This window comes from uncultured Aquimarina sp. (assembly GCF_947492115.1).
In the GTDB taxonomy this organism is placed as follows: Bacteria; Bacteroidota; Bacteroidia; order Flavobacteriales; family Flavobacteriaceae; genus Aquimarina.
This window is the reverse complement of record NZ_CANLMM010000001.1, coordinates 461,372-576,714: the sequence shown is the minus strand read 5'-3', so window position 1 is coordinate 576,714 and position 115,343 is coordinate 461,372. Positions and strand designations below refer to the sequence as shown.

At 33.3% G+C, this 115,343-nt stretch carries 107 protein-coding genes (2 of these 107 running past the window's edge); 59 read left to right on the top strand and 48 right to left on the bottom strand.

Annotated features, from left to right (window positions below):
• Nucleotides 1–3: the 3' portion of a DUF3817 domain-containing protein gene (locus Q1A73_RS02630; RefSeq protein ID WP_299601234.1), read on the top strand. 276 nt of this gene lie to the left of the window's left edge; 3 of the gene's 279 nt are visible here — the last part of the coding sequence; its start codon lies off the left edge, out of view; its stop codon occupies nt 1–3.
• On the opposite strand, the gene Q1A73_RS02625 is transcribed toward Q1A73_RS02630, so the two are convergent.
• Both Q1A73_RS02625 and Q1A73_RS02620 read right to left on the bottom strand, forming a co-directional pair.
• Nucleotides 1–544, bottom strand: partial view of a hypothetical protein gene (locus tag Q1A73_RS02625; RefSeq protein ID WP_299601233.1) — the 5' portion only. 8 nt of this gene lie to the left of the window's left edge; 544 of the gene's 552 nt are visible here — the first part of the coding sequence; it begins with the start codon at nt 542–544; the stop codon falls past the left edge of the window. The genes Q1A73_RS02630 and Q1A73_RS02625 overlap by 11 nt on opposite strands.
• A gap of 62 nt (nt 545–606) precedes the next feature.
• On the bottom strand, nt 607–2,652 hold the full coding sequence (locus tag Q1A73_RS02620; RefSeq protein WP_299601232.1) for an HDIG domain-containing metalloprotein: 2,046 nt from the start codon (nt 2,650–2,652) through the stop codon (nt 607–609).
• 180 nt (nt 2,653–2,832) lie between these two features.
• Here Q1A73_RS02620 and Q1A73_RS02615 point away from each other — a divergent pair, with 180 nt between their 5' ends.
• The 6 genes from Q1A73_RS02615 (at nt 2,833) to Q1A73_RS02590 (ending at nt 7,427) form a co-directional block, all read left to right on the top strand.
• Entirely contained in the window at nt 2,833–4,011 is a 1,179-nt protein-coding gene (locus tag Q1A73_RS02615) for an acetyl-CoA C-acyltransferase (RefSeq protein WP_299601230.1), read from the top strand.
• Between the two features lie 54 nt (nt 4,012–4,065).
• On the top strand, nt 4,066–4,815 hold the full coding sequence (locus tag Q1A73_RS02610) for a C40 family peptidase (RefSeq protein ID WP_299601229.1): 750 nt from the start codon (nt 4,066–4,068) through the stop codon (nt 4,813–4,815).
• 11 nt (nt 4,816–4,826) lie between these two features.
• Nucleotides 4,827–5,357, top strand: a complete 531-nt coding sequence (locus Q1A73_RS02605) for a GNAT family N-acetyltransferase (protein ID WP_299601227.1) — start codon at nt 4,827–4,829, stop codon at nt 5,355–5,357.
• 78 nt (nt 5,358–5,435) lie between these two features.
• Nucleotides 5,436–6,017, top strand: a complete 582-nt coding sequence (locus Q1A73_RS02600) for a TetR/AcrR family transcriptional regulator (RefSeq protein ID WP_299601226.1) — start codon at nt 5,436–5,438, stop codon at nt 6,015–6,017.
• A 47-nt stretch (nt 6,018–6,064) separates the two neighbouring features.
• Complete coding sequence (locus Q1A73_RS02595) at nt 6,065–6,652, top strand: NAD(P)H-dependent oxidoreductase (protein WP_299601225.1); 588 nt, start codon at nt 6,065–6,067, stop codon at nt 6,650–6,652.
• 25 nt (nt 6,653–6,677) lie between these two features.
• Entirely contained in the window at nt 6,678–7,427 is a 750-nt protein-coding gene (locus Q1A73_RS02590) for a glucose 1-dehydrogenase (protein ID WP_299601224.1), read from the top strand.
• Between the two features lie 55 nt (nt 7,428–7,482).
• Here the strand turns inward: Q1A73_RS02590 and Q1A73_RS02585 are convergent, their stop codons facing one another.
• The 3 genes from Q1A73_RS02585 to Q1A73_RS02575 all read right to left on the bottom strand — a co-directional run bounded on the left by Q1A73_RS02585 (nt 7,483) and on the right by Q1A73_RS02575 (nt 11,719).
• On the bottom strand, nt 7,483–9,717 hold the full coding sequence (locus Q1A73_RS02585) for a DUF5916 domain-containing protein (RefSeq protein ID WP_299601221.1): 2,235 nt from the start codon (nt 9,715–9,717) through the stop codon (nt 7,483–7,485).
• Between the two features lie 163 nt (nt 9,718–9,880).
• Nucleotides 9,881–10,870 carry a glyceraldehyde 3-phosphate dehydrogenase NAD-binding domain-containing protein gene (locus Q1A73_RS02580; RefSeq protein WP_299601220.1) on the bottom strand — a complete coding sequence of 330 codons (990 nt, stop codon included), beginning with the start codon at nt 10,868–10,870 and terminating at the stop codon, nt 9,881–9,883.
• Nucleotides 10,871–11,041: 171 nt separating this feature from the next.
• The gene (locus Q1A73_RS02575) at nt 11,042–11,719 is read right to left on the bottom strand and encodes a DUF2461 domain-containing protein (protein WP_299601219.1); all 678 of its coding nucleotides are present in this window, start codon (nt 11,717–11,719) and stop codon (nt 11,042–11,044) included.
• A 190-nt stretch (nt 11,720–11,909) separates the two neighbouring features.
• Here Q1A73_RS02575 and epsC point away from each other — a divergent pair, with 190 nt between their 5' ends.
• The 9 genes from epsC to recQ all read left to right on the top strand — a co-directional run bounded on the left by epsC (nt 11,910) and on the right by recQ (nt 20,925).
• On the top strand, nt 11,910–12,701 hold the full coding sequence (gene epsC / locus Q1A73_RS02570; RefSeq protein ID WP_299601218.1) for a serine O-acetyltransferase EpsC: 792 nt from the start codon (nt 11,910–11,912) through the stop codon (nt 12,699–12,701).
• Nucleotides 12,701–13,585 (top strand): cysteine synthase CysM, encoded by an 885-nt coding sequence (cysM, locus tag Q1A73_RS02565; protein ID WP_299601216.1) that lies wholly within the window; start codon nt 12,701–12,703, stop codon nt 13,583–13,585. The genes epsC and cysM overlap by 1 nt, the downstream gene beginning before the upstream one ends.
• 135 nt (nt 13,586–13,720) lie before the next feature.
• Complete coding sequence (gene pulA, locus Q1A73_RS02560) at nt 13,721–15,709, top strand: type I pullulanase (RefSeq protein ID WP_299601214.1); 1,989 nt, start codon at nt 13,721–13,723, stop codon at nt 15,707–15,709.
• A gap of 48 nt (nt 15,710–15,757) precedes the next feature.
• Entirely contained in the window at nt 15,758–16,162 is a 405-nt protein-coding gene (locus tag Q1A73_RS02555) for an RDD family protein (protein WP_299601213.1), read from the top strand.
• Nucleotides 16,163–16,347: 185 nt separating this feature from the next.
• Nucleotides 16,348–16,971 (top strand): hypothetical protein, encoded by a 624-nt coding sequence (locus Q1A73_RS02550; RefSeq protein ID WP_299601211.1) that lies wholly within the window; start codon nt 16,348–16,350, stop codon nt 16,969–16,971.
• Between the two features lie 101 nt (nt 16,972–17,072).
• On the top strand, nt 17,073–17,393 hold the full coding sequence (locus Q1A73_RS02545; protein ID WP_299601209.1) for a hypothetical protein: 321 nt from the start codon (nt 17,073–17,075) through the stop codon (nt 17,391–17,393).
• Between the two features lie 53 nt (nt 17,394–17,446).
• Nucleotides 17,447–18,175, top strand: a complete 729-nt coding sequence (locus Q1A73_RS02540) for a thioredoxin family protein (protein ID WP_299601207.1) — start codon at nt 17,447–17,449, stop codon at nt 18,173–18,175.
• Nucleotides 18,176–18,361: 186 nt separating this feature from the next.
• Entirely contained in the window at nt 18,362–18,733 is a 372-nt protein-coding gene (locus Q1A73_RS02535; protein WP_299601206.1) for a VOC family protein, read from the top strand.
• Between the two features lie 71 nt (nt 18,734–18,804).
• Nucleotides 18,805–20,925 (top strand): DNA helicase RecQ, encoded by a 2,121-nt coding sequence (gene recQ / locus Q1A73_RS02530; protein ID WP_299601203.1) that lies wholly within the window; start codon nt 18,805–18,807, stop codon nt 20,923–20,925.
• Nucleotides 20,926–20,928: 3 nt separating this feature from the next.
• Here recQ and Q1A73_RS02525 read toward each other — a convergent pair whose 3' ends face one another.
• From Q1A73_RS02525 to Q1A73_RS02510, 4 genes are all read right to left on the bottom strand, one after another.
• A complete protein-coding gene (locus Q1A73_RS02525; protein WP_299601200.1) occupies nt 20,929–21,573 on the bottom strand; it encodes a hypothetical protein in 645 nt (214 codons plus the stop codon).
• A 71-nt stretch (nt 21,574–21,644) separates the two neighbouring features.
• Nucleotides 21,645–22,778 carry an NAD(P)/FAD-dependent oxidoreductase gene (locus tag Q1A73_RS02520; RefSeq protein ID WP_299601197.1) on the bottom strand — a complete coding sequence of 378 codons (1,134 nt, stop codon included), beginning with the start codon at nt 22,776–22,778 and terminating at the stop codon, nt 21,645–21,647.
• Between the two features lie 3 nt (nt 22,779–22,781).
• Entirely contained in the window at nt 22,782–23,432 is a 651-nt protein-coding gene (locus Q1A73_RS02515) for an MOSC domain-containing protein (RefSeq protein ID WP_299601194.1), read from the bottom strand.
• A 58-nt stretch (nt 23,433–23,490) separates the two neighbouring features.
• Nucleotides 23,491–24,279: a tRNA pseudouridine(38-40) synthase TruA gene (locus Q1A73_RS02510; protein ID WP_299601191.1), complete on the bottom strand. Its 789-nt coding sequence runs from the start codon at nt 24,277–24,279 to the stop codon at nt 23,491–23,493.
• Between the two features lie 149 nt (nt 24,280–24,428).
• On the opposite strand from Q1A73_RS02510, the gene Q1A73_RS02505 reads away from it, so the two are divergent.
• Together Q1A73_RS02505 and Q1A73_RS02500 are read left to right on the top strand one after the other, a co-directional pair.
• Complete coding sequence (locus Q1A73_RS02505; protein ID WP_299601188.1) at nt 24,429–24,806, top strand: LysM peptidoglycan-binding domain-containing protein; 378 nt, start codon at nt 24,429–24,431, stop codon at nt 24,804–24,806.
• Nucleotides 24,807–24,989: 183 nt separating this feature from the next.
• Nucleotides 24,990–25,310 (top strand): hypothetical protein, encoded by a 321-nt coding sequence (locus tag Q1A73_RS02500; RefSeq protein WP_299601185.1) that lies wholly within the window; start codon nt 24,990–24,992, stop codon nt 25,308–25,310.
• Nucleotides 25,311–25,331: 21 nt separating this feature from the next.
• Here Q1A73_RS02500 and cmk read toward each other — a convergent pair whose 3' ends face one another.
• Both cmk and porQ read right to left on the bottom strand, forming a co-directional pair.
• On the bottom strand, nt 25,332–26,033 hold the full coding sequence (gene cmk, locus Q1A73_RS02495) for a (d)CMP kinase (RefSeq protein ID WP_299601183.1): 702 nt from the start codon (nt 26,031–26,033) through the stop codon (nt 25,332–25,334).
• Nucleotides 26,033–27,052 (bottom strand): type IX secretion system protein PorQ, encoded by a 1,020-nt coding sequence (porQ, locus tag Q1A73_RS02490; protein WP_299601180.1) that lies wholly within the window; start codon nt 27,050–27,052, stop codon nt 26,033–26,035. Before porQ ends, cmk begins: the two co-directional genes overlap by 1 nt.
• A gap of 280 nt (nt 27,053–27,332) precedes the next feature.
• Here porQ and Q1A73_RS02485 point away from each other — a divergent pair, with 280 nt between their 5' ends.
• The 5 genes from Q1A73_RS02485 (at nt 27,333) to Q1A73_RS02465 (ending at nt 31,004) form a co-directional block, all read left to right on the top strand.
• Nucleotides 27,333–28,367: a rod shape-determining protein gene (locus Q1A73_RS02485; protein ID WP_299601178.1), complete on the top strand. Its 1,035-nt coding sequence runs from the start codon at nt 27,333–27,335 to the stop codon at nt 28,365–28,367.
• A gap of 62 nt (nt 28,368–28,429) precedes the next feature.
• Nucleotides 28,430–28,741, top strand: coding sequence for a helix-turn-helix transcriptional regulator (locus tag Q1A73_RS02480; protein ID WP_299601176.1), 312 nt, complete (start codon nt 28,430–28,432; stop codon nt 28,739–28,741).
• Nucleotides 28,742–28,782: 41 nt separating this feature from the next.
• On the top strand, nt 28,783–29,382 hold the full coding sequence (locus Q1A73_RS02475) for a short chain dehydrogenase (protein ID WP_299601175.1): 600 nt from the start codon (nt 28,783–28,785) through the stop codon (nt 29,380–29,382).
• Between the two features lie 51 nt (nt 29,383–29,433).
• The gene (locus Q1A73_RS02470; RefSeq protein WP_299601173.1) at nt 29,434–30,219 is read left to right on the top strand and encodes a PhzF family phenazine biosynthesis protein; all 786 of its coding nucleotides are present in this window, start codon (nt 29,434–29,436) and stop codon (nt 30,217–30,219) included.
• 92 nt (nt 30,220–30,311) lie between these two features.
• Nucleotides 30,312–31,004: an aspartate/glutamate racemase family protein gene (locus tag Q1A73_RS02465; protein ID WP_299601171.1), complete on the top strand. Its 693-nt coding sequence runs from the start codon at nt 30,312–30,314 to the stop codon at nt 31,002–31,004.
• 23 nt (nt 31,005–31,027) lie between these two features.
• Here the strand turns inward: Q1A73_RS02465 and Q1A73_RS02460 are convergent, their stop codons facing one another.
• Entirely contained in the window at nt 31,028–32,542 is a 1,515-nt protein-coding gene (locus Q1A73_RS02460; protein ID WP_299601169.1) for a DEAD/DEAH box helicase, read from the bottom strand.
• A gap of 175 nt (nt 32,543–32,717) precedes the next feature.
• On the opposite strand from Q1A73_RS02460, the gene Q1A73_RS02455 reads away from it, so the two are divergent.
• The 5 genes from Q1A73_RS02455 to lpdA all read left to right on the top strand — a co-directional run bounded on the left by Q1A73_RS02455 (nt 32,718) and on the right by lpdA (nt 36,796).
• Entirely contained in the window at nt 32,718–33,587 is an 870-nt protein-coding gene (locus Q1A73_RS02455) for an alpha/beta hydrolase (RefSeq protein WP_299601168.1), read from the top strand.
• Nucleotides 33,588–33,659: 72 nt separating this feature from the next.
• Entirely contained in the window at nt 33,660–34,145 is a 486-nt protein-coding gene (msrB, locus tag Q1A73_RS02450; protein WP_299601167.1) for a peptide-methionine (R)-S-oxide reductase MsrB, read from the top strand.
• A gap of 85 nt (nt 34,146–34,230) precedes the next feature.
• Nucleotides 34,231–34,632: a peptide-methionine (R)-S-oxide reductase MsrB gene (gene msrB, locus Q1A73_RS02445; protein WP_299601166.1), complete on the top strand. Its 402-nt coding sequence runs from the start codon at nt 34,231–34,233 to the stop codon at nt 34,630–34,632.
• Nucleotides 34,633–34,705: 73 nt separating this feature from the next.
• Nucleotides 34,706–35,212: a hypothetical protein gene (locus tag Q1A73_RS02440; protein ID WP_299601165.1), complete on the top strand. Its 507-nt coding sequence runs from the start codon at nt 34,706–34,708 to the stop codon at nt 35,210–35,212.
• A gap of 192 nt (nt 35,213–35,404) precedes the next feature.
• A complete protein-coding gene (gene lpdA / locus Q1A73_RS02435; RefSeq protein ID WP_299601164.1) occupies nt 35,405–36,796 on the top strand; it encodes a dihydrolipoyl dehydrogenase in 1,392 nt (463 codons plus the stop codon).
• 60 nt (nt 36,797–36,856) lie between these two features.
• Here the strand turns inward: lpdA and Q1A73_RS02430 are convergent, their stop codons facing one another.
• The 3 genes from Q1A73_RS02430 to Q1A73_RS02420 are packed head-to-tail and all read right to left on the bottom strand — an operon-like array spanning nt 36,857 to nt 38,631.
• Nucleotides 36,857–37,582 carry a diphthine--ammonia ligase gene (locus Q1A73_RS02430; RefSeq protein ID WP_299601162.1) on the bottom strand — a complete coding sequence of 242 codons (726 nt, stop codon included), beginning with the start codon at nt 37,580–37,582 and terminating at the stop codon, nt 36,857–36,859.
• Nucleotides 37,583–37,996 carry a type II 3-dehydroquinate dehydratase gene (gene aroQ / locus Q1A73_RS02425; protein WP_299601161.1) on the bottom strand — a complete coding sequence of 138 codons (414 nt, stop codon included), beginning with the start codon at nt 37,994–37,996 and terminating at the stop codon, nt 37,583–37,585.
• A complete protein-coding gene (locus tag Q1A73_RS02420) occupies nt 37,993–38,631 on the bottom strand; it encodes a porin family protein (RefSeq protein ID WP_299601160.1) in 639 nt (212 codons plus the stop codon). The genes aroQ and Q1A73_RS02420 overlap by 4 nt, the downstream gene beginning before the upstream one ends.
• A gap of 285 nt (nt 38,632–38,916) precedes the next feature.
• Between Q1A73_RS02420 and Q1A73_RS02415 the strand changes: the two genes are divergently transcribed.
• The 5 genes from Q1A73_RS02415 (at nt 38,917) to Q1A73_RS02395 (ending at nt 43,088) form a co-directional block, all read left to right on the top strand.
• A complete protein-coding gene (locus tag Q1A73_RS02415; protein WP_299601158.1) occupies nt 38,917–39,477 on the top strand; it encodes a hypothetical protein in 561 nt (186 codons plus the stop codon).
• Between the two features lie 207 nt (nt 39,478–39,684).
• Nucleotides 39,685–40,218 carry a porin gene (locus Q1A73_RS02410; protein ID WP_299601155.1) on the top strand — a complete coding sequence of 178 codons (534 nt, stop codon included), beginning with the start codon at nt 39,685–39,687 and terminating at the stop codon, nt 40,216–40,218.
• Nucleotides 40,219–40,290: 72 nt separating this feature from the next.
• Nucleotides 40,291–41,187, top strand: coding sequence for a site-specific tyrosine recombinase XerD (xerD, locus tag Q1A73_RS02405; RefSeq protein ID WP_299601153.1), 897 nt, complete (start codon nt 40,291–40,293; stop codon nt 41,185–41,187).
• A gap of 1 nt (nt 41,188) precedes the next feature.
• Nucleotides 41,189–42,148, top strand: coding sequence for a hypothetical protein (locus Q1A73_RS02400; protein ID WP_299601150.1), 960 nt, complete (start codon nt 41,189–41,191; stop codon nt 42,146–42,148).
• Nucleotides 42,138–43,088, top strand: coding sequence for a hypothetical protein (locus Q1A73_RS02395; protein ID WP_299601146.1), 951 nt, complete (start codon nt 42,138–42,140; stop codon nt 43,086–43,088). The genes Q1A73_RS02400 and Q1A73_RS02395 overlap by 11 nt, the downstream gene beginning before the upstream one ends.
• A 51-nt stretch (nt 43,089–43,139) precedes the next feature.
• Here Q1A73_RS02395 and Q1A73_RS02390 read toward each other — a convergent pair whose 3' ends face one another.
• Both Q1A73_RS02390 and Q1A73_RS02385 read right to left on the bottom strand, forming a co-directional pair.
• Nucleotides 43,140–44,009 (bottom strand): anti-sigma factor, encoded by an 870-nt coding sequence (locus Q1A73_RS02390; protein ID WP_299601144.1) that lies wholly within the window; start codon nt 44,007–44,009, stop codon nt 43,140–43,142.
• Nucleotides 44,010–44,122: 113 nt separating this feature from the next.
• The gene (locus Q1A73_RS02385; RefSeq protein ID WP_299601142.1) at nt 44,123–45,673 is read right to left on the bottom strand and encodes an NAD(P)H-hydrate dehydratase; all 1,551 of its coding nucleotides are present in this window, start codon (nt 45,671–45,673) and stop codon (nt 44,123–44,125) included.
• Nucleotides 45,674–46,075: 402 nt separating this feature from the next.
• Between Q1A73_RS02385 and thrA the strand changes: the two genes are divergently transcribed.
• Genes thrA through thrC form a run of 4 tightly spaced genes read left to right on the top strand, consistent with a single transcriptional unit; the run spans nt 46,076 to nt 51,131 of the window.
• Nucleotides 46,076–48,520: a bifunctional aspartate kinase/homoserine dehydrogenase I gene (gene thrA, locus Q1A73_RS02380; RefSeq protein ID WP_299601141.1), complete on the top strand. Its 2,445-nt coding sequence runs from the start codon at nt 46,076–46,078 to the stop codon at nt 48,518–48,520.
• Between the two features lie 3 nt (nt 48,521–48,523).
• Nucleotides 48,524–49,459: a homoserine kinase gene (locus Q1A73_RS02375; protein ID WP_299601139.1), complete on the top strand. Its 936-nt coding sequence runs from the start codon at nt 48,524–48,526 to the stop codon at nt 49,457–49,459.
• Between the two features lies 1 nt (nt 49,460).
• Entirely contained in the window at nt 49,461–49,826 is a 366-nt protein-coding gene (locus Q1A73_RS02370) for a RidA family protein (protein WP_299601137.1), read from the top strand.
• A gap of 15 nt (nt 49,827–49,841) precedes the next feature.
• Nucleotides 49,842–51,131, top strand: coding sequence for a threonine synthase (thrC, locus tag Q1A73_RS02365; protein ID WP_299601135.1), 1,290 nt, complete (start codon nt 49,842–49,844; stop codon nt 51,129–51,131).
• Between the two features lie 59 nt (nt 51,132–51,190).
• Here thrC and Q1A73_RS02360 read toward each other — a convergent pair whose 3' ends face one another.
• Entirely contained in the window at nt 51,191–52,084 is an 894-nt protein-coding gene (locus tag Q1A73_RS02360) for a M28 family peptidase (protein ID WP_299601133.1), read from the bottom strand.
• Between the two features lie 109 nt (nt 52,085–52,193).
• On the opposite strand from Q1A73_RS02360, the gene Q1A73_RS02355 reads away from it, so the two are divergent.
• The 6 genes from Q1A73_RS02355 to Q1A73_RS02330 all read left to right on the top strand — a co-directional run bounded on the left by Q1A73_RS02355 (nt 52,194) and on the right by Q1A73_RS02330 (nt 57,621).
• Nucleotides 52,194–52,784, top strand: coding sequence for a hypothetical protein (locus Q1A73_RS02355; protein ID WP_299601131.1), 591 nt, complete (start codon nt 52,194–52,196; stop codon nt 52,782–52,784).
• Between the two features lie 88 nt (nt 52,785–52,872).
• Entirely contained in the window at nt 52,873–53,904 is a 1,032-nt protein-coding gene (gene gshB, locus Q1A73_RS02350) for a glutathione synthase (RefSeq protein WP_299601128.1), read from the top strand.
• Nucleotides 53,897–54,733: an N-formylglutamate amidohydrolase gene (locus tag Q1A73_RS02345; RefSeq protein ID WP_299601125.1), complete on the top strand. Its 837-nt coding sequence runs from the start codon at nt 53,897–53,899 to the stop codon at nt 54,731–54,733. The genes gshB and Q1A73_RS02345 overlap by 8 nt, the downstream gene beginning before the upstream one ends.
• Nucleotides 54,734–54,784: 51 nt before the next feature.
• Complete coding sequence (locus Q1A73_RS02340) at nt 54,785–55,942, top strand: flavohemoglobin expression-modulating QEGLA motif protein (RefSeq protein WP_299601122.1); 1,158 nt, start codon at nt 54,785–54,787, stop codon at nt 55,940–55,942.
• An 81-nt stretch (nt 55,943–56,023) separates the two neighbouring features.
• Nucleotides 56,024–56,953 (top strand): DUF547 domain-containing protein, encoded by a 930-nt coding sequence (locus tag Q1A73_RS02335; RefSeq protein WP_299601120.1) that lies wholly within the window; start codon nt 56,024–56,026, stop codon nt 56,951–56,953.
• A 476-nt stretch (nt 56,954–57,429) separates the two neighbouring features.
• Nucleotides 57,430–57,621, top strand: a complete 192-nt coding sequence (locus Q1A73_RS02330; protein ID WP_299601118.1) for a cold-shock protein — start codon at nt 57,430–57,432, stop codon at nt 57,619–57,621.
• A gap of 123 nt (nt 57,622–57,744) precedes the next feature.
• Here the strand turns inward: Q1A73_RS02330 and Q1A73_RS02325 are convergent, their stop codons facing one another.
• Nucleotides 57,745–59,334, bottom strand: a complete 1,590-nt coding sequence (locus tag Q1A73_RS02325; protein ID WP_299601116.1) for an NAD(P)/FAD-dependent oxidoreductase — start codon at nt 59,332–59,334, stop codon at nt 57,745–57,747.
• 305 nt (nt 59,335–59,639) lie between these two features.
• Between Q1A73_RS02325 and Q1A73_RS02320 the strand changes: the two genes are divergently transcribed.
• Nucleotides 59,640–60,155: a hypothetical protein gene (locus tag Q1A73_RS02320; RefSeq protein ID WP_299601114.1), complete on the top strand. Its 516-nt coding sequence runs from the start codon at nt 59,640–59,642 to the stop codon at nt 60,153–60,155.
• A gap of 183 nt (nt 60,156–60,338) precedes the next feature.
• Here Q1A73_RS02320 and Q1A73_RS02315 read toward each other — a convergent pair whose 3' ends face one another.
• Entirely contained in the window at nt 60,339–61,208 is an 870-nt protein-coding gene (locus Q1A73_RS02315) for a DUF5694 domain-containing protein (RefSeq protein WP_299601113.1), read from the bottom strand.
• A gap of 213 nt (nt 61,209–61,421) precedes the next feature.
• Between Q1A73_RS02315 and Q1A73_RS02310 the strand changes: the two genes are divergently transcribed.
• Together Q1A73_RS02310 and Q1A73_RS02305 are read left to right on the top strand one after the other, a co-directional pair.
• Nucleotides 61,422–62,456, top strand: coding sequence for a sensor histidine kinase (locus Q1A73_RS02310; protein ID WP_299601110.1), 1,035 nt, complete (start codon nt 61,422–61,424; stop codon nt 62,454–62,456).
• A 17-nt stretch (nt 62,457–62,473) separates the two neighbouring features.
• Nucleotides 62,474–63,190: a LytTR family DNA-binding domain-containing protein gene (locus Q1A73_RS02305; protein WP_299601107.1), complete on the top strand. Its 717-nt coding sequence runs from the start codon at nt 62,474–62,476 to the stop codon at nt 63,188–63,190.
• Between the two features lie 98 nt (nt 63,191–63,288).
• On the opposite strand, the gene Q1A73_RS02300 is transcribed toward Q1A73_RS02305, so the two are convergent.
• Nucleotides 63,289–64,026 carry a YARHG domain-containing protein gene (locus Q1A73_RS02300; protein WP_299601106.1) on the bottom strand — a complete coding sequence of 246 codons (738 nt, stop codon included), beginning with the start codon at nt 64,024–64,026 and terminating at the stop codon, nt 63,289–63,291.
• A 338-nt stretch (nt 64,027–64,364) separates the two neighbouring features.
• Nucleotides 64,365–65,729 carry a glycosyltransferase gene (locus Q1A73_RS02295; protein WP_299602587.1) on the bottom strand — a complete coding sequence of 455 codons (1,365 nt, stop codon included), beginning with the start codon at nt 65,727–65,729 and terminating at the stop codon, nt 64,365–64,367.
• Between the two features lie 353 nt (nt 65,730–66,082).
• Here Q1A73_RS02295 and Q1A73_RS02290 point away from each other — a divergent pair, with 353 nt between their 5' ends.
• Together Q1A73_RS02290 and Q1A73_RS02285 are read left to right on the top strand one after the other, a co-directional pair.
• Nucleotides 66,083–67,168 (top strand): adenylate/guanylate cyclase domain-containing protein, encoded by a 1,086-nt coding sequence (locus Q1A73_RS02290; RefSeq protein WP_299601103.1) that lies wholly within the window; start codon nt 66,083–66,085, stop codon nt 67,166–67,168.
• Nucleotides 67,169–67,332: 164 nt separating this feature from the next.
• Entirely contained in the window at nt 67,333–68,412 is a 1,080-nt protein-coding gene (locus tag Q1A73_RS02285) for an adenylate/guanylate cyclase domain-containing protein (RefSeq protein WP_299601101.1), read from the top strand.
• A 713-nt stretch (nt 68,413–69,125) separates the two neighbouring features.
• Here the strand turns inward: Q1A73_RS02285 and Q1A73_RS02280 are convergent.
• A complete protein-coding gene (locus Q1A73_RS02280; RefSeq protein ID WP_299601100.1) occupies nt 69,126–69,767 on the bottom strand; it encodes an SDR family oxidoreductase in 642 nt (213 codons plus the stop codon).
• Between the two features lie 243 nt (nt 69,768–70,010).
• On the opposite strand from Q1A73_RS02280, the gene Q1A73_RS02275 reads away from it, so the two are divergent.
• Entirely contained in the window at nt 70,011–70,319 is a 309-nt protein-coding gene (locus tag Q1A73_RS02275) for a hypothetical protein (protein ID WP_299601098.1), read from the top strand.
• A 9-nt stretch (nt 70,320–70,328) separates the two neighbouring features.
• The gene (locus Q1A73_RS02270) at nt 70,329–70,700 is read left to right on the top strand and encodes a hypothetical protein (protein WP_299601096.1); all 372 of its coding nucleotides are present in this window, start codon (nt 70,329–70,331) and stop codon (nt 70,698–70,700) included.
• Nucleotides 70,701–71,491: 791 nt separating this feature from the next.
• Here the strand turns inward: Q1A73_RS02270 and Q1A73_RS02265 are convergent.
• The 3 genes from Q1A73_RS02265 to Q1A73_RS02255 form a co-directional block, all read right to left on the bottom strand.
• Nucleotides 71,492–71,869, bottom strand: a complete 378-nt coding sequence (locus Q1A73_RS02265; protein ID WP_299601094.1) for a DUF3592 domain-containing protein — start codon at nt 71,867–71,869, stop codon at nt 71,492–71,494.
• Between the two features lie 6 nt (nt 71,870–71,875).
• Nucleotides 71,876–73,144, bottom strand: coding sequence for a hypothetical protein (locus Q1A73_RS02260; protein ID WP_299601093.1), 1,269 nt, complete (start codon nt 73,142–73,144; stop codon nt 71,876–71,878).
• A gap of 122 nt (nt 73,145–73,266) precedes the next feature.
• Nucleotides 73,267–73,764, bottom strand: a complete 498-nt coding sequence (locus tag Q1A73_RS02255; protein WP_299601092.1) for a hypothetical protein — start codon at nt 73,762–73,764, stop codon at nt 73,267–73,269.
• Nucleotides 73,765–74,692: 928 nt separating this feature from the next.
• On the opposite strand from Q1A73_RS02255, the gene Q1A73_RS02250 reads away from it, so the two are divergent.
• Both Q1A73_RS02250 and Q1A73_RS02245 read left to right on the top strand, forming a co-directional pair.
• Nucleotides 74,693–75,091 (top strand): alkyl hydroperoxide reductase, encoded by a 399-nt coding sequence (locus Q1A73_RS02250; protein ID WP_299601091.1) that lies wholly within the window; start codon nt 74,693–74,695, stop codon nt 75,089–75,091.
• Between the two features lie 160 nt (nt 75,092–75,251).
• Entirely contained in the window at nt 75,252–75,623 is a 372-nt protein-coding gene (locus Q1A73_RS02245) for a MauE/DoxX family redox-associated membrane protein (RefSeq protein WP_299601089.1), read from the top strand.
• A gap of 144 nt (nt 75,624–75,767) precedes the next feature.
• Here Q1A73_RS02245 and Q1A73_RS02240 read toward each other — a convergent pair whose 3' ends face one another.
• The 5 genes from Q1A73_RS02240 to Q1A73_RS02220 all read right to left on the bottom strand — a co-directional run bounded on the left by Q1A73_RS02240 (nt 75,768) and on the right by Q1A73_RS02220 (nt 85,390).
• A complete protein-coding gene (locus Q1A73_RS02240; RefSeq protein WP_299601087.1) occupies nt 75,768–77,459 on the bottom strand; it encodes a hypothetical protein in 1,692 nt (563 codons plus the stop codon).
• Between the two features lie 124 nt (nt 77,460–77,583).
• Nucleotides 77,584–80,730 carry a type I restriction endonuclease subunit R gene (locus tag Q1A73_RS02235; RefSeq protein WP_299601085.1) on the bottom strand — a complete coding sequence of 1,049 codons (3,147 nt, stop codon included), beginning with the start codon at nt 80,728–80,730 and terminating at the stop codon, nt 77,584–77,586.
• A complete protein-coding gene (locus tag Q1A73_RS02230) occupies nt 80,731–82,521 on the bottom strand; it encodes a DUF262 domain-containing HNH endonuclease family protein (protein ID WP_299601082.1) in 1,791 nt (596 codons plus the stop codon). It abuts the gene before it with no gap.
• Nucleotides 82,522–82,529: 8 nt separating this feature from the next.
• The gene (locus Q1A73_RS02225; RefSeq protein WP_299601080.1) at nt 82,530–83,849 is read right to left on the bottom strand and encodes a restriction endonuclease subunit S; all 1,320 of its coding nucleotides are present in this window, start codon (nt 83,847–83,849) and stop codon (nt 82,530–82,532) included.
• Nucleotides 83,846–85,390, bottom strand: coding sequence for a class I SAM-dependent DNA methyltransferase (locus Q1A73_RS02220; RefSeq protein WP_299601078.1), 1,545 nt, complete (start codon nt 85,388–85,390; stop codon nt 83,846–83,848). The genes Q1A73_RS02225 and Q1A73_RS02220 overlap by 4 nt, the downstream gene beginning before the upstream one ends.
• A gap of 262 nt (nt 85,391–85,652) precedes the next feature.
• Here Q1A73_RS02220 and Q1A73_RS02215 point away from each other — a divergent pair, with 262 nt between their 5' ends.
• Nucleotides 85,653–87,119, top strand: a complete 1,467-nt coding sequence (locus Q1A73_RS02215) for a hypothetical protein (RefSeq protein WP_299601076.1) — start codon at nt 85,653–85,655, stop codon at nt 87,117–87,119.
• Nucleotides 87,120–87,321: 202 nt separating this feature from the next.
• Here Q1A73_RS02215 and Q1A73_RS02210 read toward each other — a convergent pair whose 3' ends face one another.
• The 9 genes from Q1A73_RS02210 to Q1A73_RS02170 form a co-directional block, all read right to left on the bottom strand.
• A complete protein-coding gene (locus Q1A73_RS02210; protein ID WP_299601074.1) occupies nt 87,322–87,837 on the bottom strand; it encodes a hypothetical protein in 516 nt (171 codons plus the stop codon).
• 2,245 nt (nt 87,838–90,082) lie between these two features.
• Nucleotides 90,083–90,826, bottom strand: coding sequence for a hypothetical protein (locus Q1A73_RS02205; RefSeq protein ID WP_299601073.1), 744 nt, complete (start codon nt 90,824–90,826; stop codon nt 90,083–90,085).
• 299 nt (nt 90,827–91,125) lie between these two features.
• Nucleotides 91,126–91,800 carry a hypothetical protein gene (locus Q1A73_RS02200; RefSeq protein WP_299601071.1) on the bottom strand — a complete coding sequence of 225 codons (675 nt, stop codon included), beginning with the start codon at nt 91,798–91,800 and terminating at the stop codon, nt 91,126–91,128.
• A 624-nt stretch (nt 91,801–92,424) separates the two neighbouring features.
• On the bottom strand, nt 92,425–93,597 hold the full coding sequence (locus Q1A73_RS02195) for a hypothetical protein (RefSeq protein ID WP_299601069.1): 1,173 nt from the start codon (nt 93,595–93,597) through the stop codon (nt 92,425–92,427).
• Between the two features lie 10 nt (nt 93,598–93,607).
• A complete protein-coding gene (locus Q1A73_RS02190; RefSeq protein ID WP_299601067.1) occupies nt 93,608–94,312 on the bottom strand; it encodes a hypothetical protein in 705 nt (234 codons plus the stop codon).
• Nucleotides 94,309–96,621, bottom strand: coding sequence for a hypothetical protein (locus tag Q1A73_RS02185; RefSeq protein ID WP_299601066.1), 2,313 nt, complete (start codon nt 96,619–96,621; stop codon nt 94,309–94,311). The genes Q1A73_RS02190 and Q1A73_RS02185 overlap by 4 nt, the downstream gene beginning before the upstream one ends.
• Before the next feature lie 8 nt (nt 96,622–96,629).
• The gene (gene tssD / locus Q1A73_RS02180; RefSeq protein ID WP_299601065.1) at nt 96,630–97,325 is read right to left on the bottom strand and encodes a type VI secretion system tube protein TssD; all 696 of its coding nucleotides are present in this window, start codon (nt 97,323–97,325) and stop codon (nt 96,630–96,632) included.
• Between the two features lie 147 nt (nt 97,326–97,472).
• Nucleotides 97,473–97,907, bottom strand: a complete 435-nt coding sequence (locus Q1A73_RS02175; RefSeq protein ID WP_299601064.1) for a hypothetical protein — start codon at nt 97,905–97,907, stop codon at nt 97,473–97,475.
• A 385-nt stretch (nt 97,908–98,292) separates the two neighbouring features.
• Nucleotides 98,293–100,905, bottom strand: coding sequence for a S8 family peptidase (locus Q1A73_RS02170; RefSeq protein WP_299601063.1), 2,613 nt, complete (start codon nt 100,903–100,905; stop codon nt 98,293–98,295).
• Between the two features lie 320 nt (nt 100,906–101,225).
• Between Q1A73_RS02170 and Q1A73_RS02165 the strand changes: the two genes are divergently transcribed.
• Both Q1A73_RS02165 and Q1A73_RS02160 read left to right on the top strand, forming a co-directional pair.
• Entirely contained in the window at nt 101,226–101,654 is a 429-nt protein-coding gene (locus Q1A73_RS02165; RefSeq protein WP_299601061.1) for a hypothetical protein, read from the top strand.
• A 130-nt stretch (nt 101,655–101,784) separates the two neighbouring features.
• Complete coding sequence (locus tag Q1A73_RS02160) at nt 101,785–102,414, top strand: hypothetical protein (protein ID WP_299601060.1); 630 nt, start codon at nt 101,785–101,787, stop codon at nt 102,412–102,414.
• Nucleotides 102,415–102,424: 10 nt separating this feature from the next.
• On the opposite strand, the gene Q1A73_RS02155 is transcribed toward Q1A73_RS02160, so the two are convergent.
• Both Q1A73_RS02155 and Q1A73_RS02150 read right to left on the bottom strand, forming a co-directional pair.
• Nucleotides 102,425–102,829, bottom strand: coding sequence for a hypothetical protein (locus Q1A73_RS02155; RefSeq protein ID WP_299601059.1), 405 nt, complete (start codon nt 102,827–102,829; stop codon nt 102,425–102,427).
• Nucleotides 102,830–102,929: 100 nt separating this feature from the next.
• A complete protein-coding gene (locus Q1A73_RS02150) occupies nt 102,930–103,343 on the bottom strand; it encodes a DUF3052 domain-containing protein (protein ID WP_299601057.1) in 414 nt (137 codons plus the stop codon).
• 199 nt (nt 103,344–103,542) lie between these two features.
• Between Q1A73_RS02150 and gcvT the strand changes: the two genes are divergently transcribed.
• The 3 genes from gcvT to Q1A73_RS02135 all read left to right on the top strand — a co-directional run bounded on the left by gcvT (nt 103,543) and on the right by Q1A73_RS02135 (nt 106,009).
• On the top strand, nt 103,543–104,625 hold the full coding sequence (gcvT, locus tag Q1A73_RS02145; RefSeq protein WP_299601056.1) for a glycine cleavage system aminomethyltransferase GcvT: 1,083 nt from the start codon (nt 103,543–103,545) through the stop codon (nt 104,623–104,625).
• Between the two features lie 97 nt (nt 104,626–104,722).
• On the top strand, nt 104,723–105,538 hold the full coding sequence (locus Q1A73_RS02140) for a sugar nucleotide-binding protein (protein ID WP_299601054.1): 816 nt from the start codon (nt 104,723–104,725) through the stop codon (nt 105,536–105,538).
• 48 nt (nt 105,539–105,586) lie between these two features.
• A complete protein-coding gene (locus Q1A73_RS02135; RefSeq protein ID WP_299601053.1) occupies nt 105,587–106,009 on the top strand; it encodes a thiol-disulfide oxidoreductase DCC family protein in 423 nt (140 codons plus the stop codon).
• Between the two features lie 491 nt (nt 106,010–106,500).
• Here Q1A73_RS02135 and Q1A73_RS02130 read toward each other — a convergent pair whose 3' ends face one another.
• The 6 genes from Q1A73_RS02130 to Q1A73_RS02105 all read right to left on the bottom strand — a co-directional run bounded on the left by Q1A73_RS02130 (nt 106,501) and on the right by Q1A73_RS02105 (nt 112,767).
• Nucleotides 106,501–106,680, bottom strand: coding sequence for a hypothetical protein (locus Q1A73_RS02130; protein ID WP_299601037.1), 180 nt, complete (start codon nt 106,678–106,680; stop codon nt 106,501–106,503).
• A 287-nt stretch (nt 106,681–106,967) separates the two neighbouring features.
• On the bottom strand, nt 106,968–107,366 hold the full coding sequence (locus Q1A73_RS02125) for a hypothetical protein (protein WP_299601034.1): 399 nt from the start codon (nt 107,364–107,366) through the stop codon (nt 106,968–106,970).
• A 76-nt stretch (nt 107,367–107,442) separates the two neighbouring features.
• A complete protein-coding gene (locus tag Q1A73_RS02120) occupies nt 107,443–108,882 on the bottom strand; it encodes an aminotransferase class I/II-fold pyridoxal phosphate-dependent enzyme (RefSeq protein ID WP_299601032.1) in 1,440 nt (479 codons plus the stop codon).
• 106 nt (nt 108,883–108,988) lie between these two features.
• On the bottom strand, nt 108,989–110,290 hold the full coding sequence (locus tag Q1A73_RS02115; RefSeq protein ID WP_299601030.1) for a dicarboxylate/amino acid:cation symporter: 1,302 nt from the start codon (nt 110,288–110,290) through the stop codon (nt 108,989–108,991).
• Between the two features lie 107 nt (nt 110,291–110,397).
• Complete coding sequence (aroC, locus tag Q1A73_RS02110; RefSeq protein ID WP_299601028.1) at nt 110,398–111,462, bottom strand: chorismate synthase; 1,065 nt, start codon at nt 111,460–111,462, stop codon at nt 110,398–110,400.
• 144 nt (nt 111,463–111,606) lie between these two features.
• A complete protein-coding gene (locus Q1A73_RS02105) occupies nt 111,607–112,767 on the bottom strand; it encodes an aminotransferase class I/II-fold pyridoxal phosphate-dependent enzyme (protein ID WP_299601026.1) in 1,161 nt (386 codons plus the stop codon).
• 153 nt (nt 112,768–112,920) lie between these two features.
• Here Q1A73_RS02105 and Q1A73_RS02100 point away from each other — a divergent pair, with 153 nt between their 5' ends.
• Nucleotides 112,921–115,221: a type IA DNA topoisomerase gene (locus Q1A73_RS02100; RefSeq protein ID WP_299601023.1), complete on the top strand. Its 2,301-nt coding sequence runs from the start codon at nt 112,921–112,923 to the stop codon at nt 115,219–115,221.
• Nucleotides 115,222–115,343: the final 122 nt, after the last annotated feature.

Below are 115,343 nucleotides of genomic sequence, written 5' to 3'. Positions count from 1 at the left end.
TAACCGTTCCATTAAAATCTCCTTCAAATCTACTGTGTAGATTGATAACCGAATGAAATCCGTTCTGTCTTGGTTGTAGTGAAACACTACCATCTCTTAGTTCGATTGGCTGATTATTCAGGATAACTTCTGCAATTCGGTTGTTCTCTGAACATTCGCAAGAATTATAACTATGGTAATTATAGTCCTGTGGATTGGCAGTAATTAATAAAATCTCCAGTATATCTCCAGAGTCCAAAGCATAAATAAGGCGCTCTTCTCCCCCATTATATGATTCTAACTGTGCATCAGTTACTTGATATATCTGTCTACCATAGGGTCCATTTTGATTTTGGATTTCTCCAAAAGAAATATTTTCGTATACTGGTTTTGGGGCTCTCGAAATAATTACTGGACTAGGCTTTCTCCCAACAACAATTACTTCTGGAATAGGAAGATCTATATTGATATCTACAGAAACTCCTCCTCCAATTCTAACTTGACCAAAAGATTGATTTGCTATTAATACGGAAAAGATAATTACTAAAAAATGATTGGTTTTCATAGTACTTCAATTTGATGATTTTGTGAAGTACTATCCTAATCAAATAGCATACCAGAATCTATTTATTCCGGATATTCTATTCTTAAATGATAAATATTTGTAAGCTTTCTTTTAAACACTTTTTTTACCTGCTGAATTTCTTTAAATGTAATATTTGCATTTAAAAACTGTCCATCATCCATTTGCTTATTCACAATTTTTTCTACAAATGAATCAATAAGGCTACTAGTAGGGTTTTTTAAGCTTTTAGATGCCGCTTCCACACTATCACTCATCATAAGAATAGCCGTTTCCTTGGAAAAAGGCTTAGGACCAGGATATTGAAAATCTTCTATATTTACATTTTCATTTATTTCTTTGGCTTTCATATAGAAATAATAAACCGTACTGGTACCATGATGTGTTCTTATAAAATCAATTACCCGATCTGGCAAATTATACTTTTTAGCAATTTCGATTCCTCTAATCACATGATTAATGATAATCTTTGCGCTTTCTTTAGGAGATAATATATCATGAGCATTTCCAGAAGCGGTTTGATTCTCTGTAAAATATGTAGGATTTGCCATTTTACCAATATCATGATATAAGGCTCCTACTCTTACCAACATGGCATTAGCACCAATTTCATTTGCAGCAGCTTCAGCTATATTTGCAACATTAAGAGAGTGGTGAAATGTTCCTGGAGCTTTGTCTGATAACTCTTTTAGCAAGGAAGAGTTCGTATCACTTAATTCTAATAAAGAAACATCGGAAATAAGCCCAAACATCTTTTCATAAGCGTAGATCAACGGATGTACAATCAGAGTAGCAAAACCACTTATAATAAATAATCCTATCGTGGTCCAATCAATATCAGTTATATTACCTTCCTGAATGATATGAAATGCAATATATGCAAGAATATAGATCATTGTAATCTGACCTACGGTTATAAATAGATTTGCTCTCTTATAAGATTCTGAAATCGTTAAGATCGTAACAATACCAGCAATAATTTGTAAAAATGTATACTCATAACTATTAGGCACCACAAACCCTAAGATAAGTACAGTAACCACGTGTGTAAACAATCCTAATCTGGAATCAAAAAAGGCCTTTAGAATCAAAGGTAAAATACACAAAGGAACAATATATATGTAATCGGATTTATATTTTACAACCAATGTGGTGATCAATACCATTAATAAGATATTAAAAGCGATAAAGGTTACCTGTGTATTATTATCAAAAATATCCCTTCGATACTTTCTAATAAATAATAATAGCATTAATAACGCTAAAGATACTAGTATACCGTATCCAAATACTATCCAATAAAAATTCTTATCACTCCAAACTTGGGATTCATATTCTGCTTTTAACGACGTTAATATCTGTAGTCGATTGCCTTCTACAACTTCCCCTTTAGCAATAATTCTACTACCTTTAGACACACTTCCACGAGTACTTAATACCTGAGCAAGTTCATTTTCTAGGGTACTTTCAGTTAATTTTTGATTGAGTGATACATTCGGCTTTACCAGATCATAAAAAAGCGCAACAAAACCGCTCTTAAATTTTACATATTCACTTTTTTCAATTCTAGAATTGATAAGTGCTGTAACAGAGCTAGGCGTTAAAATCTGTCCGAATGTAATTGCATCTGCTTTATTTCCTTTACTAAGAAATATTTGACGTTTATTTTCATAACTATAGGACTCTTGCAACACACCATATCGATAAATGTCATTAAGTAATATTCTACCGAAGAGTTTTGCTTGTTTTCCAGAACTACTTTGGTCTAGTGTTTCTAAATTACTTTTGAAAGCAGCATCATACGTGTCTTTAGCAGCATTTGAAATGATTGTATCATATTCGAAATAAGGGATGTTGTTATCTTTAATTCTCTTTTTCTCAGCAGCTATTTCTTCTTCAGTTTTAGCTATTGCAAAATCAAAAGGAGCGTATAAATTTTCGTACTGCCATGGTTTCCCCTTTGTAAACTCATATTTAAAAACACCTCCTTTTGGAAATAAATAAACAATGAGTACTAGCGTACTTGTGAACAAGAACCCTTTGTATAAAAGGGACTGATTTTTATAAAAATTGTTAAAAAAATTCTTCACTTCGATATTCGTATGGGTATCCAAAAGTACTAAAAAATAAGTCAGTACAAATTGGAATAGAAAATAGAAGGATAATGGGATAGAGAACTTGCAAAATCAGTAAAAAACTAAGCTATGTTTATCCTTCAAAAATCCTTAAATTCGCAAAATAACAAACATACATATATTAAACACAATATAATGAGTAAAGACGTTGTAATAGTATCCGCAGCACGTACACCAATCGGTAGTTTTTTAGGAAGTTTATCAACCGTTCCTGCAACACAATTAGGATCTATAGCCATCAAAGGAGCTATGGAAAAAATAAATCTAGATCCTTCTTTAGTAGAGGAAGTATTTATGGGTAATGTGGTACAGGCGGGAAATGGACAAGCACCAGCTAGACAAGCTGCATTGGGAGCAGGAATCGGTAATCATGTTCCTTGTACTACAGTAAATAAAGTATGTGCAAGTGGAATGAAGGCAGTCATGCACGCTGCACAAGCTATAGCGTTAGGTGATGCTGATATTGTGATCGCAGGAGGAATGGAAAATATGAGCTTAATTCCACACTATGTAAGATTACGTGCAGGTCACAAATTTGGTCCGCAAACATTAGAAGATGGAATGCAGAGAGATGGTTTGGTAGATGTATACGATCAAAATGCCATGGGAGTTTGTGCTGATTTGTGTGCAACAGAACATAATTTTAGTAGAGAAGATCAAGATGCTTTTGCAATTCAGTCGTATGAAAGATCAGCGAAAGCTTGGTCAGAAGGTAAATTTGCGAATGAAGTAGTTCCAGTACCAGTACCACAACGTCGTGGAGAACCTGTAATGGTTACTGAGGATGAAGAATATAAAAACGTAAAAATGGAAAAAATTCCTGCGTTACGACCAGCATTCACAAAAGACGGAACAGTAACTGCTGCAAATGCTTCTACTATCAACGATGGTGCTGGAGCAGTAGTTGTGATGAGCGCAGAAAAAGCTGAAGAACTGAATCTAAAACCATTAGTAAAGATTAAAAGCTATGCTGATGCTGCACATGAACCTAAATGGTTTACTACTGCACCTGCTAAAGCGTTACCAAAAGCAATTGATAAAGCTGGTATTAGCTTAGAAGATGTAGATTTCTTTGAATTTAACGAAGCATTTTCTGTTGTAGGTCTTGCCAATATGAAGATACTAGGGTTAAACGATACAAACACAAATGTAAATGGAGGTGCTGTATCTCTAGGGCATCCTCTAGGATGTTCTGGTGTTCGTATTTTGATTACATTAATGAGTGTATTAGAACAAAATAATGCAAAAATAGGAGCTGCTGCTATATGTAACGGTGGTGGTGGTGCTTCTGCAATGGTAATTGAGCGTGTATAATAGTGTTTTTGATGCTATCATATCTAATAAAATAATTAGCTTTTAAGGATACATATGTTATACGGTATTTGCAATCTTAGTATTGTGCCTCTTCGTTCTGAACCTAATGATCCTAGTGAAATGGTTTCACAGGTACTATACGGAGAACATTTTAAAGTTTTAGAAAAACGCAAAAAATGGAGTCGAATACGATTGGCCTTTGATACTTATGAAGGATGGATTGACAATAAACAGTATCTAGAAATTACCGAAGAAACATATAAAGACTTTGATAATAAACCAATTGATATAGCATCTGACTTAATCGACTTCGTAAGTTGCGAGAATGATCAGTTAATGCCTATTTCATTAGGTTCTTCTCTAAGTGCATTAGACTATTTTCAACATAGTTATGAAGGTAATCGAATACAAAAACAGCAACCTAAGGAAAAGTTGATAGAGACTGCTTATCTTTTCTTAAATGCTCCCTATTTATGGGGAGGAAGAACAAATTTTGGAATCGATTGTAGCGGTTTTACCCAAATGGTCTACAAGCTTAATGGATATAAATTGTTAAGAGATGCGTCTTTGCAGGCTACGCAAGGGGATCCTCTTAGTTTTATTGAAGAAAGTGAACCAGGCGATTTAGCGTTTTTTGACAATGATGAAGGTGCAATTACCCATGTAGGCATTATAATGAAAGATAACTATATTATCCATGCGCACGGCAAGGTGCGCGTGGATCGTATAGATCATACGGGTATCTTTAATGGAGAACGCCGTTTATACACACATAAATTACGAGTGATAAAACGAATAATATAGTCTACTAAAAGATGATGGAATCTAAGGAATTAAATTTTGTAAGAGTACTTCCCGAAGATAACCATACAATGCTTAATATTGGAAAAGCTACCTTCTATCAATCTTTTGGACCACCTTTAAATACAGAAGAAAATATTCAGAAATATCTGGATCAATATTTTACTCTTCCAAAAATTACTCAGGAAATCTTACATCCAGAGTCTTACTTCTATTTTATAAAACACAAAAAAGATATCGTTGGATACATAAAACTCAATTTTGGATCGGCCCAAACGGAGACTATTACCGGTAACTCATTAGAAATTGAGAGGATTTATTTGGTTCAAGCGCATCAGGGAAAAGGAATAGGCCTTCACATACTAAATTGGATTATAACGTTTGCTGAGAAATATACAGTAGATTTTGTATGGTTAGGAGTTTGGAATAGAAATATAAGAGCCATAAAATTTTATAAAAGAAATGGTTTTATAAAGTTTGGAGAACATCCATTTTTATTAGGAAACGACCTGCAGACTGACCATCTCATGAAACGAGTACTTTAATTATTTAAAAACTTTAATATTTCTATAACAATTCGATATTCAGATATTATTTATTTTTGAAACGCTCATTTCAATAACATGCCAAAAGTAGAAACTTTCGATAGAACCAATGTTTTGCATAACGCAACCGAAGTATTCCATAAAAAAGGATACAATGGTACCTCTATGCAAGATTTAGTAGATGCTACAGGTTTAAATAGATCAAGTATTTACAACTCTTTTGGAAGCAAACTTGGTATGTTTATGGAAGTATTGTCTTTTTATCGTAATAACGGTAACAAGAAAATGGGCAAAGAGATTGTTCAAAATCAAAATGCTTTAGACACATTACAGTCTATATTTTGTTGGTATATAAGCGATATTATTGAAGATAAAGATCATAAAGGATGCCTAATTGTTAACTGTAAGTCCGAAATGGTGAATCAAGAACCATTAATTCGTTCCTTTATGGAACAAAATCAGGAACAAATGATGGCATTTCTTGAAGATGTAGTGCATAATGGTCAAATGGAAAAGATCGTTAATGAAGATCAAACAGCCGCGCAATATGCGTTGTATTTGTACTCTTCGATCCAGGGATTGAGAATGACAGGGATTTTAAACACGAATAAAGAAGAGCTTGAAAACCTGATACATACAATATTATCAGTACTTAAATAATTTTTTTTAATCTAATATGAAACGATCGTTTCAAATAAAACAATAAAATGAAAGCATTATTAAGAATAGACAGTAGTCCAAGGAAACAAACGTCCATTAGCAGACAACTAGCAGATGTTTTACAAGAGAAACTTGAAAAATCCGAACAATTCAGCACCCTAAAAAGAGATGCATATTATGATGAACTAGTAACACTGGGCAATGAAGACAGCGTTACGGCATACTTTACACCAGAAGATCAGCAAACATCTACTCAAAGAGAAGCCGTAGCTTCCTCGAATATTTTAGCTTCAGAATTCTCAAAAGCAGATACTTATATATTTTCTGTTCCCATGTACAACTTTGGGGTCACAGCGGGATTAAAAGCTTACATAGACCTTATTTCCCGTGCTGGTATTAGCTTTAAGTATACCGAAAATGGTCCTGTAGGACTTTTAGAAAACAAAAAAGCATATGTAATCATTACAACTGGCGGAACAAAACTTGGAACTGGTGTGGATCATGTAACAGGATATATGAAGACCTTTCTGAATTTTCTTGGAATTACTGATATAGAGTTTATTAATTCTGATCAGATTATGGCTGATGCAGAACAGGTAATCGCAAAAGCAACAGAAATTATAAATAACATTTAATCATTAATAAAATAGAACTAAAAAAATGAAAAAATTAGAAAACAAAGTAGCCGTAATTACAGGAGCAAACAGTGGTATTGGATTAGCAACCGCAAAATTATACTTACAAGAAGGAGCTAAAGTAGTTGTATCTGGAAGACGACAAGAGGCTTTAGACGAAGTTGCTAAAGAATTAGAAGGAGATTTCATCACTGTGAAAGCTGATGTTTCTAAACCCGAAGATAATAAACATCTTATTCAGGAAGCGACAAACAAATATGGTAAAATAGATGTTTTATTTCTAAATGCTGGAATCGCACCTCCTACCCCAACAACGGATATTACAGTGGATCACTATACCGAAATATTTGATATTAATGTCAAAGGACCTATTATCGCTGCTAAAGAAGCGCTACCACATATTAATGATGGAGGTACGATTTTATTTACGAACTCCATTGTACATCAAAAAGGTTTTGAGGGATATGGAATATACTCAGCTTCTAAAGGAGCCTTGCGTGCATATCAAAGAGTACTTACATCTGAGGTGAAATCCAGAGGAATTAGAGTAAACGCGATTGCTCCTGGACCTATTGAAACTCCGATTTATGGAAAAATGGGACTATCAGAAGATGTAATTGAAGAAATGGGAAAAAGTTTTGCAGAACAAGTACCACTAGGAAGATTCGGAACTTCTGAAGAAATTGCTAAATCAGCATTATTCCTAGCTTCAGAAGATGCTTCTTATATTAATGGTGTAGAATTAGAAGTCGATGGTGGACTAAGTCAGATCTAATATAAACAATGTTTTAATGTATGGAAAAGGTTGGTTTTAATAATCGACCTTTTTCTTATAAATTAAGCCAGTAAGTAACTTTAAGCACAATAGATCTTGTTCGTATATCAAAGGCAAAACGATCCGCTGGACTAGCATCATTTCCTGTAAAATAATTATCCGTATAAACGAGAATAAGATCAGAAACTGGAGCAAATCTCCACTGAATTCGAGCATTGATATTGGTATTATCACTTTGCGAGTTGTACTGCACAAAAACTGAAGTGAATAAACTTTTAGACAGTGTATAATCTATTCTTGGACTAATAAGGTAGGTCTCACGAGTACCTTCCAAATGTGGTAAATCAAATACATTCACTGCATAATTTAAAGAGAAAAAGCCTTTGGGCTGAAAACGAACATTAAAACCACCACGAGTACCATAACGCCACCCGTTAAAATATTCACCAATGTAAGGACTAAGATTCCAACTAAATACCTTTCTCCTATCACTCCTATAATTTCCAGTAAAACTAACCCAAGAAAAATCTTGATCAGCTGCTAATTCAGTAGAATCTGTACCCGTAGGATCAAATGGATCGAATAAATAAACATAACTATGATTTAGATTAAATCCAAAGTTAGAACGTTGGGATAATTCTCCTCCCCAACCTACTGAAAAGAAATGGTCCGTTTTTCCAAATTCAGGTCTCCAAAAAACATCTCCAGATACACTATAATTATGATTATTCAAAAAATCGTTTTGCGGATAATATCGTAACTCTGCGCTAGGACTGATCCGGAAATAATTCGTTCTAGGTACGAATCCAACTTCTGCATTATAATCTTCATGCACATACTCATGTCTCCACAAGGCTCCAAATTTTCTTGTATTATAATTTAGAGTAGATCCTTGGGCGATTGCGAGATCTGTATCTGGTGAAAAAGTGCCGTGAACAAAACTCTTCCCAAACCAAGTATTACTTCTAGTAGAATAATTGTAGTCCAATCCTATCATTCGATTATATCTATTGATATCCAAAGTATCAAGGTTTTGATCAAAGTCTATTGCTTGTTTATTAACCGCAATAACGCCTATATTGGAACGTACACCGATCTTTCTCTGTGCTACTGCAACTCCAAAATTGGTCGCTGGAATTCCCTGACTGCTGCGGGCCTCGGTTTGCATATTTAGTAGACCTACACGTGTCTTTGGATCCAGTTTCCCGCTAATTCTAAGTCCTCCGTAAATTCTATTCTGAGCTAACTCGTCTGTAACAACATCTTGAGCAACTCCAATACGTCTGGAAAAAAATGGATTGATATTTGAAAAACCGAACTGTCCAAACAAATCTGCATTTTCCAAGAAAAATTGCCTCCTTTCGGGAAAAAAAATCTCAAAACGGTCTAGATTTGTAATTTGTGTATCCACTTCTACCTGTGAAAAATCAGGATTCACGGTTAAATCAAGATTTAATCCAGGCGTCAACCCAATCTTTGCATCTCCTCCTATTTCAAAAATCTGATCCGTAGGTGTTCCGTCTTCGTAGTCTTTATTAATTCCTGAAGAAACAAATGGTATTAATGATATCGCACTACTTTTTGTCGTTAAATCATCCTCCCAAATCATCTCTGCTGGATATGCTAAAGTGAAAACAATCTGATTTCTTGGTGTGCCTGGATACACGCTTATTTCGTTAGATTGCGTATCAAATCTATACGAAGTAAAACCCCATTTTTTTGAAGGAGTTGGATACCTAAACGTACTAAACGGAATCTCTAGTTCTGCAGTATAATACCCATCATACTTTTGGGCATTACCTCTCCATTTATTATCCCATGAAGTAGAAAAATCCTGAATGACATTACCCCCATTACTTATGGTTCCTTCTCTCAAAACCCCTTCTGGATTGATACCAAAATAAAAAGCATTTGTTTGATCATCGAAAGTATCAAAAATCAAGGTAATATTATCATTACCTCCCGCACGATAGTCTCGTCTAAGAGATTCTACTCTCCAATCATTTCCTGCTGCGTAGCATTTAATACCGATGTAAAGATTCTTTTGATCCGTACACATATAAATTTCTGTTTGTGCTGCGGCAGGTAAAGAATCATTAGGAAAATATTGCATGAAGTCTTTGGCAGGTGTTAGCTTTTTCCAGATAGCTTCATCAAGTTTACCATCTATAGTCATACCTTCTTCCGTAGTACCCACTAAAAATGATTTCTTTTCTGAACTACTTACCTCTTGAGAAAAAGTCTGCTGTCCTAGCAAGAAGAAAAGGCATACACTAATCCATAACTTCATAAAAAAAAACTTTCGTATTAAATTTTATGTTTTAAAAATAATGTGGCATTAAACCCTTTGGTGGTGCCGATAAGATCTCAAAAATATAATACGAAAGTTTAGTTTGTGTTAAAATTATTACAAACAAAAGTCTTCATACTTAGGTTTGTATCAAATTCTAATATTATAACTCCAATATCTGTCTAATCATCTGATTTGTGAATCCCCATTCATTATCGTACCAGATCATAATTTTCACTAAATCTCCATCTACTACTCTAGTCATAGAAGCATCTACGGTAGATGCATAAGGATTCATTTGTATATCGGAAGAAACTATAGGTTCATAGGTAACATCCAATACCTTCAAATATCTATCAGTTTTGGCTTCTTCTTCTAGTATTTTATTGATCTCTTCTGCAGTTGTATTTCTTTCTGCAATAAATGTAACATCGCTTACAGAACCTACAGGAACAGGTGTTCTTACTGCTATTCCATCAAACTTACCTTCAAATTGTGGTAAAGCTTTTGTAGTGGCTATAGCAGCTCCAGTAGTAGTTGGCGTTAAATTTACTGCTCCTGCTCTTCCCATTCTCGGATTTTTCTTCGATGGTGCATCTACCAAAGTTTGAGATGCTGTATAGGCGTGAATAGTGTTTAAGATAGCTTTCTTTACTCCAATTGTTCTACCTAAAATTTCTACAACAGGACTAATATTATTTGTGGTACAACTAGCACAAGAAAATATAGCTGTTTTACCATCTTCTGTATTCACACCATGCACTACAGTTGGTGTATCTTTACTTTTCGTTGGGCCAGAAATAACAACATTGGTTGCTCCTGCTTTTATATGCTTTTCCGCATCTTCCCTATTGGTAAAAAAACCTGTACTTTCGATAACAACATCAATGTTATGTTCTTTCCAAGGAAGTAATTCTGGATCTCTTTGTGTCAAATATTTAACTTTTTGACCAGCTATTATCAAAGAATCACCTTCGATTGTTACCTCCTTATCATAAATTCCATATACACTATCGTATTTTAATAAATACTGTGCATTTTCAATAGTCATTAAATCATTCACAGCGACTATTTCTAATTCGGGTTGATCCATAATTACTTTTAGTGCAGCTCGCCCGATTCGTCCAAACCCGTTTATTGCTATTCGTTTCATTTGTTCTTTTTTTATAGTTTTTTAATTGTCAAATGGAATTCGCAATTGAACATTTTGTTATATATGAACCTAAATGTTGTAGCTCATTTCATTTTTTAAGATTTTGTTGATTTATGTTGTGGTTAAAATTCGATTCTAATAGTCGCAAATACTGGTAAAAAATTACACGAATTACTCTAACAGAGAAACGCCATTTAGATCCGTTGTCAATACATCACTCATATAGTCAAAATATGGTCGTAAAAGTCTATAATGATATGTAAGATTATCTAAAAAACCTTCTGAAAAGACTTCTTTATCCGTAAAGCTCTTGGTAACAAAAAAGGACTTATTTTTTATCAAATCAATCGCAGGATGTTCTTTACTAAAACCTTTTGGTGCAGTTTTTACCTGATAGTCTGTATTAAACCCTCCAAACGCTTTTTGAAACTCTGCATTAGATAAAATCTCACGAATTTCTTGATCATCCATTTCAAATTCCTTTCTTATACGTAGTAAATCTTTAGGTTCTGGACCAAAAAAACCACCTGCCATCTGGGAATTTCCAGGTTCTAATCTAAGATAATACCCTCCACGTCTATGCGCTCCAGCACGACTAAAACTTACACTTCGATGTACATTATAAGGTGTCTTATCTTTACTAAATCGAATATCTCTATTAATTCTAAAAACTTTTGTTTTTTCTATTTCATCCTCTTCATTTAATCTATCTACAACTGCAGCATAAAAAGCTTTTAGTTCCTTCTCATTAGATTGATATCGCTTTTTATGTTCTTGCATCCAATCACGGTGATTATTTTTTTTTAGATCTTTTAGAAACTCAAAAGCTGTTTTTGGTATCATATTCATATATAAAGTTTGGCATTTAAAATTACTAAAATCTATAAGCCATCACTAAGTTTAACGTAATTTTATGTATAAATCGGAATTTTTGAAGCGAGATGTTATAATTCCGTAAAAAATGTAAGTATTTACAAAGAATTAGGACTTCTCTATTTCTTTATTCTATATATTTACTAGACTTTTCAAAACAGGCACAATGACTAAAGAAAAAGATCAGGTTATAGCTAAGATTAAGGAGCAGAAAAAGAATCCTAATCTAAAACTAAAATTAAAAGAAAGAACAGAGTATTTTACTAATCTTCTTTTCTACACTTTATTCGATTCTGATACAGAAGTAGAAAAGAATATAGACATTCTCGAAAAAACTTTCGAGGAGCTAGTTGATCTTGCCTGTTGGGAAACTGAAAAACCTTGTAGTAAAATTTGGCAATCCTATTTAGAGAAACTGCCAGAAATATTAGAAAAACTAAATAAGGATGCAGATTCTTTTATGAAAAGTGATCCTGCGGCCAATTCTATAGAGGAAGTGTATCTTGCTTATCCTGGATTCTATGCTATTGCTATTTATAGATTAAGTCATGAATTATTAAAATTTGGTCTACCATTAATACCAAGATTGATGACTGAATATTCTCATAGGCTTACAGGAACAGATATTAATCCTGGCGCAGAGATTGGAGAATCGTTCTTTATTGATCATGCAACGGGTATTGTAATAGGTGAAACTGCCATTATAAAAGATAATGTAAAAATTTATCAAGGAGTTACTTTGGGAGGTTTATATGTAGATAGAAAACTACGAAATGTAAAAAGACATCCTACAGTAGAAAATAATGTTACGATTTATGCCAATGCTACTATCCTTGGTGGTAGTACAGTGATTGGTGCTAATAGTACCATTGGTGGTAATGCCTGGATTACATCCTCGGTACCAGAAAACTCTGTTATATCAAATACATCAGAAATAAAGATCAAAAAAGTTATTTAATGTCCCATAGCATTTTAGACCTCATAGGAAACACGCCTTTGGTAAAAGCTACTTCCTTAATAAAAAATCCAAATATTACATTATATCTAAAATTAGAAGGTCACAACCCTGGCGGAAGCGTCAAAGATCGTGCGGCTTATAATATGATTAAGTCTGCTCTAGACCGCGGAGATATTGATCAATCTTCTAAACTTATCGAAGCTACTAGTGGAAACACTGGTATTGCCTTAGCGATGATTGCTGGTATTTTTAAGTTGAATATTGAGTTGGTAATGCCCGAAAACTCTACGAAAGAGCGTGTGCAAACCATGAGGGCTTATGGAGCAAAAGTAACGCTTACCTCTCAGGATGTTGGGATTGAAGGTGCACGTGATTATGCTGAAGCTAAAGTAAAAAACGAAGGGTACATCATGCTGAATCAATTTGCCAATGATGATAACTGGAAAGCTCATTACAAGACTACTGGTCCAGAGATATGGAAAGATACAGATGGGCAAATCACACACTTTGTATCCTCTATGGGAACCACAGGAACTATTATGGGGACTTCTACTTATCTCAAAGAGCAATCTAAAGATGTTCAGATTGTTGGAGTACAACCCACTGATGAATCCAGAATTCCAGGAATTAGAAAATGGCCAAAAGAATACCTTCCTAAAATATTTAATCCTTCAAAAGTAGATCAGGTAATCGAAGTTAGCCAGGAAGAAGCGACAGAAATGGCGAAAAGATTGGCCAAAGAAGAAGGTGTCTTTTCTGGGATGAGTAGTGGCGGGTCTGTAACCGCAGCATTAAAACTAGCAGAAACCTTAGAAAGCGGTGTTTTAGTAGCCATTATTTGTGATCGAGGAGATCGATATTTAAGTTCTGATTTATTTTCATAATTTACACTACCCTTAATTCTTATAATAACCATTTAACCAATTAATCAACCAGCAGTAGTTAGGATGGGATTAGGTATATCGATCTAATTAGATTGGCACTTAAGATGATTCTTTCTATAATAAACAAACCAGTAAATGAAACGTATATTTTTATACCTTTTTGTTATATCTTGTAGTATCTCATGCACAGAAAAAAATATAACCTATTCCAGTTTTGAGGAATACCCTACTCCTTCAGAAACAAATCTTTGGGTTGATTACACCAAAGAGACTACTACTTTTAAGATTTGGTCTCCTATTGCAGAAAAAGTTCAATTACACTTATTCCAAAATGGTGACGGAGGTTCTGCTTTAGAAAGCATTTCTTTAGATCTTGATGTAAAAACCGGTATTTGGAGTTCCAAAATCAATAAAGATCTAAATGGTACCTATTACACCTATCAAATCATGCATAAAGGGAATTGGTTAGAAGAAACTCCTGGTATTTATGCTACTGCCACTGGTGTGAACGGTAAAAGAGCGATGGTATTAGATTTTGATTCTACAAATCCTGAAGGATGGAATGAAGATAAAGGACCAACCATAAAAAGCCCTAATGAGGCTATTATCTATGAGTTACATATTAGAGATATGACAATTCATACGCAATCTGGATCCAGTAAACCAGGAAAATATTTAGGATTGGTGGAAAAAGGAACCAAAGGACCAGAAAATGTTAGTACTGCAATTGATCATTTAAAGGAATTAGGTATCACGCATGTCCACCTATTACCCACTTATGACCACTACTCTATCGATGAAACAAAATTAGATACTCCACAATTTAATTGGGGATATGATCCGCAAAACTATAATGTTCCAGAAGGATCTTTTTCTTCCGATCCTTATAATGCTAAAGTGAGAATCACGGAATTTAAACAAATGGTGAAAGCATTCCATGATCATGGAATTGGTGTCATCTTGGATGTCGTTTATAATCATACAGGAAGAACGGAAAACTCGAATTTTAATTTAGAACTCCCTGGATATTATTACCGCCAGTGGGAAGATGGTAAATTTTCTGATGCTTCTGCCTGCGGAAATGAAACAGCATCAGATCGCATAATGATGCAAAAGTATATCACCGAATCAGTAGCGTTTTGGGCAAAAGAATATCACTTAGATGGTTTTCGTTTTGATCTGATGGGAATACATGATATCGAAACTATGAATAAAGTTGCCGAGAATATAAAATCAGTAAACCCAAACATATTTATTTATGGCGAAGGTTGGACAGCAGGTGACTCTCCTCTACCGATTGAAAAAAGAGCACTGAAAAAAAATACTTTAGAAATGCCTAAAGTTTCTGCATTTAGTGATGACCTTAGAGATGGTTTAAAAGGATCTGTTTTTGAAGAAAAAAGTACTGGTTTTGTAAGTGGGGCTAAAAACACCGAAGAATCTGTAAAAATGGGGATTGTAGGAGCTATTCAACATCCACAAATTGCTTACGACAAAGTAAATTACTCGAAAGCTCCGTGGACTAATGAGCCTTGGCAATCGGTTTCTTATGTTTCTTGTCATGATAATCATACCGTTTTTGATAAACTAAAAATTTCCAGAGAAGATGCTACGGATGAAGAATTGGTTGCAATGCAAAAACTTACCAATGCTATCGTTATGACCTCTCAGGGAATTGCCTTTATGCATGCTGGGTCCGAAATGTTGCGTACTAAAAACGGAGAGCATAATTCTTATAATTTACCCGATAGTATTAATCAGATCGATTGGAATTGGAAAAGCAACAATGCTGATGTTGTTGACTATTACAAAAATCTAATCCGATTACGAAAAGAGCACCCAGCTTTTAGAATGAATACTGCGGATGAAGTAAGAGAAAAACTAACCTTTGTAAAAGACTCTAAAGGATTGATTAGTTATAAAATCAGCAATCATGCCAATGGTGATAAATGGAAAAATATTTATGTGATCTACAATGCCAAACCAGAGCGTTTAACTTACATGTTAGAAGGTTTCTGGCGTGTAGCAGTTCTAGGTGATGATTTTGATTTTGAAGGTAAAGAAATGATGAAAAATTCCATCTCTATCCCACCAATATCCATGGCGGTTTTGTTTGAGGAATAAGTATACTCAACATTGCAGCACGTTAAATTATAAATCCAAGAGTACAATATGCCAAAATATTTTTTAATTAAAAGAATAACTGCGGGGTTGATTGACTATACAATATGGTTTGGTTTATTCTGGTCCTCTTTATCTCTATTCGGAGAAAAAACTGTTGTAAGAACCTATGAATTTGATTATGGTTGGATATTTTTTATCGGACTTTGGATAATTGTCATGATTATTCCTGAGACATTATTCCAAAGTACTATTGGGAATCTATTACTAAAGTTGAAAGTAGTCAATGAAAATGGCGGAAAAATAAAATTTTCGCAATCCCTTTTGCGACATTGCGCTGACATGATTGACATGTGGCCTCTAGGTTTGGTTGGTATTTTGACAATAAAGTACAGTAAAAAACATCAACGTTTAGGAGATATGATTGGTAAAACAATCGTTATAGAAAGAAACTGAAAACGTGCTTCAATAAAATATATTAGAATTATAGCAACAAGTTGATGAATAGATTGGTTTGCGTAGTTTCAATAATGTGCAATAGCTGCAAAATTGAAAGCTAGCTACCAATTCACAGAAAAGTCAAAAAATAAGGTAACATTTTGCCTTTCTACGACACATATATTAAACGTTATTTGTAGTAATTGAGAATACTAAAAAAAATATTTAAATCGAAAAAACAAGCTGACTTAGAACTAATCAGCAATCCTAAAGTTTTATTTAACAATAAAATAAGTGTATTTGAAATTACCCTATCTAGACATAAAATTGGGGATAGTGTTAATGAATTAAGGCTAGATGAAGTCATTTTAACTGGACTTGAAACATACCCTAAGAAGACAGAAGGCAGGATATGGAAAGATGATAAAACTTTTGTTTTAATTAATGGAAAAGAAATTGAATTTACCCTTAAAGAAAGAATTGAAGCAGTTATAAATGAAGGTGGTTGGATCGGGTATAAAGATGGATCTCGATTCAGAATTAAAAATGAAAAAATCACCTCTTTTTCTTTACATCTCGAAAGACTTTCTCCTTACTCGGAATTAAGTAAAAAAAGCATAATTCAGAAGCTAGGAAAAAGAGTGAAAATAAAAGAAACGTATGAAGAATTTGACGGTACTCTTTTTCATACTGATATTATGAATTTTGAAAGATTAATTTCTATTACTTGGGATGACTGGGATAAAAAAATATTAGTGATATCTTTAGGTGATTTGGTAAAAGAAAAATTAGATAACACATTAAGTCGCGTCATGCAAAAGGAATAATATTTACAAAATTAATAACATATGTAAAATTTTATCAAAGAGTAAGGTAACATTTTGCCTTGCTATGACACTTATAATAAATGTTGTGCATTATTAAAAAAATGGCATTTCCTAAAAAAAAGTCTCGAAGAATTATAGTTAATAACCACCAATATAGGTGGATGGTTAAAGGTGATTTTTATGGTGTTATGCTTTTAATTATTTCTGAAGAATATAATGGACAAAAACTATTCGCAAATTTCAGACATAGTATAAATGGAGAAAAATCTTGTATGTACGATAATCCATTTATTATTGAACCTGAATTAGTTAAAAGAACTATTCTTTTTGGACTATCAAAAGGCTATTCACCCAACCAAAAAGGCAATGACTTAAATTTAGGCGATTTGAGTCAACAATTAGTTTTAAATTTAAAGAACTAGAGCAAAGTATAATAATTTATTCTAAAGAATTCTGAATTATAAAACTAACAACTATGAAAAAAATAATTCTATTAGTATTAACAATTACAATATTTTATTCTTGTAAAAATTCAAAAAAAGAGGAGTCTGAAACGAAAATTCAGAAAAAATCATTTGCACAATCTGAAAAATTCATAAAACAATATATTGAAGATTCTCAAAAATATTGGGACCAAAATGATAATGAAAATGCGTTAAAATATGATGACTCGATTAAGCAAACTATTTTGAACAGTTTTATTAAAGATTATAAATTTAAATCCATTAATAAAGATATTTACAATACGGCTAAAAGAAAAAAACCTCTTTTCTTACAGGTGACAGCATCTTGGTGTGCCGCATGTAAATTCGAAGTTACAGCATTAAATAAAATAGTTGAAAAGTATAGTAATCAAGTAGATTTTGTACTTCTATTTTGGGATACTCAATCGGATTTAGAAAAACTTGCGCCTGATTATAATAAAGATATAGTTTTAGTTCCCTCTCAAGAAAAACATCCTGATCCACATACAATCGATATTTCTGGTTTTAGACATATTATGGGATATCCAACAAATTACTTGATAGCTACAGATAATGAAATAATTAATTTTTCTTCGGGAGCAAAAATTCCATCAACTTTTACTGATAAAGAAGGAAAAGAAATTATAATTACAAAAGAACAAGCCAATAAAGAAAATTATGAGAGACTTGAATCCGAAATTCAGGAATTGATAGAAAAAAATAGTAGTAACAAAGTGTAAAATTTATCAAAACACAGTATCAAAGAGACTTTATATCAGATGTAAGAGAAACCTAGCTAACTCAATAAAATTATTTCTAACTACAAATCCCATTTAATTACAAGCATTTAAGTTTCAAATGAGTGTTGTAACCAGTTAAACTAAAATTTCTTTACATTTATAACATAACAACCAAACCATATAGATATGAAATTAGGCGCTTTTTCAATTAGTTTAAGTGTAAAAGATATTAATGTTTCCAAAGAATTCTATGAAAACTTAGGATTCGAAGTTTTTGCCGGAAGTCTGGAAAAAAACTATCTCATTATGAAAAACGAAACCACCTTAATTGGTCTGTTTCAAGGAATGTTTGAAAATAATATCATCACTTTCAATCCAGGCTGGGATCATAATGCAAGTACTCTAGAAAACTTTGATGATGTTAGAGAAATTCAAAAACACTTAAAAAGTAAGGGAATACAATTACAAAAAGAAGCTGATGAAGATTCTAAAGGCCCAGCAAGTGTAGTACTAACTGATCCTGATGGCAATGCCATTTTATTAGATCAGCATGTTTAGACTTGAGAAATAATTCATAAACTTTAGTTTCGAAAGTTTAGATTTACTACCTTTTTCCGTTCTTTGCAACTATGCCAGAGAAAGAACAAATTTACACTACACTCAAGGAGTATTTTGGGTATGACAGCTTCAGACCATTACAGGAAGATATTGTAAACTCTATATTTTCTGGTAATGACAACATGGTTGTTATGCCTACTGGTGGCGGAAAATCTATTTGTTATCAATTACCTGCTCTCTTACTTCCTGGAATTACATTGGTTATCTCGCCTTTGATTGCTTTAATGAAAGACCAAGTGGATGGATTAAAAGCAAATGGTATACAAGCTGCCTATGTAAATAGTAGTCAGAATGAAGATGAACAACAAGAGATTTATACTCAGCTTCAGGAAAAGCAAATTCAGCTACTATACATAGCGCCAGAAAGCTTAAGTTTTATAGACAATCTTCTTTCTCAGATAGAAATCAGTTTAATCGCTATTGATGAAGCTCATTGTATTTCGGCATGGGGACATGATTTTAGACCTGCTTATACCCAATTAGGATATCTAAAAAAGCGTTTTAATGAAGTTCCAATTATAGCACTTACTGCTACAGCAGACAAGGCAACAAGGAAAGATATCTGCGAACAATTAAACATTCCTAATGCCAAATTGTTTTTAGCCTCTTTTGATCGAAAAAACCTTAGTTTAGAAGTTCGTCCTGGAAATAAAAGAATAGAACAAATATTTGACTTTCTGGAAGATAAAACTGAAGAAGCAGGCATTATCTATTGCTTGAGCAGAAAAACTACCGAAATGCTTGCAGAAAAACTCCAAAATCAAGGTTTTAATGCTGAAGCATATCACGCAGGTATTGCACATGAAAAAAGAGCTTTAGTACAAGAGAATTTTATAAATGACACAACGCATATAGTCTGTGCTACTATTGCCTTTGGAATGGGAATCGATAAATCTAATGTTCGCTGGGTAATTCATTACAATTTACCTAAAAACATAGAAGGGTACTATCAAGAAATTGGTCGTGCCGGTCGAGATGGATTACCATCTTCTACCCTACTTTTTCATAGTTTTGCGGATGTTATTCAATTACAAAAATTTGCCACAACATCTGGTAATCATGAAGTACAGATGGCAAAATTAGATAGAATGAAGCAATATGCTGATTCTTTAAGTTGTAGAAGAAGAATACTGTTAAGTTATTTTGGCGAATTGATTGAAGAAGATTGCGGTAATTGCGATGTTTGTAAAAATCCTCCGAGTTTTATAGATGGAACCATAATTGCTCAAAAAGCACTATCTACAGTAGTTAGAATAAAAGAAGAAGAACCTATGGGAACTATTATTGATGTTCTTAGAGGTGCTCAGAATGCTGTGGTAATTGATAAAGGATATCAACATCTAAAGACCTACGGAATTGCCAATGATATATCATGGCAAGATTGGCAACAATATATCATTCAGTTAATCAATCAAGGATATCTCGAAATCGCCTTTCACCAAAATAACAAACTTAAACTCACCCAACTTTCAAAAAAGGTATTATTTGAAGGTGAAAAAGTAAGTTTGGCGAATTTAGCAGAATTTGAAAAAATTAAAGAAACTGCTGCACAACAAACGAAACAGCGAACAGCAAATACATTATTCGACAAATTAAGAGAACTACGATTGCAACTGGCAAAGGAAGCTGGAATTCCTGCTTATCAAATCTTTAACGATGCATCGCTTAAAGAAATGGAAAAAGTAAGACCGATGAGTGATGAAGAATTTATGCAAATCAGCGGTGTGGGTAGATTGAAAATGCAAAATTATGGATATCAATTTATTAAAGCTATCATTGATTATTCATCCGAAAAAATAAAAAAGAAAAAAAAGTCGGCTAAAAATAAAGGAAACTCATTTAAAGAAACTCTAACTTTATATCAACAAGGTCTATCTATCGAAGAAATTGCTGAAGTAAGAAAACTAGCGCAATCCACCATTTTTTCTCATATTATGAAATTATATAACGATGGAGAAGATATAGATCTCCATACATTCATAGCTAAAGAAGATGTGAAAGCTGTAAGAGTTGCGAAAGAAGCGTTGGATAATCCGGATACATTAAAACCCTACTTCGAGCATTTTGAACAAGCTATGGATTACAATACGATTAAATTAGCACTTGCCATTTTAGAAAAAGAATCAGCCTAGTAGTTAATGATCTGTTATCGAAATTAGCTGATAAAAAGGACCTTGATCACAACCATCCATTCCATGAATAATACCAGATTCTATAAGTAAAAGATTATGTTCTTTAGAAAACCAAACATTTACAATACTTTGGTATAACTGGCAGTTCTCATTTATATCTGTACCTCCATTACAACAAAAACCATGAGATGATATTCTACGAAGATGAATTTTATCACTTGTATACTTTTGATCCTCGAGAGTAAAAGCAAGCTTGTGTTTATTATTGATATCATTAAGATGATTAAACTTCGTGATTTCTTTCAACGTTCGGTAGTTATCTTCATTCAAAAGCTTTTGCACCTTCTTATAAGCTGTTTCTAAATCGTGAACTAAAAGTTCTGTTGCTTCTTCTCCTGGATATAACATAATTTCATCTAAAACCCTTCCATCTTTAGCGCTAATCTTTTGTAGCTTTGTTTCAGTAGATACGCAACAGGAATATTGACTATATTCTATTAAATAATGTGATCCATCGTCAGAAATAGCAGGAAAGTTGTCCACTACTAAATTATCACCGTAAAAATCAACAAAGGGCTTAAAATATTTTTGAGCGATTGAAACATACCCAATAAAAAAGAATGCTATAAGTATGAATTTGTTCTTCATTTTATACTGATTTTCAAAAATCAAATTTCATGTATACATGAAAAACATAAAACACCATAAACCGTGAAAAACTATGTACTCTTTCTAAAAATATCATCTGCTATGATCTTAGAATCATTAACAATAGTTCCTAATATTCCGCCAAGTTTATAATTATCAAAACCAACAAAATATAAACCTTGATGAATCCCTGTTCCTATTACATTCTTAGGAACTCCGTATGAATCTAATAAACCATCCGTGTTTTCAATAAACTGCTCAACTTTAGCACGATATCCAGTAGCTAAGATCACAACATCAACACTTATTTTAGTTCCGTCTCTAAGCTTTACACCTTTTTCATAAAAGGAATTGATATCTCCTACCACTTTTATTTTTCCAGATTTAATTTGTCTTACGGTACCGAGATCAATTACTGGCGTTTTACCTGTTTGCTTAAGATGATCAATTGGATCTTTTTTAGAAATAGAGATTCCGTGTTTAGAAAGATCTCCAATGACAATTTTTCGAACTTGCTTTCCAATCCATCTTCCTAATCCAAAGGGTAGTTTCTCCAATTTTTTAGCAGTAATCTGTACTGGACGTCCATTGATATCTCTAGGAACAATTAATAACGGACTTCGTACGGATATACTAACATCTATATCATGCTCACTAAGATCTAATGCTAACTCAGCTCCTGTATTCCCCATACCTACAACCAATACCTTTTTCCCCTTAAACGGCAAAGCGTTCTTATAATTCCTGCTATGCATGATAGCTCCCAGAAAATCACTTTGATTTTCCCAAATCGGTATAAATGGAGTTCTATTTATTCCTGTGGCAATAATAACATTATGAGCCTTGTATGAACCATTATTCGTATCAACGCCCCAATAGTCTTCTTCTTTTTTTACTGAATTTGCAGTGGTATTAAAACAAGGTCGAATATCAAAATGTTCTGCATACTTCTCATAATATGCTGCTAATTTAGTTTTAGGTACATATCTAGGATAGTCTACCGGAAACTCCAAGTATGGTAAATGAGAAAGCTCTTTTACCGTATGTAGTAACAATCGATCATAATGGTTATGCCAACTCCAAGCTATTTTATCAGTTTGCTCGATGATCTCAAAAGGAATATTTTGTTTTCTAAAACGTCCTGCTACTGCCAGACCTGAAGGTCCCGCTCCAATAATCAGATTCTTGGTTCTCCGAACATCCATATACTATTTAGAAATTGAGCTTCCGTAGCGGTTTAGGATATTTTTTTTATTGTTTGTAGTAACGAAAGGATCATCGATTGCCTTTTTGGCCAAAGCTTCATGAGAATTCTGGTCATAAAAAAGTTTGTACATATCCTGAATAGAAACTCCTTCTGTATGTAGTTCTTGTGGAATCAAAACATCATCTTTTTTAACCAAACCGGCAGTCAATACTCTTACATATACGCCTGGCATTAATGCTTGTATAAATTGTTTCAAAATAGTTTGAGTTCCAAAACGAACTCCCAATTTATAACAAGGTTGTCTTGGTTGCGTTACCTGAACCACAGCTTCACCAAGATTATATATGCTTCCGATGTTTATAATGCGCTCATCTAATCCCAAAACTGTAAGGTTTTCGCCAAACATACCATAATTCCAATCGAGATCTGGATACTTCTCTTTCCAATAAGGGTAATGCTCTGCAGCATATAAGTAGCAAGCTTTGTCTACACCTCCATGAACTCTTCTATCAATCACATGATCACCCTTCACATCTTCTTTATCTAAAAAAATAGGTTCATCCACAGGATACTTATAAATACCTGTTTTTACTTCTTTTCCTCTCCAAGATATGGTTTGAGGTTCTCCGATATTTGTTGATATTACTTTCATCTAATCACATATTTTTTGTAAAACTATGCATCACCACCTAATAATGTATTCAAATATTTTATTCCTGTAACTCCACAGAATTTAATATCAAACCAGAACCAGGAACAATGTGTTCTAATGTTATTTTCTCATGATTGGGATCCAATGTGTTTTTTATAAATTCTAAATCAATTTTACCCTTTCCTAAATCTAATAGAGCCCCCATCATCAATCGTATTTGATTTCTTTTAAAACCAACACCTTTAACCCTTAACATATAACTTGTATTTGGAAAAAAATTAGCCGTATACAAATCATTCTTTGTAATCTCACAAACTAAAATTTCTCCATGAACGATTGTATTCTCATTAGGACGATGGCAATAAGATCTATAATTGTGCTTACCCTCGAACAAGGTTGCTGCCTGCATCATACTCTCGATATCCAGATCTTCTATTACATTATACATAAAAGGTGCAGAAAATGGATGAAATTTCTTTCCGAATGAGAATAAGTACACATATTCTTTGATCTTGGGATGTTGTATGATATTAAAATTCTCATCTGTCTCTTGTATACTCAAAGCTCTAATATCTTGGGGTAAATTTTGATTGAACAGTACAAAGAAATCTTTTAACTCTAGTTGCTTATGATCCACAAACAACTCTATATACGCTTCATTGGCAGATACCTTGGCATCTGTTCTTCCTGCTGCTAAAACTTTAAAATCTTTATGATCTAAAACATACGTAATAGTACGTTCCACCATCCTTTGCAAAGTATTCACGTTAGGCTGTTTTTGCCAACCATGATATCTAAAACCTAAATATTGAAGTTGAATAAGGTAGTAGAAACGTTTTCGAAACATGTAACTAATTTTTATAACAATTCGAATATAGATAAATTCTGCATTTTGTCGATTATTTCCTCTTTTTTAATCTTCATATATGCTAAAATCAACTGTATAAATTATTATATTTGAGTAAATCTAATTAATAATTTTAAATCAACTTAGTTATGGTTAAAGCAAAATATCAAGATGTTTTAGATCTTGGACAGGAATTAAATATTCAAAACGGGGATGTAACTGAAGAGAATGGAGTTCTTAAAGTAAAAGGAACTGCTAACACGCAATATGAAAAAAACCAACTTTGGGATAAGATTAAAGAAATCGGTGGAGAAGCTCCATCAGATATTGAAGCAGATATAGATGTAGCCGATAATTCTGTTTACCATAGACATACAGTAAAAAGTGGAGAATCTTTAAGTAAAATTGCAAAGCATTATTACAAAGATCCTATGAAATACAAGGAAATTTTTGAGGCAAATACGCATATTTTAAAAAATCCTGACGTAATCCACCCAGATCAAGAATTGATCATACCTAATCTATAAGACATATTAGATATCATATATAATTAGATCTTCTTAACTATTTAAGAAGATCTTTTTTTTGTCATAAAAGTAGGATAAACACTCTAAACATTCGTTAATTATCAAGATTTGGCGATTTAAAAAAATAAAATCACTAATTTTACGGCTTTACCGTAATTACGCTTCACCAAATCCGGTTTTGATATGAGATCAATTTTACTTTTAGTTGCATTAGCGATTGGGATATCTGGCTATGGACAAGTTTTATCTAAAACAAATATCATCTTCGAATCTAATAAAACTGTAGTATTAAATAATGGTAAGGAATATAAAATTCTTAAAGAAACACCGTTGTATGCCATTTCGGATACTTCGATTCCTCTTAAACATACGGTAAAAGAAAAAACCTTAATCCTAAATAGAGTTCTTTTGATACAAGAAAAAGACGAACCAAAAGAACTGATAGAATACATCAAAGGTAAGATGTTTTTCTACGAACTAAGAGATACAAAAAGTACCGAATGATTTAAGTCAATAAATCAGTAGTTATTGGTTATTTTTTTCAATAGTATTTTGAGCAAGGTCTAAAATCTGCTGAAATTGTTCATCTAATGTTAGATTAGAATTATCAATTTGTATAGCGCCTTCCGCTTTGCGAAGTGGAGAATCTTTCCTTGTGCTGTCTATATGATCTCTATTCACTACATTTTTAAGAACATCTTCATAGGTTACTTGATCACCTCTTTCTACAAGTTCTTTATACCTTCTCTCTGCTCTATCCTTTGCCGTTGCTGTCATAAACAACTTCAACTCGGCATCCGGGAAAACTACCGTTCCAATATCTCTTCCATCCATGACAATCCCCTTATCTTTGCCCATCAATTGCTGTTGTTCTACCAACTTCTTTCGAACTTTCGATACCGCGGCTACAGGACTTACTAATCTAGATACTCCAAGCGTTCTAATTTCTTTTTCTACGTTTTTATCATTAAGAACAACTTCTGCCAGTCCAGTTTCAGGATTTACTTCAAATTTTATTTGTATTAAAGGAAGGCTATTTTCTAATGCTTCTTGATAAAAATGATCACTGCCAATATATCCTTGTTTCATGGCATACAAGGTAACGGCACGATACATTGCACCCGTATCGACGTATATATATCCTAATTTTTTAGCAAGTTGTCGTGCTACGGTACTTTTTCCAGTAGAAGAATACCCGTCTATTGCAATGATAATTTTTTTATTCACTATTGTAAGTTTACGTTGACACCAAAAGTACTTGAAGATGCTGCCGAATTATAACGCGCATAGGAATAAGCGAACCTAAACTTTCCTAATTTCAGAGAAAAACCACCACTTAATCCTGCAAAAGATCGTTGGTCAACTATCCTTAATTCTTCTGATCTTCTAAAATTATATCCTAATCGAACATTAAATCCACTTTCGGGAAAAAACTCTAATCCTACTACTACATGACGCAGAGCATTATTTAAAAAACTTGGATCATCAGCTTCGACATTACCTTCTAAGTCGGTGATATCTCTAGCAGGATTTCTAAAAGCTACATCCCAAACCTGTAAATTCTCTAATGTTAAATTCCATCGTATAGGGACATTTTTTAATGTTTGTGCAATTCCCATATCTACGGATAAAGGAAGATTTTCTCTCGTTTCATCATAGGTTGTAAACTGTGTTCCTAAGTTTCTTACTGAAAGACCAAAATCAAACTTTGTATCAGGATTATGATATATCAAACCTACATCAAGAGCCCCTCCGATAGAAGTATATTCTTCTAATTTAGAGGATATAAATTTTCCATTAGCCCCAACATGAAAATTAGAATTAGGAATCGTATAAGCATAACCTACTGAGATTGCAACTTCACCAGCTCCAAAATCTCCTGTCTCATTTCCAAACTCATCAAACCCGTCAAACCTTCCATAATTTATATATGTAACTCCAGCGTGAAACATCTGTCTATTCCGACCAAATGCTTTAGCATAAGCTACTGACCCATAATTTACATCTGCTATATAATTAACATAATTTACGGACAGTTGGTTATCCATCTCTCTATTGATCGCAGCAGGATTCAACATAGCATCTGTAGGATCCATACTATAACCGGTAACGTACTTACCGCCAAGGGCAGCTTGCTTAGGTGAAGAAACCAAATTAAGGAATTGATACGTATACCTACCTCCTATTTGTGAATAGGTAAATGTGGTTAAAAACAGGAATACTAGAAATATGTAGTTACGCGTCATCAGCAGCAAAAATAAAAGAAACTAACTGGAAAACGGTAGTTAGCCATAAAAATTTTATAACCGTTTAAATAAAACCTAAAACACCTTAAAAACCAATATCGCATATGTATTATTAGCTGAAAAACATCATTGCAAATCCCTAAGAATTACACTAAAAGCACTAAAATGTTACAAAAAACTGAATATCAGTTATTTAAAGAATAACTGACAATATAATAACCATCTTGGAGTTATTATCAATTAGCAACTCAAATCTAAAAACTAACTTAACACACAAAACATGGGCTTATTAGACTTTCTAACCAATAAAATTGCTGTTGATTTAGGAACAACCAATACTTTAATTTCTCATAAAGGTAAAATAGCAATTGATGTCCCCTCTATTATTGCGGTTAATAGATTAAGTGGAAAAATAATAGCAGTCGGAAAAGAAGCCAGCTCTATGCGTGGTAAAATCCATCAAAATATTAAAACCCTATATCCGCTAAGGAATGGCGTTATTGCCAACTTTGATTTATCAGAAAAAATGCTAAAAATATTGATCAAAAAAATTTCTGATATCAGCAATGCCATATTTATAAAATCATATAAGATGATTATTGCCATTCCCTGCGGAATTACGAAAGTAGAAATGAGAGCAGTTAAAGAATCTGCAAGACGTCTTAACGCCAAAAATGTGTATCTAATTTCTGAACCCATGGCAGCAGCTATTGGCGCAGGAATCGATGTATTGCAACCTAAAGGACATATGGTTATTGATATTGGTGGTGGTACTACAGATATCGCAGTCATTACACTTGGAGGGATTATTTCTGGGCAGTCCGTAAAAATTGCTGGAAACGTTTTTAATAATGATATCATCCAATATGTAAGAGAAAAACATAATTTACATATTGGAGAAAGTACAGCAGAAGAAATTAAAATTAAAGTAGGATCTGCCATCAACGTTTTGGAATCGCCACCGAAAAAAACCACGATTAGAGGAAGAGATGTACTTACTGGCAAGCCTAAACAAACTTTCTTAACGTATAAAGAAATTTTTAAAAGTTTGGATAAATCAATTACTCAAATCGAGAATGCTGTCTTAGAAACCTTATCAGATATTCCACCGGAAATTTCGTCAGATATCTATAATACAGGAATCTTTCTTACAGGAGGAGGATCTTTATTACGAGGTCTAGATAAGCGATTTTCTACTACTACAGAATTACCTGTTTATACAAGTGACAACCCTCTAGAAGTAGTAGTAAAAGGAAGCGATATGGTATTAAAAAACATAGATCGATATAGTAATGTGTTAATTAGAGATATCTAGTAAACAAAACATAGGTGTACAAAATATACATATTTATAAAATTAAATATGTATATTTGTCTTATGAAAAGAGACCAAGTATTAGAAATTAAAAAAGCCTTAGCTAATGCTACCCGTTTAGACATTTTAAAATGGCTTAAAGATCCGGCTAGTAACTTCCCACCTCATTCCGAATTAGGTCACTTTGATTTTGGGGTTTGCGGTCAATTTATTCAAGAAAAATCAGGTTTATCACAACCTACAATCTCTAATTATCTTGCTACTATGCATAAAGCTGGTTTACTCATACCTACTAGACACGGTAAATGGACTTATTTCCAAAGAAATGAGAAAACAATACAAGAGTATATAAACGAAATGAAGAATAATTTATAAAAAATTTACAACAACATATTTATAAAATTAAATATATAATTATGAAAATCTTAATAATTGGATCTACTGGAACTATTGGAAAAGAAGTGTATCATCATTTAAAAGATTCCCATGAAGTTTTTGGCGCACATCGAAATAGTAATACCTATCCAGTAGACATAACAAACAAAGAATCTATTATATCGCTATTTGAAAAGTTACCAAAATTAGATGCTGTAATAAATGCTGCAGGTACCGCTTCTTGGAAACACTTTCAAGAATTAACAGAAGAAGATCATTATATAGGAATACAGAGTAAATTAATGGGGCAAGTAAATCTTATACATATAGCTAAAGATTATTTAAATGATCAAGGATCTATAACACTAACTACCGGTATTTTAGCCGAACATTACGAACCAAAAGCTTCTGCCCTTTCTCTAGTTAATGGGGCAATACATAGCTTTGTGCATAGTGCATCCCAAGAATTGGAACGAGGTATTAGACTAAATACGGTAGCTCCTGGAGCCATAGCTGGTGATTTCCCCAAAGATCAAAAATTTGCTGGTTATTTTCCTGTAGAAATATCAGATGTTGTGAAAGTATATGCGGAAGCAATTACCGGTAATAAAACAGGACAAGTATTCAAAAAATATGAATAGCACATTAGCAATTAACTAAAACAATAACAAAACCATTTTAAAATTAAACTCATGAAAATTCCTATTTATCAAATAGATGCTTTTACTCAAAAGTTATTTGGAGGTAATCCTGCGGCAATATGTCATTTACCACATTGGTTAGACGATGAAACTCTACTAAATATTGCCATAGAAAACAATTTAGCCGAAACTGGATATTTTGTAAAGAAAGATGATATTTATGAAATTAGATGGTTCATGCCTTATGCCGAAATTGATCTATGTGGTCACGCTACTTTAGCTGCTGCCTTTGTTATTTTTAATTATTTAGACAATTCTATCGACGAAATTACTTTTTCTTCAAAAAGCGGCATTTTAAAAGCTAAAAAAGAAGAAAATGGTAGTATCACATTAGATTTTCCATCACGACCACCTAAACAGATTGATATCCCTCAAGAGGTTTTTAAAGCATTTAACTCCACTCCCATCCAAGCGTTTGCTGGAAGAGATTTATTACTAACTGTAGCTTCTGAGGAAGAAATAATAACCGAAGAACCTAGATTAGAATTATTAAAAGGACTCCCTTATTTATGTACTATTATTACTTCTGAAGGAAATACATCTGATTTTGTATCTAGAGTTTTTGATGCTAATCCAGACATCCCTTTAGAAGATCCAGTAACGGGATCTGCTCATTCAGCATTAGTTCCTTTTTGGGCAGAAAAATTAGGAAAAACTAAACTATATGCTAGCCAACTTTCTAAGAGAGGTGGAGAATTGTTTTGCAAACTAGAACAAGATAGAGTGTTTTTAAGCGGATATGCCGTTCCTTACTTAATCGGTAACATAGAAATATAAACTCTTAAACAATGAAATAAACCACAGTGAATAGGTGAATCTAACTATTTATACGAAAACTTCATTGAACAATGAAAAATAAACATAAACAAATGAAAACTATAGGTTTAATTGGTGGTATGAGTTGGGAATCCTCAGCTATCTATTACGAATTATTAAATAAACTAGTAAAAGATAAACTTGGTGGATATCATTCTGCGAAATCAGTAATGGTATCCGTTGATTTTGCAGAAATAGAAAAACTTCAGAAAAAAGATGACTGGAAAGCACTTACTAAACATATGATTGCATCATCCAAGCAATTAGAAAGAGCTGGAGCGGATTTTATAATTCTCTGTACAAACACAATGCATTTATGTAGCGAAGAAATTATAAACAACACAACAATTCCGTTTTTACATATAGCAGATGCCACAGCTGGTAAAATTAAATCTAAAGGATTACGAAAAGTGGCATTGCTAGGCACCAAATTCACGATGGAAAAAGATTTTTATAAAACGATACTTCATAAATATGGTATCGAGGTAATCATTCCTGAGTTAGTGGATAGAGAACAAATTCATCGAATCATATACGACGAATTGGTACTTGGAAAAATTGAAGATGATTCAAGAGAAACCTTTAAACATATTATCGCTAAACTTAAAAATGATGGTGCCGAAGGTGTAGTTCTTGGTTGTACAGAAATACCACTATTGATTCAGCAAAATGACGTAGATCTTCCTGTTTTCAACACCACAGAAATTCACGCAGAAAAAGCAGTTCAGATAGCATTAGAAGTATAAACTTTAAGGAGTATCAAACTTACCTATAAAAATAATTGATTAATCTTAGATCGAAGTTTTCTTTCGTAATCTTCTTGTAACCAATCTCTATAATTTTTTGTGCTTTTACTAATACAATAAGAATATCTACGAACTCTATATTCTATATCTTGATTTAGCAGCTTGCTAAGGATTCGTGCGTCGAATACGTCTTCGCTATTTTCTACGCACATCTTAGCATGCTGTTCGATGGATTTTTCCAAAACACTTTTGCTGCGTAATCCGTATTTTTTGATATTTGCATATTCAGCCTCTATATCAAATTCGATATCTGTAGATTTACTAAACTCTTTACGAATCTCTTCTGGCATTACATACTTAAAATTACGCTCGATTTCTTCATCACTGACCAAACTATCATAATAAAAGTCTGGTGATCTAAATATGGATTGCCAATCAATATCACCATTCCAAAGTCCAAATCTAGCTGTATTATTTCCCATATCTATGATGGAAAATTCTGGTTTGTTAGGCAATATTCTAGAACCTCTACCAATCATCTGGAAGTATAAGGTCAATGATTTAGTAGCACGATTAAGAATAACAGTTTCTACCGTAGGTTCATCGAATCCAGTGGTCAGAATACTAACTGAAGAAAGTATCGCATCATCAGTATTCTTAAACCATTTTAGAATGTCCGCTCTTTCTTGTTTGCTATTGGTATTATCTAAATGTCTAATTGGATATCCAGCTCGATTAAACACATCATATACCTGAACAGAAGTATTGATTCCATTATTAAAAATTAGTGTTTTCTTACCTTTCGCTCTTTCTTCGTAAGCCTTGAGTAACTTATCTTGCATTAAAGCATTAGTATATAAATCTTCGGATGATTTTACAGTATAATCTCCGTTCATACCAATTTTTAAAGAACCAAGCCCAACATCATACGTAAACGTTACTGGTTTTGCTAAAAATCCTTTGTTAATTAAGGATGAAATGGTATCCCCTACTATTAGCTCCCTATAGTTATCCTTCATAGGTAGTTTCATATTAGAGCTTAAGGGAGTTGCGGTAACACCAAGAATAAAACAATTGTTAAAAAAACGAAATAACTTCCTGAAAGAATTATAATGTGCCTCATCGATGATTACCATTCCAACATTTTCAATTTCCAATTGGTCATCATTCAATCTGTTATTTAGTGTTTCTACCATCGCTACAAAACACATATATTCATGCTGATCTTCTAGCTTTTTTACATTACTGTTAATGATCTTATTTTTTACATTAAATTCAGTAAGCATTCTAGATGTCTGATCACAGAGCTCTATTCGATGAGTTAGAACAACTACTTTTTTCTTAGTAGTTTCGATATACCTTCTTACAATCTCCGAAAAGATTACCGTTTTACCACCACCTGTTGGTAATTGATATAATAAATTATAACTATTAGGAAATTCGTTTAGACGCCCAAAAATTTTATCAATATCTCTCGCTTGATAATCATAAAGTACTTTCTGTTCCTTTTTTTCTATTTCAGAGGGCGGTACCCGCATGCCGTTTTAGTTAAGAGTAAACTACAAAATTAAATACTTTATAAGCGTCTAAAAAAGAATTTATAAAATATATTTTGCTTATATTTTTAAGCTTTATACAAATGTTAATTAATCACAATATTTAGCTCTACTAATTCTGATGAATTAATTTTAAAGTGTATTTCAAAATCGCATAGTGAATAAAATTGATAAAGATCAAATACCTGTTCAGGCATTATTAATCCCAAAAACAATTTTGTATACAGGTAAAATTCTAAATTGGATTTCTCCTTTTTTAGCGTCTAGGTTTGGGGCTCGATTATTTTTAACTCCCTTCAGATATAAACGGCCGGAGCGAGAAAAAAACATGGCTTTAGAAAGCAAGAAAGAAATCATTACTATCAAAAAAATAAATAGAGAGGTTGTGGTATATAATTATGGTAATGCTGATACCAAAGTTTTATTAGTGCACGGATGGTCAGGCAGTGGTACACAATTATCTATGATTGCAGATCGATTGTTGGACAAAGGATTTAGCACGGTTAGTTTTGATGCTCCAGCGCATGGTGAAGCTCCTGGAAAAAGAAGTAATATGCTTCACTTTATAGAAGCAATTCACCAATTAGAAAAAACTCATGGCCCTTTTACAGCTGCCATAGGCCATTCTCTTGGAGGAATGTCATTATTAAGAGCTACTAAATTTGGATTAAACATCCAAAGACTTGCTATTATTGGAACCGCTAATAGTATCACTAAAATAACGCAAAACTTCGCGAAAAACTTACAGCTAAAACAAAAAACAGCGAAATTGATGAAACGATTTTTTGATAAACATTATGGAGAAGATCTGGACAATTATTCTGGTGGTGTGTCCGCGGAAGGAGTTAAAATACCCACATTAGTCGTTCACGATAAACAAGATGTTGATGTGCATTACAATGATGGAATAGAGATTCATAAGAAATTAGAAAATGGAACATTATTACTAACAGAAAAACTTGGCCATAGAAAAATACTTGGCAATCAAGAAGTCATCAATAAAATTGTAGACTTTGTTGTAGTTTGAGATAAATAGTATTGTTATGAAACCTCATAATCAACGACTATTGATAAGAAGTAAAAGAAAAAATTGAATACCATGAAAAAATTAATATTGTTATGTGTGAGCATACTTGTAATAAGTTGTACAGGAAACGCACAAAAAGACACGAAAAAAGAAAAGAAAGAATATGCTATTACTAAAACGGAACAAGAATGGAAAGAAATTCTTACGAGTGAACAATATTACATACTAAGACAAGCCGGTACTGAAAGACCATTTTCCAGCCCTCTTAACAAAGTATATGCAGATGGAACTTTTTATTGTGCAGCTTGTAATACTGCTTTATATGAAAGTAAGCATAAATTTGATAGTGGAACAGGATGGCCAAGTTTTGATAGGGCTGTTAAAGGGAATGTAACCGTAGATGTAGATTATAAATTAGGTTATGCTAGAACCGAGTTATTATGCAATACCTGTGGAGGTCATTTAGGTCATGTATTTAATGATGGTCCAAGAGAAACCACTGGACAGAGACATTGTATTAACGGGGATGCATTAGTGTTTCAACCAAAAAAGAAATGATAGAATAAGTAATTTGGATTCAGCTCGTACTTAATCTAAATGATCATAATCGTGAATCTTTTGATTACTAAAAAACAACAAATAGATGAAAAAATATCCGTTCTATAAAACTGAAGAACAATGGAAAAAGGATCTAACCGAAGAGGAATACAGAGTATTAAGACAAAAGGGAACGGAAAGACCTTTTACCGGAAAATATAACATCCATTCTGAAAATGGCACTTACAAATGTATGGCCTGTAATACACCATTGTTTGAAAGTTCCTCTAAATTTGATTCAGGATGTGGTTGGCCTAGTTTTGATGAATCTATCGAAGGAAGTATTGAATACGTTAGAGATACTTCTCATGGAATGATCAGAACTGAAATATTATGTGCTAATTGTGGAAGTCACTTAGGACATATATTTAATGACGGACCGACAGAAACAGGACAACGTTATTGCGTAAATTCTGTAAGTATTGATTTCGATCAATCTTCACAATAAAAACAAATAACTAATTTTTGGAACGCTTATTGATACATACTTGTCATATCAAAACAACAAATAATTACACATTATGAAAAAGATTTTTGGACTTTTATTTTTCGCAACATTATTATTTACTTCTTGTGAAGGTGATCCAGGACCTCCAGGACCACAAGGTATTCCGGGTCAAGATGGAGAAATTGGAACTACATATGAGTTCACAACTAGTTTTACTCAGGCAAATGATTTTGGGCATCGTTTCTTTTTTAACGAAAACATATTTGATTCTGACGTAGTATTAGTATATAGATTAGAGGCCGTGGATAATGGCTTAGACGTTTGGGAACCGCTTCCAACAGCTACTATATTTATAGATGATGGGAATGGCGGTGATATCACTGTTCTTTACCGATTTAACTTTACAGTTGGAGATGTAGACGTATTGTTAGAAAGTAATGCACCTGATTTAGTACCGGCAGATTTGACTACTAATCAAACGTTTAGAGTGGTAGTTGTGCCTGCAGCTTTTGCAGAAAATACAGATATCAACCTAGCAGACTTTAATGAAGTTCAAGCAGCTTTAAATTTAGAATTTTAATCCTATAAATATTTTAGCAATCACGCTAGATATTCTAAAAAAGTAAGGAAAATACCAAAAAATTAACACTATCGTAACGATAGTGTTTTTTTATGATATTTATTGGGTAATTATTATGAAAATGGAATTCCTATTTCCTTTTTAGGTTAATCGAATTATCCGTAAATTCGTGTCTTCAAAAAATTCACATTTATGAGCGCATATGATATTATCGTATTAGGAAGTGGACCTGGTGGTTATGTTACTGCTATTAGAGCTTCTCAATTGGGGTTTAAAACTGCTATTATAGAAAAAGAAAGCCTAGGAGGTGTTTGTTTAAATTGGGGATGTATCCCTACCAAAGCATTATTAAAAAGTGCACAGGTATTTGATTACCTAAAACATGCTTCAGATTATGGCTTAACAGTTGAGAAATTTGATAAAGATTTTGATGCGGTTGTAAAGCGCAGTCGTGGTGTAGCTGAAGGAATGAGCAAAGGTGTTCAGTTCCTCATGAAAAAGAATAAAATAGATGTAATCGAAGGGTTCGGAAAGCTGAAAGCGAGTAATAAAATTACTGTAACTGACAAAGATGGAAAAGCATCTGACTATGAAGCAAAACATATAGTAATTGCTACTGGAGCAAGATCTAGAGAATTACCAAATTTACCACAAGATGGTAAAAAAGTTATAGGATACCGTGATGCTATGACTTTAAAATCTCAGCCTAAGAAAATGATTGTAGTAGGTTCTGGTGCCATAGGTGTTGAATTTGCTCATTTTTACAATGCTATGGGAACAGAAGTAACGATAGTGGAATACCTTCCTACTTTAGTTCCTCTAGAAGATGAAGAGGTTTCTAAACAATTCGAAAGAAGCTTTAAAAAAGCTGGTATAAAAGTAATGACAAATTCAGCAGTAGAAAGTGTTGATACTTCTGGTGATGGAGTAAAAGCTACTGTAAAGACAAAGAAAGGTGAAGAAATTCTTGAAGCTGACGTCGTTTTATCTGCAGTAGGAATTAAAACCAACATAGAAAATATTGGATTAGAAGAACTAGGAATCGCTACAGACAGAGATAAAATCGTAGTAAATGATTGGTATCAAACTAATATTCCTGGTGTATATGCTATTGGTGATGTTGTAGCAGGTCCAGCTTTAGCGCATGTGGCTTCTGCAGAAGGTATTACTTGTGTAGAAAAAATCGCTGGTATGCACGTTGAAGCTATTGATTATGGAAATATTCCTGGTTGTACATATGCTTCACCAGAAATCGCAAGCGTTGGTATGACCGAAAAACAAGCTAAAGAAGCTGGCTATGAATTAAAGATTGGTAAATTCCCATTCTCAGCTTCTGGAAAAGCAAGTGCTGCAGGAACGAAAGATGGTTTTGTAAAAGTAATCTTTGATGCCAAATATGGAGAATGGTTAGGATGTCATATGATTGGTGCTGGTGTTACTGATATGATCGCAGAAGCGGTATTAGGTAGAAAATTAGAAACTACTGGTCATGAAGTACTAAAAGCAATACATCCTCATCCAACAATGAGTGAAGCTGTTATGGAAGCTGTTGCTGATGCTTATGATGAAGTGATTCATTTATAAGACGACTTAATAATACAAAAACAAGCACCTTATCTTTTTCGATAAGGTGTTTTTTATTATTTATACAGGGACTAAATCACAATACCAAAAAGAGGTATCCCAACTTTTACCATCACGATCCGTATAACAATTGTCATCATCATCCGAAGGCTTATAATTTCGTAAGACCTTCTCTCCTATTTCAAAATTGATAGGCTTTTCAAAAATCGGTCCATCAAAAACAAACGTATGAAATTCACCATTTTCGCCACATGGATCTACGTTTTCTGGTAAATCCCTTAAAAAGTCTCGATTCAGTTCTCTTCCACAGAAGGATTCATCCAGATAATTAGCATTTACACAGACCGTAATCGCCCTAAAACCAAGATCTATAAATTCTTCTAACAACACTTTAGTATCTCTCTTCCAAATAGGAAAAACACCTTGTATACCAACAGTTTGTAATTGGTTTTCTCTATATGCTTTTAGATCTTCCAAGAAAATATCTCCAAAACAGCAATGAGTATAACCAGAATTCTTTAGCTTATTGACTTCTGTATGCATAATCTCATCATACAAACTCATAGATACTTCAGCCGGAAATTCAATTTTGTGTAGTGGGATGTTAAGACTTTTAGCTTGTTGTTCCAATAAAGACACTCTTAATCCATGCATAGATACTCGACCGTAGTCCTTATTAACTGTAGTTACCAAAGTAGAAATATCATATTCTTCTTGTTGTAGTATATAATACAATGCCAAAGAAGAATCTTTTCCGCTGCTCCAATTAAAATATGTCTTATGCACTTATAAAAAACTTTGAATAGCTAATACATAGCTTTGTAAGCCGAAACCAAGAATAACACCTTTGGCGTTAGGAGATATATATGATTGATGCCTAAACTCCTCTCTTCCGAAAGTATTAGATATATGAACTTCTACAACTGGCACAGCAACTGCTTTTATAGCATCTCCAATGCCTATAGAAGTATGTGTATATGCACCTGCATTTAAGATTACTCCATCAAAAGTATCATCTGCTTCCTGAATCTTCGTAATCAATTCCCCTTCAATATTAGACTGGTAGTATACTAATTCTATATCCTTAAATTTTTCTTGCAGAGTTCCAAAAAACTCTTCAAAAGATTGATTTCCATATATACCAGGCTCTCGTTTTCCTAACAGATTTAAATTAGGCCCGTTCAAAATTAAAATTCTCATTCGTACGCTTCTCGTATTACTCTTCTATTATTTTTTGTTTTAAATAAATACCCTACAGATAACTGCGCTATAGAATTTCTATTAGTAACATCTATAATTCCTGGATCATTGATATTCGTTAAACCAAGATTATATCGCAATTGAAAAAACAGACCACTTTCCAATTTGTAGCCAGCACCAAAAGCCCAACTAATATCCAGATCTCTAAAAGAATCAAAAAACGGATCATTATCGGCTACATCATCATTTCCTATAGTCGTTAATAAAGAAAACTGTGGCCCCGTTTCTAAACTAATGTTATCAGTGATATAAAATTTAGAAATTATGGGTAAAGAAATATAATTTAAACTTATCGTTTGCTCTACTCCTGCTACATCTGTTTTATATCCTTGTGCAGAATATAACAGTTCTCCCTGAATATAAAACTTACTTGATATAGGATATTCTACTACGGCACCAAGATGTATTCGTACTCTCCCACTTACATCATCCGCATCTCCAAGGATACTACTATAGTTTACACCTCCTTTAAAACCTGCACGAGCATATAATGGATCTTCATCCGAAATCTTTTGAGCACTCACCATTGAAATACTCAAAATTGCAACTACAAAAACAATAATCCTTTTCTTCATATTATTAAAATAGGTTAATACTCAAAAGTAACTTTATTTTTTGTAAACCTATTCAAGTAATTTAAAAACTATAAGAGTAAATGGTTTCAATAATCCAATATTTACAACATTCCTATTCTAAAGTGTGACCAAAGAAAATTAGAGAATGTTAAATATTTATCATGATTATCTGATTATAAACATCTTAAAAATAACAGCAAAAAAATGTCTGAAATTTTCAAAAAAACAGAGTAACAAAACAACCTATAGTGTCACTAATGGGATATAAACAAATAAACAAACAATATGAAAAAAATGATTTTAACTGCTATTGCAGTGTTCACATTAAGCTTTATCAATGCACAGGATAACGAGCAAACTTCTAAGGGGAAATTCCTTGTGGAAGGGAATACCAATTTTGGAGGAATTGAATTTATAGGAATATCTAATGGTAATGCTGCAAATACAGGGTTTTCATTCTATAGTTTTGAAGATGAAGGACCTTCAGGGTTTAATATTGGAGCTGAAGCTGGTTATTTTATTATTGATAATTTAGCGCTAAAACTTGGTCTAGGCTTTGGATCTTTTAAACCAAATAACGACTCTGATAGTAGTACCTCATTTAGCTACAAAATTGGTGCAAAGTATTATATTATAAGTAAAATACCTGTTCAGGTAGATTTTACAGGTGCAAGTATAGAAGATGCTGAAGACAATCCATCATTTATAGGATTACAAGGTGGTTACGCTTTATTTTTAGGAGATCATATAAGTGTTGAGCCTGGTTTGAGATATAATTTATCAACCGATGATGAAATATATTCAAGCTTCTTGCAGTTAAATGTTGGTTTTGCTCTGCACTTTTAATAAAAATCAAATACCAGCAAGTAATAAACCATTTCTGAAATAGGAATGGTTTTTCTTTTTTTGGTCCATCCACATCCATAAAATCTATACATTATTTAAAATCCCCAATTTCAGGGAAACAATTGTTTAAAATCTACCTGAAAACAGTGACTATTTTCTTTTTACACTCTTCTAATTTTGACTTCGAATTTTAAACAAACAATTATCATGAAAAAACTATTATTTACAGTTGTTGCTGTACTTTCGTTTACTTTTATTTACGCTCAAGATGGTGAGCAAACCGCTAAAGGAAAATGGCTTATCGAAGCAAATACAAATTTTGGAGCTGCTCATACAGCCAACACAGGGATTCAATTTACTTCTTTCTCAGATGATGCTGGTTCCATTTTTAACATTGGTCTAGAAGGAGGATATTTTATTATGGATAATCTGGCATTAAAAGCTGGACTTGGGTATGGATCTATAAAAGCTAATTCTGATGCCGATGCTGTAGACAGATTTAGTTATAAAATTGGTGCTAAATATTATATCATTGGATCTATACCAGTACAGGTAGATTATAGTGGTGTAAGTACAGATGCAGATGAAGATCCTTCGTTTTTAGGAGTGCAAGGAGGATATGCTTTCTTTTTAGGAGATAACGTTAGCATAGAACCTGGATTACGATATAATGTAAGTTTAAATGATGATTTCTTTACAGATGCTTTTCAATTAAACATAGGATTCGCGATACATTTATAAAAATCATTACCCCTTAAACCTATTAAACCATCTTGATTAGATCAGGATGGTTTTTCTTTTTATATTAGACCAATGAAATGGAGTCACGCAATAAAAGATTACGAACATTACCTGCGTATAGAAAGAGGACTTTCAGATAACTCTATTATTAACTATAGTTTAGATATTCAGAGACTAATCAAATATTTAGAGTCGCAGGATATTAAGACCGGTCCGCTCTCCATAGAAAAAGAAATACTACAACAATTTATTTATGAAACTGCTAAACTAGTAAATGCTCGTTCTCAGGCACGTCTGATTTCAGGATTAAAAAGTTTCTTTAATTATTTATTATTCGAGGATTATCGTGAAACCAATCCGATGGATCTTATCGAGGCTCCCAAAATAGGAAGAAAGTTACCTGACACACTATCGTTAGAAGAAATTGACCTTATTATTTCCAAAGTAGACTTAAGTAAAGCTGAAGGTGAACGTAACAGAGCTATTATAGAAACTCTTTATGGCTGTGGACTACGTGTTAGTGAGCTGATCAATCTAAAACTATCGGACCTTTTTTTTGAAGAAGGTTTTATTAATGTTACGGGAAAAGGTGACAAACAAAGATTTGTTCCTATTGGAGATATTACCCAGAAATACATCAACATTTATAAAGATGAGATTAGGAATCACCTTAACATTCAATCCGGTCATGAAGACACTTTATTTCTAAATCGTAGAGGAAAACAATTAACAAGAGCTATGATTTTTACGATTGTAAAACGTCTCGTGGAAAAAGCGGGAATTCAGAAGAATATTAGTCCTCATACTTTTAGACATTCATTTGCTACACATCTATTAGAAAATGGAGCCGATTTAAGAGCCATACAGTTAATGCTTGGACATGAGAGCATTACAACAACAGAAATTTATATGCATGTTGATCGAAGCCATTTAAGCGAAGTAATGAACACTTATCACCCAAGAAGATAATATGGTTCTTAATTACTTAAGATACTCGCTGATTTTAACAACTCTCTTAGGTGGCTGTTCCATATATTCTCAAAGACTTAGTGCAGATGGTGGTATTATCCTCAAAGCGGAAATTACTATCGGCAATCAAAACCAATGGTTAAAATTAGGGGCTTCTGGTTTTGGTACACTAAATTATGGTGATATCTCTGTAGAAAGTGGATTATCATTTCTCTCCTATCAATTCCTTAAACGACATACTGTCAAAACCTCTGGATTTGCATATACCTATGAATTCTTTGCATTAGCAGGAATTGGTAAAAACAGTAACCTTCTTGGATCTACAGTTTCGAATGTAAATACCACTATAATTTATAATCCAAAAGGAGAAGGTGGCTTTCAGGGATTAGGTTTTGGATTTAGTAAAGATTATTTACCAGGAAAACTAAAATCTTATGGACTCAGACGAGGTGCATTTTTAATGAGATTTAGCAACGCCAGTCACAATATTCATTTTTCATTTCAAAACGATTTTAGTATTGGATTGTTCAAAGGTTCAGGAACAGACTACGGCGTAACAGGATCTTTAGATATTGGTTTTACAAATATTAGAGATGTCGAAACTGTACAAAAATTTGGTTTTGGTATTGATTTATTTACCGCAAGGCCCAATTATAGTATTGCCCCAAGAAACCCTATTAATTCAGATGATGGAAGAAAAAACGTTTGGTTTACCTTACCTCCTTTCAAAGAATTATTCTATGGCAACTTATATGGCTATGCTACGCATCAAGAGAATGATTATAATGTACATGCTAAAGTGGGAATTAATAGTCAAAAATCAGGAGCTTACATTCAGAACATATTGCACGATGGCTTAGGATTAAACCCAAGATTTCCTTGGCAAGTAGACACTAAAGACAAGATTTTTATCGAAGCCTCTGGAAATGTATTTTTTAAAACCACTACGAATGAGGAATAATATAAGATACATATTCTTGAGTATATTAGTATGTTTATGCACTAGCTGTTCTACGTATACCACATTTTATAGTAAAACTCACAAACAAGTAGCTGGAGAAAACATTTCTAAAATTCATCGATTAGACATAAGCAATCAAAATCTAACCGAACTACCAGCAAATATTGAGCAGATCAAAGATTTACGAATGATTAATCTAAGTAATAATCCAGATTTAGATCTTAACAATACGTTTGAACGTTTATCAGTGCATACTAATCTCGAGGTATTAATCTTAGATAGTTTGGATATTAATATAATTCCAGAGTCTATTTCGCAATTCAAAAATTTAAAACAAATTTCTTTGGCGCGTAACACAGATTTATTAATAGATGTAGCTCTTTCTAGGCTTTCGGAATTACCAATTGAATTTCTAAATCTGGCAAATAACAATCTTACGATGCTTCCAGAAAATATTATAAATCTTACAAGCCTCAAAGACTTAAATTTATCGTATAATAACATAAAAGACCCTAAAACCTATAACTTATTAGGGCAATTACCCAAATTATATTCCCTATGGATTGATCACAACGAATTAGAAACTTTACCTGCTACTATTGGTAATCTCAAGCAAATTCGATTCCTATATATTGATCACAATAATTTAGCCTATATGCCCGATTCGATGATCGATCTGAAAAAATTATGGGTGATACATGCAGGATATAATAAGTTTAAGAAACTTCCAACCGTATTTGCAAAAATGAAAGTATTGTTAATGGTTCATATTAATAATAATGAGATTACAACAATTCCTAAAATCTATGAAACAGAAAAATATCCATTAGCTGGATTACTTTTAGACAACAATGCATTTTCCAAGGAAGAAGTGGAGCGTGCAAAACAGATTTTTAATGGTTTTTTCCTTCTCTCTTTTGAACAAAAAGTATATAAATAAAAAAACTCCCATAATCGGGAGTTTTTCTATATATAATAAGAAACTATATTATTAATTAGGTCTTGTTACTGTTCCAAATGGTCCAGTTCCGTTAGGTCCTAATGTATTTAATGCTGGCGCTAAATCCTGACCTGCAGTACCTGTTAAAGGCTTAAAGAAAAACGGTTCAGCCTGATCATAATCTGGATTTGGCTCAACAGAAATTACCACTTGCTTACCTCTTACATCTCCATCCTGTGGAAATGTTAGTGGTGATGGAGCATTATTAATAAAGTCTTCGCCTGGGAAGTCTGGAGCTGTTTGATTCCCGCTATATGGAGAAGCATCATCTACACCAGATAAACTAGAAAAAGTACCTGTAGAAACAGGAACATTATTAATAACTACCCATCCTTCATATTTCCAACCTTGTTGAAGTGTCGGTAAATTTAAACCAGCAACTGGAGAACCTCCATTAGGATTCATAAACCAGATTCCGTTTTGATCGTTATCCGGGTCAGTATCCGTTGGACTAGCCATTACAAACTCACCAGAAACAGATGTGAAATCACCTATAACATTAGTTACTCTTACTTCTGCAGTAGTCCCATTGAAATTACCACTCAATATTTTGGTATCAGATGGTCCTGGATCGGTATCATTTGGTGGTTCAACAGATAGCACGAAAGAAGTAGCATCTTCTAGTTGACTTGCAATAGCAACAAAATTTTGAGTATTTGCAGTACTAGTAAATTTTCCAGTTGATATTGGATTTCCATCTACTATGATCCATCCTTCATAGGTAGCACCATTAGTTAAGGTTTCCAATCCTACCACTTCCATAGTCAATGTTGCCACTGGTGGTCCGTCGTCACTTGAGCAGGAAACTCCTAATACTCCTAAGGCAATTGCAGCTATTGCCATCATCTTTTTTTTCATCATTTTTTGCTTTTTTAATTTAATTTTTGACAGTATGGATATCATTATTCAAAGTAACTACAAAAAGTCAATAAAATTGTACGTTTTTAACGTTATTTTTTGACGTTAAACTAGGATTATGATGATGTTTGCGATCCCTGAGGTGGAATTTGTTGTGGTTTTTTAAACAATTCTAAATATGCCTTTCCTATATGAGCGACAATATCACTCGCTAACAAACCTTGATATCCAGTACTTTGCACAACCAAGTCTCCCGACATTCCGTGTAAATACACTCCAAATACCGCTGCATGTAGAGGATCATAGCCTTGTGCCAATAATCCTGTAATAATTCCTGTAAGTACATCACCACTACCAGCAGTAGCCATACCGGGATTTCCCGAAGTATTCACATAAATTTGGTCTTGATAAATAATCAGACTATTCGCTCCTTTTACTACAACAATAGCATCATATTTCTTGGAAAATTCTTTTACTCTATTGATTTTATCAAAATCATCTTTCCAATCTCCTATTAATCTCTTTAATTCTCCTGGATGAGGAGTTAGTATTGTTTTAGGTGGTAAGTATTCCAAAAGCTCTTGTTTTTTGGATAATATATTGATCGCATCGGCATCGATAACTAAATTACTTTTATTTTCCTTCAGTAATGCTTCAAAGCCGTTGATAGTTTTCTCTTCGGTTCCTAGACCAATACCAATACCTATAGCTGTTGGTTCAAAATCAATATCTATATTGGATATATAGTCATCTTCTTCGTCAGTAATTAACATAGCTTCGGGAACTGACGTTTGTAAAATCTCGTATCCACACTCTGGAATATATGCAGTAGCCAATCCTGCTCCTATTCGTAGGGAAGATTCGGTAGCTAAAACTACACTTCCCATTTTCCCATAACTACCTCCTATAATAAGACAATGACCATAGTCTCCTTTGTGCGCAAATTTGTGTCTTGGTCGATATAGAGAAAGTACTTCATTTTTTCCAATCAAATCAGCAAAACCAGGTGTCTGAGCAATAAACTCTCTACTTAATCCAATATCAATTACCTCTAAATCCTGAGAATACTGGCCAGTTTCTGGTAGGAAAAAAACAAGTTTTGGCAGTTGAAAAGTAACTGTTGTAGATGCATAAATAACACCTTCCTTATCTTCTGGAGCTTTATCAGCATATAATCCAGACGGCACATCTATGGATAGTGTAAAACTTCTTGCAGCATTAATATGCTTGATTAGATTGATAACCCAAGGAACTATGGGTCTATTTAATCCAATACCAAAAATAGCATCTATGACCATATCTTGTGGACTAATAGTAGGAAAATCTTCCTCAGACTTAATTTGGGTTGGCCATTCAGAAGCTATTTCTTTTAATCTATCATAATTGACCAAAAAGTTTTTAGATCTTTTATCACTAAAATTTACAATATAAGTTTTAACATGATACCCATGTTCTACTAATAATCTAGAAATCACCAATCCATCTCCTCCATTGTTTCCTATTCCACAAAAGACATGAATAGGAATTGGTGCTCCTTGTAGTCTTTGGTGTAATACGTTAAAAATTTGAGTGGATGCTCTCTCCATCAAATCTAAAGAGGTAATGTTTTGGGTCTGGATGGTTATTTCATCTGCTTTTCGCATTTGATCAGCGGAAAATATCTTCACAAGCTTTAATTTTAATTAATTAACTAAAAATATTAGGTACTAACGTAAACAACCTTTTACTATTCTTTTTTAAGAATGCCTTAACGAATCAGGTGATAAATTAGAGTATTAATAAAAGTTTATGATTAGCACCTATTTTATTTTGTTCAAAAGTAAAAAATTATACTTTTGAACTTAAATATAAAGCAAACTAATGTTTAGTACGGTTTCAATCTCGGTTTTACTTTTCGCGTTAGGAACAACAGCGGTGATCGCTTATACTTCATTTTCTCGTACTGCTACGATTATTACCCTTAGGGGTTAATTCATTTATATAACTTTAGAAATCAAGTAGGTAGTTTATTTTACGTAAAGAAACTATCGAAAAAGCTTTATCAATTCATCTTTTATAAATACCATATTATGAACGTTCTAAAATTTGGAGGTTCTTCTGTTGCAAATGCAGCGACTATAGAAAAAGTAATTACAATCATTGAAAAACAATCTGAAAATCAACCTTTATACGTTGTGGTTTCAGCATTGGGAGGTATTACAGATCTTTTAATTCAAGCTGGTAAAGAGGCTTCTTCCAACAATGAAAAATATAAAAATACATTAGCTATCGTAGAAACAAGACATCTGGATGTTATTAAAGAATTAATTCCTGTTGTTTCTCAAAGTGCTATTATCAGTAAAGTAAAATCCGAACTAAATAAACTAGAATCCTTATGCGAAGGTGTATTCTTGTTAAGTGAATTATCCCCAAAAACCGAATCCGTGATCACTAGCTTTGGTGAAATGTTATCATCTTTTATCATTTCGGAAGCTGCTAAGGTAAGAGAACTGGATATTGTTCTAAAAGATTCAAGAGACTATATAATTACTACAGAAGCCTCTAAGGTAACTATCGATTACGAAGAGACAAACTTCAGAATAAAGAGATATGTGCAGGATAATAAACACCAAATTAGTTTATTTCCTGGCTTTGTAGCTAGAACTTCTGATGGAGAACCTACTACTTTGGGAAGAGGTGGTTCAGATTTTACAGCTGCAATTTTGGCTGCAGCCGTACAAGCAGAAAAATTACAAATCTGGACCGATGTTAGTGGAATGTACACCGCAAATCCGAAACTGGTAAAACAAGCGAAACCTGTTGCCCATATTTCATATCAGGAAGCTATGGAGTTATCTCATTTTGGTGCTAAAGTTATTTATCCACCAACTATTCACCCAGTTTTGGATAAGAACATCCCAATTGTAATAAAAAACACTTTTCAACCTGAGGATAAAGGTACCCTGATAACTAGAGAAGTTACAAATAGAGCGAAACCTGTTACGGGAATCAGTCATATTGATGATATTTCTATTATTTCTTTAGAAGGAAGTGGAATGGTCGGAATTCCAGGATTTTCTAAACGTCTATTCGAAGCTTTGTTTTTAGAAAACATCAACGTTATACTTATTACCCAAGCTTCTTCTGAGCATTCTATCTGTCTAGCCGTAGAGTCTGTAGATGCTGAAAGAGCCAAAACTGTACTTGATGCTACTTTCGAATTTGAAATTACCAAGCACAAAGTAGACCCTGTTAAAATTGAAAACGATACAGCAATTGTTGCGCTTGTTGGAGATAATATGTATCATCATCAAGGTTTGAGTGGGAAAATGTTTAGTACTCTTGGAAAAAATAACGTGAATATTCGTGCCATAGCACAAGGTGCATCAGAAAAAAATATATCTGTTGTTATCGGAAAAAAAGATATCAAAAAAGCTCTAAACATCTTACACGAACGCTTCTTTGAAGTAAAAACAAAACAATTAAACCTTTTTATAACAGGAGTTGGAAACGTAGGTAGTAAACTATTATCACAATTAGAACAACAAAAAAGCTACTTAAAAGACAAATTAAGATTAAAAATTAGAGTTGTTGGAATTTCAAACTCCAGGACAATGGTTTTTGATGAACAAGGAATAAAGTTAAGCTCTTGGCGAGAAAAATTAGCAGAAGGAGAAAAAGCCAACTCAGAAAAATTCTTTGAAACTGCGAAGGAAATGAACATTCGTAATTCCATTTTTGTAGATAACACCGCCAACCCAGATATCGCAAAAGTTTATAAACATTATCTAGCTGAAAGTATGGCTGTGGTAACCTGCAATAAAATTGCTTGCGCCGATGAATATGTGAATTATGCTGAATTGAAAGAATTATCACGAAAATTTAGTGCTTCTTTCCTATATGAAACTAATGTTGGTGCTGGTTTACCGATTATCGACACACTAAACAATCTAATTGCTTCTGGTGATCATGTACATAAAATCCAAGCAGTTTTATCAGGTAGTCTTAATTTTGTTTTTAACAATTACAAAGAAGGAACTAACTTTTATGACATTGTAAAACAAGCACAACAAGAAGGATACACAGAACCAGATCCTAAAATTGACCTTAGCGGTGTAGATGTGGCCAGAAAAATCTTGATTCTAGCACGTGAAAGTGGACAAATAATGGAGCTTGAGGACATTGAAAAAGAAGCATTTTTACCAAAAGAAAGCCTAGAAACAGCTTCGGTAGAGGATTTCTTCGAAACATTAAAAACAAACGAAGAACATTTCGCAAAAATTCTTGATGACGCTAATCAAAAGGATTGTAGGCTAAAATATGTTGCCCAATATGAAGATGGGAAAGCAAAAGTAGGACTGCAACACATTCCAGCAGATCATCCATTTTATAATTTAGAAGGAAGTGATAATATTGTTCTTTTCTACACAGATCGTTATCCAGTGCAACCCCTCATTGTTAAAGGTGCAGGTGCAGGTGCAGAAGTTACTGCTTCTGGTATATTTGCCGATATAATTAGAATTGGTAAAAAGTAAACTATGCAATCACAAACAAAACGTATAAAAGTATTTGCACCAGCGACAGTAGCTAATTTGTCCTGTGGTTTTGATGTTCTGGGTTGTTGTTTAGATACAGTTGGTGATGAAATGATTGTATCATTATCCTCCGAACCAGGTGTTAGAATCACTAAAATAGAAGGTGCTGATTTACCTTTAGAAACCGATAAAAATGTAGCTGGTGTTGCTGTGAAAGCATTACTTGAAACGTATGAAAAGAATATTGGTGTTGATATAGAAATATACAAAAACATCAAAGCAGGAAGTGGTATCGGAAGTAGTGCTGCTAGTAGTGCTGGTGCTGTTTGGGCTGTTAATTATCTTCTCGATAATCCATTTTCTCCTCACAAATTAGTGGAATTTGCGATGGAAGGAGAAAAATTAGCAAGTGGTAATGCTCATGCTGATAACGTTGCTCCTGCTCTTTTAGGAGGATTTACATTAGTAAGAAGTTACGATCCATTAGATGTTATAAAACTTCATACACCCAAAGATTTAGTAATGACCGTAATACATCCACAAATAGAAGTAAAAACTTCGGATGCCAGATCTGTCATCAAGCAAAAAGTAACACTAAAGCAAGCTATTCATCAATGGGGTAACGTAGGAGGACTAGTTTCTGGATTATTTACCGAAGATTACGATTTAATTGGACGTAGTTTGGAAGACGTAATTATAGAGCCTATGCGCTCTATCCTGATTCCAGAATTTAACAACGTAAAAAATGCTGCAATTCAGAATGGCGCACTAGGATGCGGTATTTCTGGATCTGGACCATCAATATTTGCTTTAAGCAAAGGAATGGATACCGCAAAAAAAGTAGCTGATGCCATCAGAGAGGTATATGCAACGACAGGATTGGATTTTGATATTCATATATCCAAAATAAATAGTGCCGGAATTAAAATATTAGAGTAAAATGCAAGAAGTAAAAAAAATAGCAACTGGATCTCCATGGGAAGATATTGTAGGATATTCCAGAGCGATTAAAATAGGAAACATCATTGAAGTTTCAGGAACTACTGCTCCAGGTGCAAATGAATACGAACAAACAGTCGCTATTATCGAGGCTGTAAAAAAAGTGTTGTCTCAGTTAGACGCTGATTTGTCTAATGTAATAAGAACCAGAATCTATTGTACTGATATTACCAAATGGGAAGATATCGGAAAAGCACATGGAGAATATTTTGGAGATATAAAACCGGTTACTGCCATGGTGGAAGTATCAAAATTAATCGACCCTAATATTTTGGTAGAGATAGAGTTTTCTGCTTTACTTAATTAAATAAATAGCATATTCATGCAGTATTATAGTTTACATCATAACGCCCCAAAAGTTTCTTTTTCTGAGGCTGTTATAAAAGGATTAGCTCCTGATAAAGGATTATATTTTCCAGAAATCATTACTCCTCTACCCGATTCCTTTTTTAAAAATATTGAGAACCTAGATGAAGTGGAAATAGGGTATCAAACTATCAAACAATTTGTTGGGGATGAAATTCCTGAAACTGAACTAAGAGAGATTCTAAAAGATGTTCTAAGTTTTGAATTTCCAGTGGTTGATATTTCTGAAAACATCGGTACATTGGAGCTTTTTCATGGTCCTACAATGGCTTTTAAAGATGTTGGAGCACGGTTTATGGCCAGATGCTTGGGATATTTTAATAAGAATAATGAAAATAAAGTTACTGTTTTAGTAGCTACATCTGGTGATACTGGTGGTGCTGTAGCACAAGGGTTTTTAGGTGTAAAAGGTGTTGACGTTGTTATTCTCTATCCATCAGGAAAAGTTAGTGACATACAAGAAAGACAATTAACTACACTAGGTCAAAATATAACCGCACTAGAAGTCGATGGTGTTTTTGATGATTGTCAGGATATGGTTAAAAAAGCTTTTCTGGATACCAGTATTACGGATCATATGCAATTGACTTCAGCTAACTCTATTAATATAGCAAGGTGGTTACCGCAATTATTTTATTTCGTTTTTGCTTACAAACAATTAAAATCCAAAGGTAAAGATATTGTGTTTTCTGTACCTAGTGGTAATTTTGGAAACATCTGTGCTGGTATTGTAGCAAGTAAATTAGGCCTTCCTGTGAAACATTTTGTTGCATCTACAAATGTAAATGATACTGTTGTGCGCTATATGGATACAGAGAAATACGAGCCTACTGCCTCTAAAGCTACAATCTCCAATGCCATGGACGTGGGAAATCCAAGTAATTTCATTAGGATACAACAATTATTCAATAATAATTTCAACTCGCTTAAAAATGATTTTTCTGCTTATAGCTTTGATGATTCCTTAACCAAGGAAGCCATGAAAGAAATCTATAAAAAGTCTAATTATATAGCAGATCCTCATGGAGCTGTTGGTTATTTAGGGCTTAAATCCTATGGCCTTAATGAGAATGAATATGGTATTTTTCTAGAAACCGCGCATCCTGTTAAGTTTTTAGACATTGTAGAAAACACATTAGATCTCAATGTTGAGATACCAAAACAAATCCAAAAAGTACTGAATAAAGAAAAAGTAAGTATTAAAACGAATGATTATAGTAAACTAAAAGAGTTCCTTCTTAGCTAAGGAACTCTTCTGTATATTATGAAATTATTCGGTTCTTTAAATTTCGTGCACTAAAAATATTAGTAGATTTTTTTAGCAAACGATTTCATCACTTTGTACACAATGTACGATGTTGATGCTAAATATTTAAAGTTTACTGTAGTGTACTTATCCTCTGCCTGACGAACATAAGGAGAATTATCACCATTCATTAACTCTGCAGTAATTGTAATCGTTTCATACCCTAACTTAGAAAAAATCTTTGATTCCGGTGTAGATACTCTTCTTTTAAAAACAGGTACTCCCGATTCCAATCTGTATGCAGATTCTAAACTGATATTAGAGGACAATAATTCTATTGCTCTATCTTCGTCATTATCCCATCCTACATAATCGGCTCGGTGCATAGAGGTTACATTATACTTGTCTTCTTTTAGTTTCTTCACAAACATTCTGCAACCAATCATATTTGTTTCTTGCTGGTCGAAGAATACGACGATAAAATTAACCTTTCTTTCTTCCAATTTAGCAATCTCTCTAGCTACATATAAGGCAAGAGCAACTCCAGTAGCATTATGAACAGCTCCAGGACTTCCTTTTGCGGTATCATAATGCGCGGTTAGTACGACATACTCGTCACTACCATTGGTAGCTGGAATTTCTGTATATATATTAGTGCCATTATATGAATTACCTTTCTTATCCTGTACATTATAAGCATTCTTTAAAGGTTTTAATCCAATACCTTTAAGGTAATCAGACAAATAATCAGCTGTAATTCGTCTCTCAGATGGGGTAGCTCGACTAGAAAGTTTCTTTTTTCCTTTTATCGGTTCATGTCCTGTTAATTTCCCTACAATATCTTTCTGAACATTAATAATTGCAGCTTCTTCCTGATCTGTTAGGGCTTGTGCCATAGAAATTTGTGCACAAAAAATAAATAATAGTAATATTTTAAACGTATATAACTTCATTTTTTGTTTTTTGTATTCTTAATTTTTTCCTTCCTTTTAACAAATTTATAAAAATCAATAAATATTTTTACAATTAGTATTTTTATTCCCTAAAATAATTGTTTTTAATATGACTTTTTCAAAAATCATACCATTTTTTATACTATTATTGTTTGTAATCATCGGATGTACAGACAGTAATACCCCTTCTAACCCACTTATGGCGCCTGATAACTGGAGAAAGGAAACAATAGAATTTCCGTTATCGTTTGCACCTTCACTTACTTATAAAGGTACTGAATATGTGCGATTTGCACCAGGCTGGGGGAAAAAAGATGCAGAGGATTACTTTACATATGCATTTTTGTGGTATTTAGATGAAGTTCCAACGCTATCCAGTAAGATTTTGGAATCTGAATTAGAAACATATTTTAATGGTTTAATGGGAGTGGTTTCTGGATCCGAAGACGCAACTACTTCTTCAATTCCAACATCTAAAGCTTTTTTCGAAAAACTCGATGAAACATCGTATGCGGGTAAAGTAATAACATATGATGCTTTTACAACAAAAAAAGAAGTTACTCTAAATGTTGTAGCAAAATATTCAGCTTGTCCTGAACTGGAGAAACATCTGGTATTATTTAAATTTTCTCCTAAAAAAGTAGATCATCCTGTTTGGTCTAAATTAGAAAACATCCAAATAGACTTAGATTGTAAATAATACGGAGATCTTTTATAAAATTATACGTCTTTTTAAATCATCTAAGCATAAATTTTACTATTTTTCTTTTCTAAAATTTTTATAACTCATGAACGTTTGTTTTCTAATGTATCCTTGGGAGGAAATTAACCCTGAAAAGGATACCAGTCTTACGTTAATTCACGAATTCGCAAAGCGAAAACATGGGGTAGCTATGGCTACGCCTTCTAATTTAACCATCAGAGATAGTGTAACATATTCTTTTTGTAAAGTATTAAATAGACAAGAAAAGATATCATCCTCAATGAAGTCTTTTTACACCAAAGCTACCTTTAGAGATGAAATGCTGCCTTTGGCGGGCTTTGATGTTATTATTTTGAGAAGTAACCCTCCTCTAGATATGATTATGCTTAATTTTTTGGATTCCATTAAGGATGATGTCTTTATCATGAACGATATTGATGGTATCAGAAGATCTAATAACAAGCTCTATACAGCGGCTTTTGATGATATAGATACTCATTTTATTCCAAAAACTCATGTTACAAAAAATAAGGATTACTTAATTAAGATGATCAAGGAATCCCCAAACGATAAAATGATTCTTAAACCTCTTAATGGTTTTGGTGGTTCGGGTGTGATCTTAATAGAAAAAAGAGCCATGAGTAGTATTCGGTCCTTGCTAGATTTTTATATTGATAACAAGGATGGTACGACAAATTATGTAATTCTACAGGACTATATTGAAGGAGCAGATCAAGGCGATGTTAGAATATTAATTCTCAATGGAAAACCTATTGGTGCTATGAGAAGAGTGCCTGCAGAAGACGATCATCGATCTAATGTTACCGCTGGTGGGTCTGTTGTAAAACATTCACTAACCAAACAGGAAAAAGAATTATGTAGACTCATAGGGCCGAAACTGGTAAAAGACGGTTTGTACTTTGTTGGTATCGATGTAATTAACGGAATGCTGGTAGAAGTTAATGTAATGAGTCCAGGCGGTATTACTTATATCAATAAAAAATATAAGGTTAGATTACAGGAAAAAGTCGTTGATTTTATTGAAGATAAGGTCGTACAACGAGTAAATCGATTTGATAGAAAAGCCAAACTAAGAAAAACTGTTGATGATGCTTAGATTGTCTGTCTCAGAGATCATTTCTAGAATAAAAGCGGAAGAACCTTTTCATGCAGTAACAGAAGATTATTCTTTTACGATAAAAATAGATTCTTACGCCTATTATATCTGTGCTGCAGTTCATGATGGACATCAATTTAGAAAAGAACTTTGGGAGAATTGTATTCATACAGAATATGAACGTTGGTATGAAGAAGATCCTGCTACAAAGCAAATGATAGCAACTCATCCGATTGTTATAGCTGGATGTGATTCTAGATTTGAGTATGATTTAAATAGAGATCCCGAAAATGCTATTTATGAAGACGCTTGGGGTAAACAACTATGGAAAGAGCCATTATCCATAAAAGAAAAAGATATTTCTTTACGAAAACATCAAAATTTCTATTCAGTAGTACACGAACTTGTTCATAAAATTGAGTCAAAATATGGTGCTGCTATAGTGTATGATATGCACTCTTACAATTGGAAACGTTGGGATCGCGAAGTTCCTATTGTAAATTTAGGAACTAAAAATATTGATAACGAGCGTTTTGGTTCATTTGCCTCTTCTTGGTGTAATAGTCTATCAAATATTAAATTACCTTACCATACCCAAACTACTGCAGCGATAAATGATACTTTCCAGGGAAATGGTTACTTCCTGAAATATATCACTCATCATTTCAATAACACCTTAGTATTAGCGACAGAATTTTCTAAAATTTATTGTGATGAAATAGCATATGTACTATATCCAGAAGTAGTACAATCTATTGAAAAAGAACTCCAAGTAAGGATTCCGGAGCACGCCGCCTCATTTTATAAAAGCTTTATTGACCTAAAGTAGTGTATCTCACAACTTAATCTATTATTTTTGCATTCTAGTTAAAAACAAGATATGATAGGAGATGTTGTCGACACCTATACAGATTTATTCAAAATTGATCAAAATCTGGATCGATTAGTAAAGAATATTGAACTTCTTAACTACCTTAATCCTTTAAATATAGAGCAAGAAAAGAAAAGTTTTTTTGCTTGTAAATACCGCTTTAATCCTAGCTTTAACTATCGGAAAATAAAATTTGATCCATATCGATTGCAAAGATTATTTTTTAGTCAACGACTAGAGAGAATTGAAGACGATGAAATTCGTAAACTTTTTCAGGATATTATTTATGAATATTCTGGATTGATTCAGTGTATAGAGACGATAGGTAGCGGAAAAAACTTCTATTATAATTCGTTAAAGGTATTTGGTACTCCTAAAGAACGTGATGTAGAAAACGCAAGATTTATTCTTCATTTTGAAGATGAAGATCCAGATGAATCCATGCAAAAAAAGCATTCTGCCACTGATGCAGAGAAATACTTCAGAAAGTTCTCAGAAAGATATGATTTTGACTTTACTATTAAAAAGTCTACAAACATCTCTGCCTCTGCTATGGTATTAAATGCATCGGAAACCCTATTATTAAAGAAAAACTACCAGTTTAGTGATAATGAACTTCAGGTACTAGCCAATCACGAAATTGGTGTTCATATGGTAACTACGTTTAACGGTAAAAGTCAACCGTTAAAAATATTTTCTAACGGTTTTGTAAATAATACAGAAACACAAGAAGGATTGGCTGTTTTTAGCGAATATATGTCTGGATGTCTTACACTAAAGCGTATGAAAGAATTAGCCTATCGTGTAATCGCAGCAGATAGTTTAATCAAAGGATATGACTTTAAAGATACATTTGATTTACTTTATAGTCAATACAAATTAGATCGTGAAGCGGCATGGCAAATCACATTACGAGCTCATAGGGGTGGTGGATTTACCAAAGACTACTTATACCTCACGGGACTTAAAAAGATATACGATTATTATCATAATAATGAAGACATCAGTCTTCTATTAACGGGTAAAGTAACCTTAGAAAACAAACAACATATCAGCAAGTTACAAGATTTAGGATTAGCAAACAGAGGTACGCATATTACCGATTCCTTTGCCAAAAATCTAAATACTAATAAAAAGCTGGATTTTATACTGAGCAACTTAAAATAAATTATACAGTAGATTTGAGGAATGGTTTTTTGTAAGTACTAAGAATAACTACTATCTTACAGATACCTAAAATCTCATTCTATGAAAATTGCCTTTCAATTTGCTATAGCCTGTATTCTTTTTGGATGTATTTCTTCTAATAAAGAGCCACAAATAATTTCTAATAAAGTCGCTGATACTTCTAAATTAGATCAAACAAAAGAATCGATTGAAAGTCCTATTGCTGATACTTTAGTAGTCTTAAAAGATACTATTAACGAAAAGATTACAGATACAATTCTAAAAGAGACTCCTGCAAAAGCTGAAGCTATAAAAACCGAAGTAAAGAAAACTAGCAAAAAGAAAGAGAACAAAGTTATAAAAGTTAGACCAGATCATAGCATTTGGGATCAACTTACAAAAAAGTATGTATCCTCCTCTGGAAAAGTAAATTATAGAGGATTTAAATCTAATATTTCTAAAATTGAAGAATACTTAACGCATCTTCAAAAAACCTATCCCAAAAAAGACTGGACTAAAAATGAAAAGCTAGCTTATTGGTTTAATCTCTATAACGCTTCAACCATTCAGTTGGTAGCAAGTTCTTATCCTGTAAAAAGTATCAAAAATATCAACTCAGGGAAACCGTGGGATAAAAAATTTATTAAATCTGGTAGTAAGGTATATTCTTTAAACCAAATAGAAAATACCATCGTACGTCCTAATTTTAATGAACCTAGATTGCATGTAGCTTTTAACTGTGCCGCAGTTTCTTGTCCCAAATTATTAAAAGGAGCCTTTTTCCCTTCTAAGCTAAATTATCAATTAGAAACACTTTCTAGAAGCTGGATTAATGATACTTCTAAAAACAAAATTGGATCAGATAAGATAGTGATTAGTAAAATATTCGAATGGTATGCTGTAGATTTTAAGAAAGGTGTCATACCATTTATCAATCGTTATGCTATTACAAAGGCTAATGAATCTGCGAATATTCAATATTTAGAATACAATTGGAAATTAAATGATTAGCTGATACTAAAAAATAGAATTTCAGTTTATTTAATCTCAAACCACTCTTTAGTTACTGGCAGCGGAATAATACCATAGAAATCTTTCCACATACCTCTCTTAATAGATTTTACGGCCTATGAACGCATGAAAGAAAATCGTCATTTTTTATGTCTTATATATCAATTTACTTATATTGAAAGTGCATTAAAGATGATGAAAAAATATGATTTTTAATTATTTACCAAATAAATATGTACATGTAGAATTTAAAAGTATATCTTTGCATTGTTCTAGAAAGAACACCTTTTTAATTTTAAGGTATTTATTTGGTAATTAGTTAAAGAGTTTTCTCTTCTTTCCTTTTTTATTTTTCTTTACTTTATTTTTTTTAAGTTTTATTTAATTTTTAATTGAGTTGATATATAGCTCGTTAAAAATCATTTTATCTCTTTCCTTGAACAAAATATATATTTAATAATTTAAAATTTAATAAGATGCAAGAAGGCATAGTAAAATTTTTTAATGACTCAAAAGGGTTTGGGTTTATCAAGTCAAATGAATCGGGAGAAGACGTTTTTGTACACTCTACAGGTTTAATCGATACTATTAGAGAAAATGATAAAGTTCAATTTACTACGGAACAAGGAAAAAAAGGACTAAACGCAGTTAATGTGGAAGTTATTTAATTTCTAGTCACATAATTTATTCTAAAAGAGATTATTGTTGATAATAATCTCTTTTTTTTATCCTTTATCTCAGCCAAAGTAAAAGAACAAAGCGTCTAATACTAAGATGTCACATATTCGCTATTAATTCACAAAAATCTTCTTTTTAAAATTAATCCCTGTAGCGGCAGATGCAGTGATCACCCCAGAAAACAAGGCTCCTCCTACTCCAGCGGTCACGATATCTTGTCCTGTAAGATACAATCCTTTAATTGGTGTTCTGGGCTGTAAGAACTTTTGTCTAAAACGCGCGGGAGTATGGTCAATACCATAAATTTCACCTTTCTCATAGTTAACAAAATGCGCTGTACTTAGTGGCGTAGAAAGTTCGTAATGATCTACTTTTCCTTCTAAATGCGGTAATTGCTTAAAAAGTGCTTTCATTAATCGTTGCGAAATATTTTCTTTCCAAGCTTCATAATCCTCTCCTCTTTTCATCCATTTGGTACCTTTCCATTTAGACACAGCTTCATAAGGTACTAAGGTGATGATGTCTATTGTACTCCGATTTGGATATCGGTTTGACCAATCAGGATCTTTCGCAGATGGAAAAGACACATACACTACTGGAAAATCTTCATTTTGATCTTCTAGATAACGAGCTACACAAGTATCATGATCTACATCTTCTGGGTAAATCCAAAAATTGGTTTTCGGTAATTGTAAATCCTCTGGACTACTCTTAAATCCCATATACAAACAAGCATGTGATACCGATGGAGTTACTTTTTGTAAGCTTTCCATCAAATTATGTGTACGAGTAACTGAATCTGGAAGTAATTTCCCAAAGGTATTGAATACTCCTGTTCCACTGATGATTATATTGGCATAAAACTCTTTACCATCGATCATTTTCACCCCTTTAGCCTCGTTATTTTCTACAATTACTTGATCTACTTCAGCATTTGTCAAAATTGTACCGGAAGATGCTTCAATAACAGGATCAATGGTTTCTACAATTTTTGAAGATCCACCTATAGGAAAATTTCCGCCTCCAAAATAATGTCTGGCCACAGAAGCGTGCATTGCAAAACTACTTTGTTTAGGAGGTAACCCATAATCACCATATTGTGCTGTTAATACTTTTATCAGCTCTTGATTATTCGTTAATTTACTAAGCACTTCATAAGTAGTCTGATCAGAAAACTTGAGATAAGGCCTTTTTAAAAAACCTCCTATCAAGAATCTTAAGAATCCTGGTAATGCTTTTTCTTTATAAAAAGCTCCCATTACCTTATTTGCTTTAAACACCAGATCTATATAACAGTCTATAGCATTTTCTTCTTCTGGAAAATAGGATACTATTTTGTTTCTAAAATTTTCCACTCCTTTTACGAAATCATATGATGATTCTCCTATGATAATTCGATCATAGACCTCTCCCATGTCTGCCCATTGGAGCTGATGATTAGAAACATAATCAAACAACTTCCTAATTGGACTTTTTTCCTGTTGAACTCCTCCTATATAATGAATACCTACATCCCATTCATACCCTTTTCGTTTAAATATATGTGTAAAACCGCCTGCGGTATAATGCTTCTCTAGAATTAGAACTTTCTTCCCTTCTTTTGCTAAAATCGCTCCAACGGTAAGACTTCCCATTCCCGACCCTATAATAATAGCATCATATTTTTCTTCTAATACTGGACGTTGTTTATAGGATTGTATCATAAATTGAGTAAAGTTGAAAGTTCTTTATCAAATCTAAGAAGATTCTAGAGATCTTTACTTTCAAATTCAAAATTCATTATTTCAAAGCCTTTTTGGGTACTCTAAAGGTATAGTATTTACAAAACAACCGCATTTATAGGTTGTGCCAATGCATATGTTACAGCTACTTTAATTAGATATTATAAAAAGTTGAAATTTCCCCTTAATATAAATCAAAATATTCACGTTTTCTTAAAAGTTAACTACACTAATTTCCGATGCTCTTTGGTTACTTTTATTCAACTTTTAACCTTAAAATCATAACAATGAAATCAACTTTCAAATCCCTATTTGGGGCATTATTCGTATCCTTATGTATCGTTTCATGTAGCGATGATACTGATTTTAACCAATCAAACGAATCTATTGACAGAACTGCTGCTTTTGACCTTGTTGGTACTGAACAGCAAAGAACAGCTACTACCGAAGAATTAAATCAAATACCACAAATTCTTGAAAAAGCTAACTGCACATTAAGTGGTGACGAAGGATGCTCTGATAACGCTTCCTCTGAGTTCGAAAGATATGTACGTGAGTGTACTACGTATACCAGAAACTGGCCTCCATCTAATGTGGTTAATACTTACTACAGAAGTATGGTATACTATGTAGATGGAGATAGCGATATTAACTTAGATCACTACCAAGATGATTTACAGGCTCATGTTACTCAGATCGTTGGATCTGGAGGAGCGGCATTTGTAGATGCGGATATCATCTACTGGGAATGCAATGAAAGACAAAACAATTCTTGTGTAATTAAGTACTCTGTTTTTAGATAATCATACTTATAAAAACACAAAAGAGGCTGTCTGCAAGGTGTTAAAACTTGTATTTGTCAGTCTGAGCCTGTCGAAGACATATTGAAAATCCGATAGTAAAATAACTTCGACAAGCTCAGTTTGACATTTTAGAATAAACCTTTGGACAGCCTCTTCTTATTTGATTGATGATATTTTTTAAATTTATAAACTACTAAATTCTACGAATTCATATTCTGGAGAGTACTCGATCATATGTCTCAGTACCGATGCATGACCGTTTCCTACAATGACCAATATTCGATCTTCATTCGTATGATCTATTTGTTGGATTTTTCTAAACATTCTTAGGTTTCTATTATACCACCAAATCGATAAAAAATCTGCTCCTCTATTATTATCTAATTTAAAATCTCCTATAAAGTAAGCTCCATAATTATTTCTATGACCTTCTATGGTATTCATATACTTAAAATAGTCTAAGATTTTTACTTTAGCTGGTAAAATAGTAGTGGCATTAAAAGACTTTTGTACCATTTTATTGTATGGATCGTCTGACTGAAAATCATATCCTTCTGTTAATTCTTTCATCATTTTAGGATATTTCTTTTCCAAATCTGTACTAAATGTAGTCGCATCGATAGAGTAAATTTTATCTAAATTAAGATCATTGGCAATACGCATTCCTAATTGATAACTTTCATTTCGTTTGTCTCTATGTTTTCCTTGTCTATATTCCTTGTACATTTTGTCCATTCCCCAATCTTCTTTGGCCTCTATAGCTATTTTGGTGGGTTTAAACTTTTTGATATACTCCACTAATTCTAAAACTTCTGATTTCTTGGGTTCTTTTAAAACATCTATTTTATCTTCTTCGTTGGTTTTCGTATAATCCATTCCTGGATACGCAAAATGGAATGTTCCAACTACTAAAATCTTTGCTTTTTGTTTTGGATAATAACTATCATAGGGTTTCAGATATTCCGAACTCTCTTTAGAAATTTGTTGCGCATTTAAGGTGCTAGCAAATAATGTAAAACTGATAACTGTAAGTATGAATAGGCGATATTTCATGGTATGTTGTTTTTAAAATTCACAACAATATTATCTCGTATTCTAAGGATAGATTTGCATTTTACACCAAATAGAGATATCGTTCTATAAACGAGCGTAATGATAAAACGTATGGTTTGATTGTGTAAAAACACCTGTTTGTCTTGTGAAAATAATTGTTTGTCATTTCTTATAAAACTAAAAGTATTTTCACCTTACTTTTGAGATATGAATATGAGAAAAGAGCTTTTATACAATGGTATCATTATCGCCATTATCCTAATCGTTGATGTTTTAGGTGATTACATAATTTCTAACAAAAATGTTTTTGCTACTCAACCACCCTTCTTATTATTTAAGACTGCATTTACCATTTCATTATTATCTGTTTATGCAGTTAATTATCTGTATAGTGCGCCAAGATTTCTTTTTAAGAAAAAGTACTGGCAATATACCATTTCATTTCTTGGAATGATCTTACTATTTGCAGGAATTCGGTTTGTATTAGAGGAAGTGATTCTATACCAAATTACGGGAATGCATAATTATTATTTTGACGTACCTGTTTCTGAATTAATCGCGAATTATTTATTGGACTCATTCTATTATACTTTAAGAGTATGTTTAGTAAGTACTGCTATTTGTTTATTCTTTAGATTAAACGAACATAAAGAACAAATACACCATCTAGAAATAGCGCATGAAAAAGCGAAACTAGCAGCTTTAAAGTCTCAGATAAGTCCTCATTTTTTGTTTAATACACTAAACAATTTTTATGAAGAATTATTCGATGAGAAGCCAGAAACCGCTAATGATATTTTAAAGCTTTCAGAATTATTGAGATACGTTACCTATGAGACTAATAATGATATTACTTTTTTAAGCAAAGAAATTACCTTTATCGAAGATTATCTCTATTTCTTTAAACGTAGATATGAAGATAATTTTCATGTATTACTGCAAATTGAGGGTATGGTACATCTACAAAAAATACCAACTCTAATTTTAATACATTTTGTAGAAAATGTATGCAAACACGGAATCATCAATGATCGCAAGAGACCTGCCTCTATTATGTTAGACATTAAAGAAGACTCATTGGTATTGACTACAAAAAACTACATCAACACATCCGAACAGCATACTGAAACTGGTATTGGCACTGAAAATATTAGACAACGATTGGAGGTTTTATACAAGGATAATTTTATTTTAGAGCACACAAACAAGGATAATCAATTTGAAGCGTATTTACAGTTAAAATTCTAACTCAATCAATTTTATAAATGGAGAAATTATTTACTTGTGTAATCATAGATGACGAACCTGCTGCAATTCGATTGTTAGAAAAGTATTGTGCTAAAATCTCCTTTCTAGAAGTAAAAAACACCTTCACAAACCCTTTAGAAGGATTAAACTATCTAGAAAAACAGCCTATTGACCTATTGTTTCTGGATATACAAATGCCTGAAATTACCGGAATTCAATTATCCAAGATCATTACAAGCTCCACCAAAATTATCTTCACAACAGCCTATCCACAATTTGCTTTAGATAGTTATGAGGTAGCCGCTTTAGATTATTTATTAAAACCGATCTCTTTTGAACGTTTTTATAAGGCTGTTTCCAAAATAAAAGACCAGAGCAATCCCAAAACAGTAACTAAACAGCAAAAAACGGATGAATTTTTCTTTTTCAAAACAGATGGAAAAAACAAATATGCTAAAGTATTTATAAAAGACATTATGTATGTAGAAAGTCTGAAAAACTACATCGCAATTCATTTAAAAGATGAACAAATCATCACCTATAACACCTTAAAACATTGTAAAGAAGGGTTACCAGAATCTAATTTTATACAAATACACAAATCCTACATTATTTCTATTCAGCACATTGATAAGATTACTAATGACTCGGTATGGATCCAAAATAAAGAATTACCTATTGGAAATACGTATCGCAAATCATTTTTTGAGACGATCGGTAATCATCAGTTGTAGTTAAAAATAGAAAATCATATAATGATGAATTGAAAATCGAGTCGTTAGAAGTCTTCGACAAGCTCAGACTGACAATCAGAATGCTTAACTAAATAACACTACCCCGCAACCTCATGCCGTTCTAGTCGTAATTTCTGACCATCAAACTTAAAAATCCAAAAAGAACTATATTCACTTTCTGAATAGTAATTACTTCCATACTTAAAAGGTTCTTTCATAATTTCAGAATGTGCCAGATCTCCCACACTGGCGATTACTTCATTTCCATCAATTCGTAAGGAAGTTTCTCTAATCAAAAACCCATTGTCAGTAGCTACTTTATATATCGCCTCATCACGATACCAATTGATGTCTTTCAGGTCTATTTTAGAAAAAATGGAAGTAAGTTCATTAAGCGCGCCTTTGGGGTTTACTTCATCCTTAAGTCCATTATCTAAAAACAAATTAATAGTAATTGTATCATTCGCTTTCAGTACTCTTTTTAGTTCTTTTAGCTCTGAGATTAACCGTTTCCGCTTATTCTTAATATTAGATTCAGCGCTTTTTATAAGTACTATGTTGGCATTCTCAATATCATTCAATGTGATCTCAGGTGGATTGTTATAGTCAGGTTGATACCAGGAATAATCCTGAAAATGTTCTAGTAAACGTTCATCCTTAAAAATATACTGATGCCTGGCAAAAATCTCATTTCGTAATAGCTGAAGTTCATATAATGAATTCTTTGCTATATCCTTTTTCGAATAGGTTTTGGTATCACATTCAGAACAATCTTCTAATTGTGAGTACGCAATAAACGAGAAACAAAGAAAAACTAAAAGTATTGAATTTTTCATACGAATAGAGATTGGTTAGCGTGTATTAAAAATAATATAATTTGGTATACAAGCTAGAATTTATTACCATCAAAATATAATCTCTAAAGAGAATGAATGTTATATCATAGCAAAAGCTCCTCTAATTTGGGGAAAGAGGAGCTTTTAGGTAGGTTGGTTATCATAGTAAATTGATAAGCAAAAAAAAGAGTGAAGTTGAGTTTGGGTGTTGTGTTTACGTATTTTTTCGAAAAAGGTTATTTCCTAGGGTCTGATTGCCTATTGGAAAAAACATTCAGACCCCTTGACGGAAATAGATTGGTTGGTTAACTGAGATAAATGGGTAATCAATTTAATTATTAAGAAATAGAAACCGATTGTTCGTGTTCTTTAAGTTGTTTCTTCGTAAGATCCCTTGTAAGCCATCCGCTTCTTCCTGCAGTAGCAATAGCATAAGGAGTAATCCAGAATAATGTAAAAGCATAAAACAAACTATATGGATATGCCCAAAGAGACTCAGACAAACTATGTTTTTTAGCATAAAAGAATGCCTGAATACTAGAAAATAATAGAATACTCATCATTGTAGAGCTAAAAAACAATATCGGATATGTAGCGATAAAATAGATCATTAATAAGGTAGCTGGATACGCCATGATTAGTTTTAACCATTGGTTCATTAGTAATATCCTTGTTCCAGATTTAGCACCGTCTCTAAAGTTTCCAAAAGCAAACTTACTCATAGCAATATTCTCCCTAATATTACTTCGCTCCCATCTGATAAACATTTTATATAAATTCTTGTAGCGCTCTGGAGTGTTAGTGTATACGTAAGCATTTTTCTGAAACAATACCTTATATCCTTGTTTCAATATCATATTAGTCATCGCACGATCCTCTCCTATTTTAGATACTTGCCCTAAAAAAGTTTGTGTAATCCAAGCCTCACGACAGTTCATTACAGCTTCTCTTCGATAAGCAGATAAAGCACCAGGAGTACATAATACAGATCCTAAAGCGCTTTGTGCAGAACGGATAAATTCAAAACTAAAAGCAAAACTTACGTTAAGCATTCTTGGAATTAATGCTTTATCTCTGTTTAGTACACGTACATTTCCAGCTACAGCACCACATTCATCATTTATAACAAATGGAGAGGCCATAATACGTAGTGTATCTTTTTTTACAATAGAATCGCTGTCTACTGTTATAAAAACATCTCCCATACCAAGCTTAAAACCTCTGTACAATGCATGTCTTTTCCCTTTGTTTTTAGGTTGTTGGTAGATAGAAACACGATTTCCCAATTCTTCCTTTGCAAGTTGCATCCACTGCCAAGTATCATCCTGACTTCCGTCATCGATGGAAATGATCTGTAATTTTTCTGCTGGATAATCACTTTCTGCTAAACTATGTAGGGTTTTATATACTAATTCTCCTTCATTATAGGCAGGAACGATAACCGTACATAACGGTAATTCTGTATCCGAAACTGCTGCTACAGTCTTATAACGAAGGTATAAAAACAAGATATATACCAGAAAGCTTACTTTTATTAGTAATAACGTTAGCCCAGAAATCATTAAAGTAATTCCCCAAGCAGTATTCATTCGTTGTAAATGAATTTCTTCGAAATAAGGTTGTAAGAAATACAATAAAGAAGCCGAACTAAACAACACTAAAAATGTCGCTAGTAGAATAAAAGAAGAAGACGCGTTCTGCATTTTATGCTTTAGACGATCTAAAACATTCTCTATTTTTGGTGATTCTGATATTCCTATTGATCTTGAAATTTCCATATTCGTTTTTATTTCCACACTGGAAAACCAAAATTGATACCAATTCTAAAGATTATTGAAAAACAAGGGCTTAGAGAATATGCCAAAAATTAAAAGTGTGTATTTTTTACACAACTGTGTATTTACAGGACCAAAATTCCACAGTTTTCATAGTTAAAAACAAAAGTTGCTTTTCAGATGTAAAGCTATTTCTACAATTTCTAAAGTGATTAGAATGTTTTGTTATTTTTGCTATATCAAAATAGTATGTTCCTTCCATACTACTTTCTGTTACACAAATGAAACGTCAACTCAAAAAATACCTTCGCCTATTATGGCAATCTATACTCTTCTGGTCTATTGCTATGGGATTATTCTCTGTCTTTAGGTATTACGGTATTGATGAAGAAGAAGGTTTTACGGTGATTCAAGAATATAGTGGTATTCAAGGGACATTAAGAGCCTTAATGGGATTTACGAGTATTGGCGTACTGCTTGGTATCGTGTATACTACCATAGATATTTTCTTTGATAAATATAGTTCTAACAGAATATCATTGGTATATAATATCATCATCCAAACACTATTATATTTTATCACTACCGTTATCATCTTTACAATAATTATGGATATTTTTTCGGATATCTATAACATCAATTTAAATACAGATACTGGTTGGTGGAGAAAAAACAAGTCTTTTTGGGCCACCATATTATACATGGTGATGGTATCTTTTGTCTTTTCTTTTATCAAAATTGCAACCGAAAAGTTCGGAAGAGGCGTGTTTATTAAAATGCTTTTTGGTAAATATAAAAATCCCCAGGAAGAGAAACGTATTTTTATGTTCTTGGATCTTAAAGATTCTACCACTATTGCAGAACAACTAGGGCATTTTAAGTATAGTCAATTTATACAAGATTGTTTCTATGATTTAAATACAGTAGTTCCTAAACACGAAGCGGAGATATACCAATATGTAGGTGATGAAGCAGTACTTAGCTGGCCTTATAAAAAAGGGCTTGCCAATAACAATTGTGTAAATCTATTCTTTTCATTTCAACAAAGAAAACAACAAAAAGCTGATTATTATAAGGAGAAATATGGTGTTATTCCTGAGTTTAAAGCAGGATTGCACGGTGGAAAATTAATGGTCACCGAAGTCGGAGTTATCAAAAAAGAAATCGCCTATCACGGAGATGTCATTAATACATCTGCTAGAATTCAGGCAGAATGTAATAATCATAAAGTAAAACTTCTTATCTCCGAGGATTTACTAAAAGACCTAAGCTTTACAACACCTCTTACTGCTACTTTTTTAGGAAGTGTTTTGTTAAAGGGCAAACAACAAGAAGTAAATATCCACACGGTACAAAAAGTTTTTTAACTTTTTTATCACTTAAAATCAAATACTTACACTCTAAAAATAGTTCTTTTTATATTTTTTGTAGGAAAAAAAGTAGGGTGTATTTATATCCATATGTTTTAGGTACAGAAACAAAGTCATTGGGGAATGCCAAAATAATTGATGACTTATTAAATATACCAGTTATGAATCGTACACTAAAACAACATTTGCAATATGTATCGCAATCTGTACTTTATTGGTCTATTGCAATGGTATTATATGCTATAATCCGATTTTATGGAATTGAGGAAGAAGAAGGACTTACGATCATCAAAAAACACGAAGGGGCTTTAGGAGTATTGTATTACTCGATTAAATTCATCAACATTGGGTTACTTATCGGAATCTTATATACAGCGGTTGACTTTATATTCGATACCATTTCTAACAAAGTTTCACTTACCAATGATCTAATTTTCAGAACATTTTTTCACTTTTTAGTAACACTGATTGTTTTTACCAATATCAAAGATATCTATGCCGGTATAGCTACAATGGAGATCGAAAAAATAAATGATTGGTGGTTATTAGATAAATCGTTTTGGACGCTATTATTGTATATTACCATAGCATCTCTTGTATTCTCTTTTCTAAAAATAGCCAATGAAAAATTTGGAAAGGGAGTATTTATCAAAATGCTATTAGGAAAATACAGAAACCCGCAAGAGGAAAAGCGCATCTTCATGTTCCTAGATCTTAAGGATTCTACTACGATCGCAGAAAAACTAGGTCATTTTAAATATAGTCAACTCATACAAGACTGCTTTTATGATCTGAATAAGGTAGTTCCTAGACATAATGCAGAAATCTATCAATATGTTGGAGATGAAGTAGTACTTAGTTGGCCTTATAAAAAAGGGTTGGCAGATAACAACTGTGTTAATCTATTCTTTGCATTCCAGCAACGTAAACAAAATAAATCAGCGTATTATCTAAAGAAATACGGAGTAGTTCCAGAGTTTAAAGCAGGATTACACGGTGGAAAATTGATGGTAACCGAAGTAGGTCTTATCAAAAAGGAAATCGCTTATCATGGAGATGTAATCAATACATCTGCTAGAATTCAGGGGCAATGCAATACCTATAAAGTTCCATTATTAATTTCGGAAAAGGTAATTCAGGACCTTAAAATCAGTGCTAACCTTACTTGTCAGTTTTTAGGTAGTGTGTTGCTAAAGGGCAAGCAACAAGAGGTGAATATCCATACTATTGCACGGGTTTAGTTTGCTTAGGTTCTGGGGAGGATCTAAGTAAAACCGAAGCTTACTAATCATTGTAGGCTTCGGTTATTTTTTTGGGATATTGTAACACCAAACTTTGACTTCGCTAAGGGTTCGAGAGCCTCACCCTTCGATAACAGTTGTGGGCTGTACTTCGATAGCACTTCGACACGGGTCCGCCTATGGAAGAAGCTCAGTATCCGTCTCGAAGTTGTAGGGCTCAATAATTGTTTAAAAGTCCAGTTCTAAAATTGTCATAGAAAATATAATAAGGCTACCCAGTTAAATCGCATTAGCATGTTTTTTAAGCGGTTAAAAACATCCATCCCCAACCCTTCCTTCAAAGGAAGGGAGCTTAATATAGCTCTATTAGCCTCTCTTGGAAGAGGGGTTGGGGAGATGTTTACAAATAAGTTGTGACCTAGATAGGAACCCTAAAATATAATTCAGGGTTCGAGAGCCCCACCTTTCGATAACAGTTGTGGGCTGTACTTCGACAGCACTTTGACACGCGTCCGCCTATGGAGGAAGCTCACACTTCGACTTCGCTCAGTGTTCGAATCATTCTGAGGGCTGTACTTCGACAGGCTCAGTACCCATCTCGAAGCCCGAAAAGCCAAGCATCCTTTTATAGATAAGAAAGCCTCACTTTTTCAATTTATGTAAAAAGTGAGGCTCTTAAAAATTAATTTGTGTTGACTGATATTTTAGTGGCGTTATTTAACACTTACCATACTATCCAATGCTTCATCAATGATCGTTTCTCCAGTAAGAATTTCAAAAACCTCTCTTTTTGCAATTTGATCTTCTAAACTCTTCACTAAAACCTTAGCCACATCTCCCCTTGGTATAGAACCAGATCTATCTTCTAGTTGTTCAGCAATTCTAATTTTTCCAGTAGGAATATCATTATTTAAAGTTCCCGGTCTAACAATGGTAAACTCTAAACCACTATTGGCAAGATACTCATCAGCATCTCTCTTCGCTTGTAAGTAATCTTGTAATTTTTCTGCTTCTTGAGGTGCATCGGCTCCAACGGAACTAAGCATTACTAATTTACGAACCCTATGTTTTTTTGAAGCATCTATTATTTTCATTGCCCCTTTACGATCCACCGTTTCCAAAGCTTTTCCTTTAGAACCTGCTGCAAAAATTACCTTATCAACTCCCTCCGCAACATGGGTTACATCTTCAGTGAGATCGGCTAGAATTGTTTCTATTCCTTGTTTCTGAAAAGCCGCTTGTTGCTCTTCTTTTCTCACCATCGCGATTGGATGATAATTTTCATGATTATTTAATTCTTTAATGACAGTACTTCCTGTGGTGCCAGTTGCACCGATAACTAATATTTTTTCCATACTATAATATAACTTTCAAACCCCTTCAAAGCAATTAAATCAATTGGTTTAACTAGGGTTTAACGGTTCTATATAAAAAGTTCTTAAAGGGAAAAATTATCAGAACTATGTTTAGGCTTAGTAGAAAACCTATCTATTTTTTAGGAATAAATATTAAGCAATTCTTTATAAGAAGTTAATATCGTTTTTTTAGAAGATAAAATTTACTTTCTTTCTAATAGGTACGAAAAGAAATACAAAAACATGAGTGATGTTTACAGAAAATGTCCCAACTGCGGAACTTTAAATTTAAACAAGGATTATTGCAAAGCATGCGGAACTTTAATTAATACGCAAGTAAGGAGACAGCAAGAACGAGCGGAACGATTGGAACAAAAACAACGAGCGGACCAAAATGAAAAGCCGCATAAGATTACATTGTTTTTTGAAAATGCTAAAGAGCACTCTAACCCTTTTATAAAGTATACTTTTAGAGTATTATACTCCATTTGGGTGGTCGTCCTTGCCATTGGCAGTTTTATTGCTTTCATCATTGGATACGTAGCGGCTTAAAAAATAAGTATGCATAACAGAATAGCCCTCATAACTCATAAATATTACTTCTGGATCTTTTTGGTAATCGCTTTTTCTATCTATGTCTTACAACAATTAGAAATAAGATTACCACTATTTTTTCAAAACTATCTAAATGATCTACTATGCATGCCCCTTGTGTTATCTGTATGTCAGCTTGCTGTACGAAAACTAAAAAATGATACCCGTATTTTATTACCAATGCCTTTATTGATACTAGTTACCATAGGATACTCAATCTATTTTGAGTGGTACTTGCCTCAATATGATGATCGTTACACTGCTGATTGGTTAGATGTACTAATGTATTTTATAGGAATGTTTTTCTTTTATGCGGTAGAAAAACACAAAAGGATTTAATGAATATGCTTTATCAAAGCTTGCAAGAATAATAAAGAAACTAGAATTCAGAGTTCGAGAGCCTCACCCTTCGATAACAGTTGTGGGCTATACTTCGACAGCACTTCAACACGCGTCCGCCTATGGAGGAAACTCAGTATCCGTCTCGAAGTTGTTAGGCTCAATAATTGTTTAAAAATCCAGTTCTAAAATTGTTATAGAAAATATCATAAGGCTACCCAGTTAAATCGCATTAGCATGTTTTTTAAGCAGTTAAAAACATCTATCCCCAACCCTTCCTTCAAAGGAAGGGAGCTTGATAAAGCTCTATTAGCCCCTCTTGGAAGAGGGGTTGGGGAGATGTTTACAAATAAGTTATGACCTAGATAGGTAACCATAAAATATAATTCAGGGTTCGAGAGCCTCACCCTTCGATAACAGTCGAGAGCTGTATTTCTAAAGATTCAGGGTTCGTTCTATCTCCGAGGGCTGAGGCACTCGAAGCCCTGCAGCACCTAGACATATGTCTACTTATGCAAGAATCTCAGGGTTCGAGAGTCTCACCCTTCGATAGCAATTGAGTGCTTTACTTCTAGAGTTTCAGGGTTCGTTCTATCTCCGAGGGCTGAGGTTCTCGAAGCCCGGCAGCACCTCGACATATGTCTACCTATACAAGAATCTCAGGGTTCGAGAGCCTCACCCTTCGATAGCAATTGAGTGCTTTACTTCTAGAGTTTCAAGGTTCGTTCTATCTCCGAGGGCTTAGGTTCTCGAAGCCCGACAGGCTCAGTATCCGTCTCGAAACCCGACAACTAAATAAAATAGGAAGTAATAATAGATGCAACGAGTAAAACTAGTGCGATAAATACTCTCCGTAAACGTACCTCATCAGGTTGAATAGTAATTTTTTGTGGATTGTTTTTTAGCACTTGTACAGGTACACTGCTTCCTATTTTTACATTTTCTGTGGATGTGGTGGTAATTACCTCGGAGTAGCTTTTGCCATCGATATGATAGGATAATCCTACTTTAACAGCCTTTTTATCTCCTTGTAGTATCTTATCTGCTTGACTTAGGATCACTACCGCATCTACTCTTATAGACTGATACTTAAAAACAAAAAATGTATACCCAACATACAAGGTGTAGAATAATAGTAATAATGATATGATAGGTAAATAGGTACTCATAAGTTTTTAGTCCAATTCTTTAATTTGCAAGTGATGATGCTTACAATATGTTACTGCCCTAATGGGTTCTGTACCCACTATGATACCATTAGCAATAAAATTAGTACCATTATCCAATTCCACAATCGTATAAGTTAATTGTTCATTTATATCTTTAGCAATAGAAGTAATTCTTTTGGATTGATTTTCTCCCAAGAGTATTGTACCAACTTCTAGCAAGTCTACAGTATCATAGTTATAATCTCTCATGGTTTTAGCAGGATGGTAAGACACCCAAGATCCATCAAAAGTTAATAACGGATGATCGGCAGTACACGTAATACGAGACTTATCATCAAAAGTTATGGTTATAAGCTGATCGTGTACTGGATTTGCTAATTCTTTTATAATCGATGATTCGTATGTACTCGTGCTAGTATTATAAGAGCGTATCTCATCTCCTATTCTTAATTCTTCTATATTTTTTTTAGTGGTATCAGCCATGGTGATTTTAGTGCCAGTAGTAAGACAATGCACATCAATTCCATCAAAATATATTTCAGAAATGATCGTGTCTTCATATTTTTCTCCTGGATAGACTTCCAAAATTTCAAACTTTAAGGTCCAATCTGGTAATTTAGACAACTCATCATAGTTATGTCTATCTCCGTTGCCTATAGGTGCGACTGTAAAATGATGCGCTGCTCTTTTGTCTTCCATCATTAATATGGCGTAAGGCTCATCATCTAAATACATTCTTATTTTTTTTACTCTACTATTGGCTCTCCAAGCTTTTTCACTTTTTACATACCCATTTACAATACTAATGGTGGTGATTCTTGGATTTTCTTGCGGAAAACTATAGGTAATATATTCACCGATACCATATCCCGAAACTCCTTCGACCCAAGCGCTTTTGTAATCAAAATCATGAGCATTTTTTGGAGAATAGGTAGTATTACCTTGTGAACTTAAATATGAAGAAGCAGCTACTTGAGCTACACTAGCACCACAATACCAACTACAACCGTCTGTTCCAACTTGCCAATAATCGCTGTGTACTTCGCTAACTTTATCTAAAGCTTCTTTATCCTGGATACTAAGATCATCATAATCGATACCATTTTGCATCTTCTCGCGAATAGCTTCATATGCTTTCCAATTATCATTGAATTCCTTTTCTCCTTCTTTACTAAACTCTAGAGGTTCTATAGAAGCAGTCAATACCTTCAATTGCTGCGCAGGAAGTACTGCAGCATATAGTAATACTATATAGACTGACCATTTAAGTTTCATCGTGATTGTTTTGGTAGGGCCGTTGTTTGCACAAAAAATTTCCTACAAATATACTGTTTATTCCCATAGTATTAAACAAATGTTAAAGAGTAGGATTATAAAATATTATTAAAAAACTAGCGTCATCTTTTAACATTTGACAATTTATACTCCCATAAAATTAACATCATGCAAAGAGCTGTTATAATCTGATAACTCCCTCCTAGTACTCTAAGCATCACAAAAATAAATCCGACAAATCGAATGATTACCCAAATAAGCTTTAAGTAATCCAATCGTTTTTTTATGGGTTTCTGAACAAAATGCATCAAATAAGAAAAGATGATTCCTAAACATCCTATGACTGTAAATAGGTTTTGGAATGACCAATGCATGATTTTAAATATCATGCCTACCAGTATCAATGCTACCAATCCTAGTGCAATTCTAGAGTATCGGGTCTTTATAAAAGTACCGTTACGTAATAGTAGAAATAACCCAGGAATTTCGATCAACCATAATCCTACCGTCAAAAGAAAGCCTCCATTTTCTATGGATGTGTAACTAGATAACACCAAGCCTATCAAAGTCATTAGAAAGCCTAAAATAGAAAGAACAACAAGTGTTTGATTACTAAACATACATTTTTGTTTATGTGTAATACTATTTTCGTTTTTTAATCATCCGCATGTATTTTATCTTACGATACTTTTATTAAAAATAGATGCACTATTATTTAGTATCCAAACTATGGGTTTTGTTACCGTTGTAATGGCTATTATTTTAAAAATTTAACACCCTTTATTTGTTAAAAAATTAAGATAACCAAACCTTTATAGGGTACTTCGTAAGTACCCTACCCCTACTTGAAAGGTACCTATGGGGTATTTTAGAACTAAATGACGCGAAGGTCTGAGGGAAGTGCTACGATGCTCTGAGGTTAGTACTTCTTTGCTATTTAGTACGTGCATCCTAGCTCTGAGGTACCAGACCCGAGGATGAGAAGTACCCTCAACAATGCTATAGTAATCCACCACCCACTTATGTAAGTACCCCTCGTTAACATCTCATTTAAGACACCCCACTTACATAAGTACCCCCTACCCACTTGTATAAGTGGGTTTTCAGTGTTTTCGGATAATTTTTCTTAAAGAATGGTTAATACCATAACGTTAAGCAGATACAGTATGAACCATCATATTTTGGAATAGCATTACTCTTCCCTAGAACTTCAAGATGAGTACTGAGCTGTCACACTGAGCTTGTCGAAGGGTGGTCAATGCAAAAAAGAATGAAAGCTATATAAGATTAATTGACAAACATCTCCCTAAATCCCTCTTCAAAAGAGGGACTTTTAACTTTTCTCCTTTGTATCAGAAGATGAATGAAGAGGTTTTCTATTAAAATTATGTCCATTAAAGTCATGCTTCATTACAATACAAACACACTCCTCACTCCTCACTCCTCAATACTCAATACTCAATACTTTATAGAAAAATTATCATTTGATTAATGCGTTGGGCAACGCATTTTATATACCTTGTTTTTAGAAAGCATAAAAGATCCGATATGAGCATAAAACAAATGTCTATAGTACTAAGAGCTGCAGCGATATACAACCTACTGTGGGGAGCTTGGGTGGTATTGTTTCCCAATCATTTTTTTGAATTGGTAGGTATGGAACTCCCTACCCATCCTATGATTTGGCAAGGCATGGGTATGGTGATTGGCGTGTATGGTTTAGGGTATTGGTGGGCAGCACAAGATCCTACTACCCATTGGCCTATTGTTATGGTTGGATTTTTGGGTAAAATCTTTGGCCCACTAGGATTTCTGTTTAACTATGCGACTGGAGAAGTGCCTTTCGAATTTTTCTATACGTTGATTACAAATGATTTTATCTGGTGGATTCCTTTCTTTTTGATTCTTAGAAAAACGCATCAACAGAAAAAGATTAAATGGGTATAATTTACTTCATACACTAGTCCTAGTTTATTTTGTGTTTTCTTTTTTTCATTGCCAACCCTTCGACAGGCTCAGGGTGACTTACCAAAAAAGTCTAGTCATATAAAATTTCTTGGTAAAACATAACAGAACTAAAAAATAGTATGGTTAAATATGTATACTAATGCAGCTTAAACAATTTTTTCTATATCTCCTCTCCGGTTTCTTTTTCATTGCGGGTATCAATCATTTCGTGCATCCTGACTTCTACTTACCGCTGATCCCTGAATATTTAGGATATCCAGAAATTATCAATTACCGTAGCGGTGTGGCAGAAGTCTTATTAGGTATTGGATTATTATTTGCCTATACTCGTAAAGTTTCTGCTTATTTAATCATTGCTTTATTGATTGCCTTTATACCTTCTCATGTCTATTTTATCAGAATTGGTAGTTGTGTACCTGATGGTTTATGCGTCCATGAATGGGTTGCTTGGGTACGATTATTAATTATTCATCCTTTGTTTATGGTTTGGGCTTGGTGTGTGAAGGGATAATAATTAGTTTGGTTACGATAAACCAAACTAATTATTATACTAAATATCTCCCTCTAATCGTTTCTGCAACAACAAAATTAGTAGTTATATTGAAATACGATCTAGTAACAAAACTAGAGCAATATTGAAAAATCAATATAATTATTACTGCTTTTTACGTACACCATTATTTTTTAATATGTAGAACGAATATCCAAACTGTAATTGTGAAAAATTATTACTAATATTATCCAACTCGTGAATTAATTTATATCGCAAGAACAACTTACCAGTCGATGAAACATTTACGTTAAGATCTATATTAAAACTATTTAACCATCTACTATAAGATACAGCACTGCCATTTTTCACGGACTTAATGTTTATGTCTTCATTTAAATTATCAAACCAAGATAATCTATCTGTAAAACTAAAACTCACTCTTTTTTCTGGCAAAATATGTCCTGTAACTTCAATTGGAACTTCTAAATTGTTTACAAATGTTTCCTCAGCATTGGTATCCAAAATTCCTGTTCTTCCAAAAAGCAAACCTGCATTGATATACATGTTAAATTTTGCGTTTTGATTTTCTAAAGTGCTTATGTTTAAAATACCACCAAAAGCATAACTCCTATATTGCATTAATGATATTGGAGTATAAATATTTTCTGTTCCTGTAATTATTCCACTATCATCTTTAGTATTTACAGTTTCTAAACTTAAAAATTTATTATTTTCTTCAATTTTAGAATATTGGAAAAACCCGTCTAAATTTTGAAAAAAACCTATACCATCAAATGCTTTTGAAATTGGAAATAACCAATTATACCAGTTTTTAGTTCCACTACGTTTGGTATTTAGATTAAATCTTTTATTAACTTCGATCTGAACCAATCCGTTGGGGTTTTCTTCATCAAATAAACCTATAAGATCAGTAAAAGCTACCGCTTCAAATAATTTAGAAGATTCCTCCCGATATAATTTACTCTTATCTTGATTATCATCCAAATAAACAACTTGTGGAACCGGACTTATATCATTTGCATTAATATCTACTTTTTTTACATACCTAATTACCTCATCTAATTTAATAATCAAGTCTTTCTTAACAATAGAATCTTTATTGGATCTTGAATCGTATTCTAGAGTTCTTTTTTCTTTATTTTTATTTTGTTTTTTTGCAATTCTAAAAGTATACCAACCATCAGAATATAAACGATACCTTCCTAATTCTCGTATATTAGCATCAGAACTGATACCTATAGAGTACAAATTATTAAATGCTATTTTTTTTTCATCAAAATCTGCTTTTACCTGAATCTTTTCTATAAATCCTCCATAAAATGACATTTCCACAGCATCAATGTTAATACTATCTATTGGAGCTAAATTTGAACTAAATTTAGAAGGTTTGTGATACAAAGGAACTTTAGAATTCCTTAAAAAAATTGTAGCCACTTGTGGTCTCTCCTCTTCTGTATTATAATATGTGACAATACGCGCAAAAATCTGAGCAATTCGATTATCAATGATATTTTGATCTTGACTACTCTTCACAGTTAACGCACTACCATAACCATCTTTCATGGAAGTAACAATTTCTTTAATTTTTTCTATTATTTTAATTTTAAAATTAGGAAAAGATAAAGGCCTTAACCTAAAAGATTTTTCTTCTGGAATGCATTCGCAGGAAACTTCGATAACATTAAATCCATCAGAATCAATAGATGCAGAAACAATAATATCTACCCTATCATCATCAGTAAACTGATCGATTAAATCTGCATCGAGTGTATATTTTTGGGAAAATAAAGTAGTAGTAATGATTAATAAGAGTGTGGTAAATAACTTTTTCATTGTAAATAAGTTTTAGATGATTTTTATAAAAATTCTATTCAATCTTTGGGGTTGAATAGCACGTTTACGTCAAGTTATTACCATGATGTTTTTTTACATAGCGATCTATTTTTATTTATATAATTTATTTCGTAAAATATTCTGCCAAATTTTCACTTTGTGCGATCACTCTATCAGCTTCCATTTTGGCTAAATCCGGTGGATAACCGTATCTCATTAATATTTTCTTTACTGTCAACCTTAACTTTGCCCTTACATCATCTCGTTTACTCCAATCGACAGTTGCATTTTTTCTTACCACATCTACTATTGTATGAATTAATTCTTTCATACGCGTATCATCTAAAAAATTAGTAGATTTATTTTCTTTTAGAACACTATAAAAGGCATATTCCTCTTGTGTTAAACCTAAATCTGCAGCTTTGTTATCCTCTAATCGCATCTCCTTAGCGATCTCAGATAGTTCAGCTAGAACCTGAGCTGAATCTAATTGATTGTTATGATAGCGTTTTACAACAGATTCTAACATTTCGGAAAACTTCTTCCCTTGTGTAAGATTCTTTGTTTTTCTTATGCTTACTTCATCACTCAATAGCTTTTTCAACAATTCAAAAGCAACATTTTTTTGTTGCATGTTTTTCACTTCCAATAAAAACTCATCTGAAAGAATACTAACCGAAGGCGTTTTAACACCTGCTGCCTCAAACACATCTATAACTCCATCACTAGAGAGTGCATCATCAACAATTTGTTTAATAGCAGTTTCGACTTCATAATCCGATTTTACACCACTTCCTGTAAACTTATTAAGTCGTGCTTTAACTGCTTGAAAAAATGCAACCCCTTCTTTTAAAACTTCTGCTTCTGGGCTTGGAATGGACATTGCAAATAACTTTGATAACAAAGTAACTTCTTTTAAAAAGCGGTCTTTTAATTTTTGGTCTGCTAAAATAAAGTTTTGAGCACCTAATAATACTTGCAATTTTTGTGCTGTATCTACTTTAAAAAATTGTTTGAAATCAAAACCATTGAACATTTGTTCTACAATTTCAAACTTCTCTTTCATTCCTGCAATCGCTTCTTTTATATCCACAACAGGTGAACCTTCGCCTCCACTTTGTAAATAGGTTGACATTGCCTTACGTAAGTCTTGACCAATTCCAATATAATCAACAACTAAACCTCCTGGTTTATCTTTATATACTCTATTTACTCTTGCAATAGCTTGCATTAAATTTGCTCCTTGCATTTTTTTGTCTACGTACAAGGTGTGCATACTTGGTGCATCAAAACCTGTTAACCACATATCACGAACAATCACCAATTTTAATTCATCATTGGTGTCTTTCATTCTTGATGCTAAATCCTTTCTTTGATTTTTGGTTGTATGATGTGGTTGAAAAATTTCTGGGTCGTCAGTAGCACTCGTCATTATGACTTTAATGGTTCCTTTGTCTAAATCGTTCTGATGCCATTCTGGTTTTAAGGCTACAATTTCATTGTAAAGACGAACACAGATATTTCGTGTCATACCTACAATCATTGCTTTTCCTTCAAATACGTTTTGACGTGCTTCAAAATGAGTAACAATATCTTTTGCTACATCTTTTAAACGATCTGGATCACCAACAACCGAATCAATAGTAACGGTTTTCTTTTTGGCTTTTTCTATTTGCTCTTCTGTTGCTCCTTCTATGGCGTTGATCTCATCATCTAGTTCTTTAGCTTTCTGTTCGTCTAGTTTAATTTTTATCAAACGAGATTCATAGCTGATAGGAACTGTAGCACCATCATCTACTGCTTGTTTTATATCATATACATCTATATAATCACCAAAAACTGCTGGCGTGGATTTATCTTCTTTTTCAATAGGTGTTCCTGTAAATCCTATGTATGAAGCATTTGGTAAGGCATCTCTTAAATACTTGGCATTTCCATACCTAGTTTCCATACCCTCTTCAGTTTCTACTTCACGTGCTTTAAAACCGTATTGACTTCTGTGTGCTTCATCTGCTACAACAACAATATTCGTTCGGTCTGATAAGGTTTCGTAAACATTGCCTTCTGCTGGTGCAAATTTTTGAATGGTTGTAAATATTACACCACCACCAGAGACTTTTAATAGTTCTTTGATATGCTCTCTACTGTTTGCTTGTACAGGCGTTTGCCGTAACAATCCAACACAATTACCAAAGGTGCCAAATAGTTGGTCGTCTAAATCATTACGGTCTGTAAGCATTACAATTGTTGGATTTTCCATTTGCGGATGTGTAATAATTTGTCCGCTATAAAACACCATTGACAATGATTTACCAGAACCTTGTGTATGCCAAACAACTCCAACTTTTCTATCTCCACTTCGACTGCGCTCAGTGCAGGCATCCAATGCACCAGTCGCTCGTAAGGTTTGCTCAACTGCTTTTTGAACTGCATAATATTGATGATAAGCTGCTACTTTTTTGATAGTTATTTGAGAAACCAAGCCAGTTTTTTCATCTTTCTTTTCTTCTCTTTCAAAAACAGTACAAAAGCGTATTAGCTCAACTAATGTTTTTTTGTTGAGCATATATTCCGTTAGAATTTGTAGTTCGGTTCTCTTGTTATCTTTTCTTCTTTCTCCTTTAGGAACTTGCCAAGACAGGAATCTTGAAAATGGCGCTGATACACTTGATGTACCCGCATCGATACCATCTGAAATAACACAAATGGCATTATAATAAAAAATGCTTGGTACTGCCTTTTTGTAATTTTGTATCTGGTCGTAAGCTCTTCGTAATGTTGCTTTTTCGTTTGTAGCACTTTTAAGCTCTATAAATACTAAAGGCAAACCGTTTACATAGATGACAACATCAAAACGTTTTTCGTTGTTATTTTCTTTAACTACTAATTGATTAACTATCCAAAAGTTATTGTTTTCAGGTTGCTCAACATCCATTAATTTTACATTAATACCTTTGGTTCTGCCGTCTTTGGTATATTCTACCGTTACACCATTGGTTAGCAATGTATGGAAACGCTCGTTGTTTTCCATGATGTCTTCTGTACCAAGGTTGATTACCTTTTGGTAAGCCTCTAAACGTGCTGATTCTGGAAGTGTAGGATTTAGTTTTTTTAGTGAATCTTTAAAATGATTTTCTAACAATACAGAACTGAAATTTTCACGCCGTGGAGTTGAAGCAATGGGAGAGATATCTGTACCATTAAAATAAGTATACCCTTGACTAACCAATTGGTCTATTAATGAGAGTTCTATGGTGTTTTCGTTGAGCATCTATATCAGGTTATAGTATGTTTTAATTTTGGCTATTAGCTCATTATGATTATCTTTTAATTCTGTGATCGTCCATTGTACATTTTGCATAATTCTTATGGAGTTGGGAAAAGACTCGATACTGGATTTAAAGTACTTTTCTTTTTTTTGTTGGAAATCTAATCGACCTTGACTTGCATTTTTACGTCTACTTATCAGTACTAAGTTTCCTAATTTGTGCCTCCATTCCTCAATCTCTTCAGTTGTAAAATCCTTTATCCATTGGCTATCATCTTTGGGATTTTGTGGCAGAACATGTTCTACTGAAATTTGATGAAAGTCTATTCTTTTTTCTTGGTATAAAGGTCCCTGCAATAGATAATCAATCTTTCTCAATATATACCTAGCGAATCGTCTTCCGTAAATGGTATTAGTATCTATTTGTGACAAGAAATAAGAAGAATTGAATTTAAATCCATCTCCATTAAATAATTTACTGATTTTTTCTTCCTGTGATACTTCCGAAAGATTGGAAATATTTTCTATTTCTTTGATAATATTGTTCATAGCTTCAATTCTGGTAGTTGGTGTTTCTTGTGATATCCAATCCCCAGAAAATTTGTTACCCAATATTTTTAAAAATTCTAAAATTTTAAACTCGCCAAAATGTTTACGGTAAGCTAATAATGGTGGTATCCAAATATCTGATAATGCTGTATCTTGCATTACGCTAATTAAATTATCAAAAGCCCAACTGTTATCTAAATGGTAGTTATTACCACTGAAAACAGCATCAAAATGTGTTTTATATTCTTTTATAATATCAAAAGTATCATCTCCTTTGGCTAAAATTGGTAATGCGTTTTCATACCTTTTTGTGCTTTGATTGTATTTCTTAGGATTGTAGATATTATCCTCAAACTCTTTTAACAAATTATGTCGCGCCTTTTCTTTTACCAAAATGGTACGGATATACGATAAGAACTGGTCAAAGCCTTCGTCTAACTCACCCTCGAGTTCTTCCCAATAAATAGCATATTCTTTTTGTTTTTTTTCGGTGCTTGCTTCCTTTAAGTTTTGTGCTTTTAGAATATCGCTATTTCGTAATTTTATACCTCTATCATTTAATACCGTAAACAATCTAAATGCATCTTCCAGTTCGTTGCTCGCTACATAAACCAAAATAACAAACTGCCGTAAATAAGGAAAGAATATGTCTATGTTTAGATTCTCTTCATCTTTAAACCAATTGTTTATAATAAGAATGGCCTTTGCCATATTACGAATGGACACATTATCTGACGTGTTTATAAGTTGCTGAAGCAACTCTACTTTTTGTGTACCCCCATCTTCTTTAATGAAGGATGAGATAAAATCTTCTACATCTTTTCGAATGGCAAATTCTATACGTAATCGCTCAGGAATACCATCATCTGGATTTCCTTCTTGGAAGATTGCCTTTGCACAGGTTTTCTTTCTTGTTTCTTTTTCTGTTCTATCTCTAATCACAGCTTGCAATAGATACAATGTTGTTAATCGCTGTTGACCGTCTAATACTGAATTTTCCTGATACTTCGTACCTTCCAAATCTTTATCCTGACTATGCAATACTAATGAGCCTAAGAAATACTGACTATCTGGTGTATTTATAGCTGCATACGAAATATCATCTAACAAGGTACTTATTTGGTCTTCTCCCCAAACATATGGTCTTTGATAATCGGGGATACTAAACCACATATCCTCTGCAAATACATCTTTTATGGTAATTTTATTAGTCGCTATTTGTTTACCCGATACTTCTATACTCATTTTATTTTTTACTTTTTAAATTCATTTCCCCTTATTTGTCCACCTTCCGAAACCCTCAAGGCACCACTCATTAATTTAGGCAATAAGGTATCTCTTGTTTTTTGAAGAGTTTTAATATTCCTGGAATTAATAAGTAATTTCTTATACATTGGTTGTACTACTTTATTAAAATGTTTTAAAGATTCCTCCGAAGGAATCAATATTTCAATTTCACGCAGGTCAGATGAATTAATACCTGGTATTGCCGCTTTTCCTCCAATGTTCTGTAAAAGTTTTCGGCAGTAATAACTATCAAGCCAACTGTATAAATAAAATCTTTGATATTTAAATTTTGGTTGAATCCTAAAAACGTGTTCATTTATACAAAATTTTGAAAAAGGGAAACCTTCACCTACGATTGTAAAATGAGGAATAAAAGTACCTGGTGTACCGCCATCTTTATATATAAGTATGTCATAGTCTTTTACTATACCAGAACTCATTTTGTTGAAAAATTCTTCGGGAACATACTTGGTTTTTGAGTAATCATAAACTCCAAGATTCTTTACATTTTCTGCTCCAACACTTGGAATCCCTTCCACAAATTGACCAACTCCACCTTTTGGTCTTTTTCCTGATTCAAGTACACCAATGAAATCATCTAAAGAGCCCAAACTCATATCCAGAGGAACTTCATTTTGATTTTGATATTTGCCAAACCATTCTTTAAAAATAGTTTTTGCGGTTTGTTCTAAGGTTTTGTTTTGGGCTTGTAGGTTTTCTATTTTATCATCTAGAGCTTTTAAGATGTTGGCTATGGCTTTTTGTTCTGGGAGTGGTGGGAGGTTGATTGGAATATTTAATAAATCTGTTTTAGAAATATTAGCTTGACTAGCACTACCACTTGATTGATTACCAATATAAAACTTTGTAACTCTCCATTTAAAATAATAGTAAATTAATTCATTAGCTAAATTTGAATTTGGTTTTGAATAAATTTTAGCTACTCTTTGATTTAATAAAGAATCTTTATTTATTCTGTATTTTGAAACGCCTCCAACAACCTGAGTTTTTGCAAATGGATGATTTCCTGTTAAAGCAATTAAAGTATCTCCTTTTGTTATTCTATACTTTTCTAAAGAATCCGAAAATTTATGATAGACTATATCATTAAGATTTGCATCTCCATTAGCTACATTCTTTATTTTTAATACAGGAAGAACGTTTTCAAATTCTTCATTTAAAAAATTCTTTGATTTAAATGCAAATCCATTTAAGACTTCGAGACCCACTTCTCCCAAAGTAGTTTCCACCCAATCCTCAGGAATATTTTCATCTACACTACTCATAAACTTATTCCAATTTTAGCCAGTTGCGAAGCAATTTCTTTGTTTAGCTCTTGCTCCTTGTCCATTTGTTCTTTTAGTGTAGCTGTAAGTGAAGCCATTTTTTCTTCAAAAGGTATTCCATCATCTTCTTCGTCTGGTATGCCTACATAACGCCCAGGTGTGAGTACGTAACTGTGTTTTTGTATGGCTTCTAGGGTTGCAGATTTGCAGAAACCTTTTATGTCATTGTAAGGATGAGATGCTGAATCAAGTTCAGCATTACGAGACTTTCTCCAGTTGAGATACGTATCTCGTATTTTGGCAATGTCTTCTTCTGTAAAATCTCTATGCACACGAGATTTCATATAACCCATTTCGGAAGCATCAATAAATAAAACTTCATTGATGGTGTCTGAGCTTGCCGAACGACCTCTGCGCAAAAACCAAATACACGCAGGAATCCCTGTGTTATAAAACAATTGTTTAGGTAATGCCACAATACATTCCACCAAATCGGCATCTACCAAATTTTTACGTATATCACCTTCACCAGAGGTATTAGAACTTAAAGAACCGTTAGACAAAACGGTAGCCATTACGCCTCTTGGTGATAAATGGTAAAGCATATGTTGCATCCAACCATAATTGGCATTTCCATTTGGTGGTGTTCCGTATTTCCAACGTGCATCTTCTTGTAAAATATCAACACCCCAATCTTTTTGGTTAAATGGTGGATTAGCAAGGATAAAGTCGGCTTTTAAATCTGGGTGAGCATTTTTAAGAAACGTACCTTCTGTATTCCAAGCAACAAACTTGCTGTTTATGTTACGTATGGCAAGGTTCATTTTAGATAGTTTCCACGTAGTTTGGTTACTTTCTTGTCCATAAACCGTAATGTCTTTTATGTTTCCGCTGTGCTCGGTTACAAATTTTTCACTCATTACAAACATTCCACCAGAACCACTTGCTGGGTCATACACTCTACCCTTGTAGGGTTCTATCATTTCTACCATTAGTTTTACAATAGCTTTTGGTGTGTAGAATTGTCCCCCTTTTTTTCCTTCTGCATTAGCAAATTCACCCAGGAAATATTCGTAAACACGACCAAAAAGATCTTTTGAGTTTTCGTTTTCGGCTTGTAATTCTGTGTTAGAAATTAAGTCTATGAGTTCACCCAATGAGGTTTTGTCCAAATTGGCTTTTCCATATACTTGTGGCAATACATTTTTAAGTTCTTTGTTTTCTTTTTCTACAGCTTCCATTGCTTCATCTATGGTTTGTCCAATAGAAGGTAATTTTGCTTGTGCGTGAATATGACTCCAACGCGCCAGTTTAGGAACAAAGAAGGTGTTTTCGGCAATGTATTCGTCTCTATCTTCTGGATCAGACCATTCATCAGCTTCTAGTTTGTGATAGAGTTCAGTAAATGATTCCGAAATGTATTTTAAGAAAATTAAGCCTAATACTACATGCTTATATTCCGCAGCATCTATATTCTTACGCAATTTGTCTGCTGCCTTAAAGAGTTTTTGTTCAAAACTGCTATTGTCTGTTTTTGCCATTCTCAATTTTATAGATTAAGTGCTAAAAATAGACAACCTTAAGATAATAAGAAATAGTGTTTGCGTAATTCTATGAAATAAATCGTTCATAAGATCAATGTCTATTCTATTTCGCATTATAAGTAAGATTAAATTAAAAAAAATAAAGTTTATTATTTCCCCGAATATACACATTAATTATGAATCAGAAACATACCTATTGCTGGGTATTTTCTATAAAAAAAATTCATTTATTTTTAGGCCAATTAAAAACTTTAACCATATGGGGCGTTATTATCTTATCTTATTTTCCTTTTTATTATTTTCTATTTCTATCCATTCTCAAACAGTCCAAGACTTACAATCTTTTAGGGACAGTCTAAAACAAAAATATGATGAAACGGCATTTCGGCATCAGGTAAGATCACTCTACAAAGACACTATCTTAAAAAGGTTTTATATAGATACGCTTGCAACATCTCAGGATCTTTTTACAACCTATGGAGATTCATTAGATATCAAATTAACAAAAGATAAATTACTACATTACAAGTCTCTAAATATCTTGTTTAATAGAGAGATAAATAAATTATTAACTGAGGTTTCAGATCTTTCTACCAGATCTGCTTTTGCCACCTTAGAAGAACAGAATAATAGACTGGCATTAGGATATGTTCTAACACCAAATGGTGCTACCTCTGGTGGTACAGATTATATCAGTACTATCTGGAGTATGGGTTTAGAAGCTGACATAGAAGATAATTTCTCTAACCTAGCTACTAATGGAGAAATACAGAACAATATTGGAGTATTTGTAAAATTCACTAAACTATTTAGAGGTAGTATTATGTTTGATAAAAACAGAGATATTCATAGTTTTAGAAATCGCTATTTACTAAACCATGCACTGAAGGCTAAATATAAAGACTATGAAGAACAAAGAGATGATAAAATCGAATTAGACGTACAAAAAGAATTATCTCTAGACACTTCATTACCAAAAAAAGTAAACCTAAATGATTCTATATATATAGCAGCTTATAAAAAAGCATATGCCGCTACTATGAAAAAAGAATACGATCAAATGGTAAACAAATCTTTTAATGAAACGCTAACTGATGAGTTAGAAACAAGTAGAAATAAAGAACTCATCAATGCTTTTAGTAAGGTTTGGTTATCAGGTCGTATATATATGCCGATTAGTATTACTGAATATGAAGTATTCAGAGAAGAATCTTCACCTAATTCAGAAACTAAACGTTATTATCCTTTATCATTAGAAGGTTCATTTAATTATTATCGTAAATCGAGACGATACGGAACCTTACAGTTAACAGGTAGATACAATGCTTTTATGAATAACTCTATAGCTGCTAATATTCTAAAAGAGAGAACATTTACTACAATACCTGATAATTCTAATTCCAATCCTGTAGAACTAACCACATCGACTAAGTTCATTGGGGATTATGATTCTTTTGTAACCCAAAATATAAAGGCAGACTTTGTATATTTTCCATTTGATTGGCCCGCGGGAATTAGTGTTTCCTTTGATTATTCTATAGGAGAATTTGAAGCTTCCACCTGGAAATTTGGAATTCCGTTTTATTTTAAAGGTAAAAATGATAGTTCTGCAGTAAGTGTTGAACTCCAGTGGAGAGAAGTTCATGAAAAAACTCTTAGTGGAGAAGTCACCCAATCTTTAGGATTTAGTATTGGTATTCCATTTGGTAATTACATAAATGAATAATGAACAAAAAAACACCCCTAACCATTATTGCTAATGATTAGGGGTGTTTGGTATATAGTGTGGTCTGTACTTCGACAAGCTCACACTTCGGCTACCACTTTGACAAGCTCAGTATCCATCTCGAAACCCGATAAACTCACACTTCGGCTGCGCTCAGTGTTCGGATTCCGAGGGCTGAGCGGAGTCGAAGCCCGAAGTCTCACTACGCTGCATCCGAATTCTCATCGGTTTCGTCTGGGGTATCGTCTTCCGTGCTACTACCGCCAGCTATTACGAAACGTTCTTTGAGTCTGTTATGCAACGCCTCTGCTCCTGCTACGCCACTATTAGCTGCTACCCCAAACATTTTATACGCTAATAAGGATGTGGTATAGGCTTCGGATCCTGCCAGAATACGTGTGTCATTAACCTTTTCGGTTAACTGTGCTAATTCTAATGCCAGTACCTTAAGCTCATTATACAAATCATAATCCTTCTCCACTTCATCCACACTAATAAAATTAGGAAGGATATTCCCGTTTTGGCGCATACTGTCCAAAGTATCTTCTACAAAGATCTTGTTACTACGATTGATCTTTGGAAGGGTTCTACGTTCTTCCTTTGTCAATCCTGTTAAAAATGGTAACAGCGTATTGATTTCCTCAATTCTGTTTTTTACTTCTGTGATCACTGCTGGATCTACGGTTACCGATAATCGGTTGTTTAATACATTACTCATACTTCATTTGTTTTAGTAATCTGGAAGTTTAAATATTTAGCAATTACAAAATTCACTTATCATCCTACTCTTTCATTTTCTTTGATCGCCCAAAGAAAACGAAACAAAAGAAAGGGCGCTTTTTCAAGGTATTTTTTATTCTCCTAAGGCGAATAAAAACCAGATTTGTTTTACTAAAATCTTTCCAAGGCTTCAAGATTTTTTAACGTATAACAAATCTTATACTGGTGAAAAAGATTTCAAAGCGCTGCTTTGGAACGTTCTTCTCTTGAATAATACAATCACTAACAATAAGAATCATAACTCCTTATAAATTTATCCAGATTGAGTTTAACATTCATTTGAGATGATGTATCGTCAATTACAATACCGATAATTTAAGAATTTATTGACTTTGTTGATAATTTTGTGTTAAAAACAAAACTTAACTTATTAATTACTAACTTCTTCTGTAAATCATTATATATTCTTTAATCAGCAAAACTTCTACTGACAGGCTGACGTTTTGATAAATCACTATAATACAAAGGATTAAAAACGTATTCTTTTTAGAAACCTACATTTTAAATATTTCATTAAACGCTTTCTCAGTAGATCCTTACTGACAGCTTTGATTTGGTTTTTGAGGAATATACTGGCGTTGTGACAGCTTACACTTCGGCTTCGCTCAGTGTTCAAATTCCGAGGGCTGTACTTCGACACGTGTCCGCCTATGGAGGAAGCTCAGTATCCATCTCGAAACCCGATAAACTCACCCTTCGAGTCTCCTCAGGGTTCGAATAATTCCGAGGGTTCTAGTACGTTCTTTTTTGCATTGCCAACCCTTCGACACGTGTCCGCCTATGGAGGAGGCTCAGGGTGACTAACCAAAAAACGCTAGTCTGAAGAAAACAATACTAAAAATTTTTATCACTCCACTACATAAAATGAAACTATATTTACTAACATAAACAATCATTTGATCAATAGTATAAGTGCTATACTATTTCCTACAACATTTTGCGAATTTTATGTTACGCTTCGCTTTCTTCATTTTTTACGTATTATTTTCTTAGGACGAGATTAAAAATGTGTTGAGGGCTTTACTTTGACAGCACTGAGGGTTTCGTTCTATCTCCGAGGGTTGAGGCTCTCGAAACCCGGTAAACACTACCATCGAGTCTCCTCAGGGTTCGAATAATTCCGAGGGTTCTAGTACGTTCTTTTTTGCATTGCCCAAAAAAGAACCAAAAAACGCTAGTCTGAAGAAAACAATACTAAAAATTTTGATCACTCCACTACATAAAATGAAACTATATGTACTCACATAAACAATCATTTGATCAATAGTATTACTGCTATATTATATCCTACAACATTTTGCGAATTTTATGTTACGCTTGGCTCTCTTCATTTTTTACGTATTATTTTCTTAGGACGAGATTAAAAATGTGTTGAGGGCTTTACTTTGACTGCACTGAGGGTTTCGTTCTATCTCCGAGGGTTGAGGCTCTCGAAACCCGGTAAACACTACCATCGAGTCTCCTCAGTGTTCGAATCATTTCGTGGGTTGTAGTACGTTCTTTTTTGCATTACCACCCTTCGAGAGCCTCAGGGTTCGAACCTATCCAAGGCCTGTTACTTCGACACGTGTCCGCCTATGGAGGAAGCTCAGTATCCATCTCGAAGCCCTAAAAATATGTTCTGTTTAAATAACTTTTTATAGTTGATACATTCTTTTTTGCATTACCACCCTTCGAGAGCCTCAGGGTTCGAATCATTCCGAGGGCTGAGGCTCTCGAAGCCCGACAGACTAAGTGTGACAGCTCAGTATCCATCTCGAAGCCCAACAAAACTTCGACACGTATGCGCTTTGAAGTAATATTTTCTTAGGACGAGAGTAAGAACATTATTCGCGGTTTAATTTCGGATACCAGGCATCAAGAACGGAAAAAGATTCCTTTGATAGACACTTGTTTTTATAAGATAATAACCTGTACCTAAAATGATTAAACCCGTTTTATACAGTAGAAAATCTATTCCATCTTTGAGCTACTGCAAATACTACCGCTTCACTACTCTTTTTAATCTAACCATAGCGATGCAATGCTGAAATCAAGAAAAAGCCAGTATTTATTGCATCTCAAAGCTTCATTACGAAGTTCTATTGCATAAAGCGGGTTAAACAACTGATTATAACGAGTACTTGAAAAGCCTTTTTTATAATTTGAGACACTGAATAGATTTGTGACTGATATGAGTATTCCTATTTAATAGAATTTATTTTATAATGTCCTTTGTTATTTCCCATGACTTGTGCATCAAACTTCATTCGTTTGTCATATGAAACAATAGAGATCTTTTGAGAAGATTTGTCGGCGATAAACTTCCCTTCGATCAGCTGGGCAGAAAAATTGGTATGCTCAGCATCTAGCGTATCAAAAGTAAGTTCTCCTAAACTAGCGCTTGTTACATACTTACACGTACTATCTTTTGGATTAGTTTCTACTATTTTGATCCATCCATGTGCTAAAAAAGGTGGTTGGTTTTCATCGATAACCTGATGAATAAATCCATAATACTTATCCCCTATTTCTGGTAAAGAAACAAACTCATCGATAGCATTTTTAGACTGTGGAGTAGTAAAAAAGGCTAAATAAAAAATAAAAATACAAGCTGCCAATACTCCAATACCTGCTATGGAAAATAAAGTCTTCCCTATCACAGAAAAATTCTTACCTGCATCCCAAACAGGATATTCCTTGATATAGGCTAATGCAGCATTTTTCATCTGTGGTGTCCAATGCTTTTTTGGTATTTCTTTTCTGTCTGTTGTCGTGTAGAATTCGATAATCGGACTTTTCTGGATATGTTGGATAAGTCCTGTATGTATTACCTTTTTATATAAGTTTACCTCCATCAATACTTGTGATTTATGATATGGAGATACGAATTGACTTTTTAATGTTTGATAATGTTCTAGGTGTTCTTGAATCGTAAAAATGGGCATAGCTTTGTGTGTTGTCAGTTGCTGAAATCAAAGTAACAATTTTCCTACATGAAAAACACCCCTGAAAACCACTGTTATGGTTGGAAGATTCCCTTATTTTTTTAAATTGAATTGCCGAATATTTTTTCTTTCAATATTTCTATTTAAACAATAAAGTAAAGTATCAATAGTCCTGATCAACATTTAAAAGGTTGTTAGATATAATGAATTCTACAAAATCATCTATAGTAATTCTCATTAATACATTAATTCTTGGAAGTAAAAACAGTATGCTTTAAAGATATAACAATCCCAAATTCCTATTGATACTGTGTATTCATTATCCAATTAAGTACCATCGTATCTGATAATAAGGATCCGATCACTCGATAACTGGAATTTTTTAGTGGATTTTCTGTGTCTAAGGTTTCAGACATTACACCGATTTCTGGTTGGTAATAATTTGCATGTATAAACTTGATTTTCTGATCTTTTACCACAATATATCCCGTATGATCATCTAGACCTACTAGATATAGTTCATCACCCTTTTGTAATACATAAGATTCAACTTTAGCGATAGAAGCGTTTGTAAAACGTTTTATATTATTGCCCGCTAATTTTTTGATGAATACTTCTGATGCAGATTGTGCCCATTTGTATCTTGGAATATTAAATCCCATATCTTCTAAAGTGGTCGTAATAAAATAACCACAAGCAATTTTTCCTTTTCCTGGTGTTTTGGTATGACCATTATAATCCCATGGTGTTCCATACCAAAAAGGAATTACTTTATCAATTAATGTATTGAAAATATAGGTTCGTGTTTCTGCGATAATCACTTCTTTCTCTTCTTCGGAAACTGCGCTGTTATAGGCACTTTGTTTTTCTTTTTGAATTCTTTCGATTTGCTGCTTTAATGCTATATAGTCATGCTGAATCGCAAAGCCTTGCATATTCCATAATAGAATGATTAAAAGAATGTATTGCTTCATAAGAAAGAAACTTTGATGATTTCAGAATATGTAACAAAGATTATTCCTTTTTACATAATAACTAATTATATGTTGAAGTTCGTATGTATAGAAGTCGAAATGATACGATGATTTTTTAAAAAGTTATATCATTGTAATTTCCTTTAATCTATTTAGTTCTTTTCTTTTTTTCATTGCCAAAAAAAGAAACAAAAAAAGTCTAGGCTTACAAAACGAACTTAAGAAAATACTACGGCATCACCAGCCACGGATGAAAAAAACTCACTACGTTCAAACAGTTTTTCATCCCAAACCCAAACGGCTGCCTTGATTTTTAAAATTCTTTTTGATAGGCCAGTATACAGCAATTATTATACTGAACAGAAATCACTAAGAATTGAAGTGGTTTAAACTTTTTTGATTTAAGTGAAAAATAGCAGTTTTGTGATCAGATGAAGTAATTTTTTAGTTGCATAGCAGCGCTACGGAAGTCAAAAATTGTGAAATATGGGTACAAAAAAGCATTTTTTTAGCAAATTGAAAAAAGTTTAAACCACTTCATTATTAAAATGAATACCTTTTTAGACTAAATGGATGTATTTATAATCCTTCGAAGGGAGATTTAGAAGGATGCAATTAAAAACATCAATCCTCTAACACCAAACGCAAGTACTTTTGGTCTGAGCATTCTTCGAAGACGGTAAACTCATTCATGGCGTTGCCATAATTTTGTATCACGATTTCATCTTCGTTATAACTACCTTGTACTTCTCTTTTGGGATTATCGGCTAATAATCCTTTGAAGGTGATATATCCATCTTGGATTTTATAGGTTCCTGCGTGTTCTCGTTTGCTAGTTTTTAGATGGTACTGGTCGCCCGTTAATTTGATTTCTAATCCACAAGAAGCCTTTGTTTCTAAAACATAGGTTCTATTATACAACTGATAACTATCATAATAGCGCAGTAATTGTTTGGATGTTTGTATAGTCGCCTTTTCATCACAATCATCTTCTCCTTTCTCAAAAGATTCTATGTTTTTAGTTTCTACTCTCACTTTAATATCATAAAATCCATTATACGGATTAGTATCCATTATCAGAATCTTATCCACTTTAGTAAATTCTCCAGTACATTGAACGTCCCATTCACCCCAAAAGGAATGTATTTCGAATTCGTCTAAAATCTGCACCAATGTATTCTCTTCCTGAATGAATAAAGACAGGGTTTTAGAATTCATAGGATTCGGTCTGGAAGCTCCGATGTAATATAATGTAACTCCAAAAGCTCTTTTCCCTTCAGCAACTATATAGTTAGCAGTATCAATTCCTATTTCCCGAAGCTCAATAGCATCTGAGTACCAGCTTTCTTTTTCGTAGAACTGTTGTTTGATCTTCGCTGTTTCCGAATCTACTACCAATACATAACTATTTAATGTAAAAACTTCCCAATCATACTCCTGACTCGCTACAGTAGGAATCACTACAATTGTACTACTGGTATCATAAGGCATTACCTTTTGCACCACAAACTCCTCATATACCTGTTTGGGTTGCACTCCCAATTCGTTTAGAATTTTAGCAATAAATGGGGTTGGCTGAAAAATATCTTCAGAATGATCAGAAGTTTCATTGGCTTCTGTAGGTTCCTCTGCACTTTCTACTGCATCTTCTACTTTTTCTGGAATACGCTCTACAGCATCCTCTACTTTAGTGCCATCTTCTAGAATAGTAACACCACCTTCTTGTTTCGTTTCCGTAGGTTTGGAATTGCAGGAAATAACAATAATAAGCGTAAGTAAGATGAATAGATTTTTCAATAGAATGTACTTATTTTTTTGAAATACAGACGAATACTCCATTATCATTTATTAAATATTCTTCCTTAAAAATTTTTGTTTCTGGTATTTCATCTTCATTTATAAAATCATTCCTCTTATCATCCCAAAAATTCTCTTCTTTCTTATCTATAATAATTTGGAAATTCGAATCAATATAAAAATCATATTCATAATTAACTTCCCATAAGAATCTATTATAAATTATAAGATAATCTATTTGTTTTCCTTTGGTATCAAAATTACTTAATATAACAAAGACACCTTTTATATCATTTTCCCCATAATATTGCACTAGGCTCCCTATCGTTGTATAATTTGTATTTACTTTTTTAAAAATTGGGAAAAATTCCTTCTCAGTTATATTATAGAAAAAATCATTAGCTTCCTTTTTTGATTTAACCTCGGTAAATAAATCTTTAGGGAATTTTATGTTATTTTTCATTACTACATCCTTTATCTCATAAAAACCTTCATTTTCATTTAATAAACCGGATACAAAATCACTAGATGTTGGAAGTTTTAGCTCTTCCAAATTATTAAAAATGGAATCTACTTTTCTATTCTTATGAAAATTAACATTTTCACTAGGTTCTTCTATAGCTTGAGCATTATTATTTTTGTCTATTAAAAAACCTTCTCTTTTTTCCTTACAATTAACACCAAGAAAAAATAAAATTATAAGTAGTATTCTCATTTTAAAATAATTTTAGAATCATCAAAGCCTGTTAAATGCAAATGATGGTGATGTCTATACTTTACAGTACCTGTAGTTTTTTTCATATGCTTAGTATGCGGTAAAAGAGTGGAAACAGTAACCTCCTTCGTCTCCTTCTTTTTTGTTTTAGGGTTTACAACCTCTGTTTTTACTTTACGATCGAAGTTCTCGGAATACATCTTTGCCGTTCTTCCCCAACCAAATTTGTACAAAGCATTATTAAATTTTACCTGCCTATCATAATCAAAATGGGAATCTTGCAAATACGTTCTTTCTCCATTTTTATTAGTACTTAAATACCTTAAATCTCCCTTCTCACCATTGATATGAGATGAACTCCCTCCAGCTGTATTTCCATTTTTTATACTAAAACCATTGAAACCTAAATCTTCTATGGATTCTTCTATCATTGCTCCGATCAATCCTGCGAAACAGTCTGGATTAATATACCATCTTCCCGAGCTACTATTCCATGTAGAAAAACCAAATTTCACATTTCCTGAACTATAACTAGTTATGTCTTTTGAATATGCTAATAGAACATCATCATTCTTTTTAGTAGAAAGAATATTTTTTTTAGTATGCCTTTTAGTACTGTGAACTTTAGTTTTTCCTAAAACGTGAGATTTTCCTGTTTTATCAAGATACGTGTATTTAGCTTTTTGAGGATTTTCACATATTTCTTTTTCAATTTTTCCTGTATTTTTAATTGTATAGACAATTACAGCTGCTCCTAATTTAAAAGTTTCATTTTCATTGTTTAGAAAAGAGGACTCAACCACTTCATTTGTTTTTTCTCTAACCTTTAAAAATAATTGTGTATACTTTAAGTCTCCTTTATCTGGATCTAATTTTTTATCCCAATCATTGTACTTCGAGGAATCCACCTTTTGGAATTCTATCTCGGCAATGGCGTAGCCGTTTTCAACTGTTGCTTCAATTTCTGTTACCTCTTTATCGTCTTGTAAAACTGACAATGATTCATCTATACCTGCCAACAAAGATTTTTTTTCAAAAAGTCTAAAAACGACTTTCTTTTCATTGATATTATCGCACTCCGCTACCAATTTTATTTTCTGACCAATTACTCCTCCTTCCAATTTTTCAAAGTGATCTACTTCTGTTTTTTGATTTTTCTCTCCTACCTTTTTCCCTTTTTTATCTTTAACGTCAGCTAGAGGAGCATCAGCAATTACTTGCTCTTTGTCTACTTTTGCAAAAAACGCGTCTTTGATGGCTTCTTTAGGTGTTAATTTAATCTCGCCAAATTTATTTTTATCATCAGGTAAATCAAGACCAACATCACTGCTATTAGCGATTGTAACATATAACTCTAGAATAAAAGGATCTTGTTTTTTTTGTGTATTGTCAACATAATTAAAATCGAAAATAGCTGTATAAACATCTTGTTTTTCATCTTTTTGTTCATCTGATGAAGCATTTTCATAAGTTTCTTTATTTCCTATTTTAAATTGTTTAATGTGATCACGTTCTTCTATAATTAACTTATTTTTCTCCCAATCTACGTAGTCATCAGAACCGACCATAGGTGTAGGATTCGGAGTTATATCTTTATCATAAATATTGGTATCTAATGTCTTACCTATCAACCCTAAGCTCTTTACATACAAATAAATATCTTCACCATATCCGGTTTCTTCTAAACGCTCACCATCAGCACCCATCCAATATACTTCGGCAATTTCTGGTTCTGCCAAAACGTTTCTAGATGCCACTGAATTATTTCCAGAATTTAACGTAGGTTCATTTATATAAGCTTCGGTCCTTATTTTTTCTCCATCCAACCATTTAGAAAATTTAACTTTTAACTTGACAGTTTTTACTCCATCTTTTTCTTCAATAATGTGCTCTGCAAAAAGAATTCCATTATTCTCTATACCTTCATAATCTTCTTCTTTCTTTTTTGTTTCATCTTCAGCTTTAGATATTAACAAGAAATCTTTTTCTTGATCTTCTTTTAGAGCAACTTCTTTAATTTCAAAACTCTTTTTAGATAGTTTATTTTGAGTCTCATCTAACCAAAAACACCATTTAACTTTTTCTTTATCAGTTTCTAAAGTAGTAGGTTTTTTAACCTCATATTCTTTTACTTCATAAGTATATTCTAAGCCAGCTTTGAGCTTATTTTCTTCTTTTTCACCATACTTAATTTCATTACCCTCTCTATCAAAGACTTTTATAGATTGTACTTTATTGACCGCTGGGTTTTTTAAAGCTGCTGTTGTTATCTGATTTGATACATTACCTGATTCTGAAATTGTAATCATGAGTCTTATTAAACGTTTTGTTCATCTATAATTTCTAAAAGCACTTTTGTTATATCTCCAACAATAGAAACATCTGTAAGAACATCATCCTCTAATATTTTTCCATTGTACTTAAAATCATGCTCTCTACTTGATAAATCAATATCTACAGTCTTTCCTTGCCCATCTTTTGTTTTTATAACTAAATAGGCTTTACCATTTTCCAATTCAGTAATTTTATTACCAGAATCATCTTCAAAATACGCTGATTCCAGAACTAATTCCTTGTTCTCCTCCCTCTCCGTAATCGGAGCAGCTTCAGCGAAAGGATTGCTGGGGTTCCAGTTTTTTTCGAAAACCTGTCCACGTACTCTTTGAATACCTGGCGATAACAATAATTCCATTTTTAAAGGATCATTGCCTTCCGCATTAAATTTTTCATCTAATTGTACGCAGTGGCAATTACCAAACTCAAAATCAAATAGCTTACTAAACCCATCCCTCTTGTAAAAGCGAACATAACCGTTGTACATGGTATGGGTAGAAAACATCCAATCATAAAATAATTCATCATTTTTGGTAGACTCTACAAGTAAATGGATTTTGCCATTTTGAATAGTCGTTTGTGGACGTCCGTTAGCATCTACCAACTGTTGATACAAAAATGCGCTGTTCAGTACATTTCGTTCTTCGTCATTAATAAAAAGTTTCGCCTGAAAGGCCATAGCGTGACAATTTGGAATTTGGAGCAGTAAAATATCAAAAATATGTGGAAGGAGCTACACGCAAACAAATTATTTCGATATAGGTGTTATTTCCCGTGATAAACTGTAGATAAGTGCAGTACTAAAAGGGTATGTAAGAATAAAATATTAACTAGCTTTTGATCGGATGATACTAGTTAATACCTTGGCCCAATGAATAGCATCTCCTAAAGTATCGAATCCACGGATTTTGTTACGCATAAACAACTTTTCTAATAACACATTCATTAACCCTTTGGGAGTATAACTTACAATACCATAGGCACGAAGTTTATAGTCACTTCTGTAAAACTTAATCCAATCACTAGGCTTTACGGCATAAGAATGTACTCTATTGGTAATATATACAATTTCTCCGCCATCGTGATCATATAAATTGGTAAGGTGTTCTACCAGAATTTTGGCATGATCATCCCAAGTAAAAACAACATCTTCATTGATTTCGCCAACCACATATCCATCGAATAAATAAAAATTTCCAAAGGAATAATTTAACTCCTGAATGGCTTCGCGAAAAAATACGGTATCTTTAAGGTATTGCATAGTGTAAAAATAATACATCTATGATCTGGGTGAAGAAAAATACATATGAAAGGTACACATATTTCGGTTAATAAACAAAAAGTGTAGACGAATGGTATTGTATGAGGTATAAGTGGGTTACAATATAAGCATAGCTTTTCGGACGATACTTTTATATCTATCAGTTTCTGGAGGAGTTCCAATATACCAACTTACCTTTCGAGAAATACTTCGGCTGCACTTCGACACCTGTCCGCCTATGGAGGAAGCTCAGCATCCGTCTTGAAGCCCAATAAGCTCAGTGTGAAAGCTCGGTATCCGTCTTGAAGACTAATTCAGTATAAAACAAAAAAACCGCTCCTTTTACAGAGCGGTTTTTGACAAATCTTGGGGTATATCTCTGGGATTAATTCTTAAGTAATTTCATTGTTTTCGTTTCACCATCATCAGTGATGATCTTTACAAAATACAATCCCTTATATCCTTTTAACTCAACATCAAAACGGTCAGTTTCTTTTTGATGATCCGCATAGATAACATCACCAGCCATATTTCTGATCACTATCCCTACATTGGTATAAGTATCATTTAACTGAATTGCTACTTCTCCTTGTGTTGGATTAGGGTATGCACTAAAATCAATCGTCTTGATTTCTTCTACTGGTCTAGCATCTTCTTTATCATCTTGCTTGCCACCAAAATTACCTATCGTAAACTGTTCTCCTCCCATAGGCTGGAATTCTTCATCTGTTTGTAAAATATTGTAATTAAGATAGGTTCCTTCTTTTAACTCTACCTCTGGTTTTACGAGTAGTTTAAGACTAAAGGTTTCATAAGGTTCAGCCCTAACGTTATATATCATCGCCTTAGGCTCATACACTCTATAAATATTCCTATCCACACGCTCAATTCCTTCCATCTTAGCTTCTCCCAACAATTCATTTAGTTTTTCATCAGGCATGAAATAAAAAGCTCCTATTTTCTCAAAAGGGATTCCCGTTTTGTTTTCCGTAACAGCTAACTGAAGATTGATAGCTCTCACTCTTTTATCTATATTTCTGATAAATACTGCAGGTGCTACATTGTTGAACGCATTGATATCATAGACACTAACATTTTTCCATGCAATATTGTTATTGTTTTTAGTGTTTTGCCATACAGAGGCTACTTCAACTCCGATTGGATCGGTAGCAGATTCTATTCTTGCTAGTAAACAAAAGTGGTGTACATCATTTACAAAGTCTGCTGGATTTGGTGGGTACCAAGGAATTTTTACAATAATCTCATCATCTGGAGAAGTAGGAATAGCAACGTCACCAATAAAATCGCCATGCAGAATATTACTTCCTCCTACCATTTGATAGTAATTGTTCCAATGTACTGGCCAAGATAATCCTGTAGAAGCTTTACTAAAATAGAGCTTAAGCACTCCATCATCGATATTAGAGCAGTTTTTTCTATTAATTCTTACATACACCCAATTAGGACTTAAAAGTTTGTATTCTGGATTTTCATGTGTTAATATACCATCATCATCGTTTCGTACCCAAATATCTGGGCTTAGATACATCGTTCCGGAAGATGGTTCGGTTCCGTCATCTGCCACGGTATCTCGTATATACATGTCAGAGGTATCCACCGCCAACACTGCCTGATGTGCATTTAATCTACCATATCCTAGCTCTTGAGAATGCCCTGGCTCTGTTGTATTCCAGTTATAGTCATAACCTCCAACCTTATCAGCAGTACATTTTAGAATATCTTCAATCTCCTGATTACTTAATGTCGGATCTACAGATAACATCAAAGCAGCTACTCCAGAAACCGCTGGAGCGGCAAAGGAAGTTCCATCGCTATTAGCATATACATTTCCATTCTGAGTACTTCTAATTCCCACTCCAGGAGCAGCAAGATCTAGATTAGGTCCAAACTGAGAGAAACCTGCTTTAGCATCTGTATTGGTAGTTGCTGCAACAGAAAACACATTAACATTTGAAGCTGGATAAGATATTGCGCCTCCACCAGAATTACCTGCTGCACATACAATAAATACGCCTGCATTGTATGCATTTTGTAATGCTGTATTAATCGCAGGAGAGCTACCAACAGTCAAACTCAACTGTATGATATCTGCTCCATTATCCATTGCGTATATGATCGCATCATCTAAAATAGCAGCATTTGGTGCAAAATCTCCAACACCTTCTAACATCAATCTTGCTCCGACACCGTTATTACCTCCAGCGATACCAGCAATACCAGTATTATTATTGGTTTTAGCACCAACTACTCCAGCTACATGAGTTCCATGCCAAAAAGGCCCTCTAGAATCATTATCATTATTTTGAAAATCCCAACCTTTCCAATCATCTACGAAACCATTACCATCATCATCAATTCCATTTCCTGTGGTAGGATCATTAGGATTAGCCCATGCATCTTCTCCAGGATTAAGGTATACGTTTTGGTATCCATCGGTTCCTAATCCTAAATCTTCATGAGTCCAATCGGTTCCACTATCTAATATCCCTACAATGACATTACTGTTTCCTGTGGTAATATCCCAAGCATCCTCGGCATCAATATCGGCATCACTCACCTGCTCCAATCCCCATTGCATACCAAAAAGCGGATCATTTGGTGTTAAGATATACGATCCCATAGTATTTGTGAAGATTTGCTGAGCATCTACCTCTCGGGCCATTTTATCATACGTGTCCAGAATTTTACCTCTGGTAATGATTTTAAAGTCATAAAAACCAAGTCTGTTACTTCTCATCAGTTTCATCCCGTAGGTTTCTTCTAATCGTTGGATTGCCTTTTTAGAAGGTGCTTTTTGAAACTGAATCGTGATCTCATCGCTTAGTGCAAACTTCTGCCCCGTTTGTTCGTCTACCAATTTCCAACCCTCTTTTTCCTCAGAGAACTGTTGTTGATTGATTGTTCTTGTTTTTTGTGCCCAAGCCATTGTCGTAAACAATAGCAGCATACACCATACAATAGTTGTTTTTGATTTCATCTGTAATATATTTTTAAAGTTGATATCGTAAACTTACAAGACACTATACGTGAAGACAATAGGTGTTTTACCCTTTACAAACAGGGATTTGTCCCTTATTGATTATGGTTAAGCAGCAAGTAATTCGTTTTTGAATGAACGATTTAAAAGAATAACACACAACCCCTTCATAAACAAGCTTCTACAAAATCAATAAACAGTCAACTCCCTGAAAACAGGGTGTTTTTTTCACGGAAAAAAGTGTTTGGAGACTTCTATTACGAAGATATATTTGTACCATAATTAAAACCAATCGATTAATTAACACTTATATAAAAATCATGAAAAAAACCATTTTAAATTTCGCATTAATTATCGCTGTTTTGTTTGCAGCTTCTTGTAAAAATGAAACTAAATCTGAAGGTACTGATACTGCAGATAAGACTGAAGAAGTAGCGACTGAAGAAAAATCTGAAGAAAAAAGCAGTGAGGCAAAATCAACATCATCTGATGGTGTTCCTAGTTTTAGCGACCAAAAGGTTCAGGAATATGTAGATTCTTATGAAGCTTATATCGAAGAATACAAAAAAGCAGTAGAAAGTAAAGATATGACGGCTTTCGCTTCTTTAGGGCAAAAAGGTCAGGAATTAGGAACAAAAGCTCAGGAAGTTATGGGTAACCTTTCTGGAGATGATGTAAAAAAGCTAAATGATTATATGACAGCTAAGTCGGCTGAGTTACAGGAGCTTTCTAAAAAGCTAATGCAGTAATCATTTAGGACCTATTAAGTTTAGTTATCATAATTGATAGGGGTTATTGAGCAAATCCTGTTCTGTTTAGAACGGGATTTGTTGGTCTTAGCATACACAATGTTCCACATACTAATACTAAAAAATCAATATGTTACTTCTACATAAATTCCGAAAAGTTTTTAAGCAACAAATTGCATCTATTGGTTTGACTTTGACTTCAGAGAGTGAAGATGAACTGATTGCAAAAAACCATGAAAAACATTTACATCTAAAAACCTACCTGCTAAACTTAGGAGGTTCAGGACAATTAGCAATTGCTGAACTACAAATCATTAAGGGAAATATTGAAAAAGCACTAAAAGAGAACCCTTTTGAAAGTCGTGAAAATTTGCTAACCTCTAAAACTATAGGAAATTACACCTTATACACAGAAAAGGAAGTCCCTAAACAAGAAATAAACTTGGTCTATATGCAAAGTTTAGATACCAAGATATATAAGGATGATGAATATATTATTATAAAGCAAAAAGGAAATCACGACCTTATTCGTAAAAATCCAGTTTTTATCGATTTCTTAAGAGGTAAAATAACGATCGATGAATTGTTTACCCTAATTGCTTCGATGCAAATTCCAAATGGATTATATCTTCAAAAACCACATGGATTTGGAGATCCTGAGAAAATCAAAAAATGGAAAAAGATAGGAACAGTCATTACGATACTAACCGCAATTACACTTATCCTGGTTCGTATCCTAAAATACATACAAATACATTAAACATATCCTATTAAAGAAGTTTTTGATATTTTTGAGCGCAACCTTCTATACAAGAATAATAAAGGAATAATCTTCCTTCCTTTATTTCAAAACTAATACCGATGAAATTTTCGCAATCTGCAGTAATAGTACTTTCATCCAAAGAATAACTAACGGTATTTTCTCCTTCAGAATCGATAGCTAATGTACATATATCACCATTGGTAACGTTTAGCACTCCTTCTTCAAGAAACTCTAATTCCTGATCACTTGAAATTGGCTGAAATGTACCGCTCCCATCTCCAGGATCGACTAATTGCTCTATTAATCTCCATTTTCCTAACAAATCAGGGTTATCGATGTTTGCATCATCATCGTTGCTACAAGCTAGTAGCATTAAAAATGGGATTACCAGGAGAAAGAAACGCTTTTTCATAAGTTCATCATTATGTATTCTTTTTATAGATACAAGAACAAACAAATGGTTGCTTCATAAATACCTTAATAATAGGTTTAGATTCTTTATTTACAGAGTATCATTTTCTATCACCAACCCTGTATACAAACTTTAATCCACTCCAATCATTATCTATCGCTGCTACTTTTATATCTACCAGTCCTTGTTGTAAAACGTAGATTCTTATCATATCTCTCTTCAAATCCGTAACTATAGAAGAAGTTCTCTTTGGCCAACTTACCCAAAGCATTCCTGTCTTTTTCAATCCAACCTTATATTTTGGTATGATCTCTTCTAATTCTTTCTGAGTTTTGCAAAACACATGAATAAAGTCAAGCTCTTGTTCTACAAGCTTTTTATGGATCTGAAGATCATTAGGCACATCAGAAAATAATTTCCAATAATGATCTGGTGCATTATATAATAATACACTTGTTCCCACCTTAATTCCCAATTTTTTAGCCAAAGGTGTTCCTGAATACCCTGCAGACATAATCACTCATTTATTACACGAAGTATGCTAAAGTTATAAAAAAACGAATAGAGCAAGATTACGAATTATCAAATTCTCAATAAATAGCTTTTAGATTAGTAAAAAGTTAACAATTTATCATCTAAAAGCATTGTTTACCAACGCAAAGTTTTTTACTTTCGGCGTCAATTTGATTGCTAATTCTATTAATTTATAATTTATGAAAAATACTGCGCTAACTGAAACTCACATGGCATTAGGAGCCAAAATGGTGCCATTTGCTGGTTATAATATGCCTGTATCGTATGAAGGAGTAAATGTAGAACACGAAACGGTTAGAAATGGTGTAGGTGTTTTTGATGTTTCTCATATGGGTGAGTTTCTTATTACTGGTCCAAATGCTTTGGAACTCATACAAAAAGTAACCTCTAACGATGCTTCTAAATTAGTAGATGGAAAAGCACAATATAGTTGTTTACCAAACGATAAAGGAGGAATTGTAGATGATTTAATCGTATATCGTTTAGAAGAAGAAAAATATTTATTAGTAGTAAATGCATCAAATATCCAAAAGGATTGGGATTGGATACAAAGTCATAACACGATGAATGCAGAAATGCGTGATTTATCAGAAGACTATTCTTTACTTGCCATACAAGGACCAAAGGCAGCACAGGCTATGCAATCGCTTACTTCTGTAGATTTAGAAGCATTAAAGTTTTATACATTTCAGGTTGCTGATTTTGCAGGTATCGAACACGTGATTATCTCTGCAACAGGTTATACAGGAAGTGGTGGATTTGAAATCTACTGTAAAAATTCTGAAGTACAACAAATATGGGATAAGGTATTCGAAGCAGGAGCGGATTTTGATATCAAACCAATTGGTCTGGCAGCAAGAGATACACTACGCTTAGAAATGGGATATTGCCTATACGGAAATGATATTAATGATGAGACCTCTCCTATCGAGGCTGGTTTAGGATGGATTACTAAGTTCTCTAAAGATTTTATTAATTCTGAAGAACTAGCTAAAGAGAAAGAACGTGGTGCAGAAAGAAAACTAGTAGGTTTTGAACTAGATGAAAGAGGAATTCCAAGACACGATTATGATATTGTAGATGGTAATGGAAACGCAATAGGTATTGTAACCTCTGGTACTATGTCTCCTTCCTTAGGGAAAGGAATTGGTTTAGGATATGTTCCAACAGTATTTGCTTCGCCAGGAAGTAAAATTAATATTCAGGTTCGTAAAAAAGCGATTCCTGCAACTGTAGTAAAATTACCTTTTTTTAAAGGATAAGTTCTTTATAACAATAATAAACCGTAAGTTAAGTTTCAGGATTACAGATACTAATACATAGTGATCTCTGAAACTTAACTTTTTTAGCACCCCAATATTGAAAAAAATTTTAATCATAGGAGCCAGTGGTTTTATAGGAAATTCCTTGTATAAGGAGCTAAATTCCTATTTTGACACCTATGGAACGTATCATACGGATAATGCTTTCTATGAAAAGAATCAAAAATTTTTTCAGTATGATATGGAACTAGAGGATATCTCTATCCTATTAGATAACTTAAAACCCAATATTATTGTTTCTGCGCTAAGAGGTAATTTCAATTCTCAGATAGATGCACATTACCGTATTATTAGTTGGTTACAAAGAAATACGGCTAGACTAATCTTTATCTCTAGCGCTAATGTATTTGATACTTTTAGTAATTATCCGTCTTATGAACATGATAAAACTTTAAGCGAAAGTATATTTGGTAAGTTTAAAATTAAAATAGAAAATGCACTATTGCGATTACCTACTGATAAATATGTAATTGCGAGGGTACCTATGGTATTCGGTGCTAATACACCGCGTGTACAAGAAATTAAGACTTTACATGACCTTAAAGCGTCTATAGAAGTTTTTCCAAATGTAATTATTAATGCCACATCGATTTCTAAATTAACCCAACAATTACATTACATTATTAACAGAGATAAAAAAGGAATCTTTCATTTGGGAAGTACTGATCTTATTTATCATTTAGATCTTATTACTGAAATATGTGATACTTTGCAATTAGAAGATCCTATGTTTAAACAAGTTTTTGATTCTAATAATGATAGGTACCTAGCGGTATTGCCAAAGGATAACATACTTCCAAAAAACCTACAAATCACTACTAAAGAAGTTATTGAATCTGTAATCATTAAATAATATACCTTCTTAACAAAATTATAATTCTAAGGTAAATTCGTAATTGGTATGTATCTTTGTATTATGAACTTAGAAGGGAAAAAGATTATATTATTTGATGGTGTTTGCAATTTATGTAATGGTGCTGTCAATTTTATAATAAAACGTGATAAAAACGATGTGTTTCGATATGCTTCGCTGCAAAGTGATATAGGAAAACAACTAGCAGCAGAACGAGGTGTAGACACTTCTAAATTAGATACTATCTTATTAATAGAGCAAAACACATATTATCATAAATCAACAGCTGCTCTACAAATTGCAAAGCAGCTGTCTGGTGGTTATCCGTTACTTTCTGTTTTTTTAATCTTTCCTAAGCTTTTAAGAGATTGGGTTTATGACATTATTTCAAAAAACAGATACAAATGGTTTGGTAAAAGAGATAATTGTGTAATCCCAACTCCGGAGCTTAAAGCCCTTTTCATTGACTAAATTGGTTATAGGTTATCCAACTTATACGATTGTTTTTGTGTTAGTGTGTTCAATTTTACTTGTCTCTTTTTCCAGTTTATTCATATTGTCTATATGTACAAATCCTAAACAGCATATGGCAAAACATATGAGGATTACCGGTAATAACAATTGTTTCATCCTATCTATTTTATTTTGGGTAAAATAATTTGGGAGCAAAAAAAAGACCATCTTTTAATTACGGTTTAAAAGTAATTATCAATCATGACCTAAGTAGTAGGTATTTTAGAATTCGTTGGGTTTCAATTAGAATTCGTTTGATATTGAAAATTTATAGCAGTGCAAAGACCAAATATTCCCATTATTTAACTAAAAAACTGCCTTGCCAAGATTAGGCAAGACAGTCTTTAGGTGGTTATCCGTTACTTTTGTTGTTTTCCCCTCTATTCCACTAATTCTGGAATAATGGCTCCCTCTTGTTTATTGGTTTGTAACGTATCTTGAGCTGATGTTCATTTTTTATCCAGCTGCTCAATAGCTGTTACCTCAGTATTATCATTGGTATCTAACTGATGTTTTTGTCTTAACTGATTATATTTTTTATCTAACTTATTTACATTATCTATATGTACAATACTTAAACAGATCACTGCAAAAGATATTAAAGCTAAGGGTAGAAAAAGCCGTTTCATATTGAGTTAATTTAAGGTTTATTTTATGTGCGGTTCAAAAGTATGTTTATATCTGAAGCAAATTAAGGGGACTTTAGCTAGAAATCATATAGGGGTTTTCCCCCTTTTTCATTATGGGTATATAATATCAAACTCTATACCAACTATGTAAGCCATTATATAGTTAGAAGCTAAAATTCATTTTCTAAACATATTAAGCAAAAAAAATAGGCTTTGTAACAAGCCTATTTGAATTATATATTAGTTAAACTAATTATTACATAAAATTATTTTAATGTAATTATCTACTATCTTTCGAATCGAAAAGTAAATCCGTCTACTAAAGATTCTTCGACGGTAAAAAAGCTATTTTCTAAGGTAAGTCTTCCTAGATTTACATTGTTCACAATTAAATCATCGGCATCTGCAGGAGCGGATATACTATAAGTATACGTTCCAGAAGGTAAAATGGTATTAAAAGATGCATCGGATATCGTATTTGTAATAGTTACCATACCTGAAGCTTCGTCAAAATCCCATTCGATTGTACCTTTATCTATATCTTCATCAACTCCGGCAAAACCACCAGTAACCTTTACTAAACTCCATTCTCCTTCTATTGTAGATTGTACAACTGCGTTACCATCATCATCATTACTACAACTCATCATAAGAATTGACAGTAAAATAAAATAAAATCGTCTCATAAACTTGTGTGATTTTCTAATTTACTATTTAGATGCTTTCATTATAAAAAGGTTGCGTAGATCACACAAAACAACATTAGAGTGATGTAGCAATGATTTCTATTTCATCTAACAATGCTTCAAAATCTTCCTCTGTAGTCAATGGATTCATTATAGAAGTTCTAAGATAACGTTGTTCATTAATCATCGTTTGTACAATATAAAATTTACCAGATTTCAATAGTGCTTCTCGTATTTTGGAATTGTTTGCATTTAAATCGGAATCTGAAAACTTTAGATATCTAAAATTCAAAATATTGGCTTCAGGTTCCATTAACAGTTCGAATCCATCGCGATTACGTATGATCTGAGCAAATAATTTTCCCTGGTCATATAATCGATTGATGTTTTTCTCGAATACATCCTCTCCATACATCTTAATAATAGAATAGGCTTTTAAAGACATCATTAATTTGGTGCATTCAAAAGTTCTTTTCCCAGAATTATACCATTCTCTAGATTGTTGGGAGTCCCATAAATACTGAGCCCGTTGTTCGAAAGTTTTATACGATTCTTCTCCTTGTTTAAACAATAATGCTGTATTTAAAGAAGGAGTCAATAACATTTTATGGAAATCTATGACCACAGAATCTGCTTGATCTATTCCTTTAGCCAAGTGTTTATATTTTTCAGAAAAAACAACACCAGCACCATGAGCTCCATCTACATGAAACCATAAATTGTGATTTTTAGCAATCTCTGCTAACGTTGCTAAATCATCATATGAACCTGTTGCTGTAGAAGAAGCGCACCCAACAATAGCAATGACAACTAAGCCATCTTGCTCAGCTTTTTCTAAGTATTCTTCTATTACGTTTACATCTATCTGAAAAGAGGAATTCGTTGGTACTTTTATAATCCCTTTCGCACCAAAACCTAATATTCTTGCTGCTCTATCAATACAATAATGTGCTTCTTCAGAAACTAAAACAGCTAGATTTTCTTGGTGTCCTTCTTCCCAAACCAATCCAGGAGCTTTTGCTTTTCTGGCAGCCAATAAGGCTGTTAAATTAGCCAATGTTCCTCCAGAAGTAAGGAAACCAGCAGCTTCTGTTCCATATCCAATTTTATCAGAAACAAAATCAGTTACAATCCTTTCTAAAGCATTCGAGGCCATTCCCATTTCATAAACTCCAGTACCATTACTAAGAAGATCTGTTACTAATCCCGATAAACTACTTATTACGGATGGAACAGCAACCTGATGCCCCATATAACGAGGGTGATGCACGTGTATGGATCTATCTAAGATTTCTTTGTAAAAATCCATCATATTAGAACCGTAAGACAAATCATTTTTCCAATAAGACAGTTCCTCTTCTGGATTTCGATATTTGATGACTGGTGCGTCCTTATCAGATTGTACTTGCTCTAGGTGATCTGCAAGCATATCTACCAACTGATGTCCTATTTCTCTAAAATCCGAAGGATCATATATTTTTTTCAATGATTCTTCTAAAAAAATAGTTTCCTTCATTCTTTTGTGTATTACTCAATTTTTTAATAAAGGTATAACTACCAATAATATTATTGAGAAAAAGCATCAAATTTTAGAAAAAGTATAACAAATTCTAGGATTAACCTTATCCTTCGTAATGATCATCCCAATCTTTTACCTTAGGATCCCCAAGTTTTCCTACGCTTTTTGCTACCATCATAGATACAGCTGCATCCCCAGTTACATTTACTGTAGTTCTGCACATATCCAAAGGACGATCCACAGCAAAAATTAGTGCTAATCCTGCTTCAGGAATACCCGCCTGTGCTAGCACAATAACTAGCATTACCATTCCTGCACCAGGAACTGCGGCAGAACCAATAGATGCTAAGGTTGCTGTTGCAACAATCCCTAACTGTGCTCCTAAAGTAAGATCCATTCCAAAAGCTTGAGCAATAAAAACTGCTGCTACTGCTTGGTATAAACTTGTACCATCCATATTAATAGTAGCTCCTATAGGTAACACAAAACTGGTCACTTCTTTTTCTACCCCAAGATGTTCTTCTACTCTTTCCATAGTTACTGGTAAGGTAGCTGCACTAGAACTAGTAGAAAAAGCTAATAACTGTGCTGGAGAAATTCCATTGATAAAAAAGGAAGGGCTTTTCTTAGTGAAAAACCATACAATCAAAATATAAACTCCTATCATTAAAGCAAGACCGATAAGTACAGAAACTCCATACATTCCCAATGCCGCAAATAAATCTGCACTCGGAGATTCAACCACCAATGCCGCTAACAATGCAAAAACACCATAAGGAGCTGCTAGCATAATAAGGTCAATGAGTTTTAGTATAACATCATTAAAACCATCAAAAAAGTCTTTTACAGGTTTTGCCTTTTCTTCAGGAATTAGAATTAATCCTATACCAAAAAATATAGCGAAGAATATTACTTGTAACATATTTCTATTGTTACTCGCTGCACTAAATATATTACTAGGCACCAGATCTACAAGAGCTTGTAACGGTCCTGCATTCTTTTGTTTCTCTGCATCTGCAATCTTACTATCTGCTGCGCCTTTATAACTTGCGATAAGTTCACTTCTTGTTTCTTCAGTGATTGCAGCTCCTGGTTTTACGATATTCACTACAATCAAACCAATACTTACTGCTATCACAGTCGTAATGATATAGGTTATAATCGTACGCCCACCCATTTTGGAAAGCTTAGAAATATCTTTTAAATCTGAAACTCCTTTAATTAAAGACGCCAAGATTAAGGGCACCGCAATCAATTTAAGAGAATTGATAAAAATGGTTCCAAAAGGTTTAATCCAATCTGCTGTAAAACCTTTTCCCCAAGAAAACTGAGTCATTAAAAATCCGAATAATACTCCAGCAATCATTCCTAAAAGGATTTGCCAGTGCAAAGCAAGTTTCTTCATGTGAATTATCTAATTTTTTGAATACAAAAAGTCGAAGATATAAATTAAAAACAAAAAAACGGTAACCTTGTTAAGATTACCGTAACATTAACTATATTTTTAAGTGCTTATTTTTTAATCGTACGATTCATTAGCCAGTAATCAACAATTACCAAAGCTGCCATTGCCTCAACGATAGGAACGGCGCGTGGCACTACACAAGGATCATGTCTACCTTTTCCTTGCATATTAACTATGTTCCCTTCTTTATCAATAGTCTCTTGGTCTTGCATAATAGTAGCTACTGGTTTAAACGCTACATTAAAATAGATATCCATTCCATTAGAAATTCCACCTTGAATTCCACCAGAAAGATTAGTTTTTGTAGTACCATCCGTATTGAAAAGATCATTATGCATACTTCCTTTCAGCTCTGCTCCGGCAAAACCACTACCATATTCAAACCCTTTTACTGCATTAATGGAAAGCATTGCTTTACCTAGTTCTGCATGGAGTTTATCAAAAGCTGGTTCTCCCAATCCAACAGGAACTCCAGAAATAACACAACTTACTAATCCTCCTACGGTATCTCCTTCCTTTCGTATTTGTTTGATATACTGTTCCATCTCCTGCGCTTTTTCAGCATCAGGGCATCGAACGATATTACTTTCTACTAATGAAAAATCTAGTTCTGTATGCGGTTTCTCTAGTTTAATCGATCCCACACCACTCACATAAGCATTAAAACTAATACCAGAAAGGACTTGCTTTGCTATAGCTCCTGCTACTACTCTACTAGCAGTTTCTCTCGCCGATGATCGTCCTCCTCCTCTATAATCTCTTATACCATACTTTTGATCATAGGTATAATCTGCATGTGATGGTCTATAAGAATCTTTAATGTGCGAATAGTCTTTTGATTTTTGATTTGCATTTTTAATCACAAACCCGATTGGTGTTCCTGTGGTAACACCTTCAAAAATACCAGAATAGAATTCTACGGTATCAGGCTCCTTTCGTTGAGTAACAATTGTAGATTGTCCTGGTTTTCTACGATCTAATTCTGCTTGTATCGCATCAAGATCGAGTTGTACTCCAGAAGGACATCCATCGATGACTCCTCCTATTGCTGGTCCGTGAGATTCTCCAAAAGTGGTTACCTTAAATAGATTCCCAAATGTATTTCCTGCCATTCAAAAACAATTTTCAACAAATGTACTTGTTAATCTTCAAAAATGCGATAGTAATTTGATAGAAAACCCATCAATATTTTTCGAAAATTGTTACTATTTCATATTTCAAACTTATTTTTTGAACAATACTTATTTCTACCTTATTTATACCTTTAACCAATTCATTGTTCGAATGGCTTTCATAAAACTTTGCATCTGTGGTAATGTTCCAATACTAATCCTAGCCCAAGTAGGATAATGTTTTCCTCCACTAGGAAAAATTGCAATTCCAAAGGTTTTTAATTCTTCTTTGAGACGTTTTACATCCTTTACTTCTATCAACATAAAGTTTGTATCACTTTTTACATACTGAAGTCCTAAATCATCTAAACTATCTTCCATATATTTTTTTACTTCAGAATTCTTCTTTTGATACTCATTCACATATGAAGGATCTTCCAAAGCTGTAATCGCGGCTACTACTCCAGGATTGCTAATTAATCCATCAAAATTATAAAACTCATGATTCAATTTGGCTATCGTTTCTGATAAGCCCATAGCATACCCTACTCTTAAACCTGCCAAGCCATAGGCTTTAGAAAATGTTCTAATAATTAAAACATTATATTTTTCTTGTAATAATTTAATCGTATCAGGTTTCTTTTTGGGGTCCATAAGTTCTACATAGGCTTCATCTATAGCCACCGTACAATTAGATGATGCTACTTCTTTACAAAAAGATAGTAAATCATTCGCTGATAAAGCTTTACCAGTAGGATTATTAGGATTACAGATATATACCAATCTGGTAGCCTTCGTAATCGCACTTTTGGTTGTTTTTAAATCAATATCCATAGCATCTGTTAACAATATTCTTTTGGCTTTATGATCAAAAATCCTATCAGCAAAAGCTGCTGTAACATTAAAAGTGGTTGCAGGTACTATAATACTATCTTGCTGTTGCCCAAAAGCTCGAGTAAGCATGCATAAAATTTCGAAAGAACCATGTCCCAAAATCACTTGGTCTTCATTTATACCATTCTGTTTAGCTATTTTTCTTCTTAACTCGTCTGTAGCATATGAATTAAAAGAAGCATATCTATTGACTCTCGATGTATGCTCTGTTATTGCCTTAGTTACCTGTTGTGAAGGTCCGTAAGGATTCTCATTAGAGAATAAGCGTATGGGTTCTTTTTCTTCTAGGGTTCTAAAATCATTTTTTTCCAATAAAGAAGCTCCATAGGTAATCGGAGCTATAGAACTAGCCACAGCTAATGTGCTTCCTAATTGTAAAAATTTTCTTCTATTATGTCTATACGTTTCCATAAATAAGGTTTTCTACAAATTTGGTAGATATACTGCTATTTTCATTCCTAAATCATGATATTGGCACACTAAAACATGATAATAGAATAATTTAAACGCATCATTCTTAATTAAAATTTGACTAATTTTCCACCGGAAAACTAATTTGAATTAATGAAAGTTTGCATAGCCGAAAAACCAAGTGTTGCGAGAGAAATTGCTACTGTTTTAGGAGCTACCACAAAGCGCGATGGATATTATGAAGGTAATGGGTATGCTGTCACGTATACTTTTGGTCATTTATGCACGCTATATGAACCTAATGACTACAAACCTCATTGGAAAAGTTGGGATCTTAATAATCTACCAATGCTCCCTGAAAAATTCAAAACCAAAGTTGTAGATAATCAGGGAATTCAAAAACAGTTTGGTATTGTAAAATCATTATTCGAAAAAGCAACTGTTGTAATTAATTGCGGTGATGCTGGCCAAGAAGGAGAATTGATACAACGATGGGTAATCGATCAAGCTGGTTATACTGGTGAAGTTCAACGATTATGGATTTCTTCTCTTACTACAGAAGCTATCAAAGAAGGTTTTACCAATTTAAAACCTTCTACACAATATGATAATTTGTATTATGCAGGTTTTTCTAGAGCTATTGGAGATTGGTTATTAGGAATGAATGCTACCAGATTGTATACCGTAAAACATGGAGGGTACAAACAAGTTTTGTCTATTGGAAGAGTACAAACTCCTAGTCTAGCCATGGTAGTCCATAGATTTAAGGAAATTCAAAACTTTATACCACAACGATATTGGGAATTACAAACCTTATACAGAGATACCTTATTTAGTTATGAAGAAGGTCGTTTTCTTAAAAAAGAAGACGGCGAAATATTAGCTAATAAAGTAAAACAAAGTGATTTTGAGATTATTTCTATTACCAAAAAGAATGGTAAAGAGTATGCTCCAAAATTGTTTGACCTAACTGGTTTACAAGTATACTGTAATACCAAATTTGGTTTTTCTGCAGATGAAACACTTAAAATTGTTCAACGGTTATATGAATTAAAAGTAGTTACTTATCCTAGAGTAGACACCACCTTTTTACCAAATGACATCTACCCAAAAGTTCCGGGTATTTTACAAAAACTAACAGACTACAATGCTCTAACTACTCCAATTCTTGGGAAAAAGATCAAAAAATCTACCAAAGTCTTTAACGATAAAAAGGTCACTGATCACCACGCTATCATACCTACCGGAGAGCAAACCAAATTACAAATCAATCAGAAAAAAGTGTATGATATCATTACACGACGTTTTATTGCTGTATTTTATGACGATTGTAAAGTAGCCAATACAACAGTTATTGGTAAAGCTGATACCGTATCTTTTAAAACGACTGGAAAGGTAATTTTAGAAAAAGGTTGGCGTATTGTATTTGAAACACCAGAAAGTGATAGTAAAAAAGAATCTGGAATACTCCCTGAATTTGTAAAAGGTGAAAAAGGTCCTCATGAACCTTCTTTTCTAGAAAAAGAAACCAAACCTCCCAGACAATTTACAGAGGCTACTTTATTAAGAGCTATGGAAACAGCAGGAAAACAGGTGGATGATGAAGAAATGAGAGAACTCATGAAGGAAAATGGAATCGGAAGACCTTCTACTAGAGCTAACATTATTGAAACCTTATTCAAAAGAAAATATATAGAACGTAATAAAAAACAGATTTTACCAACTACCACAGGTATACAATTGATAGATACGATACAAAATAAACTATTAATATCTGCTGAATTAACTGGTCGATGGGAAAAGCAACTCAAAGAGATAGAAAAAGGTACATTTCATGCTGGTGCTTTTATTAAAAACATGAAGCAAATGGTAGATCATTTAGTATATGAAGTACGAACTGAAAAAACTAGAGCTAACATATCGTATACCACTTCCGAAAAAACAGAAAAAGCAACTAAAAAAGTTACTAAATCATCTATTTTACAGGAGAAATGTCCTAAATGTGGCAAAGGAACGCTATTGAAAGGAAAATCCGCTTACGGATGTAGTGCATATAAAGAAGGTTGTGATTTTCAATTACCCTTTGTTTTTACAGGTAAAAAAATCTCTGAAAAACAATATATACGATTACTCAAAAAAGGTTGTACAGTAAATTTAAAAGGCTTCAAAACAGAAGAGAAAACAGTAGAAGGTTTAGTACGTTTTGATGAAGATCATCAATTGGTTTTAGAAACTAAAAAAATCGCAACACAACCTCAAACTGTACCCGATAAGATCTCATGCCCTAAATGCAAGAAAGGTCATATACTAAAAGGAAAAACAGCTTACGGCTGTAGTGAATTCAATAATGGTTGTAATTTTCAATGTTCTTTCGAAATCATAAGAAATAAAGCAGGTAATCAAAAGTTATCAAAAGAATTGGTATACGATATTATACAGAGTCATGTTTCGTAAAAACACTCCTTAAAATCAAATAAAATCTACCTATTTAATTCTTGCTAATACAGCTATAAATGGCTATTTTAGAGTGATTTTATAACAGAATTGTTAAATAGCTGAATTACAATAATCAGCAA

Bases quoted from the DNA above. Each gene is read 5' to 3' on its own strand.
- Q1A73_RS02615 (WP_299601230.1), top strand. From the start codon at position 2,833: ATGAGTAAAGACGTTGTAATAGTATCCGCAGCACGTACACCAATCGGT.
- Q1A73_RS02610 (WP_299601229.1), top strand. From the start codon at position 4,066: ATGTTATACGGTATTTGCAATCTTAGTATTGTGCCTCTTCGTTCTGAA.
- Q1A73_RS02605 (WP_299601227.1), top strand. From the start codon at position 4,827: ATGATGGAATCTAAGGAATTAAATTTTGTAAGAGTACTTCCCGAAGAT.
- Q1A73_RS02600 (WP_299601226.1), top strand. From the start codon at position 5,436: ATGCCAAAAGTAGAAACTTTCGATAGAACCAATGTTTTGCATAACGCA.
- Q1A73_RS02595 (WP_299601225.1), top strand. From the start codon at position 6,065: ATGAAAGCATTATTAAGAATAGACAGTAGTCCAAGGAAACAAACGTCC.
- Q1A73_RS02590 (WP_299601224.1), top strand. From the start codon at position 6,678: ATGAAAAAATTAGAAAACAAAGTAGCCGTAATTACAGGAGCAAACAGT.
- Q1A73_RS02585 (WP_299601221.1), bottom strand. From the start codon at position 9,717: ATGAAGTTATGGATTAGTGTATGCCTTTTCTTCTTGCTAGGACAGCAG.
- Q1A73_RS02580 (WP_299601220.1), bottom strand. From the start codon at position 10,870: ATGAAACGAATAGCAATAAACGGGTTTGGACGAATCGGGCGAGCTGCA.
- Q1A73_RS02575 (WP_299601219.1), bottom strand. From the start codon at position 11,719: ATGAATATGATACCAAAAACAGCTTTTGAGTTTCTAAAAGATCTAAAA.
- epsC (WP_299601218.1), top strand. From the start codon at position 11,910: ATGACTAAAGAAAAAGATCAGGTTATAGCTAAGATTAAGGAGCAGAAA.
- cysM (WP_299601216.1), top strand. From the start codon at position 12,701: ATGTCCCATAGCATTTTAGACCTCATAGGAAACACGCCTTTGGTAAAA.
- pulA (WP_299601214.1), top strand. From the start codon at position 13,721: ATGAAACGTATATTTTTATACCTTTTTGTTATATCTTGTAGTATCTCA.
- Q1A73_RS02555 (WP_299601213.1), top strand. From the start codon at position 15,758: ATGCCAAAATATTTTTTAATTAAAAGAATAACTGCGGGGTTGATTGAC.
- Q1A73_RS02545 (WP_299601209.1), top strand. From the start codon at position 17,073: ATGGCATTTCCTAAAAAAAAGTCTCGAAGAATTATAGTTAATAACCAC.
- Q1A73_RS02540 (WP_299601207.1), top strand. From the start codon at position 17,447: ATGAAAAAAATAATTCTATTAGTATTAACAATTACAATATTTTATTCT.
- Q1A73_RS02535 (WP_299601206.1), top strand. From the start codon at position 18,362: ATGAAATTAGGCGCTTTTTCAATTAGTTTAAGTGTAAAAGATATTAAT.
- recQ (WP_299601203.1), top strand. From the start codon at position 18,805: ATGCCAGAGAAAGAACAAATTTACACTACACTCAAGGAGTATTTTGGG.
- Q1A73_RS02525 (WP_299601200.1), bottom strand. From the start codon at position 21,573: ATGAAGAACAAATTCATACTTATAGCATTCTTTTTTATTGGGTATGTT.
- Q1A73_RS02520 (WP_299601197.1), bottom strand. From the start codon at position 22,778: ATGGATGTTCGGAGAACCAAGAATCTGATTATTGGAGCGGGACCTTCA.
- Q1A73_RS02515 (WP_299601194.1), bottom strand. From the start codon at position 23,432: ATGAAAGTAATATCAACAAATATCGGAGAACCTCAAACCATATCTTGG.
- Q1A73_RS02510 (WP_299601191.1), bottom strand. From the start codon at position 24,279: ATGTTTCGAAAACGTTTCTACTACCTTATTCAACTTCAATATTTAGGT.
- Q1A73_RS02505 (WP_299601188.1), top strand. From the start codon at position 24,429: ATGGTTAAAGCAAAATATCAAGATGTTTTAGATCTTGGACAGGAATTA.
- Q1A73_RS02500 (WP_299601185.1), top strand. From the start codon at position 24,990: ATGAGATCAATTTTACTTTTAGTTGCATTAGCGATTGGGATATCTGGC.
- porQ (WP_299601180.1), bottom strand. From the start codon at position 27,052: ATGACGCGTAACTACATATTTCTAGTATTCCTGTTTTTAACCACATTT.
- Q1A73_RS02485 (WP_299601178.1), top strand. From the start codon at position 27,333: ATGGGCTTATTAGACTTTCTAACCAATAAAATTGCTGTTGATTTAGGA.
- Q1A73_RS02480 (WP_299601176.1), top strand. From the start codon at position 28,430: ATGAAAAGAGACCAAGTATTAGAAATTAAAAAAGCCTTAGCTAATGCT.
- Q1A73_RS02475 (WP_299601175.1), top strand. From the start codon at position 28,783: ATGAAAATCTTAATAATTGGATCTACTGGAACTATTGGAAAAGAAGTG.
- Q1A73_RS02470 (WP_299601173.1), top strand. From the start codon at position 29,434: ATGAAAATTCCTATTTATCAAATAGATGCTTTTACTCAAAAGTTATTT.
- Q1A73_RS02465 (WP_299601171.1), top strand. From the start codon at position 30,312: ATGAAAACTATAGGTTTAATTGGTGGTATGAGTTGGGAATCCTCAGCT.
- Q1A73_RS02460 (WP_299601169.1), bottom strand. From the start codon at position 32,542: ATGCGGGTACCGCCCTCTGAAATAGAAAAAAAGGAACAGAAAGTACTT.
- msrB (WP_299601167.1), top strand. From the start codon at position 33,660: ATGAAAAAATTAATATTGTTATGTGTGAGCATACTTGTAATAAGTTGT.
- msrB (WP_299601166.1), top strand. From the start codon at position 34,231: ATGAAAAAATATCCGTTCTATAAAACTGAAGAACAATGGAAAAAGGAT.
- Q1A73_RS02440 (WP_299601165.1), top strand. From the start codon at position 34,706: ATGAAAAAGATTTTTGGACTTTTATTTTTCGCAACATTATTATTTACT.
- lpdA (WP_299601164.1), top strand. From the start codon at position 35,405: ATGAGCGCATATGATATTATCGTATTAGGAAGTGGACCTGGTGGTTAT.
- aroQ (WP_299601161.1), bottom strand. From the start codon at position 37,996: ATGAGAATTTTAATTTTGAACGGGCCTAATTTAAATCTGTTAGGAAAA.
- Q1A73_RS02420 (WP_299601160.1), bottom strand. From the start codon at position 38,631: ATGAAGAAAAGGATTATTGTTTTTGTAGTTGCAATTTTGAGTATTTCA.
- Q1A73_RS02415 (WP_299601158.1), top strand. From the start codon at position 38,917: ATGAAAAAAATGATTTTAACTGCTATTGCAGTGTTCACATTAAGCTTT.
- Q1A73_RS02410 (WP_299601155.1), top strand. From the start codon at position 39,685: ATGAAAAAACTATTATTTACAGTTGTTGCTGTACTTTCGTTTACTTTT.
- xerD (WP_299601153.1), top strand. From the start codon at position 40,291: ATGAAATGGAGTCACGCAATAAAAGATTACGAACATTACCTGCGTATA.
- Q1A73_RS02400 (WP_299601150.1), top strand. From the start codon at position 41,189: ATGGTTCTTAATTACTTAAGATACTCGCTGATTTTAACAACTCTCTTA.
- Q1A73_RS02395 (WP_299601146.1), top strand. From the start codon at position 42,138: ATGAGGAATAATATAAGATACATATTCTTGAGTATATTAGTATGTTTA.
- Q1A73_RS02390 (WP_299601144.1), bottom strand. From the start codon at position 44,009: ATGATGAAAAAAAAGATGATGGCAATAGCTGCAATTGCCTTAGGAGTA.
- thrA (WP_299601141.1), top strand. From the start codon at position 46,076: ATGAACGTTCTAAAATTTGGAGGTTCTTCTGTTGCAAATGCAGCGACT.
- Q1A73_RS02375 (WP_299601139.1), top strand. From the start codon at position 48,524: ATGCAATCACAAACAAAACGTATAAAAGTATTTGCACCAGCGACAGTA.
- Q1A73_RS02370 (WP_299601137.1), top strand. From the start codon at position 49,461: ATGCAAGAAGTAAAAAAAATAGCAACTGGATCTCCATGGGAAGATATT.
- thrC (WP_299601135.1), top strand. From the start codon at position 49,842: ATGCAGTATTATAGTTTACATCATAACGCCCCAAAAGTTTCTTTTTCT.
- Q1A73_RS02360 (WP_299601133.1), bottom strand. From the start codon at position 52,084: ATGAAGTTATATACGTTTAAAATATTACTATTATTTATTTTTTGTGCA.
- Q1A73_RS02355 (WP_299601131.1), top strand. From the start codon at position 52,194: ATGACTTTTTCAAAAATCATACCATTTTTTATACTATTATTGTTTGTA.
- gshB (WP_299601128.1), top strand. From the start codon at position 52,873: ATGAACGTTTGTTTTCTAATGTATCCTTGGGAGGAAATTAACCCTGAA.
- Q1A73_RS02345 (WP_299601125.1), top strand. From the start codon at position 53,897: ATGCTTAGATTGTCTGTCTCAGAGATCATTTCTAGAATAAAAGCGGAA.
- Q1A73_RS02340 (WP_299601122.1), top strand. From the start codon at position 54,785: ATGATAGGAGATGTTGTCGACACCTATACAGATTTATTCAAAATTGAT.
- Q1A73_RS02335 (WP_299601120.1), top strand. From the start codon at position 56,024: ATGAAAATTGCCTTTCAATTTGCTATAGCCTGTATTCTTTTTGGATGT.
- Q1A73_RS02330 (WP_299601118.1), top strand. From the start codon at position 57,430: ATGCAAGAAGGCATAGTAAAATTTTTTAATGACTCAAAAGGGTTTGGG.
- Q1A73_RS02325 (WP_299601116.1), bottom strand. From the start codon at position 59,334: ATGATACAATCCTATAAACAACGTCCAGTATTAGAAGAAAAATATGAT.
- Q1A73_RS02320 (WP_299601114.1), top strand. From the start codon at position 59,640: ATGAAATCAACTTTCAAATCCCTATTTGGGGCATTATTCGTATCCTTA.
- Q1A73_RS02315 (WP_299601113.1), bottom strand. From the start codon at position 61,208: ATGAAATATCGCCTATTCATACTTACAGTTATCAGTTTTACATTATTT.
- Q1A73_RS02310 (WP_299601110.1), top strand. From the start codon at position 61,422: ATGAGAAAAGAGCTTTTATACAATGGTATCATTATCGCCATTATCCTA.
- Q1A73_RS02305 (WP_299601107.1), top strand. From the start codon at position 62,474: ATGGAGAAATTATTTACTTGTGTAATCATAGATGACGAACCTGCTGCA.
- Q1A73_RS02300 (WP_299601106.1), bottom strand. From the start codon at position 64,026: ATGAAAAATTCAATACTTTTAGTTTTTCTTTGTTTCTCGTTTATTGCG.
- Q1A73_RS02295 (WP_299602587.1), bottom strand. From the start codon at position 65,729: ATGCAGAACGCGTCTTCTTCTTTTATTCTACTAGCGACATTTTTAGTG.
- Q1A73_RS02290 (WP_299601103.1), top strand. From the start codon at position 66,083: ATGAAACGTCAACTCAAAAAATACCTTCGCCTATTATGGCAATCTATA.
- Q1A73_RS02285 (WP_299601101.1), top strand. From the start codon at position 67,333: ATGAATCGTACACTAAAACAACATTTGCAATATGTATCGCAATCTGTA.
- Q1A73_RS02280 (WP_299601100.1), bottom strand. From the start codon at position 69,767: ATGGAAAAAATATTAGTTATCGGTGCAACTGGCACCACAGGAAGTACT.
- Q1A73_RS02275 (WP_299601098.1), top strand. From the start codon at position 70,011: ATGAGTGATGTTTACAGAAAATGTCCCAACTGCGGAACTTTAAATTTA.
- Q1A73_RS02270 (WP_299601096.1), top strand. From the start codon at position 70,329: ATGCATAACAGAATAGCCCTCATAACTCATAAATATTACTTCTGGATC.
- Q1A73_RS02265 (WP_299601094.1), bottom strand. From the start codon at position 71,869: ATGAGTACCTATTTACCTATCATATCATTATTACTATTATTCTACACC.
- Q1A73_RS02260 (WP_299601093.1), bottom strand. From the start codon at position 73,144: ATGAAACTTAAATGGTCAGTCTATATAGTATTACTATATGCTGCAGTA.
- Q1A73_RS02255 (WP_299601092.1), bottom strand. From the start codon at position 73,764: ATGTTTAGTAATCAAACACTTGTTGTTCTTTCTATTTTAGGCTTTCTA.
- Q1A73_RS02250 (WP_299601091.1), top strand. From the start codon at position 74,693: ATGAGCATAAAACAAATGTCTATAGTACTAAGAGCTGCAGCGATATAC.
- Q1A73_RS02245 (WP_299601089.1), top strand. From the start codon at position 75,252: ATGCAGCTTAAACAATTTTTTCTATATCTCCTCTCCGGTTTCTTTTTC.
- Q1A73_RS02240 (WP_299601087.1), bottom strand. From the start codon at position 77,459: ATGAAAAAGTTATTTACCACACTCTTATTAATCATTACTACTACTTTA.
- Q1A73_RS02235 (WP_299601085.1), bottom strand. From the start codon at position 80,730: ATGCTCAACGAAAACACCATAGAACTCTCATTAATAGACCAATTGGTT.
- Q1A73_RS02230 (WP_299601082.1), bottom strand. From the start codon at position 82,521: ATGAGTATAGAAGTATCGGGTAAACAAATAGCGACTAATAAAATTACC.
- Q1A73_RS02225 (WP_299601080.1), bottom strand. From the start codon at position 83,849: ATGAGTAGTGTAGATGAAAATATTCCTGAGGATTGGGTGGAAACTACT.
- Q1A73_RS02220 (WP_299601078.1), bottom strand. From the start codon at position 85,390: ATGGCAAAAACAGACAATAGCAGTTTTGAACAAAAACTCTTTAAGGCA.
- Q1A73_RS02215 (WP_299601076.1), top strand. From the start codon at position 85,653: ATGGGGCGTTATTATCTTATCTTATTTTCCTTTTTATTATTTTCTATT.
- Q1A73_RS02210 (WP_299601074.1), bottom strand. From the start codon at position 87,837: ATGAGTAATGTATTAAACAACCGATTATCGGTAACCGTAGATCCAGCA.
- Q1A73_RS02205 (WP_299601073.1), bottom strand. From the start codon at position 90,826: ATGCCCATTTTTACGATTCAAGAACACCTAGAACATTATCAAACATTA.
- Q1A73_RS02200 (WP_299601071.1), bottom strand. From the start codon at position 91,800: ATGAAGCAATACATTCTTTTAATCATTCTATTATGGAATATGCAAGGC.
- Q1A73_RS02190 (WP_299601067.1), bottom strand. From the start codon at position 94,312: ATGAGAATACTACTTATAATTTTATTTTTTCTTGGTGTTAATTGTAAG.
- Q1A73_RS02185 (WP_299601066.1), bottom strand. From the start codon at position 96,621: ATGATTACAATTTCAGAATCAGGTAATGTATCAAATCAGATAACAACA.
- tssD (WP_299601065.1), bottom strand. From the start codon at position 97,325: ATGGCCTTTCAGGCGAAACTTTTTATTAATGACGAAGAACGAAATGTA.
- Q1A73_RS02175 (WP_299601064.1), bottom strand. From the start codon at position 97,907: ATGCAATACCTTAAAGATACCGTATTTTTTCGCGAAGCCATTCAGGAG.
- Q1A73_RS02170 (WP_299601063.1), bottom strand. From the start codon at position 100,905: ATGAAATCAAAAACAACTATTGTATGGTGTATGCTGCTATTGTTTACG.
- Q1A73_RS02165 (WP_299601061.1), top strand. From the start codon at position 101,226: ATGAAAAAAACCATTTTAAATTTCGCATTAATTATCGCTGTTTTGTTT.
- Q1A73_RS02160 (WP_299601060.1), top strand. From the start codon at position 101,785: ATGTTACTTCTACATAAATTCCGAAAAGTTTTTAAGCAACAAATTGCA.
- Q1A73_RS02155 (WP_299601059.1), bottom strand. From the start codon at position 102,829: ATGAAAAAGCGTTTCTTTCTCCTGGTAATCCCATTTTTAATGCTACTA.
- Q1A73_RS02150 (WP_299601057.1), bottom strand. From the start codon at position 103,343: ATGTCTGCAGGGTATTCAGGAACACCTTTGGCTAAAAAATTGGGAATT.
- gcvT (WP_299601056.1), top strand. From the start codon at position 103,543: ATGAAAAATACTGCGCTAACTGAAACTCACATGGCATTAGGAGCCAAA.
- Q1A73_RS02135 (WP_299601053.1), top strand. From the start codon at position 105,587: ATGTATCTTTGTATTATGAACTTAGAAGGGAAAAAGATTATATTATTT.
- Q1A73_RS02130 (WP_299601037.1), bottom strand. From the start codon at position 106,680: ATGAAACGGCTTTTTCTACCCTTAGCTTTAATATCTTTTGCAGTGATC.
- Q1A73_RS02125 (WP_299601034.1), bottom strand. From the start codon at position 107,366: ATGAGACGATTTTATTTTATTTTACTGTCAATTCTTATGATGAGTTGT.
- Q1A73_RS02120 (WP_299601032.1), bottom strand. From the start codon at position 108,882: ATGAAGGAAACTATTTTTTTAGAAGAATCATTGAAAAAAATATATGAT.
- Q1A73_RS02115 (WP_299601030.1), bottom strand. From the start codon at position 110,290: ATGAAGAAACTTGCTTTGCACTGGCAAATCCTTTTAGGAATGATTGCT.
- aroC (WP_299601028.1), bottom strand. From the start codon at position 111,462: ATGGCAGGAAATACATTTGGGAATCTATTTAAGGTAACCACTTTTGGA.
- Q1A73_RS02105 (WP_299601026.1), bottom strand. From the start codon at position 112,767: ATGGAAACGTATAGACATAATAGAAGAAAATTTTTACAATTAGGAAGC.
- Q1A73_RS02100 (WP_299601023.1), top strand. From the start codon at position 112,921: ATGAAAGTTTGCATAGCCGAAAAACCAAGTGTTGCGAGAGAAATTGCT.